Annotated in this window: 114 protein-coding genes and 1 pseudogene (2 of these 115 running past the window's edge); 69 read left to right on the plus strand and 46 right to left on the minus strand. The window is 66.2% G+C overall.

The window, feature by feature from the left end:
- The 14 genes from CSC94_RS10855 to CSC94_RS10920 form a co-directional block, all read left to right on the plus strand.
- Positions 1 to 807, plus strand: partial view of an ABC transporter permease gene (locus CSC94_RS10855; RefSeq protein WP_099306486.1) — the 3' portion only. The gene continues 168 nt to the left of window position 1, outside the view; the window shows 807 of its 975 coding nt (coding positions 169-975); its start codon lies off the left edge, out of view; it ends in the stop codon at positions 805 to 807.
- A gap of 17 nt (positions 808 to 824) precedes the next feature.
- The gene (locus CSC94_RS10860; RefSeq protein WP_099306363.1) at positions 825 to 1826 is read left to right on the plus strand and encodes an ABC transporter permease; all 1002 of its coding nucleotides are present in this window, start codon (positions 825 to 827) and stop codon (positions 1824 to 1826) included.
- Complete coding sequence (locus tag CSC94_RS10865; RefSeq protein WP_099306364.1) at positions 1823 to 3346, plus strand: sugar ABC transporter ATP-binding protein; 1524 nt, start codon at positions 1823 to 1825, stop codon at positions 3344 to 3346. Before CSC94_RS10860 ends, CSC94_RS10865 begins: the two co-directional genes overlap by 4 nt.
- A gap of 1 nt (position 3347) precedes the next feature.
- Positions 3348 to 4220 carry an NAD(P)-dependent oxidoreductase gene (locus CSC94_RS10870; RefSeq protein WP_245408322.1) on the plus strand — a complete coding sequence of 291 codons (873 nt, stop codon included), beginning with the start codon at positions 3348 to 3350 and terminating at the stop codon, positions 4218 to 4220.
- The gene (locus tag CSC94_RS10875) at positions 4217 to 4936 is read left to right on the plus strand and encodes a ThuA domain-containing protein (protein ID WP_099306366.1); all 720 of its coding nucleotides are present in this window, start codon (positions 4217 to 4219) and stop codon (positions 4934 to 4936) included. The genes CSC94_RS10870 and CSC94_RS10875 overlap by 4 nt, the downstream gene beginning before the upstream one ends.
- Positions 4937 to 5117: 181 nt before the next feature.
- Positions 5118 to 5597 carry a formate dehydrogenase subunit gamma gene (locus CSC94_RS10880; protein ID WP_099306367.1) on the plus strand — a complete coding sequence of 160 codons (480 nt, stop codon included), beginning with the start codon at positions 5118 to 5120 and terminating at the stop codon, positions 5595 to 5597.
- Positions 5594 to 7150: a formate dehydrogenase beta subunit gene (locus CSC94_RS10885; protein ID WP_099306368.1), complete on the plus strand. Its 1557-nt coding sequence runs from the start codon at positions 5594 to 5596 to the stop codon at positions 7148 to 7150. Before CSC94_RS10880 ends, CSC94_RS10885 begins: the two co-directional genes overlap by 4 nt.
- Before the next feature lie 38 nt (positions 7151 to 7188).
- Positions 7189 to 10059 carry a formate dehydrogenase subunit alpha gene (fdhF, locus tag CSC94_RS10890; protein ID WP_099306369.1) on the plus strand — a complete coding sequence of 957 codons (2871 nt, stop codon included), beginning with the start codon at positions 7189 to 7191 and terminating at the stop codon, positions 10057 to 10059.
- 1 nt (position 10060) lies between these two features.
- Complete coding sequence (gene fdhD / locus CSC94_RS10895) at positions 10061 to 10873, plus strand: formate dehydrogenase accessory sulfurtransferase FdhD (protein WP_099306370.1); 813 nt, start codon at positions 10061 to 10063, stop codon at positions 10871 to 10873.
- Positions 10863 to 11081, plus strand: coding sequence for a formate dehydrogenase subunit delta (locus CSC94_RS10900; RefSeq protein ID WP_099306371.1), 219 nt, complete (start codon positions 10863 to 10865; stop codon positions 11079 to 11081). Before fdhD ends, CSC94_RS10900 begins: the two co-directional genes overlap by 11 nt.
- 95 nt (positions 11082 to 11176) lie before the next feature.
- On the plus strand, positions 11177 to 12298 hold the full coding sequence (locus tag CSC94_RS10905; RefSeq protein ID WP_099306372.1) for a fumarylacetoacetate hydrolase family protein: 1122 nt from the start codon (positions 11177 to 11179) through the stop codon (positions 12296 to 12298).
- A gap of 100 nt (positions 12299 to 12398) precedes the next feature.
- Entirely contained in the window at positions 12399 to 13325 is a 927-nt protein-coding gene (locus CSC94_RS10910) for an ABC transporter ATP-binding protein (protein ID WP_099306373.1), read from the plus strand.
- The gene (locus CSC94_RS10915) at positions 13322 to 14083 is read left to right on the plus strand and encodes an ABC transporter permease (RefSeq protein WP_099306374.1); all 762 of its coding nucleotides are present in this window, start codon (positions 13322 to 13324) and stop codon (positions 14081 to 14083) included. The genes CSC94_RS10910 and CSC94_RS10915 overlap by 4 nt, the downstream gene beginning before the upstream one ends.
- A gap of 39 nt (positions 14084 to 14122) precedes the next feature.
- On the plus strand, positions 14123 to 15472 hold the full coding sequence (locus CSC94_RS10920; RefSeq protein WP_099306375.1) for a flavin monoamine oxidase family protein: 1350 nt from the start codon (positions 14123 to 14125) through the stop codon (positions 15470 to 15472).
- Between the two features lie 10 nt (positions 15473 to 15482).
- Here CSC94_RS10920 and CSC94_RS10925 read toward each other — a convergent pair whose 3' ends face one another.
- Both CSC94_RS10925 and CSC94_RS10930 read right to left on the minus strand, forming a co-directional pair.
- A complete protein-coding gene (locus CSC94_RS10925; RefSeq protein WP_133122871.1) occupies positions 15483 to 15725 on the minus strand; it encodes a hypothetical protein in 243 nt (80 codons plus the stop codon).
- Positions 15726 to 15824: 99 nt separating this feature from the next.
- Complete coding sequence (locus CSC94_RS10930) at positions 15825 to 16925, minus strand: YeeE/YedE family protein (RefSeq protein ID WP_099306377.1); 1101 nt, start codon at positions 16923 to 16925, stop codon at positions 15825 to 15827.
- 298 nt (positions 16926 to 17223) lie between these two features.
- On the opposite strand from CSC94_RS10930, the gene CSC94_RS10935 reads away from it, so the two are divergent.
- Positions 17224 to 18843: a BCCT family transporter gene (locus tag CSC94_RS10935; protein ID WP_099306378.1), complete on the plus strand. Its 1620-nt coding sequence runs from the start codon at positions 17224 to 17226 to the stop codon at positions 18841 to 18843.
- A gap of 54 nt (positions 18844 to 18897) precedes the next feature.
- Here CSC94_RS10935 and CSC94_RS10940 read toward each other — a convergent pair whose 3' ends face one another.
- Complete coding sequence (locus CSC94_RS10940; RefSeq protein WP_099306379.1) at positions 18898 to 19308, minus strand: MAPEG family protein; 411 nt, start codon at positions 19306 to 19308, stop codon at positions 18898 to 18900.
- Positions 19309 to 19481: 173 nt separating this feature from the next.
- On the opposite strand from CSC94_RS10940, the gene CSC94_RS10945 reads away from it, so the two are divergent.
- Complete coding sequence (locus tag CSC94_RS10945; protein WP_099306380.1) at positions 19482 to 20651, plus strand: YbfB/YjiJ family MFS transporter; 1170 nt, start codon at positions 19482 to 19484, stop codon at positions 20649 to 20651.
- Between the two features lie 10 nt (positions 20652 to 20661).
- Here CSC94_RS10945 and CSC94_RS10950 read toward each other — a convergent pair whose 3' ends face one another.
- On the minus strand, positions 20662 to 21651 hold the full coding sequence (locus CSC94_RS10950) for a polysaccharide deacetylase family protein (RefSeq protein ID WP_099306381.1): 990 nt from the start codon (positions 21649 to 21651) through the stop codon (positions 20662 to 20664).
- Positions 21652 to 21762: 111 nt separating this feature from the next.
- Positions 21763 to 22098 (minus strand): TraR/DksA family transcriptional regulator, encoded by a 336-nt coding sequence (locus CSC94_RS10955; protein WP_099306382.1) that lies wholly within the window; start codon positions 22096 to 22098, stop codon positions 21763 to 21765.
- 84 nt (positions 22099 to 22182) lie between these two features.
- On the opposite strand from CSC94_RS10955, the gene CSC94_RS10960 reads away from it, so the two are divergent.
- The 9 genes from CSC94_RS10960 to CSC94_RS11000 all read left to right on the plus strand — a co-directional run bounded on the left by CSC94_RS10960 (position 22183) and on the right by CSC94_RS11000 (position 29368).
- The gene (locus tag CSC94_RS10960) at positions 22183 to 22758 is read left to right on the plus strand and encodes an NnrU family protein (RefSeq protein WP_099306383.1); all 576 of its coding nucleotides are present in this window, start codon (positions 22183 to 22185) and stop codon (positions 22756 to 22758) included.
- A 136-nt stretch (positions 22759 to 22894) separates the two neighbouring features.
- Positions 22895 to 23560: a tetratricopeptide repeat protein gene (locus CSC94_RS10965; protein WP_099306384.1), complete on the plus strand. Its 666-nt coding sequence runs from the start codon at positions 22895 to 22897 to the stop codon at positions 23558 to 23560.
- 17 nt (positions 23561 to 23577) lie between these two features.
- On the plus strand, positions 23578 to 25020 hold the full coding sequence (gene der, locus CSC94_RS10970) for a ribosome biogenesis GTPase Der (RefSeq protein ID WP_099306385.1): 1443 nt from the start codon (positions 23578 to 23580) through the stop codon (positions 25018 to 25020).
- Positions 25021 to 25200: 180 nt separating this feature from the next.
- Entirely contained in the window at positions 25201 to 26382 is a 1182-nt protein-coding gene (locus tag CSC94_RS10975) for a cell wall hydrolase (RefSeq protein WP_099306386.1), read from the plus strand.
- 274 nt (positions 26383 to 26656) lie between these two features.
- Positions 26657 to 27049 carry an AtpZ/AtpI family protein gene (locus CSC94_RS10980; protein WP_099306387.1) on the plus strand — a complete coding sequence of 131 codons (393 nt, stop codon included), beginning with the start codon at positions 26657 to 26659 and terminating at the stop codon, positions 27047 to 27049.
- An 81-nt stretch (positions 27050 to 27130) separates the two neighbouring features.
- Positions 27131 to 27892: a F0F1 ATP synthase subunit A gene (locus CSC94_RS10985; protein ID WP_099306388.1), complete on the plus strand. Its 762-nt coding sequence runs from the start codon at positions 27131 to 27133 to the stop codon at positions 27890 to 27892.
- A gap of 73 nt (positions 27893 to 27965) precedes the next feature.
- Complete coding sequence (locus CSC94_RS10990) at positions 27966 to 28190, plus strand: F0F1 ATP synthase subunit C (RefSeq protein ID WP_099306389.1); 225 nt, start codon at positions 27966 to 27968, stop codon at positions 28188 to 28190.
- 83 nt (positions 28191 to 28273) lie between these two features.
- The gene (locus CSC94_RS10995; RefSeq protein WP_099306390.1) at positions 28274 to 28864 is read left to right on the plus strand and encodes a F0F1 ATP synthase subunit B; all 591 of its coding nucleotides are present in this window, start codon (positions 28274 to 28276) and stop codon (positions 28862 to 28864) included.
- A 12-nt stretch (positions 28865 to 28876) separates the two neighbouring features.
- A complete protein-coding gene (locus CSC94_RS11000; RefSeq protein WP_099306391.1) occupies positions 28877 to 29368 on the plus strand; it encodes a F0F1 ATP synthase subunit B in 492 nt (163 codons plus the stop codon).
- Positions 29369 to 29528: 160 nt separating this feature from the next.
- Here CSC94_RS11000 and CSC94_RS11005 read toward each other — a convergent pair.
- From CSC94_RS11005 to CSC94_RS11015, 3 genes and pseudogenes are all read right to left on the minus strand, one after another.
- Positions 29529 to 29896: pseudogene (locus CSC94_RS11005) on the minus strand (ribonuclease HII); the annotation flags it as partial.
- 54 nt (positions 29897 to 29950) lie between these two features.
- On the minus strand, positions 29951 to 30607 hold the full coding sequence (locus tag CSC94_RS11010) for a ribonuclease HII (RefSeq protein WP_099306487.1): 657 nt from the start codon (positions 30605 to 30607) through the stop codon (positions 29951 to 29953).
- A gap of 209 nt (positions 30608 to 30816) precedes the next feature.
- On the minus strand, positions 30817 to 31971 hold the full coding sequence (locus CSC94_RS11015; protein WP_099306392.1) for a PA0069 family radical SAM protein: 1155 nt from the start codon (positions 31969 to 31971) through the stop codon (positions 30817 to 30819).
- 230 nt (positions 31972 to 32201) lie between these two features.
- Here CSC94_RS11015 and CSC94_RS11020 point away from each other — a divergent pair, with 230 nt between their 5' ends.
- Positions 32202 to 32717: a glycosyltransferase family protein gene (locus CSC94_RS11020; protein WP_099306393.1), complete on the plus strand. Its 516-nt coding sequence runs from the start codon at positions 32202 to 32204 to the stop codon at positions 32715 to 32717.
- A 9-nt stretch (positions 32718 to 32726) separates the two neighbouring features.
- Here CSC94_RS11020 and moaB read toward each other — a convergent pair whose 3' ends face one another.
- From moaB to CSC94_RS11050, 6 genes are all read right to left on the minus strand, one after another.
- Entirely contained in the window at positions 32727 to 33284 is a 558-nt protein-coding gene (gene moaB / locus CSC94_RS11025) for a molybdenum cofactor biosynthesis protein B (RefSeq protein ID WP_099306394.1), read from the minus strand.
- Positions 33281 to 34177, minus strand: coding sequence for a 4-(cytidine 5'-diphospho)-2-C-methyl-D-erythritol kinase (locus CSC94_RS11030; RefSeq protein ID WP_099306395.1), 897 nt, complete (start codon positions 34175 to 34177; stop codon positions 33281 to 33283). The genes moaB and CSC94_RS11030 overlap by 4 nt, the downstream gene beginning before the upstream one ends.
- A gap of 6 nt (positions 34178 to 34183) precedes the next feature.
- On the minus strand, positions 34184 to 34369 hold the full coding sequence (locus CSC94_RS11035; protein ID WP_099306396.1) for a hypothetical protein: 186 nt from the start codon (positions 34367 to 34369) through the stop codon (positions 34184 to 34186).
- A gap of 76 nt (positions 34370 to 34445) precedes the next feature.
- Positions 34446 to 35297, minus strand: coding sequence for a S49 family peptidase (locus CSC94_RS11040; RefSeq protein WP_099306397.1), 852 nt, complete (start codon positions 35295 to 35297; stop codon positions 34446 to 34448).
- A 75-nt stretch (positions 35298 to 35372) separates the two neighbouring features.
- Positions 35373 to 36137, minus strand: a complete 765-nt coding sequence (locus CSC94_RS11045; protein WP_245408323.1) for a tRNA1(Val) (adenine(37)-N6)-methyltransferase — start codon at positions 36135 to 36137, stop codon at positions 35373 to 35375.
- Between the two features lie 11 nt (positions 36138 to 36148).
- Positions 36149 to 36373: a putative signal transducing protein gene (locus CSC94_RS11050; protein WP_099306398.1), complete on the minus strand. Its 225-nt coding sequence runs from the start codon at positions 36371 to 36373 to the stop codon at positions 36149 to 36151.
- A gap of 240 nt (positions 36374 to 36613) precedes the next feature.
- On the opposite strand from CSC94_RS11050, the gene CSC94_RS11060 reads away from it, so the two are divergent.
- The 5 genes from CSC94_RS11060 (at position 36614) to CSC94_RS11080 (ending at position 43868) form a co-directional block, all read left to right on the plus strand.
- A complete protein-coding gene (locus CSC94_RS11060) occupies positions 36614 to 37570 on the plus strand; it encodes a polyprenyl synthetase family protein (RefSeq protein WP_425356517.1) in 957 nt (318 codons plus the stop codon).
- A 151-nt stretch (positions 37571 to 37721) separates the two neighbouring features.
- Positions 37722 to 39500, plus strand: coding sequence for a tetratricopeptide repeat protein (locus CSC94_RS11065; RefSeq protein ID WP_099306400.1), 1779 nt, complete (start codon positions 37722 to 37724; stop codon positions 39498 to 39500).
- A 93-nt stretch (positions 39501 to 39593) separates the two neighbouring features.
- On the plus strand, positions 39594 to 40301 hold the full coding sequence (locus CSC94_RS11070) for an ABC transporter ATP-binding protein (protein ID WP_099306401.1): 708 nt from the start codon (positions 39594 to 39596) through the stop codon (positions 40299 to 40301).
- Positions 40298 to 42667 carry an ABC transporter permease gene (locus tag CSC94_RS11075; protein WP_342585953.1) on the plus strand — a complete coding sequence of 790 codons (2370 nt, stop codon included), beginning with the start codon at positions 40298 to 40300 and terminating at the stop codon, positions 42665 to 42667. Before CSC94_RS11070 ends, CSC94_RS11075 begins: the two co-directional genes overlap by 4 nt.
- A 4-nt stretch (positions 42668 to 42671) precedes the next feature.
- A complete protein-coding gene (locus CSC94_RS11080) occupies positions 42672 to 43868 on the plus strand; it encodes an efflux RND transporter periplasmic adaptor subunit (RefSeq protein WP_099306403.1) in 1197 nt (398 codons plus the stop codon).
- Between the two features lie 84 nt (positions 43869 to 43952).
- Here CSC94_RS11080 and CSC94_RS11085 read toward each other — a convergent pair whose 3' ends face one another.
- Positions 43953 to 44363 carry a MerR family transcriptional regulator gene (locus CSC94_RS11085; protein ID WP_099306404.1) on the minus strand — a complete coding sequence of 137 codons (411 nt, stop codon included), beginning with the start codon at positions 44361 to 44363 and terminating at the stop codon, positions 43953 to 43955.
- A 73-nt stretch (positions 44364 to 44436) separates the two neighbouring features.
- On the opposite strand from CSC94_RS11085, the gene CSC94_RS11090 reads away from it, so the two are divergent.
- A complete protein-coding gene (locus tag CSC94_RS11090; RefSeq protein WP_099306405.1) occupies positions 44437 to 45141 on the plus strand; it encodes a cation efflux transmembrane domain-containing protein in 705 nt (234 codons plus the stop codon).
- Positions 45142 to 45215: 74 nt separating this feature from the next.
- On the opposite strand, the gene CSC94_RS11095 is transcribed toward CSC94_RS11090, so the two are convergent.
- Positions 45216 to 45479 carry a DUF4242 domain-containing protein gene (locus tag CSC94_RS11095; RefSeq protein ID WP_099306406.1) on the minus strand — a complete coding sequence of 88 codons (264 nt, stop codon included), beginning with the start codon at positions 45477 to 45479 and terminating at the stop codon, positions 45216 to 45218.
- 163 nt (positions 45480 to 45642) lie between these two features.
- Between CSC94_RS11095 and CSC94_RS11100 the strand changes: the two genes are divergently transcribed.
- Positions 45643 to 46521, plus strand: coding sequence for a LysR family transcriptional regulator (locus tag CSC94_RS11100; RefSeq protein ID WP_099306407.1), 879 nt, complete (start codon positions 45643 to 45645; stop codon positions 46519 to 46521).
- Positions 46522 to 46587: 66 nt separating this feature from the next.
- On the plus strand, positions 46588 to 47508 hold the full coding sequence (locus CSC94_RS11105) for a ketopantoate reductase family protein (protein WP_099306408.1): 921 nt from the start codon (positions 46588 to 46590) through the stop codon (positions 47506 to 47508).
- Between the two features lie 104 nt (positions 47509 to 47612).
- Here CSC94_RS11105 and CSC94_RS11110 read toward each other — a convergent pair whose 3' ends face one another.
- From CSC94_RS11110 to purD, 5 genes are all read right to left on the minus strand, one after another.
- Positions 47613 to 48377 (minus strand): enoyl-CoA hydratase/isomerase family protein, encoded by a 765-nt coding sequence (locus CSC94_RS11110; RefSeq protein ID WP_099306409.1) that lies wholly within the window; start codon positions 48375 to 48377, stop codon positions 47613 to 47615.
- Positions 48374 to 49684 (minus strand): phenylacetate--CoA ligase family protein, encoded by a 1311-nt coding sequence (locus CSC94_RS11115; RefSeq protein ID WP_099306410.1) that lies wholly within the window; start codon positions 49682 to 49684, stop codon positions 48374 to 48376. The genes CSC94_RS11110 and CSC94_RS11115 overlap by 4 nt, the downstream gene beginning before the upstream one ends.
- Positions 49681 to 50388 (minus strand): TetR/AcrR family transcriptional regulator, encoded by a 708-nt coding sequence (locus CSC94_RS11120; protein ID WP_099306411.1) that lies wholly within the window; start codon positions 50386 to 50388, stop codon positions 49681 to 49683. Before CSC94_RS11120 ends, CSC94_RS11115 begins: the two co-directional genes overlap by 4 nt.
- Positions 50389 to 50520: 132 nt before the next feature.
- Positions 50521 to 50877, minus strand: a complete 357-nt coding sequence (gene arsC, locus CSC94_RS11125) for an arsenate reductase (glutaredoxin) (protein WP_245408324.1) — start codon at positions 50875 to 50877, stop codon at positions 50521 to 50523.
- On the minus strand, positions 50874 to 52157 hold the full coding sequence (gene purD, locus CSC94_RS11130) for a phosphoribosylamine--glycine ligase (RefSeq protein ID WP_099306412.1): 1284 nt from the start codon (positions 52155 to 52157) through the stop codon (positions 50874 to 50876). Before purD ends, arsC begins: the two co-directional genes overlap by 4 nt.
- A gap of 136 nt (positions 52158 to 52293) precedes the next feature.
- Between purD and ubiA the strand changes: the two genes are divergently transcribed.
- Positions 52294 to 53316 carry a 4-hydroxybenzoate octaprenyltransferase gene (gene ubiA / locus CSC94_RS11135; RefSeq protein WP_099306413.1) on the plus strand — a complete coding sequence of 341 codons (1023 nt, stop codon included), beginning with the start codon at positions 52294 to 52296 and terminating at the stop codon, positions 53314 to 53316.
- Positions 53317 to 53343: 27 nt separating this feature from the next.
- On the opposite strand, the gene CSC94_RS11140 is transcribed toward ubiA, so the two are convergent.
- The 3 genes from CSC94_RS11140 to CSC94_RS11150 all read right to left on the minus strand — a co-directional run bounded on the left by CSC94_RS11140 (position 53344) and on the right by CSC94_RS11150 (position 56529).
- The gene (locus CSC94_RS11140) at positions 53344 to 53904 is read right to left on the minus strand and encodes a DUF6101 family protein (protein WP_099306414.1); all 561 of its coding nucleotides are present in this window, start codon (positions 53902 to 53904) and stop codon (positions 53344 to 53346) included.
- A 221-nt stretch (positions 53905 to 54125) separates the two neighbouring features.
- Complete coding sequence (locus tag CSC94_RS11145; protein ID WP_099306415.1) at positions 54126 to 55532, minus strand: FAD-binding oxidoreductase; 1407 nt, start codon at positions 55530 to 55532, stop codon at positions 54126 to 54128.
- 10 nt (positions 55533 to 55542) lie between these two features.
- On the minus strand, positions 55543 to 56529 hold the full coding sequence (locus CSC94_RS11150) for an L-threonylcarbamoyladenylate synthase (RefSeq protein WP_245408325.1): 987 nt from the start codon (positions 56527 to 56529) through the stop codon (positions 55543 to 55545).
- 160 nt (positions 56530 to 56689) lie between these two features.
- On the opposite strand from CSC94_RS11150, the gene CSC94_RS11155 reads away from it, so the two are divergent.
- Entirely contained in the window at positions 56690 to 57268 is a 579-nt protein-coding gene (locus tag CSC94_RS11155) for a hypothetical protein (RefSeq protein WP_099306417.1), read from the plus strand.
- A 90-nt stretch (positions 57269 to 57358) separates the two neighbouring features.
- Here CSC94_RS11155 and glyS read toward each other — a convergent pair whose 3' ends face one another.
- The 3 genes from glyS to CSC94_RS11170 form a co-directional block, all read right to left on the minus strand.
- Positions 57359 to 59635, minus strand: coding sequence for a glycine--tRNA ligase subunit beta (glyS, locus tag CSC94_RS11160; protein ID WP_099306418.1), 2277 nt, complete (start codon positions 59633 to 59635; stop codon positions 57359 to 57361).
- Positions 59636 to 59697: 62 nt separating this feature from the next.
- Entirely contained in the window at positions 59698 to 60108 is a 411-nt protein-coding gene (locus CSC94_RS11165) for an endonuclease domain-containing protein (protein WP_099306419.1), read from the minus strand.
- Between the two features lie 114 nt (positions 60109 to 60222).
- The gene (locus tag CSC94_RS11170) at positions 60223 to 60705 is read right to left on the minus strand and encodes a fasciclin domain-containing protein (protein ID WP_099306420.1); all 483 of its coding nucleotides are present in this window, start codon (positions 60703 to 60705) and stop codon (positions 60223 to 60225) included.
- Between the two features lie 421 nt (positions 60706 to 61126).
- Between CSC94_RS11170 and CSC94_RS24620 the strand changes: the two genes are divergently transcribed.
- Positions 61127 to 61291, plus strand: coding sequence for a hypothetical protein (locus CSC94_RS24620; protein WP_165784400.1), 165 nt, complete (start codon positions 61127 to 61129; stop codon positions 61289 to 61291).
- Positions 61292 to 61303: 12 nt separating this feature from the next.
- Here CSC94_RS24620 and CSC94_RS11175 read toward each other — a convergent pair whose 3' ends face one another.
- The gene (locus CSC94_RS11175; RefSeq protein WP_099306491.1) at positions 61304 to 62236 is read right to left on the minus strand and encodes a glycine--tRNA ligase subunit alpha; all 933 of its coding nucleotides are present in this window, start codon (positions 62234 to 62236) and stop codon (positions 61304 to 61306) included.
- Positions 62237 to 62433: 197 nt separating this feature from the next.
- Between CSC94_RS11175 and CSC94_RS11180 the strand changes: the two genes are divergently transcribed.
- Positions 62434 to 64203 carry an acyl-CoA dehydrogenase family protein gene (locus CSC94_RS11180; RefSeq protein ID WP_099306421.1) on the plus strand — a complete coding sequence of 590 codons (1770 nt, stop codon included), beginning with the start codon at positions 62434 to 62436 and terminating at the stop codon, positions 64201 to 64203.
- A gap of 483 nt (positions 64204 to 64686) precedes the next feature.
- On the plus strand, positions 64687 to 65439 hold the full coding sequence (locus CSC94_RS11185; RefSeq protein WP_099306422.1) for a crotonase/enoyl-CoA hydratase family protein: 753 nt from the start codon (positions 64687 to 64689) through the stop codon (positions 65437 to 65439).
- A 9-nt stretch (positions 65440 to 65448) separates the two neighbouring features.
- Here the strand turns inward: CSC94_RS11185 and CSC94_RS11190 are convergent, their stop codons facing one another.
- Together CSC94_RS11190 and pdxH are read right to left on the minus strand one after the other, a co-directional pair.
- Positions 65449 to 67026, minus strand: coding sequence for a long-chain-fatty-acid--CoA ligase (locus CSC94_RS11190; protein WP_099306423.1), 1578 nt, complete (start codon positions 67024 to 67026; stop codon positions 65449 to 65451).
- A gap of 126 nt (positions 67027 to 67152) precedes the next feature.
- The gene (gene pdxH, locus CSC94_RS11195; protein ID WP_099306424.1) at positions 67153 to 67776 is read right to left on the minus strand and encodes a pyridoxamine 5'-phosphate oxidase; all 624 of its coding nucleotides are present in this window, start codon (positions 67774 to 67776) and stop codon (positions 67153 to 67155) included.
- A gap of 113 nt (positions 67777 to 67889) precedes the next feature.
- On the opposite strand from pdxH, the gene CSC94_RS11200 reads away from it, so the two are divergent.
- The 4 genes from CSC94_RS11200 to CSC94_RS11215 all read left to right on the plus strand — a co-directional run bounded on the left by CSC94_RS11200 (position 67890) and on the right by CSC94_RS11215 (position 70855).
- Positions 67890 to 68261 (plus strand): RT0821/Lpp0805 family surface protein, encoded by a 372-nt coding sequence (locus tag CSC94_RS11200; RefSeq protein ID WP_099306425.1) that lies wholly within the window; start codon positions 67890 to 67892, stop codon positions 68259 to 68261.
- Between the two features lie 87 nt (positions 68262 to 68348).
- Complete coding sequence (locus tag CSC94_RS11205; protein WP_099306426.1) at positions 68349 to 69287, plus strand: DnaJ C-terminal domain-containing protein; 939 nt, start codon at positions 68349 to 68351, stop codon at positions 69285 to 69287.
- Between the two features lie 99 nt (positions 69288 to 69386).
- Positions 69387 to 70199: an enoyl-ACP reductase FabI gene (gene fabI, locus CSC94_RS11210; protein WP_099306427.1), complete on the plus strand. Its 813-nt coding sequence runs from the start codon at positions 69387 to 69389 to the stop codon at positions 70197 to 70199.
- Between the two features lie 65 nt (positions 70200 to 70264).
- Positions 70265 to 70855: a histidine phosphatase family protein gene (locus CSC94_RS11215; RefSeq protein ID WP_099306428.1), complete on the plus strand. Its 591-nt coding sequence runs from the start codon at positions 70265 to 70267 to the stop codon at positions 70853 to 70855.
- A gap of 63 nt (positions 70856 to 70918) precedes the next feature.
- On the opposite strand, the gene CSC94_RS11220 is transcribed toward CSC94_RS11215, so the two are convergent.
- Positions 70919 to 71176, minus strand: coding sequence for a DUF1344 domain-containing protein (locus tag CSC94_RS11220; protein ID WP_099306429.1), 258 nt, complete (start codon positions 71174 to 71176; stop codon positions 70919 to 70921).
- 225 nt (positions 71177 to 71401) lie between these two features.
- On the opposite strand from CSC94_RS11220, the gene aroC reads away from it, so the two are divergent.
- The 9 genes from aroC to CSC94_RS11265 all read left to right on the plus strand — a co-directional run bounded on the left by aroC (position 71402) and on the right by CSC94_RS11265 (position 79744).
- The gene (gene aroC / locus CSC94_RS11225; RefSeq protein ID WP_099306430.1) at positions 71402 to 72502 is read left to right on the plus strand and encodes a chorismate synthase; all 1101 of its coding nucleotides are present in this window, start codon (positions 71402 to 71404) and stop codon (positions 72500 to 72502) included.
- Positions 72502 to 73464 carry a hypothetical protein gene (locus CSC94_RS11230; protein WP_099306431.1) on the plus strand — a complete coding sequence of 321 codons (963 nt, stop codon included), beginning with the start codon at positions 72502 to 72504 and terminating at the stop codon, positions 73462 to 73464. Before aroC ends, CSC94_RS11230 begins: the two co-directional genes overlap by 1 nt.
- Positions 73465 to 73536: 72 nt before the next feature.
- Entirely contained in the window at positions 73537 to 74463 is a 927-nt protein-coding gene (locus CSC94_RS11235; RefSeq protein WP_099306492.1) for a histone deacetylase family protein, read from the plus strand.
- A gap of 2 nt (positions 74464 to 74465) precedes the next feature.
- The gene (locus CSC94_RS11240; protein WP_099306432.1) at positions 74466 to 74720 is read left to right on the plus strand and encodes an exodeoxyribonuclease VII small subunit; all 255 of its coding nucleotides are present in this window, start codon (positions 74466 to 74468) and stop codon (positions 74718 to 74720) included.
- 291 nt (positions 74721 to 75011) lie between these two features.
- A complete protein-coding gene (locus tag CSC94_RS11245) occupies positions 75012 to 75932 on the plus strand; it encodes a pirin family protein (protein ID WP_099306433.1) in 921 nt (306 codons plus the stop codon).
- 167 nt (positions 75933 to 76099) lie between these two features.
- Positions 76100 to 76432, plus strand: a complete 333-nt coding sequence (locus CSC94_RS11250) for a hypothetical protein (RefSeq protein WP_099306434.1) — start codon at positions 76100 to 76102, stop codon at positions 76430 to 76432.
- 66 nt (positions 76433 to 76498) lie between these two features.
- Positions 76499 to 77266: a TlyA family RNA methyltransferase gene (locus tag CSC94_RS11255; protein ID WP_099306435.1), complete on the plus strand. Its 768-nt coding sequence runs from the start codon at positions 76499 to 76501 to the stop codon at positions 77264 to 77266.
- On the plus strand, positions 77263 to 78504 hold the full coding sequence (locus tag CSC94_RS11260) for a class I SAM-dependent RNA methyltransferase (protein WP_099306436.1): 1242 nt from the start codon (positions 77263 to 77265) through the stop codon (positions 78502 to 78504). Before CSC94_RS11255 ends, CSC94_RS11260 begins: the two co-directional genes overlap by 4 nt.
- Positions 78505 to 78622: 118 nt before the next feature.
- Positions 78623 to 79744 (plus strand): low temperature requirement protein A, encoded by a 1122-nt coding sequence (locus CSC94_RS11265; RefSeq protein WP_205853283.1) that lies wholly within the window; start codon positions 78623 to 78625, stop codon positions 79742 to 79744.
- 15 nt (positions 79745 to 79759) lie between these two features.
- On the opposite strand, the gene CSC94_RS11270 is transcribed toward CSC94_RS11265, so the two are convergent.
- Positions 79760 to 80467 (minus strand): NAD-dependent deacylase, encoded by a 708-nt coding sequence (locus tag CSC94_RS11270; protein ID WP_099306438.1) that lies wholly within the window; start codon positions 80465 to 80467, stop codon positions 79760 to 79762.
- Positions 80468 to 80480: 13 nt separating this feature from the next.
- Positions 80481 to 80870: a DUF302 domain-containing protein gene (locus tag CSC94_RS11275; RefSeq protein ID WP_099306439.1), complete on the minus strand. Its 390-nt coding sequence runs from the start codon at positions 80868 to 80870 to the stop codon at positions 80481 to 80483.
- A gap of 190 nt (positions 80871 to 81060) precedes the next feature.
- On the opposite strand from CSC94_RS11275, the gene CSC94_RS11280 reads away from it, so the two are divergent.
- Complete coding sequence (locus tag CSC94_RS11280; RefSeq protein WP_099306440.1) at positions 81061 to 82938, plus strand: sigma-54-dependent Fis family transcriptional regulator; 1878 nt, start codon at positions 81061 to 81063, stop codon at positions 82936 to 82938.
- Between the two features lie 201 nt (positions 82939 to 83139).
- Positions 83140 to 84939 carry an NAD(P)/FAD-dependent oxidoreductase gene (locus CSC94_RS11285; RefSeq protein WP_099306441.1) on the plus strand — a complete coding sequence of 600 codons (1800 nt, stop codon included), beginning with the start codon at positions 83140 to 83142 and terminating at the stop codon, positions 84937 to 84939.
- Positions 84940 to 85150: 211 nt separating this feature from the next.
- Here CSC94_RS11285 and tldD read toward each other — a convergent pair whose 3' ends face one another.
- Together tldD and CSC94_RS11295 are read right to left on the minus strand one after the other, a co-directional pair.
- Positions 85151 to 86566: a metalloprotease TldD gene (gene tldD / locus CSC94_RS11290; RefSeq protein WP_099306442.1), complete on the minus strand. Its 1416-nt coding sequence runs from the start codon at positions 86564 to 86566 to the stop codon at positions 85151 to 85153.
- A gap of 66 nt (positions 86567 to 86632) precedes the next feature.
- The gene (locus CSC94_RS11295; protein WP_099306443.1) at positions 86633 to 87124 is read right to left on the minus strand and encodes an invasion associated locus B family protein; all 492 of its coding nucleotides are present in this window, start codon (positions 87122 to 87124) and stop codon (positions 86633 to 86635) included.
- A gap of 401 nt (positions 87125 to 87525) precedes the next feature.
- Here CSC94_RS11295 and coxB point away from each other — a divergent pair, with 401 nt between their 5' ends.
- The 11 genes from coxB to rnhA all read left to right on the plus strand — a co-directional run bounded on the left by coxB (position 87526) and on the right by rnhA (position 96542).
- Positions 87526 to 88410 (plus strand): cytochrome c oxidase subunit II, encoded by an 885-nt coding sequence (gene coxB / locus CSC94_RS11300; protein ID WP_099306444.1) that lies wholly within the window; start codon positions 87526 to 87528, stop codon positions 88408 to 88410.
- Positions 88411 to 88435: 25 nt separating this feature from the next.
- Entirely contained in the window at positions 88436 to 90088 is a 1653-nt protein-coding gene (ctaD, locus tag CSC94_RS11305; protein WP_099306445.1) for a cytochrome c oxidase subunit I, read from the plus strand.
- Between the two features lie 120 nt (positions 90089 to 90208).
- The gene (locus CSC94_RS11310) at positions 90209 to 91159 is read left to right on the plus strand and encodes a heme o synthase (RefSeq protein ID WP_099306446.1); all 951 of its coding nucleotides are present in this window, start codon (positions 90209 to 90211) and stop codon (positions 91157 to 91159) included.
- The gene (locus tag CSC94_RS24625; RefSeq protein ID WP_099306447.1) at positions 91156 to 91308 is read left to right on the plus strand and encodes a hypothetical protein; all 153 of its coding nucleotides are present in this window, start codon (positions 91156 to 91158) and stop codon (positions 91306 to 91308) included. The genes CSC94_RS11310 and CSC94_RS24625 overlap by 4 nt, the downstream gene beginning before the upstream one ends.
- An 8-nt stretch (positions 91309 to 91316) precedes the next feature.
- Entirely contained in the window at positions 91317 to 91922 is a 606-nt protein-coding gene (locus CSC94_RS11320) for a cytochrome c oxidase assembly protein (protein WP_099306448.1), read from the plus strand.
- A gap of 18 nt (positions 91923 to 91940) precedes the next feature.
- Complete coding sequence (locus CSC94_RS11325; RefSeq protein WP_099306449.1) at positions 91941 to 92825, plus strand: cytochrome c oxidase subunit 3; 885 nt, start codon at positions 91941 to 91943, stop codon at positions 92823 to 92825.
- 109 nt (positions 92826 to 92934) lie between these two features.
- Complete coding sequence (locus CSC94_RS11330) at positions 92935 to 93321, plus strand: DUF983 domain-containing protein (protein ID WP_099306450.1); 387 nt, start codon at positions 92935 to 92937, stop codon at positions 93319 to 93321.
- On the plus strand, positions 93318 to 94064 hold the full coding sequence (locus tag CSC94_RS11335; protein ID WP_099306451.1) for an SURF1 family protein: 747 nt from the start codon (positions 93318 to 93320) through the stop codon (positions 94062 to 94064). Before CSC94_RS11330 ends, CSC94_RS11335 begins: the two co-directional genes overlap by 4 nt.
- A gap of 53 nt (positions 94065 to 94117) precedes the next feature.
- Complete coding sequence (gene ispH, locus CSC94_RS11340) at positions 94118 to 95119, plus strand: 4-hydroxy-3-methylbut-2-enyl diphosphate reductase (RefSeq protein WP_099306452.1); 1002 nt, start codon at positions 94118 to 94120, stop codon at positions 95117 to 95119.
- On the plus strand, positions 95119 to 96087 hold the full coding sequence (locus CSC94_RS11345) for a homoserine kinase (RefSeq protein ID WP_099306453.1): 969 nt from the start codon (positions 95119 to 95121) through the stop codon (positions 96085 to 96087). The genes ispH and CSC94_RS11345 overlap by 1 nt, the downstream gene beginning before the upstream one ends.
- Positions 96084 to 96542, plus strand: coding sequence for a ribonuclease HI (rnhA, locus tag CSC94_RS11350; protein ID WP_099306454.1), 459 nt, complete (start codon positions 96084 to 96086; stop codon positions 96540 to 96542). Before CSC94_RS11345 ends, rnhA begins: the two co-directional genes overlap by 4 nt.
- Here rnhA and CSC94_RS11355 read toward each other — a convergent pair.
- Positions 96518 to 97114, minus strand: a complete 597-nt coding sequence (locus tag CSC94_RS11355; RefSeq protein ID WP_099306455.1) for a LysE family translocator — start codon at positions 97112 to 97114, stop codon at positions 96518 to 96520. The two genes, rnhA and CSC94_RS11355, sit on opposite strands and share 25 nt — an antisense overlap.
- An 81-nt stretch (positions 97115 to 97195) precedes the next feature.
- Here CSC94_RS11355 and CSC94_RS11360 point away from each other — a divergent pair, with 81 nt between their 5' ends.
- Positions 97196 to 97639 carry an Lrp/AsnC family transcriptional regulator gene (locus CSC94_RS11360; protein ID WP_099306456.1) on the plus strand — a complete coding sequence of 148 codons (444 nt, stop codon included), beginning with the start codon at positions 97196 to 97198 and terminating at the stop codon, positions 97637 to 97639.
- Between the two features lie 23 nt (positions 97640 to 97662).
- Here CSC94_RS11360 and CSC94_RS11365 read toward each other — a convergent pair whose 3' ends face one another.
- Together CSC94_RS11365 and CSC94_RS11370 are read right to left on the minus strand one after the other, a co-directional pair.
- Positions 97663 to 98148: a peroxiredoxin gene (locus CSC94_RS11365; protein ID WP_099306457.1), complete on the minus strand. Its 486-nt coding sequence runs from the start codon at positions 98146 to 98148 to the stop codon at positions 97663 to 97665.
- Positions 98149 to 98253: 105 nt separating this feature from the next.
- On the minus strand, positions 98254 to 99051 hold the full coding sequence (locus CSC94_RS11370) for a protein-disulfide reductase DsbD domain-containing protein (RefSeq protein WP_165784403.1): 798 nt from the start codon (positions 99049 to 99051) through the stop codon (positions 98254 to 98256).
- 230 nt (positions 99052 to 99281) lie between these two features.
- Between CSC94_RS11370 and CSC94_RS11375 the strand changes: the two genes are divergently transcribed.
- Positions 99282 to 99860: a YqgE/AlgH family protein gene (locus CSC94_RS11375; protein ID WP_099306459.1), complete on the plus strand. Its 579-nt coding sequence runs from the start codon at positions 99282 to 99284 to the stop codon at positions 99858 to 99860.
- Between the two features lie 59 nt (positions 99861 to 99919).
- Here the strand turns inward: CSC94_RS11375 and CSC94_RS11380 are convergent, their stop codons facing one another.
- From CSC94_RS11380 to thrC, 4 genes are read right to left on the minus strand one after another with little or no spacing between them, the layout of a single operon-like run.
- On the minus strand, positions 99920 to 102775 hold the full coding sequence (locus tag CSC94_RS11380; protein WP_099306493.1) for an EAL domain-containing protein: 2856 nt from the start codon (positions 102773 to 102775) through the stop codon (positions 99920 to 99922).
- Positions 102776 to 102801: 26 nt separating this feature from the next.
- Positions 102802 to 103401 (minus strand): GNAT family N-acetyltransferase, encoded by a 600-nt coding sequence (locus CSC94_RS11385; protein WP_099306460.1) that lies wholly within the window; start codon positions 103399 to 103401, stop codon positions 102802 to 102804.
- Between the two features lie 18 nt (positions 103402 to 103419).
- Positions 103420 to 104715: a M16 family metallopeptidase gene (locus CSC94_RS11390; RefSeq protein ID WP_099306461.1), complete on the minus strand. Its 1296-nt coding sequence runs from the start codon at positions 104713 to 104715 to the stop codon at positions 103420 to 103422.
- A 15-nt stretch (positions 104716 to 104730) separates the two neighbouring features.
- A complete protein-coding gene (gene thrC / locus CSC94_RS11395; protein ID WP_099306462.1) occupies positions 104731 to 106128 on the minus strand; it encodes a threonine synthase in 1398 nt (465 codons plus the stop codon).
- A gap of 143 nt (positions 106129 to 106271) precedes the next feature.
- Between thrC and CSC94_RS11400 the strand changes: the two genes are divergently transcribed.
- Complete coding sequence (locus tag CSC94_RS11400; protein WP_099306463.1) at positions 106272 to 106826, plus strand: hypothetical protein; 555 nt, start codon at positions 106272 to 106274, stop codon at positions 106824 to 106826.
- 15 nt (positions 106827 to 106841) lie between these two features.
- Here the strand turns inward: CSC94_RS11400 and CSC94_RS11405 are convergent, their stop codons facing one another.
- Positions 106842 to 107531, minus strand: a complete 690-nt coding sequence (locus CSC94_RS11405) for an HAD family hydrolase (protein WP_099306464.1) — start codon at positions 107529 to 107531, stop codon at positions 106842 to 106844.
- 113 nt (positions 107532 to 107644) lie between these two features.
- A complete protein-coding gene (locus tag CSC94_RS11410; protein ID WP_099306465.1) occupies positions 107645 to 108226 on the minus strand; it encodes a hypothetical protein in 582 nt (193 codons plus the stop codon).
- Between the two features lie 150 nt (positions 108227 to 108376).
- Between CSC94_RS11410 and CSC94_RS11415 the strand changes: the two genes are divergently transcribed.
- Positions 108377 to 109510 (plus strand): site-specific DNA-methyltransferase, encoded by a 1134-nt coding sequence (locus CSC94_RS11415; RefSeq protein ID WP_099306466.1) that lies wholly within the window; start codon positions 108377 to 108379, stop codon positions 109508 to 109510.
- Positions 109511 to 109602: 92 nt separating this feature from the next.
- On the opposite strand, the gene CSC94_RS11420 is transcribed toward CSC94_RS11415, so the two are convergent.
- Both CSC94_RS11420 and mutY read right to left on the minus strand, forming a co-directional pair.
- Positions 109603 to 110214 carry an HAD family hydrolase gene (locus tag CSC94_RS11420; RefSeq protein WP_099306467.1) on the minus strand — a complete coding sequence of 204 codons (612 nt, stop codon included), beginning with the start codon at positions 110212 to 110214 and terminating at the stop codon, positions 109603 to 109605.
- Positions 110215 to 110229: 15 nt separating this feature from the next.
- Positions 110230 to 110406, minus strand: partial view of an A/G-specific adenine glycosylase gene (gene mutY, locus CSC94_RS11425; RefSeq protein ID WP_099306494.1) — the end only. Its footprint extends 951 nt past the window's final position; the window shows 177 of its 1128 coding nt (coding positions 952-1128); its start codon lies beyond the right edge, outside the window; its stop codon occupies positions 110230 to 110232.

A 110406-nucleotide genomic window follows, 5' to 3' on the forward strand; every position in this document is an offset into this window, starting at 1 on the left:
CTGGGCGTCACCTTCGTGGTCATCAGCGGCAACCTCGACCTGTCGGTCGGCTCCATGATGTCCTTCTCCACCATCGTCGTCCTCGACCTGCACGACCGCATCGGGCCGGCGCTGGCAATCCCCGCCATGTTCGCCATGACCCTGGTGCTCGGCGCCATCATCGGCTTCCTGGTCGGCTACCTGAAGCTCAATTCGCTGATCGTCACGCTCGGCATGCTCTCGGCCATCCACGGCCTCACGCTCACCTATTCCGGCGGCAAGAACATGGACATCGCCGACAAGGAGGGCACCTGGTTCTCCGTCTTCGGCCAGGGCGAGATCCTCGGTTTTCCGGTGCCCATCCTGATCTTCCTGGCGCTGGCCGCCTTTCTCGGCATCGTGCTCGCGCGCACACCCTTCGGCCGAAAGGTCTACGCGGTCGGCGGCAATGGCGTCGCGGCCACCTTTTCCGGCATTCGCCGCGCCCGGGTCGTCTTCGCCACCTATCTGATTTCCTCGGCCTGCGTGGCCACAGCCGGCCTGCTGCAGGCCAGCCGCTCGCTCGGCAGCCAGAACACGGTCGGCCAGGGCATGGAACTGGAGGTTCTGGCGGCCGTCATCCTCGGCGGCGCGTCTCTCCTGGGCGGTTCGGGCACCATCTTCAAGACCGTCATCGGCGTGCTGATCCTCGGCTTCATCCAGAACGGACTTCTGCTCGTCGGCCTGCAGTTCTACGCCCAGTATGTCGTCACCTGGATCATCATCATCCTCGCCGTCTGGCTCGACATCGCGGCCAAGCGCGGCCGTCTCTGGTCGCCGATCGCGTGAGAAAGAGGCAGACCGTCATGGACAATGCAAAGCTGAAGAACAGGCTGAAATACGGCGCCATCTGGGGCTTCATCGCCTTCGAACTGATCTTCTTCACCGTGGCCGGCGAGTATCTCTCGCTCAGCGACAAGGTCTTTCTCGACCTCGACAACATGATGCTGCTTTTCAAGCAGTCCGCGCCCATCGGCATCATCGCCCTGGGCATGACGATCATCATGATCAACGGCAACATCGACCTCAGCGTCGGCGCCACCTTCGCCCTCAGCGCCATCGTGCTGCTCGACAGCATGACATGGCCGGTTTTCGCCGGCCTCGGCGACTGGGTGATCCCGGTGTCCTGGCTGCTGGCGCTGCTGACCGGCGTGGTCCTGGGCGCGGTCAACGGCCTGATCGTCTGGAAGACCGGGGTCGACGCGTTCATCGTCACGCTCGGCTCCATGCTCGGCTATCGCGGCCTGGTCTTCATGTACCACGGCGAACAGCCGACCTCGCACCTCAACTGGACGCTGGTCGACTTCGCGGAGGCCAGTTTCCTCGGCATCCACACGCCGACCTGGTTCCTGCTCGCCGTCGCCGTGGCTATGTGGTTCCTGATGACCCGCACCGTCCACGGGCGTAACGCCTATGCGGTCGGCGACAACCGCGAGGCCGCCGTCAATGCCGGCATTCGCGTCGGGCCGCACATCCTCGTCAATTTCATGCTGATCGGCTTCCTGGCGGCGCTGTCGGCGGTGGTCTTCTATTCCGAATCCGGCTCGGTGAACCCGAACGACGGCGAACTCTACGAACTGTGGGCGATCACCGCGGTCGTGCTCGGTGGCACCAAGCTGACCGGCGGCTCCGGCTCGATCGTCTCAACCTTCGGCGGCGTCATCGCCATCCAGCTGCTGCGCAAGGGGCTGGGCCATATCGGCGCCGACACAGAGACGGTCAACCTGGTCATCGGCGTCATCCTGATCGCCGTGCTGTTCCTCGACCGGCAGCTCAACATCAAGGGCAGGGAGGAGTTGAAGACATGAGCGGGCAGCAGGCACCGGTCCTTCGCCTCGAAGGCATCGTCAAGACCTTTCCGGGCGTGCGCGCCCTGGATGGCGTCTCCTTCTCCGTCCAGCCGGGCGAGGTTCATGCCCTGATGGGCGAGAACGGCGCCGGCAAGTCGACGCTGATGAAGGTGCTCGGCGGCATTCACCAGCCCGACGAGGGCCGCATCCTCATCGACGAGAAGCCGGTTGTCATGGCGTCGCCGCTGGATGCCAAGGCCAAGGGCATCGTCTTCATCCACCAGGAACTGAGCCTCGCCCGCGAACTGTCGGTCGCCGAGAATGTCTTCCTCGGGGAATTGCCGCGCAAGGCTTTCGGCCTGGTGGACTGGAAAAAGCTCAACGACGACTGCGCCGCGATCCTCGAGAAGCTGCGCGTGCGCTTCACGCCGCAGACAAGGGTCGGCGACCTCTCCATCGCCAACCAGCAGATGGTCGAGATCGCGCGGGCGCTGGTCCACGAGGCGAAGGCCGTGATCTTCGACGAGCCGACCGCCTCGCTGACCGATGCCGAGAAGGTGGTGCTGTTCGACGTGATCGCGGATCTCAAGACCCACGGCGTCGGCATCATCTATATTTCGCACCGCATGGAGGAGATCTTCCGCATCACCGATCGCATCTCGGTGCTGCGCGACGGCACCTACCGCGGGACGCTCGTCACCGCGGAAACGACCGAGGAGGAGATCACCCAGCAGATGATCGGCCGCAAGCTGGACCTGACGCGCAACATCCGCCCGGTCGAGACCGGCGACGTGGCGTTGGAAGTGCGCGGCCTGGCCTGCGGCGACCTGTTCCAGGACATCAGCTTCAAGGTTCACAAGGGAGAGGTCGTCGGCTTCTACGGTCTGGTCGGCGCCGGGCGCACCGAGATCGCCGAAACGCTGTTCGGCCTGCGCACCCCGACGGCCGGCTCCATCCATCTCGATGGCAATGAGGTGACCATCGAATCGCCGGTCGATGCCATCCGCCTCGGCATTTCGCTGGTGCCGGAGAACCGCAAGGAACAGGGCCTCGTGCTGTCGATGAACTGTCGCGACAACATGACCCTGCCGCAGGTCGACGACCTGACCGCCGGTCCCTTCGTCTCCGACGGCGCCGAGGTGGCGATCTTCGACCAGTATCGCGACCGGCTCGACATCAAGACGCCGGGCTGGCGGCAGCTTGCCGGCAACCTTTCCGGTGGCAACCAGCAGAAGATCGTCATCGGCAAGTGGCTGTCGATGAAACCGGAGGTGCTGATCGTCGACGAGCCGACCCGTGGCATTGATGTCGGGTCGAAGTCCGAGATCCACAACCTGATCCGCGACCTGGCCGCTCACGGCTACGCCGTTATCGTCATTTCGTCGGAAATGCCGGAGGTCCTGCACGTTTCCGACCGCGTCATCGCCATGTACAGCGGCCGCATCACGAAGGAGTTCACGGCGGCAGAGATTACCGAGGACAAGCTCATCCAGGCGATCTCGGGCCTCAATGGCTCCAGCGGCAAGGACGCGGCCTGACATGCGGCTGGGATTTGCCGGTCTGGGCCGCATGGGCACGCGCATGGCCGCCAATGCGGCGCGTGCCGGCTTCGATGTGATGGTGTGGAACCGCAGCCCGGAACCGGCCGCCAGACTGGCCACCGAGGTGCCGGTCGGGATCGCCGCATCGCTTGGCGAACTCGCGGCCCGGTCCGCCGTGATCGTATCCATGCTGGCCAATGACGAGGCCGCACGTGCCGTGCATCTGGGCGACGGCGGACTGGTTGCCTCCGGCGGTGCGGAATGCATCGTGGAAATGGGCACCATCAGCCCGGAGCTTGTCACCGGGATCGCGGCGGAGGCGTCGGCGCGCGGCAAGCGCTTTCTCGACGCGCCGGTGTCCGGGGCCACGCAGGCCGCGGCGGACGCGCAACTGCTGGTCATGGCCGGCGGGCGCGAGGCCGGCTACCCGGACCTGCCTCCTGTCTTCGGCGCCATGGCCCGCAAGGTCATCTGGCTCGGGCAGAGCGGGCAGGGGGCCGTGATGAAGCTCGCCGTCAACATGCTCATCCACGGCATCAACCAGACGCTGTCCGAGGCACTGGCGCTGGCCGGCCGCTGCGGCATCGACGAGGCACTGGCCTTCGACGTGGTGGAAAGTTCCGCCGCCGCCGCGCCGATGCTCTCCTACCGGCGCCCGCTCTATCTCGACGAGGCGGCCCACCCGGTGAGCTTCACCGTCGATCTGGCGGCCAAGGACGTCGGCCTCGCGCTTGACCTTGCGCGCCGCCACGGCGTCTCCATGCCGCAGACGCGGGCCACGCTGGACGTGCTCGATGCGGCCTGCCGGGCCGGGTTCTCGGGACGCGACATGGCGTCCATCCTCACCTTCATGAAGGAGGCAAGACCGTGAAAGCCGTACTCTTTGTCGGAGGCTGGGAAGGCCATTCGCCGACCGAATTCGGAGACTGGTGCCGCGACCTGCTGGAGGCCGAGGGTTTCGAGGTGGTCACGCACGACAGTTTCGCGCCGCTGGCGGATCCGCGCGCGATGGCCGACGTCGACCTGATCGTGCCGATCTGGTCCAGCGCCCGCTCGTCCCACAGGCCCGAATTCGGCAACATGACGAAGGCGGAGGAGGACGGGCTCCTGAAACTGATCGCCAGCGGCTGCGGCATCGGCGGCTGGCATGGCCACATGGGTGACGCCTTCCGCGACCGTCCGACATACCATTTCCTGATTGGCGGCCAGTTCGTTGCCCATCCGCCCGGCTGGCCCGACAATCCGGTCCCCTCCGACGATTTCGTCGATTATGACGTCACCATCTGCCGCCCGGACGATCCGGTCGTGCGCGGCATCCGCAGTTTCCGCCTGTTCTCCGAGCAGTATTACATGCTGGTCGACCCCTCCAACGAGGTGCTGGCGACGACCACCTTTTCCGGCGACCATCTCTGGTGGATCGAGGGCACCGTCATCCCCGTCGTCTGGAAGCGGCGCTGGGACAGGGGGCACGTCTTCTACTGCTCCATCGGCCACACGCTGGACGATCTCAAGGTGCCGCAGGTCACCGAGATCATGCGCCGTGGCCTGCTCTGGGCTGCACGGCCGCAAGCGGCTGCGGCCGCCTGACCTCGTGGCCTGGCGCGGGCGCCGCTTCACGCTGCGTTTTCGCGCCGGCTGCATGTCGCAAACAGGCCCACATTCCATGCAAGGATGGCTTTGATAGGATTTTCCAATCGCCTGACGGAACAGCGTTATTGATCCGTCCGGCCGATCCCGCGACAATTGTCGCTCTAACGGGAGGAATCCGATGCCAGACCTCGCCCAGGCAAGCGATGTGCGCGACCGCACGCGGGAAATCGTCACGGCCCATGAAGGCCGGCTGGGTCCGCTGCTGCCCATCCTGCATGACATCCAGCACGAGTTCGGCCACCTGCCTGAGGAAGCCCTGCGCGTCGTCTCCGATGCGCTGAACCTCAGCCGGGCCGAAGTGCACGGCGTGGCCAGCTTCTACCACGATTTCCGCCAGGCGCCGGCCGGCCGCCACGTGCTGAAGATCTGCCGGGCCGAGGCCTGCCAGGCGTCCGGTGGCGAGGCCATCGCCGAGAGCGCGGCGTCCACCCTGAAGATCGGCTTCGGCGAAACCTCGGCGGACGGCGCCGTGACGCTGGAAGCTGTCTACTGCCTCGGCCTGTGCGCCTGCGGACCGGCCGCGATGATCGACGGCAGGGTTGTCGGACGCGTCGATGACACCAGATTGAAGTCCATGATTGCGGAGGTCAGCCAATGACCACCACTGTTTACGTTCCGCGCGATGCGGCTGCCCTGGCGCTCGGCGCCGATGCGGTGGCCGAGGCCATCGCGACCCAGGCAAGGGACCGCGGCGCCGACGTCACCGTCGTGCGCAACGGCACCCGCGGCATGGTCTGGCTCGAGCCGCTCGTCGAGGTCGAGACAGCGCGGGGCCGCGTCGCCTACGGTCCCGTGGCGTCCGGTGACGTGGCCGGTCTCTTCGACGCCGGCTTCCTCGACGGCGGCGACCATCCGCTTGGCCATGGCCTCACCGCCGAAATCCCCTTCTTCAAGCGCCAGACGCGCCTGACCTTCGCCCGCTGCGGCCTGATCGACCCGCTGTCCCTGGCCGACTACGAGGCCCACGGCGGACTTGCCGGCCTGAAAAAGGCGCTGGCCATGGACCCGGCCGGCATCGTCGCCCAGGTCACCGATTCCGGCCTGCGCGGCCGTGGCGGTGCCGGTTTTCCGACCGGCATCAAATGGAAGACCGTTCTGGAAGCGCGAGCCGACCGGAAGTTCATCGTCTGCAATGCCGACGAGGGCGACAGCGGCACCTTTGCTGACCGCATGATCATGGAAGGCGATCCCTTCGTGCTGATCGAGGGCATGGCGATCGCCGGCATTGCAACGGGCGCGACCATGGGCTTCGTCTACCTGCGCTCCGAATATCCCCAGGCGATCGAGGTCATGAACGCCGCTGTCCGCCTGGCCCGTGAGGCCGGCATCCTGGGTGCCGACGTTCTCAAGTCCGGCAAGGCTTTCGACATGGAAATCCGCGTCGGTGCCGGCGCCTATGTCTGCGGCGAGGAAACCTCGCTGCTCAATTCGCTGGAAGGCAGGCGTGGCGTGGTGCGCGCCAAGCCGCCGCTGCCGGCCATCGAGGGCCTGTTCGGCAAGCCGACGGTCGTCAACAACGTCATCTCGCTTGCCTCCGTTCCGGTCATCATGGACAAGGGCGCGGCCTTCTACCGCGACTTCGGCATGGGCCGGTCGCGCGGCACGATCCCGCTGCAGATCGCCGGCAACGTGAAGCACGGCGGCCTCTTCGAGACCGCTTTCGGACTGACGCTTGGCGAGATCGTCGACGACCTTGGCGGGGGAACAGCCTCCGGCCGTCCGGTCAAGGCGGTGCAGGTGGGTGGCCCGCTGGGCGCCTATTTCCCGCGGGCGCTTTTCGATACGCCCTTCGACTACGAGGCCTTCGCGGCGAAGGACGGGCTGATCGGCCACGCCGGCATCGTCGTCTTCGATGATACGGCCGACATGCTGAAACAGGCCCGGTTCGCCTTCGAGTTCTGCGCCATCGAGAGCTGTGGCAAGTGCACCCCTTGCCGCATCGGCGCCGTTCGCGGCGTCGAGACGCTGGACAAGCTGGCCGCCGGCATCGAGCCGGATGTCCAGAAGGACCTGGCTGCCGATCTCTGCAACACGATGAAGTTCGGTTCGCTTTGCGCGCTGGGCGGTTTCACACCCTATCCGGTGATGAGCGCGATGACGCATTTCCCGGACGACTTTTCACCCCGCGCCATGAAGGAGGCCGCGGAATGAGCGCGGCCCGCACAACGCCATTCGGGAGGGTCTGACCCATGGGACTGGTCCACGAAATCGACTACGGAACGCCCGCATCGAAATCCGGGAAACAGGTCACGCTGACCATTGACGGTTTCGAGGTGACGGTGCCCGAGGGCACCTCCGTCATGCGCGCCTCCATGGAAGCCGGCATCCAGATCCCGAAGCTCTGCGCGACCGACATGGTCGATGCCTTCGGGTCCTGCCGGCTCTGCCTCGTGGAAGTGGAGGGACGCAATGGCACGCCGTCTTCCTGCACGCTGCCGGCCACCGACGGCATGGTCGTCCACACCCAGACCGGCCGGCTGAAGCAGTTGCGCAAGGGCGTGATGGAGCTCTACATTTCCGACCACCCGCTCGACTGCCTGACCTGCGCGGCCAATGGCGACTGCGAACTGCAGGACATGGCCGGAGCGGTCGGCCTGCGCGACGTGCGCTACGGTTACGAGGGCGACAACCACGTCAAGGCCCGCGACAATGCCGGCGACATCAACATGCGCTGGATGCCGAAGGACGAGTCCAATCCCTATTTCACCTATGATCCGTCCAAGTGCATCGTCTGCTCGCGCTGCGTGCGCGCCTGCGAGGAAGTGCAGGGCACCTTCGCGCTGACCATCGAGGGCAGGGGCTTCGAAAGCCGCGTCTCCGCCGGCATGCACGAGGCCTTCCTGGAATCGGAATGCGTCTCCTGCGGCGCCTGCGTCCAGGCCTGCCCGACGGCGACGCTGCAGGAAAAATCGGTCATCGAGATCGGCACGCCGGAACGGTCCGTCGTCACCACCTGCGCCTATTGCGGCGTCGGCTGCTCGTTCAAGGCCGAGATGCGCGGCGACGAACTCGTCCGCATGGTGCCGTGGAAGGATGGCAAGGCCAACCGCGGCCATTCCTGCGTCAAGGGCCGGTTCGCCTGGGGCTATGCCAATCACAAGGATCGCATCCTCAACCCGATGATCCGCGACAGCATCGACGAGCCGTGGCGCGAGGTCTCCTGGGGCGAGGCGCTCACTTTCGCCGGGTCCCGCCTGCGCGCGCTGCAGGAAAAGCATGGCAAGGAGTCCATCGGCGTCATCACCTCGTCGCGCTGTACCAACGAGGAGACCTTCCTCGTGCAGAAGCTCACCCGCGCGGTCTTCGGTAACAACAACACCGACACCTGCGCCCGCGTCTGCCACTCGCCGACGGGCTACGGTCTCGGCCAGACCTTCGGCACCTCGGCCGGCACCCAGGATTTCGACAGCGTGGAGCACACTGATGTCGTCATCGTCATGGGCGCCAACCCGACCGACGGGCATCCGGTCTTTGCCTCGCGCCTGAAGAAGCGTCTTCGCCAGGGCGCAAAGCTGATCGTCATCGATCCGCGCCGCATCGATCTCGTCAAGTCGCCGCACATCCGAGCCGCCCATCACCTCGCCCTGAAGCCCGGCACGAATGTCGCCGTGGTCACGGCGCTCGCCCACGTTATCGTGACCGAGGGCCTGTTCGACGAGGCCTTCATCCGCGAGCGCTGCGACTGGGACGAGTTCCAGGATTACGCCGAATTCGTTGCCGATCCGGCGAACAGCCCGGAAGCGGTGGAAGGCCTGACCGGCGTTCCGGCAGCCGAGCTTCGCGCCGCCGCCCGCCTCTATGCCCGCGGCGGCAATGGCGCGATCTACTACGGCCTCGGCGTCACCGAGCACAGCCAGGGGTCCACGACGGTCATCGGCATCGCCAACCTGGCCATGCTGACCGGCAACATCGGCCGGCCGGGCGTCGGCGTGAACCCGCTGCGCGGCCAGAACAACGTGCAGGGTTCATGCGACATGGGGTCCTTCCCGCATGAACTGCCGGGCTACCGGCACGTGAAGAACGCCGACGTGCGCCAGATCTTCGAGGACATGTGGAACGTCTCGATCTCCGACGAGCCGGGCCTGCGCATTCCCAACATGCTGGATGCCGCTGTCGACGGCACGTTCAAGGGCATCTACATCCAGGGCGAGGACATCCTCCAGTCCGATCCGGATACCAAGCATGTCTCCGCCGGCCTTGCCGCCATGGAATGCGTGATCGTCCACGATCTCTTCCTGAACGAGACCGCGAACTACGCCCACGTCTTCCTGCCCGGTTCCACCTTCCTGGAGAAGGACGGCACCTTCACCAATGCCGAGCGTCGCATCAACCGCGTGCGCAGGGTCATGGCACCGCGCAACGGCTACGCCGACTGGGAAGTCACGCAGATGCTCGCCAATGCCATGGGCGGCGGCTGGGCCTATACCCATCCGGCGGAGATCATGGCGGAAATCGCGGCGACCACGCCGAGCTTCGCCAATGTCACCTACGACCTGCTGGAAGAGCGCGGCTCCGTGCAGTGGCCGTGCAACGACAGGACGCCGGATGGCTCGCCGGTCATGCACGTGGACGGCTTCGTGCGCGGCAAGGGCCGCTTCATCCGCACCGATTACGTCGCCACCGACGAGAAGACCGGCCCGCGCTTCCCGCTGCTGCTGACGACAGGGCGCATCCTCAGCCAGTACAATGTCGGCGCGCAGACGCGGCGCACGGCCAACACGGTCTGGCATGGCGAGGACCGGCTGGAAATCCACCCGCATGACGCCGAGCAGCGCGGTATCAAGGATGGCGACTGGATCAAGCTGGCCAGCCGTTCGGGCGAGACCAGCCTGCGCGCCGAGATCACCGATCGCGTCGCGCCCGGCGTCGTCTACACCACGTTCCACCACCCGGGCACGCAAGCCAACGTCATCACCACCGATTATTCCGATTGGGCGACGAACTGCCCCGAATACAAGGTGACGGCGGTGCAGGTCTCGCCGTCGAACGGGCCGACCGAGTGGCAGCAGACCTACGAGGACTTCTCCGAGCGGTCGCGGCGCATCGAGGCGGCGGAATAGCATGAAGTCCGCCCGCCGGATCCCGACGCAGGCATGGCGTCTCGGGCGCTATGAGACGGCGTCGCGGGAACTGGCGGCCGAAGCGGCAGTCGCCATCAGCTACAACGGCGTGTCCCATGCCGTGCTGATGGCGACCCCGGCGGACCTCGAAGACCTGGCCGTCGGCTTTTCCTTGTCCGAGGGCATCGCGGCGTCCGTCGCGGATATCGAGGCTGTGGCCGTGCTGGAGGATGCCCGCGGCTTCGATGTACAGGTGCGCCTTGCCACGGATGCCGGTGACCGGCTGGCGGCTCGCCGCCGGGCCATGGCCGGCCCGGTCGGCTGCGGCATGTGCGGGCTGGAAAGCATCGACGCTGCGCTGCGTGAACCGCCGAAGGTGGCGGCAACGGCGCGGCTGCGGCCGCTGGATATCGCCGAGGCCTGCAGCGTTCTCGCGCACGCCCAGTCGCTCAACCAGCTCACCCGCTCCGTCCATGGCGCGGGCTTTTTCGTCCCGGGCCGTGGCCTCGTCGCCATCCGCGAGGACGTTGGCCGTCACAACGCCCTCGACAAGCTGGTCGGCGCCATGGCCGGCGCGGACGGCATGGGCGCGGGGGCCATCGTCACCAGCAGCCGCGTGTCCATCGAACTGATCCAGAAGGCCGCGGCCGCGGGATGCGGCGTCCTGATTGCCATTTCGGCGCCGACACTTTTGGCCGTCGAGATGGCCGAACGCGCCAACATCACGCTCGTCGCCATTGCGCGCGGCGAGGAATTCGAGATTTTCACCCATCCGGACCGCATCAAGGAGGGAGCCCTGCCGCATGTCGCCTGACAAGCTCGCCCGCATGGCCAACCAGATTGCAACCTTCTTCCACACTCGCCCGCATGACGAGGCCGTGGAGGGAATCGCTAACCATCTCAGCGACTTCTGGGAGCCGCGCATGCGCACCCAGTTCTTCGATCTCCTCGAGCAGGAGCCCGACCTGTTCGACCCGCTGGTCCGCGAGGCGTCGGCGAAGGTGCGCCCTGTCTCGGCATAAGCCTTGGAAAAGCAGGCGTTCAAACTGGACGCCGCGCCAGCTTGCCGCTAGCGTCCCGGCCCTTGGGAGATGGTCGACACGCCGGGAGCGACGCGATGCTGGACAGCAATGAATTGAAGGGTTTGTGGCTCGGCCGCGTTTGGCGTGAAGGCGTCGGCCCCGCCGTTGTCACCCTGCGCGATGGCGTCGTCACCGACATAACGTCGCGCGCGGCACCGACCACCCGCGACATCCTCGAGTTCGACGATGCCGCCGCCTACGTGCGCGAGGCACCGGGCGAGGCGATTGCCCCGCTTGAAAACCTGCCGGAACACGGCGCCCGCCTGCTCGCCCCCTGCGACTTGCAGACGGTGAAGGCCTGCGGCGTGACCTTTGCCCGCTCGATGGTCGAGCGCGTGATCGAGGAGCAGGCCGCCGGCGATCCGGACAAGGCCCAGGCCATCCGCGCCCGCATTTCCGAGAAGATCGGCGATACGCTGGACAACATCGTCGCCGGGTCCGAGCAGGCGGCCAGGGTGAAGCAGGAACTGATCGCGCTCGGCGTCTGGTCGCAATACCTGGAAGTGGGCATCGGCCCGGATGCCGAGGTCTTCTCCAAGGCACAGGTGCTGTCATCCGTCGGCCACGGCGCGGAGGTCGGCCTGCACCCCGTGTCGCGCTGGAACAACCCGGAACCGGAAGTCGTCCTCGCCGTCGACAGCCAGGGCCGTATCCGCGGCGCGACGCTCGGCAATGACGTCAACCTGCGCGACGTGGAGGGCCGCTCGGCGCTGCTTCTGTCCAAGGCCAAGGACAACAATGCCTCCTGTTCGATCGGGCCGATGATCCGCCTCTTCGACTCCACCTTCTCGCTTGATGACGTCCGACGTGCCGAACTCACGCTGACGGTGGAAGGCGAGGACGGTTTCGTGCTGAACGGCCATTCCTCCATGCGCGAGATCAGCCGCGACCCGGAAAACCTCGTTGCCCAGACGATCGGCCGCCACCACCAGTACCCTGATGGCTTCATGCTCTTCCTCGGCACGCTCTTCGCCCCGACGGAGGACCGTGATCACCCCGGCCAGGGATTCACCCACAAGCTGGGCGACCGCGTCACCATTGCCTGCCCGGGGCTGGGAAGGCTGGAGAATACGGTGCGCCTGTCCACTGAATGCGCGCCCTGGACCTTCGGCGCCGCGGCCCTGATGCGGAACCTGGCCGGGCGTGGCCTCCTGTGACGGGTGAACGGGCAGGGCCTCTTGCAGGCCTTGCCCTTCCCAATCGCACGCCCCGCCCCATCTGTTGCGCGTCGAACCAAACCGGAAAACAGGACGGGCCATGAACGCCATCGTCGAAGTCGAAAACCTGCGCAAGGTCTACGAGGGCGGTTTCGAAGCTCTCAAGGGGGTCGACCTGTCGATCCGCGATGGCGAGATCCTGGCGCTCCTGGGGCCGAATGGCGCCGGCAAGACGACCCTGATCTCGGTCGTCTGCGGCATCGTCACGCCGACGTCGGGCAGCGTGCGCGTCGGCGGTCACGATATTATGGCCGATTACCGCGCGGCGCGCTCCATGATCGGCCTTGTGCCGCAGGAAGTGGCGCTGGAACCGTTCGAGACGGTCATGTCCACGGTCCGCCTGACGCGCGGGCTGTTCGGCAAGAAGCGCGACGACGCCTATATCGAGAAGGTGCTCACCAGCCTGTCGCTTTGGGACAAGCGCGACACGCCGACGAAGGCGCTGTCGGGCGGCATGAAACGCCGTGTCCTGATCGCCAAGGCGCTGTCGCATGAACCGCGCGTCATTTTCCTGGACGAGCCGACCGCCGGTGTCGACGTCGAGCTGCGCAAGGGCATGTGGGATATTGTGCGCCAGCTTCAGGCCGACGGTGCCACCATCATCCTGACGACCCATTACATCGAGGAAGCCGAGGCCATGGCGGACCGTGTCGGCGTCATCAACGACGGTCGCATCCTCCTGGTCGAGGACAAGGACGCCCTGCTCAAGGAGATGGGCCGCAAGGAGCTGACGCTGACGCTCGCCACGCCCCTGGCGAGCCTGCCGCCGGCCCTGTCGGGCCATGACCTGGCGCTGACCGGCGATGGCTGCAGGCTTGTCTACCCCTTCGACAGCACGGCCGGGCGGACCGGCATCACCCAACTGCTCAACGACCTGGCGGCGGCCGGTCTCACCGTAACCGACATCGATACGCGCCAGAGCTCGCTGGAGGAAATCTTCGTCGGGCTGGTCAAGGAGACGGCATGAACCTCACCGCGATCCTTGCCATCTATCGTTTCGAGATGGCCCGCACGGCGCGCACGCTGCTGCAGTCCATCATTTCGCCGGTCCTGTCGACCGCGCTCTATTTCATCGTCTTCGGCGCGGCCATCGGCTCGCGAATCCAGCAGGTCGACGGGGTGGACTATGGCGCGTTCATTGTGCCGGGCCTGATCATGCTGACCGTCCTCCAGCAGTCGGTCACCAATGCCGCCTTCGGCATCTATTTTCCGAAGTTCATCGGCACGGTCTACGAACTCCTGTCCGCACCGGTGTCCTTCATCGAGATCGTCATCGGCTACGTCGGGGCGGCGGCGACCAAGTCCTTCATCATCGGCATGATCATTTTCGCCACGGCCCATCTCTTCGTCGACCTGCCGGTCGCCCATCCGGTCTGGGCCCTCGCTTTCCTGGTGGCGACCTGCGTCAGCTTTGCCCTGCTGGGCTTCATCATCGGCATCTGGGCGGCGAACTTCGAACAATTGCAGCTGGTGCCGCTGCTCATCATCTCGCCGCTCGTCTTCCTGGGCGGCAGCTTCTATTCCATCACCATGCTGCCGCCGTTCTGGCGCACCGTGTCGCTGTTCAACCCGGTCGTCTACCTGATCTCGGGCTTCCGCTGGGCCTTCTTCGGCCTGTCCGACGTGCCGGTCGCGGCCAGCCTGCTGGCAATCCTCGCCTTCATGTCGCTTTGCCTCGCCATTATCTGGCTGATCTTCCGGACAGGCTGGCGGCTGCGAGCGTGACAGGCCTGTTTGGGCGGGGGCCATGGAATTGACGGAACGATGAAAGACCCGGCAGATATTCCGGTTACACGACGCGGCCTGCTTGCGCTGGCCGCCGCAAGCCTTGCCATCGGACCGAGACGGGCAAACGCTGGCAGGGGCAGGGTCGTTGTCGTCGGCGCTGGCCTGGCCGGCCTTTCCGCGGCCCGGAGCCTTCTGGCTGGCGGCTTCGACGTCATCGTCCTGGAAGGCAGGGACCGCATTGGCGGGCGCATCCATACCTCGCGCCTCTGGCCGGACATGCCCATGGATCTCGGCGCAAGCTGGATCCACGGCACGAAAGGCAATCCGCTGACGGCGCTGGCCGGCGAGGCCGGCGCGCGTCTCGTCGAGACCAGTTATGACGCTGCCATTGAGATCGGACCGGATGGCGGTGCGGCCGATACCGATGATGCGGCCGCTGCACGCATTCTTCGCCGCGCATTGAAAGCGGCTGAAAACCGCGAGGCTGACATCTCCGTGCTCGAAGCGCTCGAGGCCTCGTCGGACTGGCGCAAGGCGTCACCGGCGGAACGCACGAAGGTCCGGCACATCGTCAACGCAACCTTGGAGCAGGAGTATGGCGGCCCGGCCCGTCTTCTGTCCGCTTGGTATGGCGATGACGGAGTCGTGTTCGAGGGCGGCGATGCGCTGCTGCCAGGCGGCTTCGACCAGATAACGACCCTGTTGGCTGAAGGGCTCGACATCCGCTTGGGCCAGGAGGTGAGCGAGATCGCCCCCGGCCATATCCGGCTGGCCGAAGGCGTTCAAATCCCAGCCGACCTCGTGATTTGCACCGTGCCGCTCGGGGTTCTCAAACAGGGCAGGATCGACTTTGCGGAAAACCTGGCACCGGCGCGACGCGCGGCTATAGGTGCACTTGAAATGGGCTTGCTGAACAAGTGCTTGCTGCGTTTTGACAGGATATCCTGGCCCGAGGATGTGGACTGGATCCAATGGATGGCCCCGGTACCTGGCCAATGGGCGGAATGGGTGTCCCTGGCAAGGTCGCTCGGCGCGCCTGTCCTGCTCGGCTTTCATGCCGGCGACGATGCGCGCAGGCTGGAAACGCTGGATGACAGGGCAACGGCAGCGGCTGCCCATGATGCGCTGCGCGCCATGTTCGGCAACGCCTTTCCTGCGCCTCGGGCGGTTCAGGTCACCCGGTGGTCACAGGATCCCTTCTGCCATGGCAGCTACAGCTATAATGCTGTCGGATCCGGTCCGGCGTCGCGCAAGGCACTGTTCGGTTCCGAATGGGACGGCCGACTGTGGTTTGCCGGCGAGGCTGCGGCACCGGATTCCTATGGCACGGCACATGGCGCAGTGATGTCGGGCCGCCGCGTGGCCAAGGCCATCCTCTCCCGATGACGTGTCCGGCTCAGGCCCTGACGAAGAGAATGTCGGCGATCCCGCCGTGGTCGTAGACCCAGGCGGTCCGGTCGCCGCGCTCCACGATCATGTCGGGCGGGCAGCTCTCGCCGTCGAGATCCTCGGCATCGAACAGGAAGTCCTCCGGCAGCAGGTCCCCGGCAAGCGGCGGAAGATCGTCGGGCGCCAGCGGCGGCGTGGTGACGACCTGGATACGGGAACGCGGGCTGGACTCGTCGGCGACTGGCAACACGGGGCGGGACTCCTGATTCTCTCCTGGCCGGAAGCGAATCGCACCGGCCTGCGAGAGGGAGCATTTTCCCGCCCTGGTATCGGAAGTGTTAACGACCGCTCATGTTCCCAGCATGGCGGGGGCCGCCGTATCGGTCCGGGTGGCCGGCATGGCTGTCTCTCGCCGGTAGTCAAGCACCCGGTCGGTGATGCCGGCCGACAGCCACATTGCCCCGAGCGTCACCCAGGCGGTCAGTGCGAAGACCGAGCCGCCGGTCACGCCCGCGCCCACCGCGCAGCCGCCGGCAAGCATGCCGCCGAAGCCCATGAGCGCGGCCCCGAGAATGTAGCGGCGCATCGAGTATCCGTCCTGCCAGCCCTGGATCTTCAGTTCGCGCGAAACGAAGGCGGCCGTGAACGAGCCCAGGAACACGCCTGGCACCAGGCCGACGTCGAAATCGAGCTTGCTCGCTTCGAGGAAGAACATCAGCGTCTTGGCGGAAGGCCCGGTAAAGGTGAGGCTCGTCATCTGGACGGGCTCGAAGGCGACCGCCGAAAGCTGCGCCGTGTACCACCAGGCGGCGGGCACCATCAGCCCTGTCAGCACCGCCGTGACGGCAACGAGAAGACGGGTGCGCTCGCGCCAGGCAAACCACAGGCCGGCAGCCAGCCAGATCGCGGAAAAGGCGATGGCGCCGCCTGTCGAGGTGCCGAAACGCTCCAAGAGGTCATTGCCGCCGATGGCGTTGCTGGTCATGCCGCCGGCAATCCAGTTGCGCAGCGGTGACAGGAAGCCGTGCAGGCTGGCCTGTGCCACAACGGCGAAGACGAGGCCCGACAGCAGCGCCCGAAGGTTTCCCGTCGCCGACAGCACCAGGAGGCGCGAGGCGCAGCCGCGCGCCATGATCATGCCGGTGCCGAACAGGAGGCCGCCGATGGCCGCGCCGGAAACCGACTGCGGCGATGCAAGCTGCCGCGCTTCTTTCAGGTTGACGTCACCGACAAGCGACAGCAACTGCGTTCCGATCAGCGCCATGGCGAAGACGAGCAGCCAGACGGCCACCTTAGACGTGATGTGGCCACGCGCGAAATCCACCGTCGCGGCGCGCAGGCAGAACCGGCTCTTCTGCGCGAAGGCGCCGAAAAGAAAGCCGATGGCCAGCGCACCCGCCGTGGCCAGTGCCGGTTCGCCGTAGCGATCGGCAAGCGAGATGAAATCCATCGCCCCACTCCGGTTCGAGAAAATGAATAGCACAAATCGCATGTATCGAGGGCCTCGGTGTTGATTGAAATCAAAACCGAGGGTCTTCGCGCTTTTTTCCCGGCAGGATGGAACCAGGCCTGCCGTCGCGCATTGGCGTTGTGTGATCTTTTGTCGCAAACACGACAGGGTTGCAGGGACGCGTGTCGCGGGCAGGAGGCCATGGTCGGGAAGATGACGTCAGGCTTCGAGCTCGGGCTGGCCAGTGGCGCGCAGGCTCACCAGCCGGCAAACGATGATGAAATGGGGAGGGGATTACATGACAGACGTCATGCCTGAAGCCGCCAATCCGGTGGAAACGGACTATGAAATCGGTCAGGACAACATCGAGGGACAACTCGGGCCATTCGGCTTCGACATTCACAACCCGGTCTTCCTGATCTCCGGCCTCGCGATCGTCGCTTTCGTCTTCTATGCCCTGGCCTTCCAGGAACAGGCCGCCGCCGTCTTCGGCGCGATGCGGCCCTGGCTCACCAGCACATTCGACTGGTTTTTCCTCCTTGCAGCCAACATCTTCGTGTTGTTCTGCCTGTTTCTCATCGTCAGCCCCTGGGGCAAGGTGCGCCTTGGCGGGCCGGACGCGGTGCCCGAATACAGCTACACCGGCTGGTTCGCCATGCTGTTCGCGGCGGGCATGGGCATCGGCCTGATGTTCTTCGGTGTGCTGGAGCCGGTCTATCACATGGCCGTATCGCAGCCGCTTGGCACCCCGTCGCCCTTCGCCGAGGACGGATCGGTGATCGCGGCCAATGTCGAGGCCGCCAAGGAAATGGGGCTGGCGGCAACGATCTACCATTGGGGCCTGCATCCCTGGGCAATTTACGCCATCGTTGCCCTGGCACTGGCCCTCTTCACCTTCAACAAGGGGCTGCCGCTGACCATCCGCTCCGCCTTCTTCCCGATCTTCGGCGACCGGGTCTGGGGCTGGACGGGCCATATCATCGACACGCTGGCCGTCTTTGCCACCCTGTTCGGCCTGGCAACCTCGCTGGGCTTCGGTGCGCAGCAGGCCAATGCCGGTCTCGAGCACGTCTTCGGCATTCCCAACAACACGACGGTGCAGGTGCTCCTGATCACCTTCATCACCAGCATTGCCCTGTTCTCGGTCCTGCGCGGCCTCGATGGCGGCGTGAAGCTCCTGTCCGAGATCAACATGGGCATTGCCGCGCTGCTTCTGCTCTTCGTGCTCTTCGTCGGGCCGACGATGATGATCCTCACCGATTTCGGCCAGGGCATGGTTGCCTACGTGCGCGACCTGGTGCCGCTGTCCAATCCCTTCGGCCGTACCGATGACAGTTACCGCGAGGGCTGGACGGCGTTCTACTGGGCCTGGTGGATCTCCTGGTCGCCCTTCGTCGGCATGTTCATCGCGCGTGTCAGCCGCGGCCGGACGGTGCGCGAGTTCATCACCTGCGTGCTGATCATTCCGAGCATCGTCTGCGTGCTCTGGATGGCCGTGTTCGGCGGCGTCGCCATCGACCAGGTGCTGTCCGATCCGGCGGCGAGCATGGTCAAGCAGAACGTGATCGACAACTACAACCCGCCGCTGTCGCTCTTCGCCATGCTGGAAGGCCTGCCGCTGTCGTCCATCACTTCGGTGATCGGCATTGTCCTGGTGATCGTCTTCTTTGTCACCTCGTCCGACTCCGGCTCGCTCGTCATCGACACCATCACCGCTGGCGGCAAGGTCGATGCGCCGGTGCCGCAGCGCGTGTTCTGGGCCACGTTCGAGGGCGCCGTCGCCATCGTCCTGCTGCTTGGCGGCGGCCTCGCCGCGCTCCAGGCCATGGTGATTTCCACCGGCCTGCCGTTCACCCTCGTGCTGTTGCTCATGTGCGTGGCCATCGTGAAGGGCCTGCAGAGCGAACCGCGAACCTGATCGGGCGTGCAAAACAGGGATGAGGCGGCGCTGTCCGGCGCCGCCTTTTTCCGTTCAGCCCGGAAGCAGGAAGACCGTGTGGACGAGAAGGCCGATCGTCAGCACCAGGAAGGCCAGGAAGGAAAGGCCGAAGCCGATGCTGCGCTGCCAGGCCGGTGCGTCGGCCTGGATGAAGTGCAGGGCATGCAGCCCGCGCCCGATGGTGAATGGCAGGCCCAGGGCATGGATGGCCAGCGCCGGGGCGCCCAGCAGCGCGGCCACGCCCAGCATGACGAAGAACATGGGGATCGCCTCGATGGCGTTGGCATGGCCCCTGAGCAGCCGGATCAGGTGCGGGTCGCCGCCATCCCCCATCATGATTCGCACCCGCACCCGGTGCCGTCCGGTCGCCGCCGTCAGGGCCAGCAGGACAAGGGCATTGAGCGCGGCGTAGAATCCGGTCGCGGCAAGGGCGGTCGTCGTCATCGGGAAGGTCCTCTGTCTGGCGCGGGGCGGTATCGGGCTTTACGTGCCCGTGGTTGCGCGGATCATCGCGATGCGGCCGGTCCCGCGCAATCGGCAAACAGCTCCCTGCGCTGATGCAACACATCAAAAAAGTGCATTTGTGCAAAGGGGCGTCTTGCTGCTAAAGCCGCCGCATGACCGCGACGACAATTCCCGGCCGTCGGCCGATCCTGGCATATGGCTTTGGCGGACTGGCCGGTATGGCTGCCGCCATGGGCATCGGCCGCTTCGTCTATACGCCCATCCTGCCCTCGATGATGGATTCGCTCGGCCTGTCGGCTTCCGACGCCGGGCTGATCGCCTCTGCCAATTATCTCGGCTACCTGGCCGGAGCGCTGATGGCGGCCGGTGGCGGCAGCCAGGGCCGCGAACGCACCATCGCGCTGTCGGCGCTGGCCGCCTCGGCCGTGCTGTGTGGCGCCATGGCGGTCTCGGACAGCCTGGTCGCCTTCCTGATCGTCCGTTTCCTGGCCGGTGTCGCCAGCGCCTACCTCATGGTCTTCCTGTCGGCCATCGTGCTCGGCAAGGCCGCCAGCGCCGGCCGGCCGGGCGTCCAGGCCCTGCATTTCGGCGGTGTCGGCACCGGCATCAGCCTGTCCGCGCTGATCACCGGCGCCGTGTTCCTGGCCGGTCATGGCTGGCGCGAGAGCTGGCTGGCCGCCGCTGCCGTCTCCGTCGTGGCGCTCGCGGCCGTGGCCATGCTGATCGAGGGTGTGCCGAAATCGGCGGCAAGGCCGGCCCCCGAGCCTCGCCTTGTCTGGACGGCCCCGCTGGTGCGAATCGCGCTGGCCTACGGGCTGTTCGGTGCCGGCTACATCGTCACCGCCACCTTTCTCGTCGCCATCGTTCGCCAGGGCGAAGGCGGTCCGCTGTTCGAATCCGCTGTCTGGCTGGCCACCGGTCTCGCGGCCGCGCCGTCGGTCTGGGCCTGGGGCTTCGTGCAGCGCCGCATCGGCCTGACCACGACCTACGCTGTCGGTTGCCTGGTCGAGGCCGTCGGCGTCGGCGCCTCGGTGTCCATGGGTGGCTATGCGGGCCCGCTGCTGGGGGGCGTCCTGCTGGGCGGCACCTTCGTCGCCATCACTGCCTTCGGGCTGCAGGCCGGCCGCGCCATGGCCGGTGCGGCCCCGCGCCGCGCCCTGGCGTTGCTGACGGCGGTCTTCGGCACCGGACAGATCATCGGCCCGCTTCTCGCCGGCTACCTCGCCGACTGGACCGGCAGTTTCACCGCGCCCTCGCTGGGAGCCTCGGCCGTGCTCCTGCTGGCGGCTGTTGCGGCGCTGAGCGCCGGCAAGGTCCGCTGATCCGCCTGTATCAGTAGCGCAGGCCCGCCACCGGCGAATCGCCGGTGAATTGGGCGATGTGGGCGCGGATGGGGTGGCAGGCCACGTCCGGCCTGGCGCAGACCTCGGTCGCGAAGCGTTCCAGCGCGCGCCAGTAGGCACCGCCGTTCATCAGCGTGAAGTGGAAACCGGCCTGCACCGGCTTGCGGTTGCCGTGGTAGGCGCGGTCGAACTCGCCCATCAGCGCGTCGTAGGCCCGTTCCTCATAGGCCGCACCATTGGCCGGGTCTTCCTTCGCGCCGGAATGGCGCGCGAACCAGTTGTAATCCATCGCGATGATGCGTTTCTGCTTCGGTCCTTCCGGGATCATCGGCAAAGGCATGGACCAGAGGCCGTGCTTCCTCGCCGCAGGCTGCGGATCTCGGCCCACCGTCGAGGCATCGTAGGCATAGCCCCTGGCCTTCTCGGCGGCAAACAGCGCGGCACTGGTCGAGAGGTAGGGCGCCCGGAAGCCGATCACGCCGGCCGCCATCTCCGACCAGCCATCCGGTGCCGGCCCGAAGCCGTTGATCCGCCAGGTGTTCTTCAGGATGTCGGCGAAGCTGTCGAACTCCTGCTCCCAGTCGGCCCGTGTCCAGTCCTTGCCGTCGAAGTGGCCGCAGCCGTGGCTGGCGATCTCGTGCCCGGCCCGCCATGCCGCAAGAATATGGCCGAGGCGGGTGCGGACCTCGTCCGCCGACTGGCCGAATCCCACGTTGGAGGCGGCCTCGCCGTGGTGCGGCGCCACGTAATGCGATTTCGTCTCAGGCGTCAGCAGAAAGGTGCAGGAGAGAAAAAAGGTGAACCGCGCACCCGTCCGCTCGCCGAGCGCCAGGGCGCGGTCCCACTGGGCATTGTCATGCGCCCCGTCGAAGGAAATCACCACTTCCTGGACCGGCCGGGTCCGGTCCGCAGCAAGGGCCGGAACCACGGCAGCGAGCGAAAGGGCGAGGAGGGCGGGAAGGCGGGAAGAAAAACGCATGGACCTTGAACGCGGCTGAAACGGGAAAGGTTGCACCGGAAGATGCACCCCATCACGTTCGCCGCCAAATATGGCGAGGATGAGAGCGCGAGGCCGAATGCCGGAACGCGGTCACCGGCCGGCGCAGGCCACGCATTTCTCCGCCATGGGGTCAATGGCCAGCCGGCCATCGGGAATTTCCTCGCCGCATTCGCTGCACCAGCCGTAGTCGCCCTCGCGCAGCCGCCGTTCGGCCAGTTCGATTCGGGTCAGGTCCCGCTGGCGTGCCCGCTCGGCCGCCTGCGCCAGGGCCTGCTGCTGCATGGCGTCCATCCGGCTCAGCCGACCGACCGACTGCTGGTCCAGTTCGACCGGCTGCCGGGCGTCGGACGCGAGGAGCGACTGCTCCTCGATCTCGGCTTTTCTCGCATCCAGCCGTTCGCGGGCTTTTTCCAGGTCGATGGTCATGGAACTCAGGCTACGGTTCCACTAGATAGGACGCAAGGTGTCCGGCAGGCGGGCGCAATGACAAGACAAGCGGAGGGGACTTCCATGCTTTACCTGATCCTGGGGCTCGTCGTGTTCCTCGGTGTCCATTCCGTGCGCATCTTTGCCCCGGCCTGGGCCGAGGCACGCAAGGCATCCATGGGCGAGGGGCCTTGGAAAGGGCTCTACTCGGCCACTTCGCTGATCGGTTTCGTGCTCCTCGTCTGGGGCTTCGGCCAGGCGCGCTGGACGGCGCCCGTGCTCTGGGCGCCGCCCTTCTGGGTCGGGCACATCACCGCGCTGCTCATGCTCTTCGCCATGATCGCGCTGGCCGCCTACATGCTTCCGGCCGGGCGGATCAAGGCCGCGCTCAAGCATCCCATGCTGGTGGCGGTCAAGATCTGGGCCTTCGCTCACCTGCTGATCAATGGAGACCTGGCCTCGGTCATCCTCTTCGGCAGCTTCCTGGCCTGGGCCGTCCTCGACCGCATCTCGCTCAAGCGCCGGGCCGCACCGACGCCCGTCGCAGGTCCGGCCACCTGGGACGTCGCCACCATCGTGCTGGGCCTCGTTCTCTACGGGCTCTTCGTCTGGAAACTGCATTTCTGGCTCTTCGGGGTGGTGCCGCTGACCACCGGCTGAAGCCCGTTTGCCGCAAAATCGCCACAGGCCCCCTTACATGGGCGTCAAAATCCGCTAAAACGCGGCAGTTTTTCCGGCAGGGTACCGCGTCCAGGACGGGGGCCCTGCGCTTCTTTCGACAGGTTTGAACCGCGCCATGTCCGACGACAGCTTCATTCGCGAAGTCAACGAGGAACTCCGACAGGACCAGCTCAAGGCGATCTGGGACCGTTTCGGAACGCTCATCATCACGGTGGTCGTGGTCGTCGTTGCCGCCACGGCCGCCTGGCGTGGCTATGTCTGGTATGTCGAGAGCAAGGCCAATGCCTCCGGCGATCGCTTCCTTGCCGCGCTGACCATGGCCCAGGAGGGCAAGTCGGACGACGCCATGAAGGCGCTCGAGGCGCTGGAGGCCGACGGCTACGGATCCTACCCGCTGCTGGCCCGCATGCGCGCCGCCACCCTGCTGGCGCAGGACGGCAAGGTCGATGATGCCGTGGCGTCCTTCGACGCCGTTGCCGCCGACACCGGCGTGCCGCAGTCGATCCGCGACATGGCCGCCCTGCGTGCCGCCTTCCTGCTCGTCGACCACGGCTCCTACGAGGATGTCGCCCGGCGCGCCGAACCGCTGTCCGCCGACAGCAACGATCTGCGCCATTCCGCCCGCGAGGCGCTGGGCCTATCTGCCTGGAAGAAGGGCGATGCCGCCGACGCCCTGAAGCTTTTCCAGCAGATCGCGGCCGACCAGCAGGCGCCGGGCAACCTGCGTCAGCGTGCGCAGATGATGTCCGAACTGATCGCCGGTTCCGGCGAGACCTCCTGACGAACCGGCCCGCCGTCATGGGATTCACCGTCGCGATCATCGGCCGCCCCAATGTCGGCAAGTCCACGCTCTTCAACCGGCTGGCGGGCCAGAAGCTCGCCCTCGTCGATGACACGCCGGGCGTGACGCGCGACCGGCGTATCCATGCCGCGCGGCTCTACGATCTCAAGTTCGATGTCATCGACACCGCCGGCCTGGAAGAGGCGGGGCCCGCCACGCTGGAAGGGCGCATGCGCGCCCAGACCGAAACGGCCATGGACGAGGCCGATCTCATTCTCTTCGTCATCGATTCCAAGTCCGGCATCATGCCGGCCGATCGCACGTTTGCCGACCTGGTGCGGCGCGCGGGCAAGCCGTCGGTTCTCGTGGCCAACAAGGCCGAGGCCCGCGATGCCCTCGGCGGCATGCTCGAAGCCTGGGAGCTGGGGCTCGGCGAGCCTTGCCCGATCTCGGCCGAACATGGCCAGGGCCTCCCGGACCTCCGCGAGGCGATGATCGAAGCGATTGGCGAGGACCGCGCCTTTGCCGAGGACGCCGTGGAAAAGGCGCTCGAGGCCGCCCCTGCGCGCGACGGGCTGATCGGCGACGACATCGAGGATCCCGATGCCGAGGACGTGCCGGCCTACGACGAGACCAGGCCGCTCAAGATCGCCGTGGTCGGTCGTCCCAATGCCGGCAAGTCGACGCTCATCAACGCCCTGATCGGCGAGGAGCGCCTGCTGACCGGTCCGGAAGCCGGCATCACGCGCGATTCCATCTCGGTCGACTGGGAATGGCAGGGCCGCCGCATCCGCCTTTTCGACACGGCCGGCATGCGCCGCAAGGCGAAGGTCCAGGAAAAGCTGGAAAAGCTCTCCGTGGCCGACGGCCTTCGCGCTGTCCGCTTCGCCGAGGTGGTGGTGATCGTGCTCGACGTCACGATCCCCTTCGAGAAGCAGGACCTGCAGATCGCGGACCTAATCATCCGCGAGGGCAGGGCGCCCGTCATCGCCTTCAACAAGTGGGACCTGGTGGACAACAAGCAGGAACTGCTGGCCGAGTTGCGCGAAAAGACGGAACGCCTGCTGCCCCAGGTGCGTGGTATTCGCGCCGTGACGATTTCCGCCGAATCCGGCAAGGGCCTGGACCGGCTGATGGAAGCCATCGCGCTGACCCACCGCATCTGGAACACCCGCGTCTCCACCGGCCGGCTCAACCGCTGGCTGGAAGGCGTGCTGACGCGCCACCCGCCGCCGGCCGTGGCCGGGCGCCGGCTGAAGATCAAGTACATCACCCAGGTGAAGACGCGTCCGCCGGGCTTCGTCGTTTCCTGCTCGCGCCCCGATGCCATGCCGACATCCTACGTGCGCTACCTGACCAACGCCCTGCGCGAGAGCTTCTCCATGCCGGGCGTGCCGATCCGTATCGCCCTGCGCGCGCCGGACAATCCCTACGCTTCGAAGGCGAAGAAGCGGAAATAGCGCCACCGGTCTGCGAACCGTCAGAAGGCCCGTCTCCCCGGCCCTGCCCATTGCACGGGCGGCGCCGGAGGCGGGCCTTTTTCGTGCCGCGTCACTTTCTTGCCGGTATTAACGGCCTATCAAGGTTAATCCATCATTGTCATGCGCAGTTGAGTTTGTACGCGTTTCCGGAGTCCAGCCTTGCGACGTTCCCGTTCCGTCAGCGCCCGTGCTGCGCATCGCCACCAGTCACTTCTCACGCCGCTCGTTCTCGGGCTTGCCGCCTGGATCGCCTTTCCGGTGATCGGGGCCCAGCAGGATGTCACCGCATTCGTCTCCGGGCTGGAGAGCGGCAAGGCACGTTGGAGCGCGGTCGTGGAGAAGTCGGTCGCCGGCTCCACCCATGCCGCCGAGATGCCCTTCGCCAACGACGACGTCGTCACCGGCTCGATTTCGGGCGCGGGACTGAGGGCCAGGGGCATCGGTGACGTGGCATTTCGCGGCAAGGGCGGCAAGGCGCCCGAAACACCGGACGAACTGCGCATCAACCGGTCGGAAAAGCAGGGCCGCCTGGTCAAGGTCGCACCCGTGGCCCCGCCGAAATCCTTCAACGCCGGCTCGGTCAACGAGCGCACCTCCTCGCTCTTGCGCCCAACCATCGACACCGGCGCGAAGATGGCTTTCATCAAGACCGAGATCGCCGGCAACGAACTGCGCCTGGCCTCCACCTTCTTCACCATGAAGGAGAAGAAGGTCGCGCCGGATCTGCCGGTCTCCATCGCCGCGCTCGTCAACAATGACACGCCGGACATCCTGGCCGCCGCCTATGCGCCGGCCAAGCCCGACTATGCCCGCCAGTCGCCCTTCGCCAGCCTCCTGAAGGACGAGACGAAAAAGGCCGGGCGTTTCGTTCCGCCCGTCGCGCGCGACGACCACGACTGGGCCAAGAGCCCGCTGCCGGCCGCCGCCTTCTCCGACCGCGAACAGCAGTGCCTGGCCGCCGGCGTCTATTTCGAGGCGCGCGGCGAGCCCGTGAAGGGCCAGGCCGCCGTTGCCCAGGTGATTCTCAACCGCGTGCGCAATCCCGACTACCCGAACACCATCTGCGGCGTCGTCTACCAGAACGAAACCTGGCGCAACCGCTGCCAGTTCTCCTTTGCCTGCGACGGCATCCGCGACCGAATCGCCAGTCCTGCCCACTGGACCACGGCCAAGGAAGTGGCCATGGCGGTGACCGCCGGCCGCATCTGGCTGCCGGGCGTCGGATCCTCGACCCATTACCATGCGACCTACGTACATCCGCGCTGGGCGCGCACGATGAAGAAGATGAAGCAGATTGGCCGCCACATCTTCTACCGCACCTATGGTGGCGGCTGGAGCTGAGAATCCGGGCTTCAAAACCCGTGAAAAGGGCGCGGCACGGCCGCGCCCTTTCGTCATTTCAGGCAATGCCGCAACGGATTCGCACCTCCCGGCTTACAACTTCCGTGCTATGACCTGGTTGGCGAAACTCCATCCAATTGATAATATTGGATAATTTCAATCGTTTTGCGCTGCGCAAGCCGTCTTGACGGGCGGGGGGCGCGTCACTATGGTGCGCGCGACTTTGAAGCGGGCGGCCGATACCGGTCTGGCCTGACGGGAGCGCGCAGGAGCCATGGCTGCAGATCACGGCGATAGCGAAGGCCAGCCCGGCAAGACCGGCGGACAATCCGCCCGCGACAATGGTCTGGAAAACCGCCTGCGCCAGCTTGACGAGAAACTCGCAAGCCGGCGGACGGCGGAGCAGGAGAAGGAAGCGGCCTGGGCCCGGAACAACAAGTCCGGCTGGGCCAATGCGGTGCGGTTGTCGAGCGAGTTCGTCGCGGCGGTGATCGTGGGAGTCGCCATCGGTTGGGTGCTGGACAAGTGGGCCGGCACGTCGCCATGGGGGCTCATCGTCTTTCTGCTGCTGGGCTTCGCGGCCGGTGTCGTGAATGTCATGCGGGCAACCGGCCAGATGGCCGAGTTCGGCCAGCAGGGCGGCGGCACGGGAGACCGCGAAAAGTGAGGGTTTTGGCGTCCGGAAACGGGTGCAGAGGTTTCGAAACGGGTGCGGGATGCCGCGCCGGCGATAACGGGGTTACGTGACGTGGCTGATCCGAACAAGGTCGATCCGATCCACCAGTTTCACATCAACAAGCTGATCGATCTCCAGATCGGCGGACTTGATTTCTCTTTCACCAATTCGGCCCTTTTCATGGTGATCGTCGTCGTTCTGACCGGCGCTTTCCTGGTGCTGACCACGTCGAGCCGCGGCCTCGTGCCGAGCCGGATGCAGTCGGTCTCCGAGATGGCCTATGAATTCGTGGCCAACATGCTGCGCGATGCCGCCGGCACCCACGGCATGAAGTTCTTCCCGCTGGTCTTCTCGATCTTCATGTTCGTCCTCGTGGCCAACCTGATCGGCCTGTTCCCCTATTTCTTCACCGTCACCTCCCACATCATCGTCACCTTTGCGCTGGCGATGCTGGTCATCCTGACGGTCGTCATTTACGGCTTCATGAAGCACGGGCTGAAGTTCCTGAAGCTCTTCGTGCCGTCGGGCGTGCCCGGCCTGCTGATGCCGCTGGTTGTCGCGATCGAGATCGTTTCGTTCCTCTCGCGTCCGGTCAGCCTCTCCGTCCGTCTTTTCGCCAACATGCTGGCCGGCCACATCACGCTCAAGGTCTTCGCCGGCTTCGTCGTGTCGCTCGGCGCCATGGGGGGCATCGGTTTCGCCGGTGCGATCCTGCCGCTCTTCATGGCCGTGGCGCTGACGGGCCTCGAACTGCTGGTGGCCTTCCTGCAGGCCTACGTCTTTGCGGTGCTCACCTGCATGTACCTCAACGACGCTCTGCACCCGAGCCACTAGGAAACATTCACCGGCGGGCCATGCCCGCCAGTCAAGCAAACCGCATCAGATCGATCCAACAAGGAGTTTTACTATGGACGCGGAAGCAGCAAAGTACATCGGCGCCGGTATCGCTTGCCTCGGCATGGGCGGCGCGGGCATTGGCCTCGGCACCATTTTCGGCAACTACCTGGCGGGCGCCCTGCGCAACCCGTCTGCCGCTGACGGCCAGTTCGGCCGCCTGATCTTCGGCTTCGCCGTGACGGAAGCTCTGGGCATCTTCTCGCTGCTCATCGCCCTGCTGGCCCTGTTCGGCTGATTTTCCCGTCACCGGGTAATCGAGAACCTGCCGGCCGCCTGGCTTGAGGGCCTGCGGCCGGCCCGACCTTCAGGGAAAAGACCATGTTCGTTACCACCGCTTTTGCGGCCTCGGAAGGGGAAACCCACAACGCCGCGGCCGGAGAAACACATACCGAGACCGGCGTGCCGCATGGCGACGGGCATTCGGCCATGTTCCCGCCCTTCGATTCCGCGACCTTCCCGTCGCAGATCCTGTGGCTGGCCATTACTTTCGGCCTTTTCTACCTCTTCCTGAAGAATGCCGTGGTTCCGCGCATCGCCGGGATCCTGGAAGTCCGTCATGACCGGATCGCCCAGGATCTCGACCAGGCCGCCCGCATGAAGCAGGAAGCCGACGAGGCCATTGCTGCCTACGAGCAGGAACTGGCCGATGCCCGCGCCAAGGCGAACCAGATCGGGCAGGAAGCCCGTGACGCGGCCAAGGCCGAGGCGGATGCCGAACGCAAGGAAACCGAGGCAGCGCTCGACAAGAAACTGGCCGACGCCGAATCGCGCATTGCCGCGATCAAGGCAGACGCCATGAAGGACGTTGGCGCCATCGCCGAGGAGACCGCGATGACGCTCGTCGAGCAACTGGTCGGCAAGGCCACGAAGACCGAGATCGCCGCGGCGGTCAAGTCTGTCAACGGATAAGGACCAAGGCCCATGGACGCCACATCCCTCGCATCCGTCTGGGCGACGGTCGCCCTGTTCATCTTCATCGGCATCCTGCTCTGGCTGAAGGTGCCTTCGACGCTGGCCAAGTCGCTCGACGCGCGCGCCGACAAGATCCGCAACGATCTCGACGAGGCCCGCAAGTTGCGCGAGGAAGCCCAGCAGGTGCTGGCCGAATACCAGCGCAAGCGCAAGGAAGCCGAGGAAGAGGCGGCCGACATCGTCTCTGCCGCCAAGCGTGACGCCGAGCTTCTCAAGGCCGAAGCCAAGCAGAAGGCCGATGAATACGTGACCCGTCGTACCGCCGTGGCCGAGCAGAAGATCGCCCAGGCCGAGCGCGACGCGATCAACGAGGTTCGTTCCTCTGCGGTCGATCTCGCCGTCGAGGCGACCCGCACCGTGCTGGCCGGAAAGGTCGACGCGGCAACGGCCGGCAAGCTGTTCAAGGACTCGCTCGCCGAGGTCAAGGACCGCATGAACTGACCGGTCCTGCATCGTAGGCATTGAAGGCGCCGCGGCCTGTCCGCGGCGCCTTTTTCTTTGTGGCAAGGGATGACGGAAACCGGGAACCGTCCGCCCCGCGTGACGCCATGTGGCCTCCGCTGGCCGGCGCCGCCATCTGCTGTCGACAGGACAGATGCCGTCAGCGTGGCTTGAGCGGCGCGAAGCTGAAACGGTGCAGCGCAAGACGCCGCCATGGGCCGTGATCGCGTCGCGGTGACGCCTGGTCGCGTAGCCGGCATGGATGGAAAAACCGTAGACCGGATGCGACGGGCAGGTCCGCGCCATCATCCGGTCGCGCGTCACCTTGGCAAGGATGGACGCGGCGGCAATCGACATCGAGCGCTGGTCGCCCTTGACCAGGGCCCGGGCCGGGCAGGGCAGTCCCGGCGGAACATCGCGCCCGTCGGCGAGCGCGTAGCCGGGCGTGACGGAGGGTGCGCGGACGGCCCGCGTCATCGCGGACAGGCTGGCCTTGCGGATGTCCGTCCGGTCCGCCCCGCGTGACGCCGTGTGGCCTCCGCCGGCCGGTGCCGGCATTTGCTGCCGATAGGACAGATGGCGTCAGCGCGGCTTGAGCGGCGCGAAACTGAAACGGTGCAGGCGCACGACGCCGCCATGGGCCGTGATCGCGTCGCGGTGACGCCTGGTCGCGTAGCCGGAATGGATGGAAAAACCGTAGACCGGATGCGACGGGCAGGCCCGCGCCATCATCCGGTCGCGCGTCACCTTGGCAAGGATGGACGCGGCGGCAATCGACATCGAGCGCTGGTCGCCCTTGACCAGGGCCCGGGCCGGGCAGGGCAGTCCCGGGGGAACATCGCGCCCGTCAGCGAGCGCGTAGCCGGGCGTGACGGAGAGTGCGCGGACGGCCCGCGTCATCGCGGACAGGCTGGCCTTGCGGATGTCCGTCCGGTCGATGGATTCGGCACATACCGAAACGATGGAGGTTGCGATGGCCCGGGCAAGGATGTCCTGCATCAGGGCTTCGCGTTGGCCGGCCTTCAGGCGCTTGGAATCGTCCAGGCCTTCCGGTAGGTCAGCCGGGTCCAGAACGACGGCGGCCGCCACGACGGGGCCGGCGAGTGGGCCGCGCCCGGCCTCGTCCAGCCCGGCGACCGGACCCAGTCCGTCGCGGATCAGGCCAGTCTCCACCGTGAAATCCGGCAGGGGTGGGATCATGTCGAAAAGAAGCGGGGAATCGGAGGAGGTGCGAGCCATGAGCGGCATGCTTGCATCCTCGGCCGATTCCCCGCAAGGCCCTGCCGGGATGGTTGCGGCGAACCCGGCAGGGAAGCCGCCGGACGGGGACAGGGGATCTGGCCGGCGGAACAGGTCTGGCGCCGGCCGAGAACCGGCCGGGCGGGATTCGGGCAGGTCCGGGAAACGCGGCACCGCGCTCCGCGTCCGGACCCGCGGAAAACGGTGCATCAGAGAAGCGTCAGTTGCTCCCCGTCCGGGCGCGGCGGGATGAACAGGTCGGTCCGCAGGCTGCGGCGTTCCTCGTTGAGGCCGAGACGCCGGGCCGCGATCTCGAAGCGTCGCCCGATCTGCCAGGCATACGGACCCTTGCCCTTCATCCTGCGGCCCCATTCGGCATCGTAATCCTTGCCGCCGCGCATGGAGCGGATCAGCCCGATGACATGCCGATAGCGATCCGGGTAATGGCGCAGCAGCCATTCCTTGAACACGGGCGCCACTTCCAGCGGCAGCCGCAGGATGATGAAACCGGCTTCGCTGGCCCCTGCCGCCCGGGCGGAATCGAGGATTCGCTCGACTTCATGGTCGTTCAACCCGGGGACCAGCGGCGCGGCCATCACCGACACCGGAATGCCGGCCTCCGACAGCTGCTTCATGGTCTCCAGCCGCCGTGCCGGCGAGGCCGCGCGCGGCTCCATCGTCCGCGACAGCCGGTGGTCGAGCGTGGTCACGGAGAGCGCCACCTTGGCCAGTCCCTTGGCCGCCATGCGGGACAGGATATCGATGTCGCGAGTCACCAGCGCCGACTTGGTGACGATGCCGACAGGATGATTGGCCGCTTCGAGCACCTCCAGGATCTCGCGCATGACGCGCCATTTCTTCTCGATCGGCTGGTACGGGTCGGTATTGGTGCCGATCGCGATGGTGCGCGGCTCATAGCCCTTCTTGCCGAGTTCATGTGCCAGCAGGCGCGGCGCATCCGGCTTGGCAAACAGCCGCGATTCGAAATCCAGCCCCGCCGAAAGGCCCATGTAGGCGTGGGTCGGGCGTGCGAAACAGTAGACGCAGCCGTGCTCGCAGCCGCGATAGGGGTTGATCGACCGGTCGAAGGAAATGTCGGGTGAATCGTTGCGCGTGATGATCGTGCGCGGCTTTTCCACCTGGGTTGTCGTCTTGAACGGCGCCAGCTCCTCGTCCAGGTCCCAGCCGTCATCGAAGACATGGCGGCTCAGGGCCTCGAACCGGCCGGACGGGTTGATCGCCGATGCCCGGCCCCGGCGACGCGCCTCTTCCAGGCGCATGCCGCTGGCATTGATCAACGCATTGGCCATGTCCGCGCCGCCTTCCGTGAAAGCTGACAGGTCCGCTTTGGCAATCGGTTCCATGGGCATCTCCTCGACGGAAACGAATCTGGGTGACTGACAATATTCCTATCGCAGGTAAGCGAACAAAGCAAGAACATATCTCAGAACATGCCGGGACCAGGGCAGGGTGTCGGCCTATTGGAAAGTGCCGGAACCTTCATCAGATGCCTGAAGAAAGTGCTTAGAAACCGGGATATTAGGCCTTGAGTCCATCTGGATTTCACAAGCCGGATAAGATAAGCGTCTCTGCAATGCTGACCGTGCTGATCGAAACCCACAACGACGAAGAACCGCTGGCGCGCACGCTGGCGACGCTGGTTCCGGCAGCCGTCGAGGGCCTTGTCCGCGACGTCATCGTCTGCGACCGCCAGTCCACCGACCACACCCACAAGGTTGCCGATCACGCCGGTTGCGTGTTCGTTGCCGGCGGCGATCTCGCCGCGGCCATCCGCAGGGCGCGAGCCGAGTGGATCCTGTTTCTGGAGCCGGGCGCCCGGATGATCGATGGCTGGATGGACCCGGTGATCGCCCATGCCGGTCACATGACGACGCCGGCCCGTTTTTCCCGCGCCCGGGAAGACCGTCCGGGTTTCTTCACCCGGGTCTTCTCGGCGCGCCGGCCATTGTCTGACGGCCTGGTGATCACGAAGCGGCAGGCCGCGGCCCTGGCCAAGAACGCGAAAACGTCCGATGCCGTGGCCCGCGGGTTGGCCACCCGCAAGCTGTCGGGCCTCATCAGCCCGGCACCGTCCCGCGCCCGTCGCTGACCATGGTTCCTAGACGGCCTTGCCGCCGCCGCGCTTCAGGTGCTCGTCCAGCCGGGGCATGATTTCCACGAAATTGCACGGCATGTGCCGGTAGTCGAACTGCAGGCTGAGGATCTCGTCCCAGGCATCCTTGCAGGCCCCCGGCGAGCCCGGCAGCACGAACACGAAGGTCTGGTCGATGATGCCGGCCGTCGCCCGCGACTGGATGGTCGACGTGCCGATCTTGTCGAAGGATATCCGGTGAAAGACGGCAGAGAAACCGTCCATCGTCTTGTCGAACAGCGGCTCCAGCGCTTCCGGCGTCACGTCGCGGCCGGTAAAGCCGGTTCCCCCCGTGGTGATCACCGCGTCCACGCCGTCGCCCGTTGTCCACGCCTTGACGCGGGCGCGGATCGCCTCCACGTCGTCGGTGACGATCGCCCGATCGCTCAGCACGTGGCCCGCTGCCTCGATCCGCTCGGCAAGCGTTCGGCCGGACTTGTCTTCCTCCAGCGATCGCGTGTCCGAGACGGTCAGCACGGCGAACCGCACGGGCACGAAGGGGCGGGTCTCGTCGATACGGCTCATGGCGCGTCTCCTGTCTGCGAGGCGAAGCTGGTCGTTGCGGCCACGAACCAGGCCGGGTGGGCCGCGGAAAGGCGCCGCGCCGCCGCGTCGGCCTCGCCGCTCGAACTGAAAATCGCGAAACAGGTCGCCCCCGATCCGGACATGCGGGCAAGCCGCGGCTTTTCCGCCGCGAGCGCGGCCAGGACTGCAGGGATGGCCGGGCAGATCGCGCAGGCCGCCGCCTGCATGTCGTTGCGCGTCTTGTCCAGCCACCCGATGACGCTGTCGACCGTCGTGAACGTCCCCGCCCCTGGCAAGGGGGCGTTGTCCCGGCTGGCCAGGTGGCGAAACACCTCCGGCGTCGACACGGCGACGCCCGGGTTGACGAGCACCATTGCCAGCGCCGGAAAGGGCAGGACCGGCGCGATGTCCTCGCCGATGCCTTCAGCCCGCAGCGGCGCGGCGCAAACGCACATCGGCAGGTCCGCGCCGAGCGCAAGACCGGTCGCCGCTAGGGCATCGGACGAAAGCCCGAGATCGAAACAGGCGTTGAGCGCCCGCAGTGTAGCCGCCGCGTCGGAGGACCCGCCGCCGATGCCGGAGGACACCGGCAGGATCTTCTCCAGGTGAATGGCCACCGGGCCGAAGGCATGGCCGGCACGCAACCGGTCGCGGGCCCGCGCCACCAGGTTGTCTTGCGCCGGGTCGAGGCTGCCGGCCATGGGGCCGGAGATCGTCAACCGGTCTTCCGGCGCCGGCGTCACCGTGATCCGGTCGCCAAGCGCGGTGAAAACCGCCAGCGTGTCGAGCAGGTGATAGCCGTCGGCCCTGCGGCCGGTGATGTGCAGCGCAAGGTTGATCTTGGCGGGCGCGTGGGCATGCCAGCGCCCGTCGACGTCCGCGACGGGATGCAAGCGGTGTCAGTCCTTCTTGAGCCGGTACTCGCCCGTCTCGGGATCCTGCACCAGCGTGCCATGGGCACGGTTCTTCAGTTCCGCTTCCTCGCGGCGGACCTTCGCCGAAACGCGTTGCGCTTCCTTCACGAAGGACTTGTAGCCGTACCAGGCGACAAGGCCGACGGTGCCCAACAGGAGAATCTGGGCCATTTCTTCCTCCTTCCGGCGCTGTCTCGTCTTTCGCCGGCGCTTTGCTGGAGACAGTCTACCCGTCCCGTGCCAACTCTCAAAGGCCCAACCGGCCCCACCATGCGCGCTCGTTCGCCGCATCGGCGATCGCCTCGACCGCCTGCGCGCCGCTGCCTGCGCTGAAGCCGAACAGGCCGCGGCGTCCGAACAGGCCCCGTGGCGGGCTGATCAGCTTGAGCCGGGTCTTCTCGCCGTAGCGCTCCTTGAGGAACGAGCGCATGTCGCCGATGCCGTCAACGAGACCCATCCGCAAGCCGGCCTCGCCTGCCCAGAACGCGCCGGTAAACAGCTCCGGATCGTCGGCGAGCCGGTCGCCACGGCGCGATTTCACCAGGTCGATAAAGGTCTTGTGGATGTCGAGTTGCAGGCTTTTCAGCCGCTCGATGTCCTCTTCCTTCTCCGGCTGGAACGGGTCCAGCACCGATTTGTTGCTTCCCGCCGTGTAGACCCGCCGTTCAACGCCGATCTTCTTCAGCAGTTCCGGAAAGCCGAATCCGGCGGAAATCACGCCAATGGAGCCGACGATGGAGGACGGGTCGGCAATGATCTCGTCGCCCGCGCAGGCGATCATGTATCCGCCGGAGGCCGCCGCGTCCTCGACGAAGACCAGAACCTTCTTGTCCTTCTCCCTCGCCAGGTCACGAATGCGCCGGAAGATCAGCCGCGATTGAACCGGCGATCCGCCCGGCGAATTGACCGAGACCGCAACCGCGGGGGCATCGCCGTAGGAAAAGGCCTTCTCGATGATGCCGGCGGTGGAGGCGAGGTTCAGCGCCGGCCGCCCGAGTGATCCGCCCGCGGCGATCACGCCATGCAGGCGGATCACGGGGATGGTCTTGCCTTCGGGGCGCAGGCGTTTCGGCAGCAATCGTGTCAGCGCGTTGGCCACGTGTTTCTCCGGTCGTGTTGGGTCCTGCCTGCAATGTAAGCGGCAAAGTGCCGCGCACAATGGCCAGGCCCGCTCTCAGTCACCGAAAAGTGACGCCCGGCCGTTGTTGATCCCGTCCGCCAGCTCCGAAAACCGGTCGCTGCCCGCCTCGTGCAGGAAGAGCGGCGGGGCGAAGGTCAGGCGCTTGCGCGAGGCGCGCGTGCCGCGAATGACCAGCCGGATCGCCGCCATGTCGGCGCGCGGGTGGATGGGCTTGATCTCCAGCGCACCGAACCGGCCGTCGAGCGCCGCCAGTGCTTCGCCGATGGCATCGGGGCGCAGGATGAGCGCGACCAGGCCGCGCGTCCGCGTGATCGCTGCGGCGGTGCGGACCCAGGCCTCGATGAGCCCGTCCGCCATGACATGCGCCTCGGCCTTCAGGTCGTCCGGCGTCCGCCGGTCGTGCCCGGCGTTGAAGGGCGGGTTCATCAGCACCGCGTCGAAGCCGTTGTCGGTAAGCCCGGCCTCGGCCCGCGCCTTGCCGCGCAGCGTCACGTCGGCCTCCACCATAGCCGCCCGTGCCCGAAGCCACGCGTTCTGCTCCAGGGCCAGGGTCTCGCGGCCATGCGCCGCCATTTCGGCGGACCGTTCGAACAGCACCACCTCCGCGTCGCGGCAGCGCGAGATCGCCGCCAGTCCCGCCGCGCCGGCGCCCGCGCCGAGATCGGCGATCCGCCCGGCAAAGCCCGACGGCAGCGCCGCGGCCAGCATCATCGCATCCATGCCCGCCCGGTGACCGCGGCGGGCGGGCTGCCGGAGCCAGAATTCGCCACGGTGGAAGGCGTCGATGGTGAAGTCCAAGGGCCGAGGCCTCAGTTGTCGCGCGTTTCGTCGCCGATGCCCGCGTCGGTCAGCAGGCGGCGGGCTTCCTCGATGCGTTCTTCCTCCACCATCAGCCGCCGGGGCAGGATGCCCAGCGAACCCTCCATGATGCTCATGTTGCCATCGGCGACAAAGCAGGCGATGCCGGCATCGCGCATCAGGGCCTCGGCGAAGGACAGGACAACCGGGTCGTTGGTCCGGATCAGTTCTTTCATGGCCGCGACTATGGCCGGGAAGGGGCCTTTCCGTAAAGCGCTATTGCCGCGCGGGAGACAAATGCTGCGCCAATTTGCGCGGCTCCGCGCCCGCTCCAGCCTTGCGGCACGCGCCGCAAGCGATTATCAGACGGACTTGCGGCGGGATGGATCGCCGGCGGGCATGAACGGAGTGTGGCCGTGGGAGTTGTAGTGTCGATCGACGAAGGCAAGAAGACGGCTGCTTCGGTCAAGCCGTTGATGGACCTGACGGCGCCGGGCATGGCCCGGGTCAACGAACTGATTCTGTCCAAGGCCGGGTCGGACGTCGAACTCATCCCCGAGATTTCCCGCCACCTCGTGGCGGCAGGCGGCAAGCGCCTGCGCCCGATGCTCACGCTGGCCGCGGCGGAAGCCTTCGGCTATTCCGGCGACGGCCACGTCAAGCTGGCGACCGCCGTCGAATTCATGCACACCGCCACGCTTCTCCATGACGACGTGGTCGACGAAAGCGACCTGCGGCGCGGCTCCGAGACGGCCCGCGTGATCTGGGGCAACCAGGCTTCGGTACTCGTTGGCGATTTCCTTCTCGGCCAGGCGTTCCGCATGATGGTCGAAGTCGGCTCCCTGCCCGCGCTCGACGTGCTCTCCACCGCGGCCTCGATCATCGCCGAGGGCGAGGTCTGGCAATTGTCGGCCGCCAAGGACCTGGAGACGACGGAAGACGACTATCTCGGCGTCATCAACGCCAAGACGGCGGCGCTGTTCTCGGCCGCCGCCGAGGTGGGGCCGATCATCGCCGGCAAGGGCAAGGCGGAACGCGCGGCCCTGCGCTCCTACGGCACCAATCTCGGTCTCGCCTTCCAGCTTGTCGACGACGCCCTGGACTATGGCGGCTCCTCCGCCGACCTCGGCAAGAATGTCGGCGACGATTTCCGCGAGGGCAAGGTAACGCTGCCGGTGCTGCTCGCCTATCGCCGTGGCTCGGCCGACGAGCGCGCGTTCTGGAAGCGCGCCATCGAGGAAGGCGACAGCGGCGACGACAACCTCGCGACGGCGCTGGCTCACATGCAGCGCCATGGCGCGATCGCCGACACCATCCAGCGCGCCCGCCACTACGGCGAAATCGCGCGCGATGCGCTCGCTCCGCTGCCCGCCGGCCCCCAGAAGGCCGCGATGGTCGAGGTCATCGACTTCTGCATTTCGCGCGTGGTCTGAGCAGCCTGCGGACCTGCAACGGACGGGATCGCGCACCGCCGTCCGGCCGCATTGCGCCGTGACCGCAAAAAGGCCATCCTTTGCCTGATGACTCGCGACCATGTGCGGCGCGCGCCGCGATTTGTGACAGGCGAAAGCAGGAAGGAATGACATGCGGTTTGGTTTGATGCGCAGGGTATCGGGTCTGGCGATCCTGGCAGCGGTTGCATTCACGGGCGGCCCGGTCATGGCCAAGGAAACCGCCGCAGCGCCAAAGGCGCCGCCGGTTGTCGCCGCGTCGCTCGCCGGCGCCTTCCTCGCCGCGCGAACGGCGGAAGCCGACAACGACTACGCCGACGCCATTGCCTTCTACCAGCGCGCCCTTGCATTCGATGTCGACAACGAGCAGCTTCAGCAGTCGCTCCTCCTGACGATGATTGCCGGCGGCCGGTTCGACGATGCGCTGCCCGTCGCCGAAAAGCTGAAATCGGTTCCCGAAGCCGAGCGCTACGCCCGACTTGCGCTCGGCGTCGATGCCATTCGCGGCAAGCAGTATCGCTCGGCGATCAATTATTTCCGCCTGGCGCTCTCGTCCGACCTCGACAACCTCCTGACCGGGGTGCTGACGAGCTGGGCCATGACTGGATCCGGGAATACCAAGGACGCGCTGGAACACCTGGCAAAGCTTGAAGGACCGGCCTGGTTCGAGATCTTCCGGAATTACCAGGCGGCGCTGATCGCAGACGTGGCCGGCGATCCCTCGGCAGGCGAGCGCTACCAGAAGGTTCTCGATGACCGCGCCGCCGCCGGCGCGGCGCCCGACACCTGGCTGCGCGCGGTCGATGCCTATGTCTCCTGGGCGGCCCGCAACGGCCGCCAGAAGAAGGCCATGGAGGTTGCCGATCTCGGCCTGGAGGTCTCTGCCGGACGCCCGTCGACGACGGCGTTGAAGGCAGCCATCGAGGCCGGGAAGACGGTTCCCCCGCTGGTCCGCAATCCGAAGGAAGGCGGCGCCGAGATCCTGCTGAACGTTGCCGCGGCGCTCAATCGCACGGGCGGCGAGAATTTCGTCCGCCTCTACCTGCGTTATGCGCTGGCCCTGGATCCGAACAATGACATGGCGTTGGCGACGCTCGGCTCGGTCGCCGAGAAACTGGGCGAATCCCAGCTTGCCATCGATACCTATTCGAAGGTCCCGGCGACCTCGTCGTTCAAGCGGCTGGCCGAGTTGCAGCTCGGTCTGAACCTCGCCGACCTCGATCGCTACGACGAGGCCGTCAAGCATCTCAAGACGGCCATTGCCGAGGACGAGACGGACACCCGCGCCTGGCTTTCGCTCGGCGGTGTCTATGCCGCCAAGGAGGAGTTTGCCGAGGCCGCGAAGCTCTACGACGAGGCGGTGACCAAGATCGGCGAGCCGAAGCCGGAAGACTGGACGCTGTTCTACCGCCGCGGCATTGCCTACGAGCGCATCAAGCAGTGGGACAAGGCCGAACCCAATTTCCGCAAGGCGCTGGAACTTGAACCCGACCAGCCGCAGGTGCTCAACTACCTCGGCTATTCCTGGGTCGACATGAACCGGAACCTTGACGAAGGCCTGGAGATGATCCGCAAGGCCGTCGATCTGCGCCCGCAGGACGGCTATATCGTCGACTCGCTCGGCTGGGCCTACTACCGCCTCGGCCGCTACGACGAGGCGGTGAAGGAACTTGACCGCGCCGTCAGCCTCATGCCCCAGGACCCCACGATCAACGATCATCTCGGCGATGCCTACTGGCGGGTCGGACGGCGCCTGGAAGCCACCTTCCAGTGGTCCCATGCCCTTGGCCTCAACCCGGATGACGACCTCAGGCCGAAGGTCGAGGCCAAGCTGAAGAAAGGCCTGCCTGAGGAGAAGAAGCCGGACCTGGCCGAACCGGCGGAGGCCGGAAAGGGCGGCGACAAGGGATGATCCGGCCGACCGATTGACCCGCATCAAGGCCGGGGCAGGCAAAGGCATTCAGTCTTGCCCCGTCTTTCAGGGGAGGCGTGGCAGGGTGGGATCATGGCCGATGCGGTCTTCATCGCCGATGACGTGACCAAGGTCTACCAGACCGAGAGCGTCACCGTGCGTGCGCTTCGCGGCGTCGACATGACGCTCTACCAAGGCGAGATGGCCGTCCTGCTCGGTCCCTCCGGCTCCGGCAAGTCCACCCTGCTCAACATTCTCGGCGGTCTCGACACCGCCACGTCCGGCTCCGTCCTGTTCCGCGACCTGGAACTGACCCGCTGCTCGGAACGGGAACTGACCCGCTACCGCCGCGACCACGTGGGCTTCGTCTTCCAGTTCTACAATCTCATTCCGAGCCTCTCCGCCTGGGAGAACGTCGCGCTCGTCACCGAGATCGCGCGCCACCCGATGGATCCCGGCGAGGCGCTGGAAATGGTAGGCCTGAAGGACCGCCAGCGCCATTTCCCGGCGGAATTGTCAGGCGGCGAGCAGCAGCGCGTCGCCATTGCCCGCGCCATTGCCAAGCGGCCCGAAGTGCTTCTCTGCGACGAGCCGACCGGCGCGCTCGATTCCGCCACCGGCGTGAAGGTTCTCGATGCGCTCCAGCGCATCAACGGCGAACTGGGCACCACGACCGCCATCATCACCCACAATGCCGCGATCCAGGAAATGGCCCACCGCGTCTTCACCTTTCACGACGGGCGCATCGCCTCGCAGCATGTCAACGAGCGCCGGCTGGCCGCCTCGGAGGTGGTGTGGTGAGCCTTGCCATGCTCGATCGCAAGGTCGTGCGCGACCTGACGCGTCTCTGGGCCCAGGTCCTAGCCATCGCGCTCGTCATGGCCTGCGGCGTGATGACCATCGTGCTGGCCGTGGGTGCCTACCGCTCGCTCGACGAGACCCGCCACACCTATTACGACCGCTACCGCTTCGGCCACGTCTTCGCCACGGCCAACCGCGCACCCCTGTCGCTGGGCCGCGAGATCAGCCGGATCGACGGGGTCGCCTCCGTTGGCCTGCGGATCGTCGAACCGGCGGTGCTCGATATTCCCGGCATGGCCGTTCCGGCCTCGGGCATCGCCATTTCGCTTCCCGTCACCGGCGAACCGCCCGTCAATGCGCTCTACCTGCGCTCCGGGCGCCTGCCTCGCCCCGATGCGCCGCGCGAGATCGCCGTCGATGAACGCTTCGCCAAGGCGCATGGCTTCCATCCCGGGGACAGTTTCGCGGCCGTGCTGGGTGGACACAAACTGACCCTGACGATCACCGCGATCGTGCTGTCGCCGGAATATGTCTACGCCATCGGCCCCGGTGACATGGTGCCCGATGACCGGCGGTTTGCCGTGTTCTGGATGCCGCGCAAGGCGATGGAAGGCCTGTTCGACATGACCGGCGCCTTCAACGACCTGTCGCTGATCCTGTTGCGCGGAGCTTCCGAGCGGCGCGTTGTCGATGCGGTCGACCACCTGCTCGAACCCTATGGTGGCCGCGGCGCTTATGGCCGGAGTGAGCAGATATCCAACGCCTTCCTGTCGAGCGAACTGACCCAGTTGAATGCCATGGCGCGGGTCATCCCGCCGGTCTTCCTCTTCGTCTCGGCTTTCCTGGTCAACATGATCCTGTCGCGCCTCGTGGCCCTGGAGCGCGAGCAGATCGGCCTGCTGAAGGCCTGCGGCTATTCGGCGGCCGCGATCGCCTGGCACTACGCCAAGCTGGTCATCGCGATCGCCCTGATCGGCCTTGCCATTGGCGGAAGTGTCGGAAACTGGCTCGGGCACGGACTGACCCGCCTTTATGCCGACTATTTTTCCTTTCCCTTCCTGATCTTCCGCCAGAGCATCGATCTCTACGTGATGGCCGCCGCCGTTTCCGTTGCGTCGGCAATCGCAGGCGCGGCCAAGGCAATCTGGACGGCCGTGCGCCTGCCGCCCGCCGTTGCCATGCGGCCACCGGCGCCGGCCCGTTATCGCACGGTCCTCGGCGGGCGTTCCGGTGTTCCCCGCCTCATGTCTCAACTGACCACCATGGCGCTGCGCCAGATGGTGCACCGTCCGCTGCGGACCGCGCTGACCACGCTCGGCGTCTCCTTCTCCGTCGCGCTTCTGGTCACGGCCATGTTCTCCAGCGATTCCATCGACGTGATGATCGACACGATCTTCTTTCGCGCCGAGCGGGCCGATGCGCGCCTGACCTTCGGCCAGGAGGTCGCGCCGGAAGTCATCCACGACGTCGCGCGCCTGCCTGGCGTGATGCGCGCCGAGACTTTCCGCTCCGTGCCTGTCATCCTGCGCAATGCCGGCACGGAGAAGCGCGTCGCCATCACCGGCATCGCGCCGGGAACGCGCCTGTCGCAGGTCCTCGACCTTGATGGCAATCCCGTCGCCATGCCCGAAAACGGCCTGCTGCTGACCGATCGCCTGGCCCGGCAGTTGCAGGCCCGTCCGGGAACGCTGGTGTCGGTCGAACTGATTGCCCAGGGCCGCCGTGTCGTGGATGTCCCGGTCACGGCCATCGTGGAAAGCTATGTCGGCCTGTCTGCCCACATGGATCTTGCGGCGCTGGACCGTCTCGCAGGGCCGGGTCCGCGCGTCTCCGGCGCCTGGATCGATGTCGATGCGAGCCGCCTCGAAGCCCTTTACGACAAGGTCAAGGCCCTTCCGGCTCTGGGCGCGATCGCCCTGCAGAACGTCTCGCGCGACAAGTTCCGCCAGTCGATCGGCGAGAACATCCTGACCATGATGACGGTCTATATCGCCATCGCCGTCATCGTCGCCTTCGGCGTCGTCTACAATTCCGCCCGCATCCAGTTGTCGGAACGCGCCCGCGAACTGGCCAGCCTGCGTGTGCTCGGCTTCACCCGCGCGGAAGTCAGCCACGTGCTGCTGACTGAAATGGCCATCGTTGCGCTGGCCGCCCAGCCGCTCGGCTGGCTGATCGGCTATGCCTTTTCGCTGTCGGTGATCAAGGGGTTCGCCAGCGACCTGTTCCGCGTGCCCTTCGTCATCTATCCATCGACCTATGCCATCGCGAGCCTTGTCGTGCTGGCGGCCGCGGGAGTTTCGGCGCTCATCGTGCGCCGTCGCGTCAACCGCCTCGACATGATCCGCGTTCTGAAAACCCGGGAGTGACCCCATGGCCAGACACTGGCTCCGCAACATCATCATGCTGGCTGCCGTCCTGGCGATGGCCGCGGGCTTCTGGTGGGCCTTGCAGCCGCATCCGGTCGCCGTGGACATGGTGGACGTGAAGCGGGGCCCGATGACCGTCACCATCGAGGAGGATGGCGAAACCCGGGTCAAGCAGATCTACCGCATCTCCGCGCCGGTGGCCGGCAACGTGGGCCGCTCGCTGCTGGAGGTGGGAGATCCGGTCAAGGCCGGCGAAACCGTCGTCGCCACGATCAACCCGGTCACCCCGCCCATCATCGACGAGCGCACCCGGGCCGAAGCACGCGCCCGCGTCGATGCCGCCCGTGCGGCGATTGCCGTGGCCGAGGCGCAGGCCGAGAGCGCCCGCGCTGCGCTCGACCTGGCAACCTCGGAGCAGGACCGCGCCATGCGCCTGGCAAAGCAGGGCACCATCGCCGAGAGCCGACTTGAGAGCGCGCGCATCGATGTCGACGTGAAGAAGGCTGCCGTGCAGAGTGCCGAGGCCCAGGTCACCCTGCGCAAGAGCGAACTGGCCAGCGCCCGCGCCGCGTTGATCCAGCCCGGCGACCAGGTGCTCAAGGAGCCGGGCGACGACTGCTGCTACCGCATCCGTTCGCCTGCCGACGGCGTCGTCCTGTCGCTGGCCGTCAAGAGCGAGCAGGTGGTGCAGGCCGGCGTGGAACTCGCCAGCGTCGGCGATCCGTCGAAGCTCGAGGTCGTTGCCGAACTTTTGTCTTCCGACGCGACCCAGGTGCAGCCCGGCGCCCGCGCCACGATCACCGGGTGGGGCGGCGAGCCCGTGCCCGCCATCCTGCGGCGGGTCGATCCCGCCGGTTTCACCAAGGTCTCCGCGCTCGGTATCGAGGAAAAACGCGTCAACGCCATCCTCGACCTGGACAAGGCCGAACCGGCGCTGGGCCACGGCTTCCGCGTGCGCGTGGCGCTCGAGACATGGAGCGAACCGGATGTGCTGGCCGTGCCCATCGCGGCGCTGTTCCGCACCGGCGGCGACTGGACGGTCTTTGTCGTCGAGGACGGCCGTGCCCACATCCGCACCGTCACGCTCGGGCGCATGAACAACGACAGGGCGCAGGTGCTCTCCGGGCTGAAGGAAGGCGAGACTGTCATCACCTATCCAGGCGACCAGGTCGCCGACGGCGTGATGGTCGAGAAGCGGTGAGGTCAGTCGCCAGGGCGCGAAAGGCGATACGCCAGGAGTTCCGGAAAGCCTGCCGGGTCTGTTTCGGCGCCTCTGCGAAAGGTCTCAGTGGTCGGTCTCGCAAAGCCCGTGGTCGGCAAGTGTCTCGATCACGGCACAATCCGAGATGGTGTCTCCATCGCATTGCGAAAGGCGTTTCAGCTCGCGTTCCAGCCGCCTGAGCTTGGCGATCCTTCGCTGAACCTGGCCGAGGTGCCGGACGGCGATGCCGTGCGCATCGTGGCAGGGCTTGTCCGGATGCTGGCTCAACTCCAGCAGCGTCTTGATGTCCTCGATCGGGAAACCGAGTTCGCGGGAATGATGAATGAACGAAAGGCGTTGAAGCCCGGCCTTCGTATATCGGCGCTGGTTGCCCTCGGAGCGCTCCGGCGCATCGATCAGGCCCATCTGCTCATAGTAGCGGATGGTCGGGATCTTCACGCCCGTGCGCCGGGAAAGCTCCCCGATTGAAAACATGGAAACAGCCCCTTGAAGCTATAGTGACTAGAGGGATTATAACGCGTCCAAACGATCAGGCAAGGACACTGGCATGACCACTGGAACGCCCGCGACGGCAATGAAATGCGACTCGAGAGACAATGCCTGCGGCTGTTCGGGCAATCCGCGATTCGACGGGGTGGACCCGGCCTACAAGCGTATCCTGTGGGCGGTCATCGTCATCAACGCGGCCATGTTCGTCGTCGAGATGGCGGCAGGCAGGCTGGCGGGATCCCAGGCCCTGCAGGCGGATGCGCTTGACTTCCTGGGCGATGCGTTCACCTACGGTCTCAGCCTGGCGGTCATCGGGACGAGCCTGAAAACACGCTCGGCCGCCGCGCTTTTCAAGGGCGCCAGCCTGCTGGCCATGGGGCTATGGGTGTTCGGCTCCACGGCCTACCAGGTGCTCGTCTTCGGCCTGCCGAAGGCCGAGATCATGGGTGCGATCGGCGTCCTGGCCCTTGCCGCGAACGTGGCGAGCGTGCTGCTGCTGATGCGCTACAAGGACGGCGACGCCAACGTGCGTTCGGTCTGGCTCTGTTCCCGCAATGACGCGATCGGAAACGTGGCCGTCCTGGTCGCCAGCGTTGCGGTCTGGCAGACCGCATCGCCCTGGCCGGACCTCATCGTCGCCATCGTGATGGCCGGGCTGTTCCTGCGGTCCTCTCAGCTGATCCTGTTTCAGGCATGGCAGGAATATCGCAGCGGAGAGGATACGCGCGCCCTGGAAAGCCACGGGCACGACCACGCCCATTGAGCACAGCGGCGCCCGACCTGCCATGGCGGTGTGAAACCTGGCAGGGGGGCGCCATCCGCCCCATGCGGCGGCTGTCAGGGCGTCAGGTCCATCGCCTCGACGACCCGGCTGTAGGGCAGGCCGGCCGTGTCGTTCAGGCGCCGGACCTGCGCTTCGTCCTTTCCGTCAAACAGGCACATGCAGCGGCAGTCCTCAGGCGCGAAGGTCGAGCGGAGGTAGCTGATCGCATCGCCGCTGCGGGTCATGTCCGCCGCCGTCGCGATCGCGGCCTTCTGTGCCCCGGCGAGATCCTCCATGCTGATGCCCTTGAGATCGCGTTCCACCATGTAAACGGTCATCGTTTCCTCCTGTTGCTGTGTCGCCCCTTGATCGGGCCACGCAACGCGTCCGGATGGAAATGGCGATTGGATATGGCATCATAACGTGAGGTTATGCAGCCATGTGGTACCCTGTCGGCAGACTGGACTCTTCAGGATGACTGGATGGCCGGGGGACTGATCGATGGAAATGGCCCAGATCCGTTACATGCTGACCGCCGCAAGGACGCTCAACTTCACCAAGGCGGCGGAGGAGTGCTGTGTCTCGCAACCGGCCCTGACCAAGGGCATCAAGATCCTGGAGGCCGAGCTCGGTGCGGAACTCTTTCATCGCGAGGGCCGCCGGGTCCTGCTGAGCGAATTCGGCAAGTCCATGCTTCCGCACCTGCGCCAGATCCTGGAGGAAGCCGAGGCGGCCCGGTTGCTGGCGGAAAACTTCAGGCTGCTGAAGAAGGCCCCCATCCGGCTGGGTGTTCTGTCGACCGTCGGCCACATCCGCTTGGCCCGGTTCCTCGCCCGCTTCGAGAAGTCCAATCGCGGCATCGAGCTGTCGGTCAGCGAGAGCCGCGCGGCCGAACTCGCCAACAGCCTGCGGGAAGGTGACCTGGATGTCGTCATCGCTACCTGCACGCCGGACATGGCGGAGCAGTTTCGCGCGCACGACCTCTACGCCGAACGCTACATCGTCGTCTTTCCGCCGGATCACCGGCTCGGCGCCCTGAACGCCGTCAGCCTTTCCGACCTGGATGGCGAGGACTATGTCGACCGGCTGTCCTGCGAGATGCGCGAAATGGTCATGGCGATCTGTGACCAGAAGGACGTCGAACTCTACGCCCGCTTTCGCTCCGAGCGGGAAGACTGGGTCCAGGCAATGGTCTTGGCCGGCATCGGTTTTGCCTTCATGCCGGAATATTCCGTCAGCCTGCCGGGTCTCATGCAGCGGCCGCTCATCGAACCGGCCGTCGAACGCCGGATCGCCGCCCTGACGATGCCGGGCCGCAAGTTCTCGCCGGCGCTGGAGTCGTTCATGCGCGCGGCGACCGGTTTCACCTGGCCTGGATAACGGGCACCATGGATTGCCGGCGATCTGCTGTCGCCGGGCAGGCTCAAACCATCATCGGAGGATCGCATGCGGATCGCGACAGTGGGGACCGGAGGGATTGGCGGCTTCCTGACCGTCAGGCTGACCGAGGCAGGGCACCAGGTGGCAACGATTGCGCGGGGCGCGCATCTCGAGGCCATCCGTAGCGCCGGGCTGACACTGGATGGCCCGTCCGGGCGCCAGGTCGTCCGGCCCTGGATGGCGACCGATGACCCCACCGTGGTCGGCGAGGTCGACGCCATCATCTTCGGCGTCAAGGGCGACGCACTGGAGGCCGCGGCACGGTCCTGCCTGCCGATGATCGGGGAGCTGACCGTCGTTGTTCCTTTCCTGAACGGTGTCGAGGCGGCAGACCGCCTGCTTGAGATCCTCCCCGCGCAGAACGTGGCGAACGGGATGGCACAGGTGTCGACGACCATCGCGTCCCCCGGTGTCATCCGGCAGACCGGGGAGTTCAACGTCTTCGTCTTTGCCGAACGGGACAGCCGCCCCTCCGAACGCATCGATGCGCTGCGCAAGGCGATTGCCGATGCCGGGTCCACGGCACCGGTCACCGACGATATCGAACGCGACGTCTGGTCGAAATTCGTGCTGTTCTCGGCGATCTCCGGCGTCACCGCGGCCGGCCGGTGCACGATCGGGGATATCGTCGCCATCCCGGAACTGGCCAGCCTGTTCCGGCAGGCGGTTGCGGAAACCGCTGCCATCGGGCGCGCCATGGGCGTGGCGCTCGCGCCGGATATCGAGGAAAAGACATGGGCCATGGCAAGCCGTCTGCCTCCGGCCATGCGGGCCTCGACGGCCATCGACCTGGAAAAGGGCCGGCCGCTGGAGGTCGAATGGATTTCCGGTGCGGCCGTAAGGCTTGCCGCCAGGGCCGGTTTGCAAGCACCGGCCAACGGGACGCTTTATGCGCTCCTGCTCCCGCACAAGAACGGAAAGCCCTGACCTGTCCGTAACAGGACGGATTCTGCCCGGACAGTGGCGGCCATTTGTTCGGATAGGTCCGGTGCCCGAGGCCCGATGCCCGATGACACGGGCCGGAGCCCGGGTCAGAACGCCTTGAGCCGCCGCGTCGTCTCCGGGTCCATGAAACCGGCAACCGTGGCCTCCGTTTCGAGGTCCAGCGCCCGGCGGATGTCGGCCATGGCGGACTGGTTGAGCACGCGTTTCATGGCGCGCGTGGAAAGCGGCGGCAGGTGCGCCAGACGGGAGGCCATTTCCTCGGCCACCTCCATCACCACGTCGTCGCCCGTCACCCGGCTGGCCAGGCCCATCGAAAGCAGGTCGTCGGCGCCGTAGCGCTCGCCGAGGAAAAGCATCTCGCGGGCTTTCGCCAGGCCCACCATGGCCGGCAGCATGGAGGTCACCGCGCCGGTCACGAACAGGTTCAGCGAGACCTCCGGGAAGAACCCCTTGGCACTCTTGCCCCAGACGGAGAAATCGCAGTTGATCGCCCATTCGAACCCGCCGCCGACGGCCCAGCCCTTGATCGCGCCGACCACCGGCTTGGCGCCGAAGACGATGGCGACCGTCGCCCGCTGGATGGCATCGACCAGGTCGCGCGCCTGTTCCGAGCTCTCCGGGTGAACGTGGTCGCGGCGGTCGTCGCCCGCGCAGAACGCCCGTCCTTCGCCGGTGAACACGATGGCCCGCGTCGCCTGATCGCCATTTGCGTCGTCGAAGGCGCGCGCCACGTCGTCGATCAGCGCCCGGTTCATCGCGTTCAGGCTGTCCGGCCGGTTGAGCGCGATGATACGCACGCCGTCATACTTGCTCATCCGGCTGTTGATCGTGGCATAGGTGAACTCGCTCATGACTGGCTCCTGATCACGCGTTTGGTCTTGCCTTCGGTTACGGGAAAATGGCCGGGCGGAACGAGGGTCACCCGCGCGCTGGCCCCGAGGATGCGCTTGATGGCGTCTTCCACCGACCGCGCCAGTTGCTGCCCGTCGGCGACGTCGGCACCCTGCCTGATCTCTGCCTGCACCGGCAGGTGGTCATAGGGCGGCGGCGTGTCCAGAACGATCCGGTAATCGCCGGAAAGCTCGGAAAATCCGCCGACGACGGCCGCCACCATGGTGGGGAACATGTTGAGGCCGCGCACCACCACCATGTCGTCGGACCGGCCGACGACGCGGAAACGGAAGCCGTGCCGGCCGCAGGCACACGGCGCGGTCTCGTCCACGGCGATGATGTCGCCGGTGCGGAAGCGCACAAGTGGTTGGCATTCCTTCAGCAGGTGGGTGAGCACCAGTTCGCCCTCGACGCCCGGCTCGAAGGCCAGCGCCGCGCCGCTTTCCGGCTCGATGATCTCGGGAAACAGGATGTCCGAGGCCAGGAAATGCAGCCGCGTGTCGTGGGCGCACTGCGCCGCGAAATTCGACAGCACGTCTGAAACGCCGTAGTTGGCATTGCGCGCGGCCATGCCCCACGTGTCCTCGATCCGCTTGCGATAGGCCGGGTCGTCCAGGCCCGGTTCACCGCCGAACAGGCCGAGTTCCAGCCCGAGGTCGCGCGGGTCGAGGCCCGGATGGCGCTCGCGGATCACCTTTTCCAGTACGGACGGGTAGGAGGGGGTGCAGGAAATGGCGTTGATGCCGGTCTCGCGGATGGTGCGGATCAGCAGGTCGGTCGATCCGGTTCCGAAGGGCACCACCGCCGCGCCGGTCGCCTCCAGCGTCATGTGATCCGAAACCCCGCCCATCCACATCTGGTAGTTCAGGCAATGGACGACCATGTGCGACGGCGTCAGCCCCGCGGCCCGGTGGCTGCGCCCGCCCACCTGGGCGGTCACGTGGCAGTCGAGCGCCGACAGCGCGATGTTCATCGCCTGCCCGGTCGTGCCCGAGGTGCGGTGCAGCCGGTTGACGCCTTCCAGGCCGGTGGCCAGGTAGTCGCCGAAGGGCGGATGCGCACCCTGCGACAGCCGCAACCCGGCCTTGTCGCAGAGGGGCAGGGCGCCGAGGTCGGCGAGCTTTTCCGGCGGCGCCTCGCCACCCCAGAGCGCCGCCAGGAAAGGCGATTGCGCCATCACGTGGCGGCGCTGCCTTTCCCAGGCGGACTGCTGGTGCGGCGCAAGCTCCGCCGCGCTCATCCGTTCTCCATTCTCGATCAGGCTCATGGCTCCATGCCCTTCTTCCAAAGCGTGGTCAGCGTTTCGATCACCGCGTCCTCGTCCTGCGACAGGCGCGCCAGCGCGGCATCTTCCAGCAGAAGCCATTGCACCAGATACTGGTCCACCATGCCGCCCAGCGCATAGGCCCGCCGCGTGATCTCGTCGGGGGGAAGCGCGCCCGCCTTGCGGAGCATGGCGCCCGCCACGGTGGCCGCCCATTGTGCGTTGAGGTCCTGGAAGGCCGCGCGGCATTGCGGCATCGCGTCCAGCCCGCCGGCCATGTGGCGCATCAGCCCGGCATGGGCGCGGAACAGGCGCACGTAGGCCGCCGTGGCCGCGCGCACCGGATCGTCGGCCTGCGCCGCCGAGGCCGCGTGCATCGCGTCTTTCAGGAAGGCTGCGAAGCCGGCCAGCACCGCCCCGGCGCAATCCGCCCGGTCGGCGAAATGCAAGTAGAACGTGCCGTGGGCAACGCCGGCTTCCCGGCAGATCGCCGCCACGGTGGGCACCGGTTCGCCCGGCGCCTGCATCAGCCGGCAGCAGGCGGCCGTCAGCCGGGCGCGCGTGCGCTCCGTCTTGCGCCCCTGCGTGGTGGCCGTGTCCAGCAGGGCAGCATAGGACATGTCCGCTGCTGCACCGGTGCCGCCGCGGTCCGCCGTGGGAGTGGTCTCGCGATCCCCGGATTTCGTCTGCGCCATGTGCCCTGCCATGTCGTCCTTCGCCTTCAGGAAATGAAACTGATATCAGTATCATTTATGCGCGGAAGTCAAGCGGAAGCGACGGCTGCGCCTGGCAACCGAAACGGCCGGCCGGTCCACAGCGGGCGGACCGGTGAGGGGCGGTCAGAGGATTTCGAGGATCCGTTCGGTCGGGCGGCCCAGCCGCGCGCCTTTTGCCGTCACCACGACCGGGCGGTTGAGCAGGGCAGGGTGCTCGGCCATGAAGTCGAGGATCTGGTCGTCGCTCCACGTATCGTCGCCGAGCCCGAGATCGTCGTAGGGCGAGCCCTGGCGGCGCAGCAGTGCGCGCACCGGTTCGCCCGTGGCCTTGATGATGGCGGCCAGCTCGTCACGTGTCGGCGGTGTTTTCAGGTATTCCACCACGCGCGGCGTGAGGCCCTTCTCCTGCAGCAGCGCCAGCGCCTGGCGCGACTTGGAGCAGCGCGGATTGTGATAGATCGTCACGTCCATGGCGGTCATGCCTTTCCCTGTTCGCGCGCGATCGCCCGCCAGCCGATGTCCGACCGGGTGAAGCCGTCGGCCCAACGGATGCGCGCCACCGCTTCGTAGGCCCGGTCGCGCGCCTGCGTCACGGTTGCGCCCGTGGCGGTGACGTTCAGCACGCGCCCGCCGTTGCCGACGATCCGGCCGTCCTTCTCTGCCGTGCCGGCGTGGAAGACCTTGACGCCGGGAAGCGCGTCGGCCTCGGCGAGCCCTTCGATCACGCCACCCTTTTTCGGCGTACCGGGATAGCCTTGGCCGGCCATGACGACGGTGAGCGCCACCTCGTCGCGCCAGTCGACGCTCTTTCCGGCCAGTTCGCCCCTGGCTGCGGCCATGAGCAGCGCCAGCAGGTCGCTGTCCATGCGCATCATCAGCACCTGGCATTCCGGGTCGCCGAAGCGCACGTTGTACTCGATCAGCTTCGGCCCCGCCTCGGTGATCATCAGCCCGGCATAGAGCACGCCGGTGAACGGCGTGCCGGCTTCCGCCATGCCCGCCATGGTCGGCGCGATGATGGTCTCCATCACCTGCGACACCAGCGCATCCGTCATCACCGGGGCCGGCGAATAGGCGCCCATGCCGCCGGTGTTCGGCCCGGTGTCGCCGTCGCCGACGCGCTTGTGATCCTGCGCCGTTGTCAGCGCCAGCGCGGTCGTGCCGTCGCACAGGCAGAAGAAGCTCGCTTCCTCGCCGACGAGGCACTCCTCGATGACCACCCGCGCGCCAGCCTCGCCGAAGGCACCCTCGAAACAGTCGTCGATGGCCTCGAGCGCGGCATCCACGGTTTCGGCCACCGTCACGCCCTTGCCGGCGGCCAGCCCGTCAGCCTTGATGACGATGGGCGCGCCTTGCGCCCGCACGTAGGCTTTTGCCTTGGGCGCATTGTTGAACGCCGCCCAGGCCGCCGTGGGAATGGCCTTGCGGTCGCACAGTTCCTTGGTGAATTCCTTCGAGCCTTCCAGTTGCGCCGCTTCCTTCGACGCGCCGAAGACCGGGAAGCCGGCGGCCTTGAGATCGTCGGCGAGGCCGGCCACCAGCGGCGCCTCCGGGCCGACGACCACCAGCGCGATGTCCTTGTCCTTGCAGAAGGCCGCCACCGCGCCGTGATCCGCCACGTCCAGCGTCACGCAGGTCGCTTCCGCCGCGATGCCGGGGTTGCCCGGCGCGGCATAAAGCGTGCCGAGCAGCGGCGACTGCGCCATTTTCCACGCCAGCGCGTGCTCGCGTCCGCCGGAACCGATCAGCAGCACATTCATTGGGGGTCACTCCGTTGCAAGCCTTGAGCGGGGGTTTGCCCCCGGGCTTCGCCAAGGTCAAGCGCGGCGGGCCGCAATCAACGGCATTTCGCCGCGCCAGCTTGACGCCGCGCCGCGTGCCTGTCACTCAGGCGGCATGGAAACCGTCCAGTCAAGAGACAGCCAGGGAAGGGTGTCCGACGCCCCGTCGGGTCACTGGGTCTACCGTGTCCTGCCGCGCTCCGTCTGGCCCTATGCCCAGCTTGCGCGCTGGGACCGGCCGATCGGCTGGTGGCTGCTGCTCTGGCCCTGCTGGTGGTCGGCCGCCATGGCCGCCTCCGCCGGGGCCAAGTCCATGGCGCTCCCGTCCGGCATCACCGACGCCGCGCCGGTCCTGTCCCTGCTCGGCGACGTGATGCCGTCGCCGCTGGTGCTCCTGCTCTTTCTCGTCGGGGCCGTGGCGATGCGCGGCGCCGGCTGCACCTACAATGATATCGTCGACCAGCGTATAGACGAACAGGTGGCGCGCACGCGCTCGCGCCCGCTGCCCTCCGGCCAGGTCAGCCGCAGGCAGGCCTGGGCCTTCCTCGCCGCCCAGGCGCTGATCGGCCTCGTCGTCCTGCTGCAGTTCAACGGCTTCGCCATCCTGCTCGGCGTGGCATCGCTCGCGGTCGTCGCGGTCTATCCTTTCGCCAAGCGGTTCACCAACTGGCCGCAACTCTTTCTGGGGCTTGCCTTTTCCTGGGGTGCGCTGATGGGCTGGGCGGCCGAGTTCGGCGCGTTGGCGCTGCCGCCTCTGCTGCTCTACTGCGGCGCCATCCTGTGGACCATCGGCTATGACACGATCTATGCCCACCAGGACAAGGAGGACGACGCGCTCGTCGGCGTGAAGTCCACCGCGAGGCTGTTTGGCGACCGGACCAAGCCGGCGCTGACCGCGCTCTATTCCGGGGCGCTCATCTTTTTCGCCATGGCCTTCATGCAGGCCGATGTGCCGTTCCCGGCGCTCGCCGGGCTGGTCGCGGCGGCCTTTCACATGGTCCGCCAGATCCGCGTGCTCGACATCGACGATCCCGACCAGTGCCTGAAACTGTTCAAGTCGAACAGTCACCTCGGCTGGCTGGTCTTCCTCGGGCTCATCGGCGGATCGGTCTGGGCGGCATTGTCGCCGCTCTTCTGATATCAGCTGTCATCACCGGCGCGGGTCTCAACTGCGCGCGATGATCTCCTCGCCCTCGATGACGAGGCGCAACGCGCTGTCGCCGACTTGCCGGCGCATCAGGAAACGGGCGCGCGGACGGCGCGGCGTGCGGCGCGGCCGCCGTTCCTGCACGGGTCTCGTCTTCACCGCGCCCAGGCTTTCGTCCAGCGACCGGGCGACCCCGTCGGCTTCGAACAGCAGCATCGGCAGCTTGGTCTGTTCGGACCACAGGCGCCAGTCGGCGGCAATGTCGTAGAGGTCGCCGGCCACCAGCAGCGGCACGCAGAGCGCCGGGTCCTGGTGCAGCAGTTCCAATGTCACCGTCACGTCGCCGAACTCGTCCTCGATCGCCCGCGCCGCCACGCCGCGATAGGCCTTGTAGGGCAGGGCGAGCGAGCAGGGCAGGCCGGATTTCGTCAGTACCTTGCGCACCGACACCCCGGTCGCATGGATCGTGAAGGTCACGTCGCTGTCGTCCGGAGCCGCGTAACTTGCGATCTGGGGCAACCGTGCCGGGTCCAGACGCATGTCGCGTCCCGCCCAGGCGGGCTTCGTGTTGGTCTGCATTTGACGCCTTCCTGTACAACTTCCCGGGCCGCTTTTGTGGCTCCGGCGGACCGGTTTTCCGGTCTCGTTGAAAGGCATACTAACGCCGACCTATTCGGCTCCGCTTAAAGAAGAAGGTTAAGTTTTAATAGCCAAACCACAGGGTTAGCGGTTCGTGACCCGGTGTAACGAAGTAGCAGGAAAGCTTGCGGAAATCTTTCCCGCAACCAGTGAGCAGATCGTCATATCACCTTGCCGGGATTCATGATTCCGGCCGGGTCGAACGCGCGCTTGATGCGTTGCATGAGGTCGATGCCGACCGCCGGCGCCGTCTCCAGAAGTTCCGCGCGCTTCATCTGGCCGATGCCATGTTCCGCCGAGATGGAACCGTTCATCGACCGCACCACGTCGTGCACCGCCTTGTTCATCGGGGTGTAGAGGGAAAGGAAATCCGGGTCGCCCTCGGCCGGTTCGGAAATGTTGTAATGCAGGTTGCCGTCGCCCATGTGCCCGAAGCAGACCACGCGCGCTCCCGCACTGACTGTTTTCACCGCCTCCTCGGCCACCCGGATGAACTCCGGGATGGCCGCGATCGGCACGGAGATGTCGTGCTTGATCGACGCGCCCGCCGGCTTCTGGGCGTCCGACAGCGTTTCGCGCAGCCGCCAGAAGGCCTGTGCCTGCGCCAGCGAGGCGGCGAGCACGGCGTCCTGCACCAGGCCCTGTTCGAACGCGGTTTCCAGGATCGCCTCGGTGACCGCGCGGGCATCCTCCGCCGATCGCCCGGACGAGATCTCCATCAGCACCAGCCACGCGTGATGGCCGCCCAGCGGCGCGACATTGCCGGGGATGTGGGTGACCGCAAAGTCCATCGCCATGTCGCGCACCAGTTCGAAGGCGGTCAGCCCGGTGCCGGCCTGGCCGGTCGCCAGGTTGAAGAGTGCCAGCGCCGCTTCCGGGCTCTCCAGCCCGATCCAGGCCACTTCCTGCCCCTTGGGCTGGGGAAAGAGTTTCATCACCGCCGCGGTGATGACGCCGAGCGTGCCTTCCGCGCCGACGAAGAGGTTCTTCAGGTCGTAGCCCGTGTTGTCCTTCTTCAGCTTGCGCAGGTCGTCGAGCACCTCGCCGGTCGGCAGCACCACTTCCACGCCGAGGCACAGCTCGCGCGTGTTGCCATAGGCCAGCACGCCGGTGCCGCCGGCATTGGACGACAGGTTGCCGCCGATCTGGCAGGAGCCCTGGCTGCCGAGCGACAGCGGGAACAGCAGCCCGGCCTCGTCCGCCGCGTCCTGGATGGTCTGCAGCACGGTGCCGGCCTCCACCGTGATCGTGGCGCTGGCCCGGTCCAGCTCGCGCACACGGTTCATCCGTGACAGCGACAGGATGATCGCCCTGCCGCTCTGGTCCGGCATCTGACCGCCGACGAGGCCCGTGTTGCCGCCCTGCGGAACCACCGGCGTGCCGGTTTCGCTGGCAAGCTTCAGGATGGCCGACACCTCTTCCGTGCTGCCGGGCCGGAGCACCATGGCGGCCTTGCCGCCCCACAGGCCGCGCGGCTCCTTCAGGTGCGGTGCCATGTCGGCCTCGCCGGTCAGCGCGTTGCCGGCGCCGACGATGGCGGTGAAACGGTCTTGCAGCGTGGTGTCCATGTCTCGTTCCTCAGTCCTCGCTTCGCGCGCCTGCACCGTGGCGCGGCGCGGCCGCGCGGGCAAGCCGGTCGTTGATGGCCTCGCCAAGGCCGGTGGCCGGGATCGGCTCCACCGCGATCATCGCGGCATCTGCCTTGTCCAGCGCATGGAGATGGGCAAACAGGTTGGCGGCCGCCTCCGCCAGGTTGCCATCCGGCGACAGGTTCAGCACCGCGGCGGCGGTCTCGTGGCCCGCGGCACGATCCGGGCCGAAAGCCAGCAGGGCCTCGCCCGGGTTCACGCGGATGGCGTTCAGCCGCACCTGCGCGGCCGGTGCATAATGCGAGGCGAGCATGCCGGGGGCTTCCACGGCCGCCCCGGGCGCGTTGCGCCGCACGGTCAGCCCCATGGCCTCGATCTCTTCCGCCGCCACGCCGCCGGGACGCAACAGGCGCACAACGTTATCTTCCACCCTGACGATGGTCGATTCCACGCCGACAGGCGCCGCTCCGCCATCGATGATGAGCGCGATCCGGTCGCCGATATCCGCCGCGACCGCCTCGGCACTGGTCGGTGAAATGCGGCCGGACCGGTTGGCCGAGGGCGCCGCCACGGGCCGGCCCATCCGGGCGACGAGCGCCGCGCCGAACCCGCGCGGCATGCGCAGGGCGACAGTGTCCTGCCCGGCGGTGACCAGCGGATGGATGGCCGTGTCCGGTTTCAGCGGAACCACGATGGTCAGCGGACCGGGCCAGAAGCGCCGCGCCAGCGCCACCGCGGTCTCGTCGAACACGCCGATGGACTGCGCCATTTCCAGCGAGGCGACATGGGCGATGAGGGGATTGAAGCGCGGCCGGCCCTTGACCTCGAAGATGCCGGCCACTGCTTCGCCGTTGGTCGCGTCCGCAGCCAGGCCATAGACCGTCTCGGTGGGAATGGCGACGAGCAGCCCGGCGTCGAGCGCCTCGGCCGCCCTGGCGAGGGCATCGGGTTCGTCCGCCTTCAGGATCGTCGCCACGCGTTCTTGTCCTTTCATCGAGGGCCTTGGCTGTAGCGCCTGGCAGGAAGGTGTGCAAGCGGTGGGACAGTTTGCTCAAATTTGAATTGTTTCCAAAACGGCATCTTCAAGATGCTTTGCTATTGTCGTCCTCGTTGCGAGTTTGAACGGGACAAAAACGATGAAGCTTCTCATTCTTGTTGCGGGTTTGTGCCTGGGTGCGTCCGTCGCCCATGCCGACACGCGCCAGAGCGAAACGCCCATCACCCGTGTGTCGGCGTCGGTGTACCTCATGGGCACGCCGGAGAAGCACGAATCCTCGTCCATCGCGGTCATGGGAGCCAAGGAATCGCCGTCCATTTTCGTCATGGGGACGCCGGCGGAGCCGAAGGCCGAACCGGTCCGGGTGGCGAAGGCAAAGCCGGCGGTCGTGGCATCCCTGCCCACCGCCGACATGTCGCTCGACGAGATCATCGGCAAGCGCCCCGAACTCATGAACAGGCCGGCCGCGCTGGCCGATTTCGGAATCGCGCCGAAGTCGGGTGAGGGGCGGATCTACGGCCCGCAGGAAATGGCGACGGCCTCGGCCGAGCCCGCGCCCGGTCAGCCGGAGTCGGCCATCGATACCGCGAAGACCGCCGCCGTCCAGCCCGGCATGACACCGCAGCCGGAACCGGCGAAGGGCGATGCCCCCATGAATCCCGATAAGCCGAAGCAGCCCGACGCCGACCTTCGCGGCATGGTCCTGCGCCGCGAGTAGGCGGCGCGTCGGCCTTTTCCCTGGCATCCCGGAAAGACCGGAAAGCGGAGCGCCCGCCGGCCCTCCGCCTTGTCGTGCCCAAGCTGCGTATCAGCCGGCGATGCGCGAGAAGTCGGCCACCTGGCCGGTCGCCCGGCGGATGCGGGCGAGAAGCGCAAGCCGGTTGGCGCGCACCGCGTCCTTGTCGGCGTTCACCAGCACGGCTTCGAAGAAGGCATCGACCGGCTGGCGCAACTGCGCCAGTGCCGCCAGCGCCTTGGCATAGTCCTCTGCGGCGATGGCCTGGGCGGCAAAGTGCTCCGCCTCTTCCAGGCTGTCGAAGAGGGCCCGTTCCTCGTCGGTCTCGAACAGCGCGGGATCGACCGTATCGCCGATGACCGTGCCCTTCTTCTCCTCCGCGGCCAGGATGTTAGCCGCGCGCTTGGTGCCGGCCAGCAGGTTGGTGCCGTCCTCGCTGCCGAGGAAGGCCGACAGCGCTTCGACGCGGCGGATGACCAGCAGCAGGTCGTCGCTGTCCGGCGAGATCACGGCGTCGATCAGGTCGTGCCGGGCGCCGGCATCCTTCAGGTAGACCTTGAGCCGGTCGTGGAAGAAGGCCAGCAGGTCCGCGACGATGATGGACGCGTCGTTGGCGGCGGCGACATGCACCAGGTCGTTGACCCAGGCGTGCTCGAAGTTCTCCGCCACGCGCTGCCCGTGCGGCACGTAGGTTTCGATCAGGTAGTCGCGGAAGGTCTCGTCGCCGAAGGCCCGGTCCGTCAGCAGGCGTGCGAGGTGCGCGCCGCCCTGCGCGGCGATGCCGATCCGCACGCCGTTTTCCGCCACGATGCGGATGACGCCGAGCGCGGCACGGCGCAGCGCGTAGGGGTCCTTCGAGCCGGTCGGCTTCTCGTCGATGGCCCAGAAACCAGTCAGCGTGTCCAGCTTGTCGGCCAGCGCCACGGCGATGGAAACCGGCGCGGACGGCACGGCGTCGGACGGCCCTTGCGGCCGGTAATGGTCCTCGATGGCGGCTGCCACCGCCTCGTCTTCGCCCTGCAGCAGGGCATAGGTGCGGCCCATCGCGCCCTGTACCTCGGGGAATTCCTGCACCACTTCGGTCTGAAGGTCGGCCTTGGCGAGAAGCGCGGCGCGGCGCGCCATCGCCGCATCGGCGCCGACGACCGGGGCCAGATCCCCGGCCAGCGCAGCAATGCGGGCCACCCGGTCGCCCTGGCTGCCGAGCCTGGCATGGAAGGTGACGTCGAGATGGTCGAGGCGCGCCATGCGCTGGTCGAGCGGCTTGGCGAGGTCGAGGTCGAACTTGTCGGCGCTGCCCTTCAGGTCGGCGAGGTCGGGCAGGTTGGCCTGGTCGGTGTGCCAGAAGTAGAGCGCGTCCGACAAGCGCGCACGCACCACCTTGCCATTGCCGTAGGCGATTTCCTTGCCGCCGTCCTTCGCCTCGATGTTGGCCACCAGGATGAAGCGGTTGGACAGCCGCCCGTCGCGCCGGGTCACGAAGCATTTCTGGTTGGTCTTGATTGTCAGGCGGGTGACGTCATCGGGAATGTCGAGAAACTCCTCCTCGAATTCCCCCATCAGCACCACCGGCCATTCGACGAGGCCGGAGACTTCCTCTGCCAGGCCCTCGTCCTCGACCAGCTCGAGCCCGTTGGCAAACGCCAGGTTGCGCGCGTCGTTCAGAATGATCTGCTTGCGCCGCTCGGCGTCGAGAATCACTTTGGCCTGTTCCAGCCCGGCGATGTAGTCGTCGAAGCGCCGCACCTCTAAGGCGTCGGGCGCATGGAAGCGGTGGCCGCGGGTCACGTTGCCCGACCGGATGCCGTCGACCTCGAAATCGACGACGCGCGTCTCCTCGGTTTCCGGCCCGAAGGTGCACAGGATCGACTGCAGCGGGCGCACCCAGCGCAACGAGCCCGGCTCGGCCGAGGCCTTGCCCCAGCGCATGGATTTCGGCCACGGGAAACCGCGGATGATCGCGGGCATGACGTCGGCGACGATGGCCTCGGCATCCCGCCCCGGCGTTTCGATCACCGCGACGTAGAAATCGCCCTTCTTGGGATCGCTGCGCACCTCGGCCGCCTCGATGGAGGTGAGGCCGGCGCCGCGCAGGAAGCCCTCGATCGCCTTTTCCGGTGCATCGGTACGCGGCCCCTTGCGCTCTTCGCGGATGTCCCGGGAGCGCGCGGTCAGGCCGCGGATATCGAGCGAGAGCCGTCGCGGCGTCCAGTACTCTGTCGCCGCGTCATAGGTCAGGCCCGCCTCGACCAGCGCGTCGGTGACCAGCTTTTTCAGGTCGCCGGCAGCCTTGCGCTGCATGCGGGCCGGGATTTCCTCGGAGCGGAGTTCAAGCAGAAGATCGGGCATCAAGGGCTCCTCACCCTCCCCTTGATGGGGAGGGTCGGCGCAGTAGCGCCGGGGTGGGGTGATCAATTGCGCACACCCCCACCCGCGCCTTTGGCGCGACCTCCCCCATCGAGGGGGAGGTGGGAGCGCGCGTCCTCGACGGCGGAATAAATCGTATCGAGGACGGAATCCAGTTCATAATTGATATCGTGGGTCCAAAATCTCAAAACCCGGTACCCTTGCGCGCGAAGCCAGGCGTCGCGCTTGCGATCATGAATCTGCTGAGCCGAGCTGCCATGGTGGAAGCCATCGATCTCGATCACGATGCGCAACCGGTGCGAAGCGAAATCCGGACAATAGGGGCCGATGGGAGCCTGTCGGCGAAAATGCGTCCCTTCGAGCGGTATGCGCCACAGGTGCCGCCAGAGCCGCCGCTCCATGTCCTGCAGAGACGTTCTTAGTTTCCGGGCAGATTGGATGCGAAATCGTTTCATGCACGGTAAAATTGCATGGCATGCCGGTCTTGTCACCCGCCCGGCCAATGAAAAAGGGCGCGCCACAAGGGCGCGCCCCGTCCTGCCACGGACATACAGAGGAGAGGGTTCGGATCAGTCCTGCGGCAGGATGACGGAATCGATGACGTGGATGACGCCGTTGTCGGCGGCCACGTCGGCCGCGACGACCTTCGCGCCGTCGACCATCACGCCGTCGGCACCCTTCGTGACCTCGATGGTCGTGTCGCCGCTGTCCTTCAGCGTGGCGACCTCGGTTGTGCCGTCGGCGATGTCACCGGACATGATCTTCGATCCGACGACGTGGTACTTCAGGATCGCGGCCAGCTTGTCCTTGTTCTCAGGCTTCAGCAGGCTTTCGACGGTCCCTTCGGGCAGCTTGGCGAAGGCTTCGTCGGTCGGCGCGAACACGGTCAGGTTGTCACCGGTGGCCAGGGCATCGGCGAGGCCGGCGGCCTTGGCGGCGGCAAGCAGCGTGTTGAACGTGCCGGCCGACTGGGCCGTCTCGACGATGTTCGACGCCGAGGCCGGAACGGCCATGGCGAGGGCAAAGGCGGATGCGAGTGCGATCTTGCGCATGTTGAAGTCTCCCGTTGATCACTGTGGAACCGGCGGCTCTGGACAGGGGCAGCGCCCGATCGCCGGTAACAGGGTCTGTTTGCGTCCTGTCGCGGAATTTCACGCAGCGTCGCGTCAGCCGGTTCAGTCAAAACCGGGCGCCCGGTTTTCCTTCACACCTGCGTGAGCGCGGTGATCCGTCCGGCGTATGCCACAACCGGCGCGGCACCCGAAAACGCCATGCCCGCCGTGAACCTCAGGGCTTCCCCGCCACGCGCATGACCAAGCCTGCCCCGCCGCCTGAATGCCGGCTGAACGTCCCCATCAGCATCGGTTCAACGGGAGTGCGGCAGTCTGCCTGACATGCCGGGCAGATCCATCGGGAAACAGGGCCGGTTCGGCATTCGCGATTGACCCAACAACAACCGCCCGCGAGGCTGCCATGACCGTCACGACCCTCCTTCACACGATGCTCCTGGCCGCCGCGATCAACAGCCATTTTGCCGCGCAGGCGATCCACATGGCGGGCACCCGCCGCGCCGTGGAAACGGCCTGCAAGGAACCGCACAAACCGGTGCGGATGGTGCAGGTGTTCGTCCTGGCGTGATGGATTGGCCGGTCAGGCCGCAGCCGTCTCTTTCAGCGATGCGCCGCCGGCCTCGGTCAGCAGGAAGGCCTCGCCGCACTGGCGGGCAAGGTTGCGCACCCGCAGGATATAGCTCTGCCGCTCGGTCACCGAGATCACGCCGCGGGCATCCAGCAGGTTGAAGACGTGGGAAGCCTTGATGCACTGGTCATAAGCCGGCAGCACGCAGGTGTGCAGGTGTCCGGGAGCCTGCGGCGCACCGGCCTTCAGCAGCGCCTCGCATTCCTTTTCCGCGTCGATGAAATGCTGGTGCAGCATCGACGTGTTGGCGTGCTCGAAATTGTAGCGGGAATATTCCTGCTCGGCCTGCAGGAACACGTCGCCATAGGACACCTTCTCCGTACCCTCGCGGCCGTTGAAGTTCAGGTCGTAGACATTGTCGACACCCTGCACGTACATCGCGATGCGCTCCAGCCCGTAGGTCAGTTCGCCGGCCACCGGCGCGCATTCGATGCCGCAGACCTGCTGGAAATAGGTGAACTGCGACACTTCCATGCCGTCGCACCAGCATTCCCAGCCCAGGCCCCAGGCGCCCAGCGTCGGGCTTTCCCAATCGTCCTCGACGAAGCGGATGTCGTGCGTCAGCGGATCCAGGCCGATGGCCTCCAGCGAGCCGAGGTAGAGTTCCTGCAGGTTGGACGGGTTCGGCTTCAGGATCACCTGGTACTGGTAGTAGTGCTGCAGGCGGTTCGGGTTTTCGCCGTAACGACCGTCCTTCGGCCGGCGCGACGGCTGCACGTAGGCCGCGTTCCAGGGCTTCGGGCCGAGCGAGCGCAGCGTGGTCGCCGGGTGGAACGTGCCCGCGCCCACTTCCATGTCATAGGGCTGCAGGATGGCGCAGCCGTAGTCGGCCCAGTAGTTGTGCAGGGTCAGGATCAGTCCCTGGAAGGACCGTTGCGGGCTCATGTGTTCGGCGGTCATGGCGGCCTTGCCTGTCTGGAAGCGTGTACTGCCGCTGATTAGCGCCGCAGGGCGACCCCGGTCAAGGCGCGACCGCTGATCGGCGGCTTTTGCGCGAAATGTAAACTCCGGAACGGACCGGGCTTGAATTCTCTGCTAGGAACGCCACAAATCGCCTGCAAGGAACTTGTCCGGAGGAACCCATGTATCGCAGCCCCGTCGCGGAAATCGCCTTCACGCTCAAGTATGTTGCCGGTGTCGGCAAGGCCATGGAGGAAGCCAGGCTGGGCGACCTGTCGGAAGACCTGCTCGACGCCATCCTCGAGGAAGCGGGCAAGTTCGCCTCCGAGGAGATCGCGCCGCTCTACAAGGTCGGCGATACCCAGGGCTGCACGCTCGCCGATGGCGTGGTGACGCTGCCCGACGGCTGGGCCGACCTCTACCGCCGCTGGGCCGCCGGCGGCTGGAACGCCATTTCCGGCCCCGTCGATTTCGGCGGCCAGGGCCTGCCGGTCTCGCTCAACACCGCCACGCAGGAAATGTGGAACTCGGCCTCCATGGGCTTTGCGCTCGGTCCGATGCTGACCATGGGCGCCATCGAGGCGCTGGAGGCGCATGGTACCGACGACCTGAAGGCGAAATTCCTGGAAAAGCTGGTTTCCGGTGAATGGACCGGCACGATGAACCTGACCGAGCCGCAGGCGGGTTCCGACCTGAACGCCCTGCGCGCCCGCGCCGAACCGGCCGGTGACGGCACCTACCGCATTTTCGGCCAGAAGATCTTCATCACCTGGGGCGAGCACGACGCGGCGGACAACATCGTCCACCTCGTGCTGGCGCGCTTGCCCGACGCGCCGGCCGGCACGCGCGGCATTTCGCTCTTCCTGGTGCCGAAATTCCTTGTCAACGACGACGGCAGCCTCGGCGCGCGCAACGATGCCATCTGCCATTCCATCGAACACAAGCTGGGCATCCACGGTTCGCCCACGTGCACCATGATCTACGGCGACGGCAAGCACGGCCAGACGCCCGGCGCCATCGGCTACCTGATCGGCGAGGAGAACCGCGGTCTCGCCTGCATGTTCACCATGATGAACAACGCCCGCCTGAATGTCGGCATCCAGGGCGTGTCAGTGGCCGAGGCAGCCTACCAGCATGCGCTGGCCTACGCACTGGACCGCAAGCAGGGCAAGGCTGCCGGCTACGAAGGCGAAGGCATGGCGCCCATCATTCACCACGCCGACATCCGCCGCACGCTGCTGACCATGAAGGCGCTGACCCGGGCGGCCCGCGCCATCTGCTACAATTGCGCCCATGCCATCGACATGGGCCGCGCTGGTGGCGATGAAGCAGCCCATTGGCGCGACCGCGCAGGTCTGCTCACCCCGGTGGCCAAGGCGTTTTCGACCGATATCGGCGTGGAGGTCGCGTCCATGGGCATCCAGGTCCATGGCGGCATGGGCTTCATCGAGGAGACGGGAGCGGCCGCCTACCTGCGCGACGCGCGCATCGCGCCGATCTACGAGGGCACCAACGGCATCCAGGCGATCGACCTCGTCACCCGCAAGCTGCCGCTGGGCGGTGGTGAGCAGGTGCATGGCTATATCGCCGAACTGCGCGGCGATGCCGAGGCGGCCCGGGCCTCCAACGATCCGGAACTGGGCGAGACCGGCGCGCGCCTCGATGCCGCGCTCGACGATCTCGACGGCGCGACCCGCTTCCTGCAGGACGCCCTCTCCGGCGGGCGCATGGAAGAAGCGCTGGCGGCCGCCACGCCCTACCTGCGCCTGTTCGGCTTGGCCGCCGGTGGCTGCTACCTCGCCCGCGCCGCGGCCAATGGCCAGGGCGAGGGCCGCGCCGCACTGGCCCGCTTCTTCGCCGAGAACCTCGTCGGGGAAACGTCCGCGCTGAAGGACCGCGTGATGGCCGGCGCCGCCAGCCTCGAGGCGGCCTCCGCTGCGCTGATGGCGTAACCGGCGCGGGGCCATTGTCCAGGGTCCCGGGTCACGGCCCGGTTTTACGGCCTGTGGTCCGGGGATCGCGAGAGGGCGACGGTCGTGGACCTGTGGGCATGTCCGCTTCGGGCATGCGTCGTGCCGGACTGCCCGCCGTTTCTCCGTCCTCATCCTTGGACGAGCAAACCGTCATTCTCTGCCCCGGTTGCCTGATCCGCCCAGTTGCTCCGCACATTTCGTTATCCCTGGGCTTGACCCGGATATCCATGCCGTGACCTTCCCCGGCATCTCTTCTCAGCATCCGCGATCCGCGGCGTCCCGGCACGGGGCCTCGCCGCAAGGGCGAGGATGACGAAAGGGAGCTCGGCCTTCCTGCATCCTGGGACCCGCCCCGTCGTCGTATTCGCACACGTCAAATGCCCCTTACGTAAACGGAAATAATCCTTGCCCTTCGTTCGCGCATGGCCCAAACATGGGCGGGCACGAATGGGAGGAAACCGAATGAGCGATCACGTGATCGTCGGGCGCGATGGCCCGGTCATGACCATACGGATGAACCGGCCGGACAAGAAGAACGCGCTGACGCGGGCCATGTATGCCACGATGGCCGCGGCGCTGACCGAATCCGACGAGGACCCGGAAATCCGCTGCCGCGTCATCATGGGCGTGCCCGGTGCTTTCACGTCCGGCAACGACCTGGCCGATTTCCTCGCCATTTCCATGGGCGGAGAGGGGGGCACGGAAGTTTACGACTTCCTCATGGCGCTGGCCACGGCGAGGAAGCCCGTCCTTTCGGCCGCTGACGGGATCGCGGTCGGCATCGGGACGACGATCCACTTCCATTGCGACCTGACCTTCGCCACGCCACGCACCGTCTTTCACACGCCTTTCGTCAGCCTCGGCCTGGTGCCGGAGGCCGGTTCCAGCCTGCTCGGCCCCGAGATCATGGGCCGCCAGCGCGCCTTCGCCATGCTTGGCATGAGCAAGGGGCTCCCGGCCGCGGAAGCCAGGGAGGCCGGCCTGATCTATGCCGTTGTCGGCGAGGATGACCTGGAGACGCGCACGATGGAGGCCGCGGCCGAGATCGCGGCCAAGCCGCCGGAAGCGCTGAAGATCGCCCGCGACCTGATGCTGGGCGACCGCACCGCGCTCGTCGAGCGCATCCGCGAGGAAGGCAAGCTCTTCCGCGAACGCCTGAAATCCGAAGAGGCGAAGGCCGCCTTCATGGCCTTCATGAATCGCAAGAAGGCCTGACCGGACGCGTCAGACGATTGCCCTGTCGCGGCCCTCCCAGTAGGGCCGCCGCAGTTCCCGCTTGAGGATCTTGCCCGTCGGGTTGCGCGGCATCATCTCGATGATGTCGACCGTGGTCGGGCACTTGTAGGCCGCCAGCGAGCGCTTGCACCAGTCGATCAATTCGCCCTCGCTGGCCTCTGTTCCGGGTTTCAGCGAGACCACGGCCTTGACCGTCTCGCCCCATTTCTCGTGCGGCACGCCGATGATGGCGACCTCCATCACCGCCGGATGCTCGGCCAGCACGCGCTCGATTTCAGGCGAGTAGATGTTCTCGCCGCCGCTGATGATCATGTCCTTCAGGCGGTCCTCGACGAAGACGAAACCCTCGTCGTCCAGCTTGCCGATGTCGCCGGTGCGGAACCATCCGTCGTCCGTGATGACCTTGGCGGTTTCTTCCGGCTTGCCGAGAAAGCCCTTCATCAGTTGCGGCGTCTTCAGCCAGATCTCGCCGTGCTCGCCCGCCGGCATGTCCTTCAGTGTCTCCGGGTCGACGATGCGCACCTGGCAATTGGGGATCGGCTGTCCCGCCGAGGAGAGCCGCTCCGGGTGGGCGGCATCGTGATGGGCCTCGGGCATCAGGTGCGTGGCGACGCCTGCCACCTCGGTCAATCCGTAGACCTGGATGAATTTTGTATCGGGCCAGGCCTTCATGGCGGCGCGCAGCAGCGGCAGCGGCATCGGTGCCGCGCCATAGGTGTAGATCTTGAGGCGCCCGAACAGCGCGATGGCCTCCGGCCCGTTCTGGAGCACCTGGGCCAGCACGGCCGGCACCAGGAAGGTGACATTCGCCCCGGCCATGATGGCGCCCGCCAGCGACGCGCCGTCGGGGTCGCGGGTCATGACGCTCGGCACGCCGTCGTGGATGGAAAACAGCACGTAGGACGACCCGCCGACATGGAACAGCGGCATGGAGACCATCGACTTGTCGCCTGGCTCGAACCCCCAGCCGTCATGGGCGTTGATCGTGTGCTGCACCATGTTGGCATGCGTCAGCATCACGCCCTTGGGCTTGCCCGTCGTGCCGGACGAATACATCACAAGGCAGACGTCGTCCGGCGTCACGTCGTCCGGCCGGTCCTTCGGCGCTGCTTGCGCCAGCAGGGCCTCGTAGGCATCGCCGTCGCTGCCCTCTGGTGTCACCTCGATGATGTGACGCACGCCCGGCAGACGGTCGCGCATGGCCTCGATCTTGGGCAGCAGTTCGGATCCGGCGAACAGCACGGTCGCGCCCGAATCGTTGACCGCGTAGTCCACTTCGTCGCCGGCCAGCCGCCAGTTGATGATGGCATTGGCCGCGCCGAGCGAGCCGGCCGCCAGCGAGATTTCCACGCAGGCGCAATGGTTCTTGTCGAGGAAGGCGACCACGTCGCCGCGTCCGATCCCGAGGCCGGCAAGCGCGCCCGCGGCGCGGCGCACGCGCTCGTTCCACTGCGCCCAGGTCCAGGTTCGGGAGAGATAGGTCACCGCTTCCGCGTCGGGCATGGTCCTGGCCCAGTGGGCGAGGCGGTCGTCGACGAAAGCCGGCTCCGGGGCAGTGTCACCCATGGCAAGTCCTCCCGCTGGTGGCGCCGGCGGATCCTCCTCCCGACGGAACCACGGCGGAAGTGTTGCACGCGGGCCGGACACTGGCAAGGCGAGCCGCGACCGCCGGTCTCCCGTGCCCGGGCAGCCTTACGGATAAAGCCGTGCCTTCTCCCAGCCGCCCTTGCCGTCGGGCGTGAAGACCACCCGGTCGTGCAGCCGGAACGGCCGGTCGTGCCAGAACTCGATCTGCTGCGGGCGGATGCGGAAGCCCGACCAGTAGGCGGGGCGGGGAATCTCGCCGATGGCATATTTCGCCGTGTATTCGGCGACCGCCTTTTCCAGCGCGAACCGGCTCTCCAGCGGCCGCGACTGCTTCGAGGCCCAGGCGCCGATCCGGCTGCCCCGCGCCCGGGAGGCGTAATAGTCGTCGGCCTCCGCGTCGGACACGATCTCGACCGGGCCGCGCACACGCACCTGGCGGCGCAGGCTCTTCCAGTGGAAACACAGCGCGGCCTTGCGCGTGGCCAGGATCTCGCGGCCTTTCGCGCTCTCGAAATTGGTGTAGAAGACGAAGCCGTGGGCGTCGAAATCCTTCAGCAGCACCATGCGCACGTCCGGCAGGCCGTCCTCGTCCACGGTGGCCACCGCCATGGCGTTCGGATCGTTGATTTCCGATGCCTCGGCATCCTTTAGCCAATCTGAAAACAACTTCAGCGGTTCGTCCGCCAAAGTGAAGTCACCGGTTGTTAACCCTGTTTCGCCGATACTCATCGTCCAGTTGTCCAGGTTGTCCCGAAGGAGGGATGGGGGTCTTGAGCCGCATTGCTTCGTATGAGTGCAAAGGGATAGTGCGCTTCGCCCGCATTGGCCAGTCACTTGCTGCAATGCTTTTCATCTCGCCGTTCGTCACCGCCTGTGCCTCCACCAACATCGTCGCGGAAGCGGAAGTCGACCGCTCCATCGTCACCTCCGCGACCACGCCCTCCGACGTGCTGAACACCGACGAGATGACGGTGCGCAATGCCGTCACCTCGGCCAACATCGACGAACTGTCCGGCAAGCCCATCCCCTGGGCCAACCGCGACACCGGCGCCAGCGGCACGATCACCGGCGTGACCGAGGTCAAGAACCGCAACGTCGTCTGCCGCCGCTTCGCCGGCACGATCGAGCGCTACGACGGCGTCTCCGTCATCCGAGGCGAAGCCTGCCTCGGAGACGACGGCGCCTGGTTCATGCGCAGCTTCGAGCGGTCCTGACCGGGGAAAAATGTCGCGGGACTGGCACTTTGTGCCCCGCACCCCCATATCTGGTTCAACTGTTCACAAACCTGTGATGGATGGCCCATGACGCGCAATCCCTATGATGTGCTGGGCGTGGCGAAGTCTGCGTCCGCCAAGGAAATCAAGTCGGCTTTCCGCAAGCTGGCAAAGAAATACCATCCGGACCAGAACCCGGATGACCCCAAGGCCAAGGAACGATTTTCCGAGGCATCGACCGCCTATGACATCGTCGGCGACGAGGAGAAGCGCAAGCAGTTCGACCGCGGCGAGATCGATGCCGAGGGCAAGCCGAAGTTTGCCGGTTTCGAAGGCGGCGACCCGTTCGGCCCGGGCGGGCCGTTTGCCGGCGCCCGTACGTCACGCGGCCCCCAGGGCAGCCGGTTCGAGTTCCGATCCGCCGGCCCCGGCGGCCCGGGCGGTTTCGAGGCAGGCGATATCTTCTCAGACATCTTCGGCCATGCCTTCTCGTCGGGCGGGCGCACCGGCCCGCGCGGTCCCTCTGCCCAGAAGGGCGAGGACCTGAAGGCGACACTGGCGGTCTCGCTGGAGGATGTGGCCGAGGCGGCGAAGGTGACGGCCGTCTTCCCGGATGGCCGCAAGCTGGCGATCAAGCTGCCCCAGGGCGTGGAGGATGGCCAGGTGATCCGCCTCAAGGGGCAGGGCGCCGAAAATCCCTTCGGCCAGCCGGGCGACGCGCTCGTCACGGTGAAATACAAGGCGCATCCCGCTTTCCGCGTGGAGGGCGCCGACCTCCATGTCGAGCTTCCCGTCGGGCTGCGCGAGGCGGTCGAAGGGGCGAAGATGCCCCTGCAGACGCTGACCGGCAAGATCGCGGTGACGGTGCCGGCCTGGTCGAGTTCCGACAAGGTTCTGCGCCTCAAGGGACGCGGCCTGCCCAGGAAGGGCGGCGGCCATGGCGATCTGCTCGCCCATGTCCGCATCATGCTTCCCGAGGGCGGCGACGACGAGTTGAAGGCCTTCCTGTCGCGTGAAAAGGCGTGAAACACGTCGAAATAGCGCGGAACTTTGGCTTGAAGCCTCCGGGAGCCTGTGCGATAGGCAGGCTCCCGATTGCTGAGGCTTTGCAGGAGACCGAAGAGCATGACCGCGACCTCTGGATTGATGGCTGGCAAGCGCGGCCTGATCATGGGCCTCGCCAACAACCGTTCCATCGCCTGGGGCATCGCCCGTTCGCTGAGTGATGCCGGCGCCGAGATCGCGCTGACCTACCAGGGCGATGCGATGAAGAAGCGCGTCGAGCCGCTGGGCAACGAACTGGGTGCCTGGACGATCGGCCATTGCGACGTCTCCGATCCGGAGAGCATCGCCGCGACCTTCAGGGCGATCGAGGAAAAGTGGGGCAAGATCGACTTCCTCGTCCACGCCATCGGCTTCTCCAACAAGGACGAGCTCGACGGTCGCTACATCCAGACGACGCGCGACAACTTCCTGATGACGATGGACATCTCCGTCTATTCGTTCACGGCAGTCGCCCAGGCCGCCGAGCCGCTTCTCAACGACGGCGCCTCGCTGCTGACGCTGACCTATTACGGCGCCGAGAAGGTCATGCCGCACTACAACGTCATGGGCGTGGCCAAGGCCGCGCTGGAGGCATCCGTGCGCTACCTCGCCGTTGATCTCGGCGGCCGCGGCATCCGCTGCAACGCCATCTCGGCCGGACCGATCAAGACGCTCGCCGCGTCGGGCATCGGCGACTTCCGCTACATTCTCAGGTGGAACGAGTACAATTCGCCGCTCAAGCGCACGACCACCATCGAGGAAGTGGGCGATTCCGCGCTCTTCCTGCTCAGCGACATGGGCCGCGGCACGACCGGCGAAGTCCTTCATGTCGACTCGGGCTATCATGTCGTCGGCATGAAGGCGGTGGACGCGCCGGACATTTCGACCGTCTGACGCACGGTGACCTGGCGGCCCTGTCGGTCACACGCGCGTCACCATGTGCCCTCAAGAGAGTGCTGATGTACCCGCTGACTTACATAGCGCGCCACGGCCAGACCGACTGGAACGCCGAACGCCGCCTCCAGGGGCAGACCGATACCGTGCTCAACGAGACCGGGCGCGCCCAGGCGGATCGCAATGGCGAGGCGCTGGCCGCCCTCATCGGCGCCGATCACGCGCATTTCCGCTTCGTGTCCAGCCCGATGAGGCGGGCGCGCGAAACCATGGAGCGCATGCGCCTCGGGCTCGGCCTTCCGCGCGATGGCTATGACACCGATCCCCTTCTCAAGGAACTGTCGTTCGGCGACTGGGAGCGCCATACCTTTGAGGAACTCGACGCGCTCCACCCCGGCACGTCGCAGGAGAGGGAAGGGCGCAAGTGGACCTTCGTCCCGCCGGGCGAAGGCGCCGAGAGCTATGCCATGCTGGCAGAGCGGGTCGGGCGCTGGCTCGAAACGCTGACCGAGCCGACCGTCTGCGTCGCCCATGGCGGCACGATTCGCTCGCTGTTCCACCTTGTCGGAGGGGTCCCGGGTACCCGGGCCGCCGAAATGGACATTCACCAGGGCCGCCTTTTGCGGCTGGAGGGCGACCGTCTCGAATGGCTTTGAGGGTGGTGTGATCGGGACGAAGGCGCCCGCGGCGGAAGCCTGCCGGGCGCGATCGGGACGGTGCTACTCGTCGATGTCCATGTCGGTGACGACGTTCTCGCCGTTGACCTCGTTATAGGACAGGTAGACGTCCATGCCCTCCTTCAGGGCGGAAACGTCGAATTCGGCGTTCAGCTTGTAGGACTTGCCGTCATCGAGCTTGACCGTCAGGGTGTCGGGATCGACGGAGACGATCTTGCCGCCGGTGATTTCGGCCAGCGCGGCGGTTGCAAACAGACCGGCGGCCAGGAAAGGTGCGGCAATCCGCAGGATGGTACGCATTGGTGGTTTCCCTTGAATGGTGGGCGTCCGGTCTTGCCGGCACCCTGCCGCATCACTGGCTGGGTGAAGCGGCATTATTATGTCGGTCCGGGGGCAATGCCAGCCTAAATTTGACATCCATGATGTTTCTCGGCGCCCGGTGAACGGACACCCGGGGGCTTCTGTCTTTTTGCATGATGCTCTATGAGGCAGTCGGAGTAGAGCAGTTCCAGGAAAACGGATCCCATGTCGCACAACACTTTCGGCCATCTTTTCCGGGTCACCACATGGGGTGAAAGCCACGGCCCCGCGCTCGGCTGCGTGATCGATGGCTGCCCGCCCGGCATCCGCTTTACCCGCGAGCAGATCCAGGCGGATCTCGACAAGCGCCGGCCGGGCACCTCGCGCTACGTGACCCAGCGCCAGGAACCCGACCAGGTGAAGATCCTGTCCGGCGTGCTGCCCGACGACGACGGCGTGACGCTGGTGACCACCGGCACGCCGGTGTCCATGATGATCGAGAACACCGACCAGCGCTCCAAGGACTATTCCGAGATCGCGCGGCGCTACCGGCCGGGCCACGCCGACTACACCTATGACATCAAGTACGGCATCCGCGACTATCGCGGCGGCGGCCGCTCTTCGGCGCGCGAGACCGCGGCCCGCGTGGCCGCTGGCGCGCTGGCCCGTCTCGTGGTGCCGGGACTGGCCGTGCGCGGCGCGCTCGTCGCCATGGGCGAAAAGGATATCGACCGCTCGCACTGGGACTGGTCGGTCGTCGGCCGCGAGGACAACCCGTTCTTCACGCCGGACGAGACCTCGATCCCGGTTTTCGCCGAGTACCTTGAGGGCATCCGCAAGGCCGGTTCCTCGGTCGGCGCCATAATCGAGATCGTCGCCGATGGCGTGCCGGCCGGTCTCGGCGCGCCGGTCTATGCCAAGCTCGACCAGGACATCGCGTCGAACCTCATGTCGATCAATGCCGTCAAGGGCGTGGAGATCGGCAACGGCTTTGGCGCCGCCCGCCTGACCGGCGAGGACAATGCCGACCAGATGCGGATCGGTGCCGACGGCAAGCCGCATTTCCTGACCAACCACGCGGGCGGGATTCTCGGCGGCATTTCGACCGGGCAGCCGGTGGTCGCGCGTTTCGCCGTCAAGCCGACCTCGTCCATCCTGACTCCGCGCCAGTCGGTGGATGCCGACGGCAACGAGGTCGAGGTGCGCACCAAGGGACGCCACGACCCCTGCGTCGGCCTGCGCGCCGTGCCCATCGGCGAGGCCATGGTCGCCTGCGCCATCGCCGACCACTACCTGCGGCACCGCGGCCAGACCGGGCGCATCTGATGCGCGCGGTCCTGTCGGCGGTCCTGCTGCTGGCCGGCCTGTCGCCGTGCCGGTCCGCCGATATCGTGACCATCGCCACGCCGTCGCCCGTCACGGCCGTTGCGCAAACGGCCCAAGGCGTCTTCGTGACCACGCGCGGCGGATCGTTCCGCCTTGACGCCTGCGCCGGCGAAAAGCCGTTCTGTCTGCTGTCGTCCCCGGTGCCCGATGAACCGCCGGCCGCCCCGGAAGGCGCGCTGCCGGACGGCCGGGTCGCCGAGGATCCATCCGGCGACATCCGCCGGGCCTGGTATGCCGATCCCACCGATCGTTATGGCCATGGCGTGCTCGGCGACCGCATCGAGGGCGGCTCGCTGGCGGTCATCGATGCCGACGGCAATCCGCACCTGTTCCGGCTTCCGCGAACGCATGTCTTCGAGGACATCACGCCGCGCATCGCCGACCTCGACGGCGACGGCCGCAACGAAGTCGTGACCATCCGCTCCGGGCTGGCGTCCGGCGCGGCCATCGCGCTCTACGGCCTGCGCGACGGGCAACTGGTGCAACTGGCCGAGACGCCGGCCATCGGCCGGCCCAACCGCTGGCTGAACATCGCCGCCATCCTCCCCGGGGAGGGCAGGGACCGGATCGTCTATGCCGTCCGCACACCGCACATCGCCGGCACGCTCTTCTCGGTCGCTTGGGACGGCCGCGGCCTGGCGATGAAGACGGAGATCGCCACCGACGTCTCCAACCACGTCATCGGCTCGCGCGAGCAGGGCCTTGCCTGGGGCGGGGTTGTGGAGAAGGAGCACCCGGCCATCCTCGTCCTGCCCTCGCAGGACCGGCGCAAGCTGCGCTTCGCCTTTTCCAGCCATGCCGACATTCGCCTGCCGGGTGCCATCGACAAGGCCATCGTCGAAAAGGACGGCTGGCTGGTGACCGCCACCGAGAACGGACGCCTGCTGGTTATCCGCCGCTGAGGTTGGGGATTTGTCGGTTTCGCACGCGCTGCCCCGTAGCCAAGGCGGCGCGTGGCCCCTACATTGTCCATCATGACAACACGCCTCTATTCCCACCCGGTCCACGCCGAGCATCTCGTCCCGGCCGGTCATCCCGAACGCCCGGATCGCATGAAGGCCGTTGCCGAGGCCCTGTCCGGCGAGGACTTCGCGGCTCTCGACCGCGTCGAGTCGCCCATGGGCCGCGAGGAGGACATCCTCCTGGCCCACCCGGAGGACTACCTGCGGCGCGTCGAATACGCCATGCCGGAAGAGGGCATCGTGCGCATCGATGCTGACACCTCGGCCAGCCCGAAGAGCTGGGACGCCGCGCTGACGGCCTTCGGCGGCGCCACCGCGGCCGTCGATGCGGTCATGGCCGGCGAGGTCGACAATGCCTTCGTCGCCGCCCGTCCGCCCGGCCACCATGCCGAGAAGAACAAGGCCATGGGGTTCTGCCTGTTCAACAACGCCGCCATCGCCGCCCGCCACGCCCAGAAGGTGCACGGCGTCGAGCGCGTTGCGATCGTCGACTGGGACGTTCACCACGGCAACGGCACGCAGGACATCTTCTGGTCCGATCCCACCGTGCTCTACTGCTCCACCCACCAGATGCCGCTCTACCCGGGCACCGGCGCCCGCGACGAGACCGGCGCGGGCAACATCGTCAACGCCCCCCTGTCGGCCGGGGCCCACGGCGCCGATTTCCGCGAGGCCTTCCAGAGCCGCATCCTCCCCGCCATCGACGATTTCCGTCCCGACCTGATCATTATCTCCGCCGGTTTCGACGCGCACTGGCGCGATCCGCTGGCCGAGCTGGAACTGACCGAGGAGGATTTCGACTGGGCCACCGGCAAGCTGATGGATCGGGCCGGCCGCTATTGCGGCAACCGGGTGGTGAGCCTGCTGGAAGGTGGCTACGACCTGCGCGGCCTGGCCGACTCGACCGCCGTCCACGTCCGCCGCCTGATGAAGGGATGACCATGACCGACAGCACTGGCAACGCCGACATCAAGGCCATGAGCTTCGAGGCCGCGCTCAACGAGTTGGAGCGGATCGTCGAGAACCTCGAACGCGGCGACGTGCCGCTCGACCAGTCGATCGCCATCTACGAACGCGGCGAGGCGCTGAAGAAGCACTGCGCGCACCTGCTGAAGGCCGCCGAGGACAAGGTGGAGAAGATCCGCCTGACCCGGGAAGGCGAACCCGCGGGGACCGAGCCGCTCGACCAGGACTAAAGCTGTTCCAGCGAAAGTGGGCACCGGTTTCGCGTCCGGAACAGCGATGGGACAAGGCGATCAATCTGTTCCAGCGAAAGTGGGCACCGGTTTCGCGTCCGGAACAGCGATGGGACAAGGCGATCAATCTGATCCGGCGAAAGTGGGCACCGGTTTGGCGTCCGGACGCTGATTTTGCGCGGCGGCCCTGGCTGTTTCGGGGCGGTGAACAGTCAATTGCCGGTGGCGGACTCGGTAAAACGGCGGTTTCTGCCTATCTTGCAGGAAACCAAACGCACAGCGAGGCGTGCCATGAGCTTCTTTCCTGGAATTGATCCCGAGCCGGGCGACGTGCGCGCCGCGGATGCCATCGACCTCCTTGTGGTGCCGGCGTCCAAGGATATCGGCGGCTTCGAGGTCCGCCGTGCCCTGCCCACCGCCCGCCGGCGCATGGTCGGCCCGTTCATCTTCTTCGACCGCATGGGCCCGGCCGTGCTGCGCGACGGCGTGGCGATGGACGTGCGCCCGCATCCCCACATCGGCCTCTCCACCGTCACCTACCTCTTTGACGGCCAGATCCGCCACCGCGATTCGCTAGGCACCGAGATGGTCATCGAACCCGGTGACGTGAACCTGATGACCGCCGGTCGCGGCATCGTTCATTCCGAGCGGACCCCGGAGGAAATGCGCACGGGCACCATGCCCATGCACGGCCTGCAGACCTGGCTTGCCCTGCCGGACGCCATCGAGGAAACCGACCCGGCCTTCGAGCACACCGGGGTTTCCGCCCTGCCGGAACTGGAAGGCGAGGGCGCCTGGGCCCGGGTGGTGATGGGGTCCTTCCACGGCGCCACGTCACCGGTCCGCCAGCATCACGACACGCTTTATGCCGATATCCGGCTGGAGCCCGGCGCCGCCGTGGCCATTCCCGCCGAGGCGGAGGAGCGCGCCCTCTACACGCTGGAAGGCGAGATCGAGGTCGCCGGCGAGGTGCTGCCCAACGACCGGCTGGCCGTGCTGCGCCCGGGCGATGTCATCCATGTCCGCTCGCAGTCCGGGGCCCGCTTCATGGTCTTCGGCGGCGCGTCCATGGGCTCGCGCCGCTATATCTGGTGGAACTTCGTCTCCTCATCGAAAGAGCGCATCGAGCAGGCCAAGGAGGAATGGAAGACCGGCCGTTTCGATATCGTGCCAGGAGACGAGGAGGAGTTCATTCCGCTGCCCGACGCGTGAACCCCGCGGGCGATCCAGCGCCCGCGCCGGGCGGCATGAAGAGAGTGTTTACTCTGCCGCTTCATGCCTGATTTACCAATGAAATTCGCTATTTAATCACTTTATGTTTTTCTAAAATCTTAGGCGAGTGCGCCTATGCTCCCTTCCAAGGACAGGGAGCCAACAAAATGAAAAAAATTGTCATCGCGGCCATGGCCGTGCAATGGGCGTGGCTGGCCGCCGCGCAGGCCGCCCCGGCCTATGACCGGCAGCTGGAAGACGCCGCCAAGCGAGTGGTCGCCGAGCGCATCGGCGAGGTGAAGGCCGTCCTGCGCGGAACCTTCGCGGCCGGCCAGACGCCGGAATATTCGCAGCCCCGGCCGCGTCTGCTGCTCCATGCCGTTCGGCATTCCCGTCCGCTGTGGAACCATGGCCTCGCCCCGGCGATCGAGCCGCGCGCCGTGCGCCAGGTCTCGGTGGATCGCATCGTCTTCACCGGGTCGGTCATCGCGCAGGACTGACGCCGACGGTTGCCCGCTCCGAAGGGCACCCTTGCCAAGCCTGCCGTCATGCGCCAATCAGGGCGCATGAACGCACCCGTTTCCCCGCATGGACGCCTCCGTCTCGACCAGCTCCTGGCCGACAGGGGCCTCGTCGCCTCGCGCTCGCGGGCGCGCGACGCCATCGCGCGGGGCACGGTCACGGTCAACGGCGTTACGGCTGCCAAGCCCGGCCAGATGGTCGCTTCCGACGTGGCCATCGCCATTGCCGATCCGGCGCAGGGCTATGTCTCGCGGGCGGCGCTCAAGCTGGCTCCCGCCCTCGATGGCTTCGGGATCGATGTCGCCGGCGCCAACGCGCTGGATGTCGGCGCGTCGACAGGCGGCTTCACCCAGGTCCTGCTGGAGCGCGGCGCAGCCCATGTCACGGCGGTCGATGTCGGCCACGGCCAGATGCATCCGGAGCTTGCAGCCGATCCGCGCGTCATGGTGCTGGAAGGCCTGAACGCCCGCGATCTCGCGGCGTCCGACCTTCCGCGCGGCGCGCCGGACCTCGTCGTGTGCGACGTGTCGTTCATCTCGCTGAAGCTGGCCATGCCACCGGCGCTGGCGTTGGCCGCGCCCGGTGCCCGCTGCGTGCTGCTGGTCAAGCCGCAATTCGAGGCCGGCCGCGAGGCCATCGGCAAGGGCGGCCTGCTGAAGGACCCGGCACAGGGAACCGCCATCGCCGCGGATCTGCGCCTGTGGCTGGAAACCCGGCCGGGCTGGCGCGCGCTCGGCATCGCGCCGTCATCCATCGAGGGCGCCGACGGCAACCGCGAATTCCTTCTCGCCGGCATCAGGGACCGAGCATGACAGCAAGACTTCTCATCGATCATCTCGGCGCCCAGGGCGACGGTATTGCCAACACGCCGCAGGGCCAGGTCTTCGTGCCGTTCACGCTGCCCGGCGAAATGGTAACCGTCCAGCCGGCCGGCAAGAAGCACGAGGCACTGACCGTGATCGATCCGTCGCCGGAGCGCATCGAGCCGCTCTGCCGCCACTTCACGGCTTGCGGCGGCTGCGCGTTCCAGCACTGGCAGGCAGAGCCCTACCGCGCCTGGAAGCGCGGCCTGCTGGTCTCCGCCCTGCAGGCCCGGGGCATCGACGTGCCCGTCGGCGACCTCGTCGCCTGCGGTCCGGGAGAGCGCCGCCGCGTCCAGCTTTCCGCCAGGCATGGCGAGGGAGGCGCCGTGCTCGGCTTCCACGGTCCCTATTCCTACAGCCTGTTCCAGCTCGAGGAATGCCCGGTCACCGATCCGCGCATTGTCGCCGCCCTGCCGCAACTGCGCCGCCTGGCCGCGGTCATCGCCGGCCTGTCGAAACCCTTCCACATGGTCGTGACGGTTACCGAGACCGGGCTGGACATCGCCGTGCGCAAGTCGGGCAGGCTTCCGGAAGCCGAGCGCCAGCGCGCCGCGAAGATCGTGCTGGAAAACCACTGGGCGCGCCTTTCCGTCGATGGCGAGATCGTGCTGGAACCGGTCAAGCCGCAGGTCCGCTTCGGCGCCGCCACCGTCGTTCCGCCGCCGGGCGGTTTTCTGCAGGCCGTCCCGGCCATCGAGGAGGCAATGGCCGCTGAGGTTGTCGGCCATCTCGGCAAGGCGAAACAGGCCGCCGACCTGTTTGCCGGGGCAGGGGCCTTCGCGCTGCGAATGGCCGGGCGCATGCAGGTCCACGCGGTAGAGGGCGACGGCCCGGCCCTGGCAGCCCTCGACGGCGGTTTCCGGGGCGCCGCAGGCCTGAAGAAAGTGACGGTGGAGAAACGCGATCTCTTCCAGCATCCGCTCCTGCCGCGCGAACTGCTCGGCTACGACGCGCTTGTCTTCGATCCGCCGCGCGCTGGCGCCGAGGCCCAGGTGAAGCACCTGGCCAAGGCCGACATCCGCAAGGTTGCCGCCGTGTCCTGCAACCCGGTGACGCTGGCCCGCGACCTGGAAATCCTCATCGCCGGCGGCTATCGCCTGCTGTCGGTGACGCCCTACGACCAGTTCCTGTTCACCGCTCACGTGGAGGCCGTCGCGCTTCTGGAAAAGCCGGTGCGGCGCCGCTGAATGCCGGCCGCGTCCGGTTGGCATGCCCGGGGCTCCGTGCTAACGGGAAAGTGGACCTGTGTGCGTCAGGTCGCGTCATGCTTGTGCCGGGGGAACTATGAGGACAGGCTTGTTCCGCTTGGCGGCAAGGGACCGCCATGAAACCAATCGCGTCGCCACGCCGCTCGAACTGATGTTCGACCTGGCGAGTGTCATTGCCATCGCGGCTGCGGCTGCGGGCCTGCATCACGGCCTCGCCGCCGGGCATCCATGGCAAGGCCTCCTGTCCTTCGCCATGGCCTTCTTCGCCATCTGGTGGGCCTGGATGGGCTACACCTGGCTGGCCTCCGCCTTCGGGAACGAGGGCATGCTGTTTCGTCTCATGACCATGGTGGCGATGACGGGATCGCTCATCATTGCGGCCGGAATTCCCGAGATCTTCGAAAAGGGGCAATTTTACCTGACCCTGACCGGCTATGTCGTCATGCGCCTGGCGCTGGTGCCGCTTTGGCTGATGGCCGCTGCAGGTCATCCGGATCGCGGCCCGACCTGCCGGCGCTATGCCACGGGCATTGTCATCGCCCAGGTCTACTGGATCGTTGCTGTTCTCGGTTCAGGGCCGGACTCACCCTATGCGCTGCTGCTTTTTGGAATCGGGGTCCTGGTCGAGATCAGCGTTCCCGTCCTGGCCGAGCGACAGGGGACAACCGGCTGGCACCGTCATCACATCACCGAGCGCTATGGCCTGCTGAACATCATCGTCCTTGGCGAGTGCTTCCTGGCCACGGTGCTGGCGTTCCGGACCGGGGCAGACCATGTGTCCCTGGCGGATCCGCTCCTGCACGCGGCGATCGCCTTCCTGCTGATAACCTTTGCCTTGTGGTGGATCTATTTCGGGAATGGAAACATCCTGGTCGGGGAGACCGGCCGCGAAGGATTCATCTGGGGCTACGGCCATGCCATCGTCTTCGCGGCAGGCGCCAGCCTCGGTGCCGGGTTTTCCGCCCTGGTCGAAGTTTCGGGCGGTCACGGCCACACCGCCCCCGCCGAGGGCATCGAACTGGCCATTGCCATTCCCGTTGCCGCCTATCTGGCGGGGGTCTGGCTCGTTCGCGACAGAACCGTCATGTCCGGCGCCGGACGCATTGTCCTGCCGGGTGGTGCGCTGGCTATCCTTGCCGCGGGGGCCTTCCTGCCCGCGCCCCTCGCTTGGATTGCCGCCCTGACCGTGTTGACCGCCGTTCTGCGCAATCGGTCTTGATGCACCCTGTGCGCCTCAGGCCCGGCCGGCCAGGACACGCTCGACCCATTGCGGCACGATCGTCCCGGCGGGGCCGTGCACGGCCTCGGCGAAATCGGAGATGCCGAGCGATGGTTCGAGGTTGAGTTCCAGCGTGTGCGCCCCGGCGCGGCTCGCCTCCTGCACGAACTGTGCCGCCGGGTAGACATTGCCGCTGGTGCCGATGGATACGAACAGGTCGCAGCCGTTCAGCGCCCTGTAGATGCGCTCCATCTGGTAGGGCATTTCGCCGAACCAGACGACATCGGGACGCATGAACCCCTTCGAGCCGCAATGCGCGCAGGCCGTGGACGGCGACAGGTCCGCCGCCGCGTCGCACCGGATGTTGCAATTGCTGCAGAACGCCCGCTTCAACTCGCCATGCATGTGGATGAGCCGCCGGGACCCGGCACGCTCGTGCAGGTCGTCGATGTTCTGCGTCACCAGCAGGAAATCGCCGCGAAACTCATGCTCCAGCCGCGCCAGCGCGGCGTGCGCGGCGTTGGGCGCGACCGTCGCGAGACCGGCCCGGCGCTGGTTGTAGAAATCGTGCACCAGGGCCGGGTTGCGGGCAAAGCCTTCCGGCGTCGCCACGTCGTTCAGGTCCACCTTCGACCAGATGCCGTCCTTGTCGCGGAAGGTGTCCACGCCGCTTTCGGCCGAGACGCCCGCACCGGTTAGGATGACAATGGAGGAAGCCAGCATCGGCAATGCCGCCTCAGATGGCCGCGACGGCCTTGGCCAGCAGGTCGCGCACCACGCCCGCCACGTCACCGAGCTGGACGTTCTCGATCGCCTGCATCGAGGCGACCGGGTCGACGGCGCTGACCGTCACTTCGCCGTCGCCGGTGGAGCGCAGTATGACGTTGCAGGGCAGCATGGCGCCGATCTTCGGCTCGACCTTGATCGCCTCGTTGGCCATCTTCGGATTGCAGGCGCCGAGAATGAGATAGTCCGGCATGTCGACGTCCAGCTTCTTCTTCATGGTCGCCTTGACGTCGATCTCGGTCAGAACGCCGAAGCCGGCATCCGAGAGCGCCGTGCGCGTACGCTCCACCGCCGAGGAGAAATCGGTTCCCGTGAGGGTGCGATCGATCGTGTAGGCCATGGGGCAGCTCCTTTCGGTAAAATATCACGACATGAACACATGTAGTGCAAATAAGGTTCCATGCCAGTGGCACGCAAGCCTCGCCGCGTATCTGCTCATGGATTGTGCTATTGGACAATCGGGCAGGATGGCGACTTCATGCTAACCTGCCGCGGCAGATTGACTGAGGCCATGGTGTCGGGAGGAGTCCATGGTATCCAACAGTGCACATGTCCGCGAGATCGAACGGGTCATCGTGGGCGGCACGAGCCAGCGCGACGACGCTGTCGTGCGCTCATGGCTGCGTTGCGTCAACGACTACAAGATGGATCCGGCTTCAGCCCAGGAAGCCTACATCGTTCCGCACGAGATCCTGCGCGAACACCGCGACCAGGCCGAGGAACTGATATCGATCGGGAGGTCCGGCCTCGAAGCGCTCTTCAAGCAGGTCGCCGAACAGCACTATGTGCTGCTGCTGTCGGATGCCCGGGGCGTGACCGTCGACTTCATGGGCGACCTGACCTTCGACAACCAGTTGCGCAAGTCGGGCCTCTACCTAGGGTCCGAATGGTCGGAGAACCGTGCCGGCACCTGCGGCGTCGGCGCCTGCATGGTGTCCGGCGAACCGGTCATCATCCACCAGGACGACCATTTCGATACCTGCCATATCGGCCTGACCTGCACGGCGGCGCCGATCTACGACACGCTGGGCGACCTTTCCGCCGTGCTCGACATATCCCAGCTTCGCTCGCCGACGGCGAAGTCCAGCCAGTACCTGGCGCTTCACCTGGTCACCGCGTCGGCGCGGCGCATCGAACTGGCCAACCTGCTTGCCCGCACCCGCAACGAATGGGTGCTGCGCCTGTCGCGGTCGCCCGAGTTCATCGACGTCGATCCCGAGGCGGCCATTACGCTGGACGGATCGGGCCGCATCACCGGCATGACGCATGGCAGCTTCAGCGCGCTGGCCCGGGCCATGAAGTTCCCGCTTACCGGGACCCGGGCCTATATGGGCGAGCCGGTATCGCGCTTCTTCGAGATGGACGTCGAGGACCTGCCGCGCTTCATGCGTGGCAAGCCGAAGGGCGAACGCATGCTGCGCACGCCCCAGGGGCACGTGCTGTTTGCCAGCGCAATCGCCCCGGTGACGCGCTTCAATGCCTCGCCCCACCCCGCCAGGACCATTCCGCGTGCGCTGCGCGGCCTGGGCGACGGCGACGCGCGCGTGGCCGAGATCCAGCGCCGAGCCGCCCGCCTGGCGGCCCGCGACATTCCCATCCTCATCCAGGGTGAGACCGGGTCTGGCAAGGAGCACCTGGCCCGCGCCATCCACGACAGCGGGATCGGGGGCGGCCGGTTCGTTGCCGTCAATTGCGCCGCCATTCCCGAGAGCCTCATCGAATCGGAACTGTTCGGCCATGCGCCCCATGCCTTCACCGGCGCGTCGCCGCGCGGCAAGGCGGGGCTCATCGAGGCGGCCGACGGAGGCACGCTCTTCCTCGACGAGATCGGCGATATGCCCCTGCCGCTGCAGGCCCGCCTGCTGCGGGTCCTGGCCGAAGGCGAGGTCGTTCCCGTCGGCGGCGTGGCGCCGCGCAAGGTCCGCATCCGGCTGATCTCCGCGACCCACCGGGACCTGCGCGCCATGGTCGACGCCGGCGCCTTCCGTGCCGATCTCTTCTACCGGCTCAACGCGGCGACGCTCACCCTTCCGCCGCTGCGCGAGCGGGCCGATTTCGACCGTCTCGTCGATGGCCTGCTGGCCCGGGTCGCGGCCGAGCACGGCGATGACGTCCGCCTCTCCACGGCCGCCCGCGTGGCGCTCGCCTCGCACGACTGGCCGGGCAACATCCGCGAGCTGTTCAACGTCCTGCAGGTCGCGGTGGCGCTCGCCGACGACGGCGAGATCACCCTCGATGCCCTGCCGGACAGCCTGCCGGCGCTGGTCGGTCGCCAGGCCCCGGCCGAGGCCGCGGAGACCTCGTTGCGCCAGCGCCTCGATGCCCTCGGCGGGAACGTCACGGCCCTGGCCCGCCAGATGGGCGTCAACCGCTCCACGATCTACCGCCGGCTCGGCCGCGCCAGGTAGGCCGGGGCGGCTGCAACACCCTGCAACAGGTGTTGCAGCCGATCCTGTTGCAGCCGGACGCGCCATCTAATCCGCTTGCCTTTGATTTCAATGCCTTGACGGCCCGCCGTGGCTGGCACGCGCCTTGCTGGGCAGGGGCATGGCGCGGCCGGGGAGACGCCGCGACCGTCATGGAAAACGAACAGTGGGAGTGAGAAAGACATGCTCGACAAGACACCGACAGCACGCGTTCAGACGTTCCTCGATACCTTCGGCAGGGCCCTGGAGGAGCGGCGGATCGACGACGCGGTGGCCATGTTCGCAGATGAATGCTACTGGCGCGACCTCGTCACCTTCACCTGGAACATCAAGACCGTTGAAGGCCGCGACGAGGTCCGCGCCATGCTGGAGAGCCAGCTCGACCGCATCGCCCCGACTGCGTGGCGCGTCGCGGACGGCGAGGACGCCACCGAGGCGGACGGCGTGACCGAGGCGTGGATCACCTTCGAGACAGGGGTCGCGCGCGGCTATGGTCTCATCCGGCTGAAGAACGGGCAGATCTGGACGCTGCTGACCACGATGGTCGAGCTGAAGGGCCACGAGGAGAAGTCGGGCTTCACTCGCCCGCTCGGCGCCAAGCATGGCCATGACGTCGGCACGAAAAGCTGGAAGGAGGAGCGCGAGGAGGAACTCGCCACCCTCGGCATCACGAAACAGCCCTACGTGCTCATCATCGGCGGTGGCCAGGGCGGCATCGCGCTGGGGGCCCGCCTGCGCCAGCTCGGCGTTCCCGCGCTCATCGTCGAGCGCAACGACCGCCCGGGCGATTCCTGGCGCAAGCGCTACAAGTCGCTGTGCCTGCACGATCCCGTCTGGTACGACCACCTGCCCTACATCAAGTTCCCGGAGAACTGGCCCGTCTTCGCCCCCAAGGACAAGATCGGCGACTGGCTGGAATTCTACACCCGCGTCATGGAACTGAACTACTGGTCGGGCACCGAGGCGAAACACGCCGAGTGGGACAGCGCGAAGGGCGAATGGGTCGTGCACGTGCGCCGCGACGGCAAGGACATCGTCCTGCGTCCCAGCCATCTCGTCTTCGCCACCGGCATGTCGGGCAAGGCCAACATTCCGGACATCGAGGGAGCGGACACCTTCCGCGGCGAACAGCATCACTCGTCGCGTCATCCCGGCCCCGATGGCTACGTCGGCAAGAAGGTCGTCGTCATCGGCTCCAACAACTCCGCCCATGACATCTGCGCCGCCCTCTACGAAGCCGGCGTGGACGTGACCATGGTCCAGCGCTCGACGACGCACATCGTGCGGTCGGATTCGCTGATGACAATCGGTCTCGGTGCGCTCTATTCGGAAGAAGCGGTCAGGTCCGGCATGACCACGGAAAAGGCGGACCTGATCTTCGCCTCGCTGCCCTACCGGATCATGCACGAGTTCCAGAAGCCGATCTATGACGAGATCCGCGACAAGGACAAGGCCTTCTACGAAGCGCTGGAAAAGGCCGGGTTCATGCTCGATTTCGGTCCCGACGACTCCGGCCTGTTCATGAAATATCTGCGCCGCGGCTCCGGCTATTACATCGACATCGGCGCGTCCCAGCTGGTCATCGACGGCAAGATCAAGCTGGCGACCGGGCAGATCACGCGCATCACGCCGGACGGCATCGTCCTGGACGGCGACCGGGAGATCCCGGCCGACGTGATCGTCTATGCGACCGGCTACCGCTCGATGAACGGCTGGGTTGCCGATCTCATCGACCAGCCGACGGCCGATCGCGTCGGCAAGGTCTGGGGCCTCGGGTCAGACACGCCCAAGGACCCCGGTCCGTGGGAAGGGGAGCAGCGCAACATGTGGAAACCCACCAATGTCGATAACCTCTGGCTGCACGGTGGAAACCTGCACCAGTCGCGCCACTACTCGCAGTTCCTGGCACTGCAGTTGAAGGCCCGGATGGAAGGGATCGAAACGCCGGTCTACGCCTTGCAGCAATCCTGGCACAAGGGCTGAACACGCGCCTTGCAGAAAGAAGCCCGCCGGCGCCTTGCCGGCGGGGTCTGACCCGAGCAATTCCAGCGAAAGTGGCCCCCGGTTTCGCGTCCGGGATTGCGGCTTAAGAAGAGCAATTCCAGCGAAAGTGGCCCCCGGTTTCGCGTCCGGGATTGCGGCTTAAGAAGAGCAATTCCAGCGAAAGTGGCCCCCGGTTTCGCGTCCGGCCGGCTCAGTGCTCCGTGCCGCCCACGGTCATGGCATTCATGCGCAGGTGCGGCTGGCCCACGCCCACCGGCACACCCTGGCCGGCCTTGCCGCACATGCCGATGCCGGTGTCGAGCGCGGGGTCGTTGCCGACCATGGTGATCCGCTTCATGGCTTCCGGCCCGTTGCCGATCAGCATCGCGCACTTGACCGGGTAGGAGACCTTGCCGTTCTCGATCATGTAGGCCTCGGTGCAGCCGAACACGAACTTTCCGGAGGTGATGTCTACCTGGCCGCCGCCGAAGGATACGGCGTAGAGGCCGCGGTCAACCGAGGCGATGATCTCTTCCGGCGAGGTGTCGCCGCCTGCCATGAAGGTGTTGGTCATGCGCGGCATCGGCTGGTGCGCATAGCTCTCGCGCCGTCCGTTGCCGGTCGGCTTCATCCCCATGAGCCGCGCGTTCTGCCGGTCCTGCATGTAGCCGACCAGCACGCCGTCCTCGATCAGCACGTTGCGTCCCGACGGCGTACCCTCGTCGTCGACGGTCAGCGAGCCGCGCCGCTCGGCGATCGTGCCGTCGTCGATCACGGTCACGCCCTTGGCGGCCACCTGCTGCCCCATCAGGCCGGAAAAGGCCGATGTCTTCTTGCGGTTGAAATCGCCTTCGAGCCCGTGGCCGACGGCTTCGTGCAGCATCACGCCCGGCCAGCCGTTGCCCAGCACGACATCGAGCGTGCCGGCCGGGGCAGGGCGCGCCTCGAGGTTGACCAGCGCCTGGCGCAGCGCCTCGCTGGCCGCCGTCTGCCACGATTCCTCCGTCAGGAAGTCGCCGAATCCCTTGCGCCCGCCCATGCCGTGGCTGCCGCTTTCCTGCCGGTCGCCGTCGCCGACCACCACCGACACGTTGAGTCGGACCAGCGGGCGGATGTCGCGAACCAGGTGGCCGTCTGCCCGCAGGATTTCCACGTGCTGCCAGCTCGCCGCCAGCGATGCGGTCACCTGGCGGACCCGCGGGTCGCGGGCGCGCAGCCAGGCGTCGATGGTCTCCAGCAGGCGGGCCTTTTCGCCGAAGCCCGGAGCCTCGATCGGGTTCACGTCGCCGTAGAGCTTCACGTTCGTGCCCGCTGGTGCCACGTCGGCCTGGCCGCTATGGCCCGTTGTCACCGCGCCGACCGCCTGCGCGGCATGGCCGAGCGCCTTGGCGGTCAGTTCCGAGGCATGGGCATAACCGGTCGCCTCGCCGGCCACCGCGCGCAGGCCGAAGCCCGTTTCCGTGTTGAAATTGCCCGTCTTGAGCCGGCCGTTGTCGAAGACGAGCGATTCGCCTTCGCGGTACTCGAGGTAAAGCTCGCCGTCATCGGCCCGGGCAAGGCTGTCGCCCACGATCCGCTTGACGGCATTCTCGTCGATGTCGAAACGGCTGATCAGGCTGTCGGTCATGAGGCGGTCCTTTCCGGTGGCATGATGCCCATATAGGAAAGGCCGGGGCCGCTGTCACGGCCCGCGTCAGGGCAGGGCGGCGAAGCCCTCGGTGAAGCCGGCGAGATCGACCGGGATGCCGATGCCTTCTTCCGGCGTCTGGAACACGATGAAGGTGGCCGACTGGCCGTTCTTCAGCGTCGTGATCAACGGCTCTTCCAGGATCACTTCCGCATAGCAGCCGTCCTGGAAACACTTGGCGAAATAGGCCTTGCCGATATCCTTGCCGTCGACGTAGAGCCCGAGCCCGTTGGGCAGCAGCACGCCGAGCGGAACCAGCACGCGCATGATCTCCGCCTTCTTGTCGGCGGTCCTGAGCACGATCACGGACAGGCCGAGATCCGGCCGGTCTTCCGCCACGACGTTCTGGATCAGCGCGCATTGCTCCGTCGCCGCGCCGGGCGGCGTGTCGCAGATCATCTTCCAGGCCCCATGGGTGGAGCGGACGATGCCTGTCTGCTGGGCCGCGGCAGGCGTGCCGGCGAGGACCAGGGCGAACAGGGCAATCAGGGCTGCCATCTTACGGTGCAATGGGATCAAGACTGGGGCTCCGCTGCGAATCACGTACAACTACAATGCGTCGGAGCGGGGCAATTGCAAACCCGTCGTCTTTGCCTTCCCCGGTCGCGCCGGCGCAATAGGCCGGGAGATTGGGCCGGAAATACGGCCACGCCGCCGGGCCATTGGACATAGGTCAAATGACATTCTTGTGCGACATTTCGCAAACCGGAATGAAAACAGCACCTTGGCGAAGGGTGCGACAAAATGCGCATGTGGAACGAATGGCTGCGACCGGCACCATTTCCTTGCGCCTGACCGGGGAATATGGTTTGACCTAAATCAAACCGGCCGGCATATGCCTGGGCCGCGATCCTGCATGGAAGAACGGCCTTTCGGGCCGATGGGGAGACAAGAACGGTATGAAACGAATTGCCGCCAGCTTTACCGCCGCTGCCGCCGCGCTGATGTCGACGGCTGCCTTTGCCGACAAGCCCGTGCCCTGGCAGACGGATCTCCAGCAGGCTGCCACGCCGATCATGCGTGAGGTCCGCTGGTTTGAGGAATACACGCTGTGGTTCATCATCCCGATCACGCTTCTGGTGCTCGCGCTTCTTATCTGGGTAGCCATCCGCTACCGCGCAAGTGCCAATCCGAATCCCTCGCGCACCAGCCACAACACGCTGATCGAGGTGATCTGGACCGTCGGTCCGGTTGTCATCCTGCTGTTCATCGCGGTGCCGTCGTTCAGCCTGCTGACGGCGCAGTACACGCCGCCGGAAGAGCCCTCGATCACCATCAAGGCCACGGGTTACCAGTGGTACTGGGGCTATGAGTACCAGAACGACCAGAATGCCGTCAGCTTCGACTCCGTCCTGCTGAAGGAAGGCGATCGCGGCCAGTACGGCAAGGAAGACGTGGAAGCCTATCCGCGCCTCCTCGCCGTCGACAACGATGTCGTCGTTCCGGTGAACGCCACCGTTCGACTGCTCGTGACCGGCGCCGACGTGATCCACTCCTTCGCCATGCAGTCCTTCGGCGTGAAGGTGGATGCCGTGCCCGGCCGCGTGAACGAAACCTGGTTCAAGGTCGAGAAGCCCGGCATCTACTACGGACAGTGCTCGGAGCTGTGCGGCAAGGACCACGCCTACATGCCGATCGCCATCCGCGCTGTCAGCCAGGAGCAGTATGACGCCTGGATCGCGTCGGCGGGCAGCGACCTGGAAGGCGCCAACAAGGCCCTGATGGCTTCCATCAAGGGTGGCACCAAGGTTGCAGACGCCGGCGCAGCCGCCGTCGCCAAGTGAAATTTTAAGGAACGGAGTGGGAGACATGGCTGAAGCTGCAGCTCACGATGCCCATCACGACCACAAGCCGAAGGGCTGGGTCCGCTGGGTATACTCGACCAATCACAAGGACATCGGAACGCTGTACCTGATCTTCGCGATCATCGCGGGTATCGTCGGCGGCCTGCTGTCCGTCGCCATGCGCATCGAGCTGCAGGAGCCGGGGATCCAGCTCTTCAACGGCCTTGCCTCCATGGTCTACGGGACGCCCGAAGAGGCGGCTCTCGACGCCGGCAAGCAGATGTACAACGTGTTCACCACCGCGCACGGCCTCATCATGATCTTCTTCATGGTCATGCCGGCGCTGATCGGCGGGTTCGCCAACTGGATGGTGCCGATCATGATCGGCGCGCCGGACATGGCCTTTCCGCGCATGAACAACATCTCCTTCTGGCTCGTTCCCCCGGCCTTCCTGCTGCTCGTCCTGTCCATGTTCGTTCCGGGACCGGCCGGTGGCTACGGTGTCGGCGGCGGGTGGACCATCTATCCGCCCTTGTCGACCTCGGGCACGCCCGGACCGTCGATGGACTTCGCCATCCTGGCGCTGCACATCGCCGGCGCGTCGTCCATTCTCGGCGCCATCAACTTCATCACCACCATCTTCAACATGCGCGCCCCGGGCATGACGCTGCACAAGATGCCGCTGTTCGCCTGGTCGGTGCTGATCACCGCCTTCCTGCTGCTGCTGTCGCTTCCGGTCCTGGCCGGCGGCATCACCATGCTGCTGACGGACCGCAACTTCGGCACCACCTTCTTCGCGCCCGAAGGCGGCGGTGACCCGATCCTGTTCCAGCACCTGTTCTGGTTCTTCGGTCACCCGGAAGTCTACATCCTGATCCTGCCGGCCTTCGGCATCATCAGCCACATCGTGTCGACCTTCTCGCGCAAGCCGGTCTTCGGCTACCTCGGCATGGCCTACGCCATGGTCGCCATCGGCGTCGTCGGCTTCATCGTGTGGGCCCACCACATGTACACGACCGGCATCTCGCTGGACGCGCAGCGCTACTTCGTCTTCGCCACGATGGTCATCGCGGTGCCGACCGGCGTGAAGATCTTCTCCTGGATCGCGACGATGTGGGGCGGTTCCATCCAGTTCCGCACGCCGATGCTCTGGGCGATCGGGTTCATCTTCCTGTTCACCGTCGGTGGCGTCACGGGCGTCCAGCTCGCCAACGCCGGCCTCGACCGCGTGGTCCACGACACCTACTACGTGGTGGCGCACTTCCACTACGTGCTGTCGCTCGGTGCCGTCTTCGCGATCTTCGCCGCCTGGTACTACTGGTTCCCGAAGATGACCGGTTACATGTACAACTCGACGATCGCCCGCACCCACTTCTGGGTCACCTTCATCGGCGTGAACCTCGTCTTCTTCCCGCAGCACTTCCTGGGTCTGGCCGGCATGCCGCGCCGCTACATCGACTATCCGGATGCGTTCGCCGGCTGGAACTTCGTCTCGTCGATCGGGTCCTACATTTCCGGCTTCGCCGTGCTGATCTTCCTGTTCGGGATCTGGGAAGCCTTCTCAAAGAAGCGCGAGGCCGGTGCCAACCCGTGGGGCGAAGGTGCCACCACACTGGAATGGCAGCTGCCGTCGCCGCCGCCGTTCCACCAGTGGGAGCAGCTGCCGCGCATCAAGTGACGGCAACCGCTTCGCGATAACGATCCTGGACCTGCCGCCGGTGCAATCCGGCGGCAGGTCCGAACCAACAAGAGACAACGGCCAGAAGGCCGGAAGAAAACAAGGGCAGGCTTACCAGGCATGGCGCTTATCGAGGAAACAGCAGGCGAGGACGGCTTCCGCATGTCGGAGGCAACGGCGGGCGACTATGTCGAACTGCTCAAGCCGCGGGTCATGTCGCTGGTCGTCTTCACCGCGATCGTCGGCCTTGTCGCCGCGCCCGGCTCGGTCAACCCGTTCCTGGCCCTGGTCGCGGTACTCTGCATCGCCGTCGGCGCCGGCGCGTCGGGCGCGCTGAACATGTGGTACGACGCCGACATCGATGCCGTCATGAGCCGCACCGCGCGCCGCCCGGTCCCCTCCGGCCGCATCAGCCCGTCCGAGGCGCTGAGCTTCGGCCTCGTCCTCTCGGTCCTCTCCGTGATGACGCTCGGCGTGCTGGTCAACTGGCTGTCGGCGGCAATCCTCGCCTTCACCATATTCTTCTACGCCGTCGTTTACACGATGTGGCTCAAGCGCTCGACTCCGCAAAATATCGTGATTGGCGGTGCCGCAGGAGCCTTCCCGCCGATGCTCGGCTGGGCTGCCGCCACGGGCGAGGTCAGCCTCCACAGCGCCGTCCTGTTCGCGATCATCTTCCTGTGGACTCCGCCGCATTTCTGGGCCCTGGCGCTGTTCAAGTGCAAGGACTACGGGGCGGCCGGCATCCCGATGCTGCCCAATGTCTGCGGCGAGAAGACCACCCGCAACCAGATCTTCCTCTACAGCCTCGTGCTGGCGCCGGTTGGCGTCGCGCCCTGGGTCCTCGGCTTTGCCAGCATTTTCTACGGCGTTTTCGCGGCCGTCATCGGCGCCATTTTTGTATGGTACGCTTGGGGTGTTTTCCGCATGCGCGACGGCGACGAGCGGATGATCCCGGCAAAGAAGCTGTTCGGGTTTTCCATTCTCTACCTGTTCTCGATCTTCGCCGCCCTTCTGGTCGACGTGGTCGCGCCGGATATCGTCTCGGCCCTGACCGGAGCGGTCGCATGAACGACGAACGCATCGAACTGACCGAGAAGCAGAAGAAGGCGCGCCGCAGCCGGTCCATCGCGATCGGACTGGCGCTTGGTGCCCTCGTCGTTGTCTTCTATGTCGTCACCTTCATCAAGGGGGCGGCGGTCATGAACCGGCCGATGTGAGGAAGGACATGGACGACAGGAAAGCGGCAAACAACAGGGCGAACATCCGGGTGGCGGCCTTCGGCGCGACGATCGCGCTGTCAATGGTCGGCGCTGCCTATGCCGCCGTGCCGCTCTACCAGTTGTTCTGCCAGGTCACGGGTTACGGCGGCACGACCCAGCGCACCGACACCTATTCCGACCGCGTACTCGACCGCAAGATCACCGTGCGGTTCGATTCCAACACCGTTGGCGTACCGTGGGAATTCCGGCCGAAGCAGCGTTCGGTCTCCATGAAGATCGGCGAGACGACGCAGATCAGCTATTTCGCGCACAATCGCTCCAAGCGCACCAGCACGGCTTCGGCCACGTTCAACGTATCGCCGTCGCTCGCCGGCGCGTACTTCAACAAGGTGGAATGCTTCTGCTTCACCGAAACGACGCTCAAGCCAGGTGAATCGCTCGATATGCCCGTGGTCTTCTACATCGACCCGGATATCATCGATCAGCCGGAGCTCAAGGACATCCGGACCATCACCTTGTCCTATACCTTCTTCCCGGTCGACGCCGAGGGGTCACCGGTGGCATCAGCCCCGGTGGACAGCACGACCAAGACCAACAGCACTCAAGAATAAGCAACCGCGGGGATCGACATGGCGGACCAACACGCAAAGCACCACGACTATCACATCATCGACCCGAGCCCCTGGCCGGCGCTGGCCTCGCTGGGTGCCTTCCTCACCGCCATCGGCGCCATCGCCTGGATGCGCGCGATGAACAATTCGGAGTTCTCGCTCTTCGGATTGACCCTGACCAACCTGAACTGGGGCCTGTTCGCTGTCGGCATGGCGATCATCCTCTACGTCATGTACGCTTGGTGGTCGGATACGATCAAGGAAGCGCATGAGGGTCACCACACCCGCGTGGTGTCGCTCCACCTGCGCTACGGCATGATCATGTTCATCGCCTCCGAGGTGATGTTCTTCGTTGCGTGGTTCTGGGCATTCTTCGACGCCAGCCTCTATCCCAACGAGGTCCACCAGGTGCTGCGCGCCGAGTTCACCGGTGGTCAGTGGCCGCCCAAGGGCATCGAGGTGCTGGATCCGCTGCATCTGCCGCTCTACAACACCATCATCCTTCTCCTGTCGGGCACCACGGTCACCTGGGCGCACCATGCGCTCCTGCACAATGACCGGAAAGGCCTCGTCTGGGGCCTGACGATGACGGTTGCGCTCGGCGTCCTGTTCTCCTTCGTGCAGGGCTACGAATATGCCCACGCACCCTTCGCCTTCAAGGACTCCATCTACGGCGCCACCTTCTTCATGGCGACCGGCTTCCATGGCTTCCACGTTCTCGTCGGCACCATCTTCCTGCTCGTCTGCCTGATCCGGGCACTGCGCGGCGACTTCACGCCCAAGCAGCATTTCGGTTTCGAGGCGGCTGCATGGTACTGGCACTTCGTTGACGTCGTCTGGCTCTTCCTCTTCTTCTGCATCTACGTTTGGGGTGGCTGGGGCGCGCCGATTTCGCACGGTTGATGCTGCGGCGGCGCAAGGCCGTCCCGCACGGCCTTTTCGTCGCATGGAAATGACAGGGGCGGCCATGGCACACATGGCCGCCCCTGTCTTTGAAACGGAAGGATCCGCAATGAATGAAGATCAGGCCCACTATCCGCCCGTCGACCCGGTCCAGGCTGGCATCAAGGGGCGCTGCCCCCGTTGTGGCGAAGGCAAGCTTTTCTCGGGCTATCTCAACGTGAAGGACCGCTGCGGGGTCTGCGGTCTGGATTATTCCTTTGCCGATGCCGGTGATGGACCGGCCATTTTCGTCATGCTGATCGTCGGCTTCATCGTCGTCGGCCTGGCGCTCTGGATGGAGGTCAATTACGCACCGCCCATCTGGGTCCACATGATCCTCTGGATCCCGCTGACGCTGGTCCTTTGCCTCACGGCGCTCAGGGTCATCAAGGGCGTCCTTATTACCCTGCAATATGCCAACAAGGCGGCTGAGGGGCGGATCGAGGGGCGTGAATGACCGGGACGTTGCCCGAGACCGGCGGACCGCGCAGTGCGCGCAGCTTCTGGCTGCTGACCGCGCTGACGCTGGTGGCGCTGGCCATCCTCGTCTCGCTCGGCAACTGGCAGGTCCGCCGTCTTGCCTGGAAGGAAGCCCTGATTGCCTCCATCGCGGAGCGCATGGCTTCGCCGCCCGTTCCGCTCGCCGAGGTGGAAAAACGCTACGCTGAGACCGGGGATGTGGACTATCTCCCGGCCCTGGCGACCGGCACCTTCGAGCATGATCGCGAGCAGCACTTCTTTGCAACACATGAAGGCGCGGCCGGCTATTACGTCTACACGCCGCTACGCCTGTCCGACGGCCGTGCGCTGTTCGTCAACCGGGGCTTCGTCCCCTTCGACCGCAAGGATCCAGGGACACGGCGGGAGGGCCAGGTCGCCGGGACGGTCGCCGTGTCCGGCCTGGCACGCAATCCGCTCGCGGCCAAGCCGTTCAGCGTCTATGACAACGAACCGGGCGAGAACATCTACTACTGGAAGGATCTCGCGGGCATGACGGTCCATGCGGGGATGGACCCTGAAAAGGTCCTGCCATTCTTCCTCGATGCCGACGACGCGCCCAACCCGGGCGGCCTGCCGGTTGGCGGTGTCACCATCGTCAACCTGCCCAACAGCCACCTGCAATATGCCATCACCTGGTATGGCCTGGCCGTGGCGCTGGCCGGCGTCTGGATCGCCTTCGTTCTGCGCCGCCGCCCTTGACAGCCGCGCCATGGACGGCCACTTGGAACCCCATGCCCGCAACCGGTGACCCCATGCCTGCAAAGCCTCCGCTGACCCTCCGCCTGTGCGAACCGCGCGGCTTTTGCGCCGGCGTTGACCGCGCCATCCAGATCGTCGTCCTTGCGCTGAAGAAATACGGCGCGCCGGTCTATGTCCGCCATGAGATCGTGCACAACAAGTTCGTGGTCGAGGGACTCAGGGCCCGGGGCGCCGTCTTCATCGAGGAACTCGACGAAATCCCGGGTGACCATCGCGATGCGCCGGTCGTCTTTTCCGCCCATGGCGTGCCGAAGTCGGTTCCTGCCCACGCGGAGGAACTGAACCTTCTATATCTCGACGCCACCTGTCCGCTGGTGTCCAAGGTCCACAAGCAGGCGATGCGCCACCAGCGTCTCGGCCGCCATGTCCTGCTCATCGGCCACGCCGGCCATCCCGAAGTGATCGGAACCATGGGGCAGTTGCCGGACGGTGCCGTGTCGCTGATCGAGACCGCCGACGACGCAAGGCGTTTTTCGCCGCCGGCCGGTGCGGCCCTCGGCTACGTCACGCAGACCACGTTGTCGGTTGACGATACCGCCGGCATCGTGGCTGCGCTCGAGGAAACGTTTCCGGACATCCACGCGCCGGCAGCCGAAAGCATCTGTTATGCGACCACCAACCGCCAGGAGGCCGTGAAGCAGGCTGCGCCCGGCTGCGGGCTTTTCCTCGTGGTCGGCGCACCCAATTCGTCCAATTCCCGCCGCCTGGTGGAGGTCGCCGAACGGGCGGGCGCAGCTCGGGCGGCGCTCGTCCAGCGCGCCGCCGAGATCGACTGGGCCACGGCCGATGGCGTCGCGACCGTCGGCATCTCCGCCGGGGCGTCGGCACCCGAGATCATTGTCGACGAGATCATCGCCGCCTTTCGCGAGCGTTTCGACGTCACGCTCGATATTGCGCTGACCGCCGAGGAGAACGAAACCTTTCCGGTCATGCGCACGCTGCGCGACGTCGACCTGACCGCGGCTGACATGGCATTCGTGAACGGGGACCGGTAATGGCCGTCTACACAGACATCTCCGAAGAGGAACTGGCTGCCTTCCTGGCCGATTATCCGGTCGGCGAACTTCTCTCCTACAAGGGGATCGCCGAGGGTGTGGAGAATTCCAACTACCTCCTCCACACGGGCGAGGGCCATTTCATCCTCACGCTCTACGAAAAGCGCGTAAATCCTGACGATTTGCCCTTCTTCGTCGGCCTGATGGAGCATCTGGCCCGGAACGGCGTCACCTGTCCGCAGCCGGTCAAGCGCGCCGACGGCGGCGCGATCGGCAGGCTTGCCGGTCGCCCGGCGGCCATCGTGACCTTCCTGGATGGCATGTGGCCACGTCGGCCGACCGCCGCCCATTGCCGGGAAGTCGGCGCCGCGCTGGCGCAAATGCACCTGGCCGGCCAGGACTTTGCGATCACCCGGCCAAACGCGCTCGGCGTTTCCGGCTGGCGTCCGTTGTTCAACCTGGCGGCCGACCGGGCCGACGAGGTGGAACCGGGCCTGCATGCCGAGGTTTCCGGCGAACTCGACATTCTCGAGGCAACCTGGCCGTCGGACCTGCCGTCCGGCGTCATCCATGCCGATCTCTTCCCCGACAACGTGTTCTTCCTCGGCAAGACGCTGTCAGGCCTGATCGATTTCTATTTCGCCTGCAACGACCTGCTGGCCTATGACGTCGCGGTCTGTCTCAACGCCTGGTGCTTCGAGCGCGATTTCTCCTTCAACATCACGAAGGGGCAGGCCCTGCTTGCCGGATACCAGTCCGTGCGGCACCTCAGCCCGGACGAGAGGGACGCTTTGCCGCTGCTGGCCCGTGGCGCGGCGCTGCGCTTCCTGCTGACCCGGCTCTACGACTGGCTGAACACGCCGCCAGGGGCCGTGGTGACGAAGAAGGATCCAAAGGAATACCTGCGCCGCCTGCGTTTCCACGCGCAAATCCGCGACGCCGTCGAATACGGCCTGGAGCCGGCATGAAGACGGTCGAGATCTTCACCGACGGCGCCTGTTCCGGCAACCCGGGTCCGGGCGGCTGGGGCGCGATCCTGCGCTACAACGGCAACGAGAAGGAACTGAACGGCGGCGAGGCGCAGACGACCAACAACCGCATGGAGCTCATGGCTGCCATCGAGGCGCTGGGCGCGCTCAAGGAGCGCTGCAAGGTCGATCTCTACACCGACAGCGTTTACGTGCGTGACGGCATCAAGGGCTGGATCCATGGCTGGAAGAAGAACGGCTGGAAGACCGCCGCGAAAAAGCCGGTCAAGAATGCGGAACTCTGGCAGGCGCTGGACGAGGCGCGGGGACGTCACGATGTCACCTGGCACTGGATCAAGGGCCATGCCGGACACCCGGAAAACGAGCGCGCCGACGAACTGGCGCGCCAGGGCATGGAACCGTTCAAGCCTCAGCGCGGAAAGATGACCGGGTAGAGCGTAGCGACCAGCAGCAGAGCCATGGCCACGTTGAAGGCGCGCAGGCGCACCGGGCTGGTCAGGAACCGGCGCAACTCGCGTCCGGCAACGACCCAGATGCTCACCGATGGCAGGTTGATCACCCCGAAAACGAGGGCTGTGAAAAGCGCGGCAGCAAGACCGTGATCCGGCGAATAGACGCTGATGGCCGTCAGGGCCATCGCCCAGGCCTTGGGGTTGACCCATTGGAAGGCGGCGGCTTGCAGGAACGTCATCGGCCGGACGGAGGCTGACCGCTCGCCAGGCCCCGAGGCATTGGCGATCTTCCAGGCCAGGTACAGGAGATAGGCGACGCTGACGACCTTCAGCACGTCATGGGCGGCTGGATAGGCGTCGAAGGCGCTCGCCAGACCGATCCCGACGACGAAGACCATGAAGGTAAAGCCGATCGTCACGCCCATCATGTGCGGGAGGGTGCGGCCAAAACCGAAATTGGCGCCCGAAGCCATCAGCATCAGGTTGTTCGGTCCCGGCGTGATCGACGAGACGAGAGAGAACGCGGCCAGCGCGAGGAGGAGATTGCTGCTCATGCTGCGATCATCGGTTGCCACGCGCGAAATGAAATTGCAAACATTCGGCTGTTCGCCCGATTTTCACAACCAGGTTCGGCAATGGACGAGATCGACAGAAAGATATTGCGGGAATTGTCGGTGCGCGGCCGGATCAGCAATCTCGACCTGGCCGAGAGGATCGGGCTGTCACCGTCCGCCTGCCTGCGCCGGACCCAGGAACTGGAACGCAGCGGCGTCATTTCCGGCTACCGCGCCGTCATAAACCCGGCCGCGCTTGGTAAGGGGTTCGTCGCCTACGTCACGGTTGGCCTCAACGACCATTCCAAGGCGTCCCAGAAAGCGTTTGAAACCGCCATGCAGACGGCCGGCCAGGTCACCGAGTGCCACAATGTCACGGGCACCGTGGAATATCTCCTGCGCGTCGAGACCGAGGACCTCGCCAGCTACAAGCGGTTCCACACGGAGGTTCTGGGCCTGCTGCCCCAGGTCAATTCCATCACGTCCTACATCGTCATGGAATCGACCAAGAACCAGCACGCCTGAGCGTGCTGGCCGGCGGTCTGGGTTCACAGCTGCGCCAGGATGCCCTCGGCGCTGGAGGCTTCGGCCTTGCCCGGCGAATCCTCGATGTTGAGAGCGCTGACCGTGCCGTCCTTGACGATCATCGAGAAGCGCTTCGAGCGCACGCCCAGGCCTGCTGCACCCAGGTCGATATCGAGGCCGGTCGCCTTGGCGAAGGCGCCGCTGCCATCCGCCAGGTAGAGGATCTTGTCCTTGCCGCCCGTCGCGTCTTCCCAGGCTTTCATCACGAATGCGTCGTTGACCGCAACCACGGCAATCGTGTCCACGCCCTTGGCCTTGATGGCATCGTGATGCTCGATGAAGCCGGGCAGGTGGTTCATGGAACACGTGGGCGTGAAGGCGCCCGGCACGCCGAACAGAACCACCGTCTTGTCCGCGAAAATATCCTGCGTGGACAGTTTCGCCGGCCCGTCGGCCGTGGAGGCGGTGAAGGTGGCATCAGGCAGCTTGTCGCCGGCCGAAATCGTCATGGGATCCTCATCTGTTTGTTCCGGTTGGGTCGGTGCATGCCGCGCCAACTGGCGGGCACCACGCCATCTAGGTCAGGCTCGACGGACGTAAAGGGGGACGGATTGTCAGGGAACGGAGAACTGGCCGCTGACCGCTTCGTCACCACTCGTCAGCGTGAAATCGGCCGACAGGCCGTCCGCTGCCTTTGGCTTTGAGAGCACCTTGGCCTGGAAGGTCAGCTTGTCTCCGTCCCGCCTGCTGAGCGTCGGCACATCCAGCATCCAGCCGCCCCCGGGAGCCAGGAACAGGTCCGGCAGGGCCTCGCCCGCCGGTACATTGGCCTCGATCGTCAACATCCCGTCGTTCAGCCGGGCGCCGGTCACCGAAAACCCTGCCCGGGGCGGCGGGGGGAGCGCCGCGAACGCAGCCTCGACCAGCGGCTCGCTGGCCGGTGCCCTGGGATCGGCCTGGAGTGAGAAACTCATCTGGACCGGGATGCAGATGTCCTTGCAGATGCCCAGGAAAGCGGAAGTTTCCATGGCGACCGGCATGGCCGGGTCTTCGATCGGAAATTCCAGCGCGATGGCCATCGGCTCGCTGTAGCCCGCCCAGGTGGACCATTCGTCCTTGTAGCGGTGCGGTGCCGGAAAATGCATCGACACGCCCGTAACGTTCTTGCCCTGGACGATGGTGAGGGTCGGCGGCACGCCGGCATCGCCGGGTTCGCGCCAGTACGTCTTCCATCCTGGCAGCAGGCGGATTTCCAGTGCGCCCCGCAGGAGGCCGTCGGGTCCGGCCTGGTCTTCCGTGACGAGGCGCAGTTTGGCGCCTTCCATCGATTGCCAGGCGGAACTGGCGGCATGGGCACTGCCGGCGAACGCCAGCGAAACGAAAACCGCCGTGGAGAAACGAAGTCGGGTCATGGCAGGAATTGGCTGTTGCTCATGGATTGTTGATGCCCCCGCCAGCCCCGACATGCAAGACGGTCTCGATGACGTTTGCATGATACGTGCGTGATCTTTGCTGCTGCGGCAGCGGCCGCCGCGCTTCGGGGTTGGCCATAGCCGCTGGCAGGGCGGACAACATTGATCGGGCAGGGGGCTTTCCATGCGCCCCGGTTTGGCGCTAGCATTCACGGCGATGGAGGCACGATATGAGCGGTAACTGGCTTGACGGACAATTCCTGATTGCCATGCCCGGCATGGCGGACACGCGGTTTGAGAAGACCGTGATCTACATGTGCGCGCATTCCGCCGATGGCGCGATGGGGCTGGTGATCAACAAGCGCCAGGACATGGTGTTCCCCGATCTCCTGGTCCAGCTCGGCATCATCGGCGAGGCCGATGCCATTCGCCTGCCGCAATCGGCCCGCGACATGATCGTTCGCGATGGCGGTCCGGTTGAGCGCAGCCGCGGTTTCGTGCTTCACACCGGCGACTATGCCGCCGATTCGTCCATGGAAATCGGGTCCGGCCTGTGCCTCACCGCCACGGTCGACGTGCTGCGGGCGATTTCCCGCGGCAGCGGCCCGGAACAGGCCATCATGGCGCTGGGCTATGCCGGGTGGTCTCCGGGCCAGCTCGAGCAGGAGATCAGCGCAAACGGATGGCTGACCTGCCCGGCCTCGGCGGACCTCGTCTTCGAAGCCGATATCGATGAACTCTATGACCTGACGCTCAACCGGCTCGGCATCGATCCGGTTTTCCTGAGCACCGAGGCCGGCCACGCCTGACCCCCGTTGGAGCAGCGTCGACGGCCGACCCGTATGACGCGCCGGCTTGTGGCCCCCTGTCAGGCGGCTACCAGCGGGTTCTGTTCCTTGATCGCCTGGAGTGCCGCCTGCGGTTCCATCGGTTCGCCGAACAGGAAGCTTTGCACGTAGTCGCAGCCAGCCTCGGCAATATCCTGTGCGACGGGCATGTCGGAGACGCCCTCGGCGACCACCTTGAGCCCGAGATTGCCGGCCATGGAAATGATCGAACGCAGCAGGACGAGGCGCTGCGGCGAATCCGCTTCCAGGAAGCTGCGGTCGATCTTCAGCGTGTCGAACGGGAAACGGGTCAGGTAGGACAGCGACGAGAACCCGGTGCCGAAATCGTCCAGCGACAGGCCGATGCCGATCTCGCGCAGGCGCTTGAGCACGGACGTGGCCTGTTCCGGGTTGCTCATCACCAGCGATTCGGTCAGCTCCAGCCGGAAGTTGGCGGCCGGCAGGTTGGTCCGCGTCAGCACGGAGCGGACATCGGCCACCAGGTCCTGGCGCATCAGTTGACGGCTCGACAGGTTGACGGAGACGAACAGGTCGTCCTTGGCGGTTTCGCCGAGCCAGGATTTCAGGTCGCTGGCTGCCGACTGCATGGCGAACAGGCCGATCGGCACGATCAGCCCGGTCGTTTCGGCGATCGGGATGAAGTCGCTCGGCGGAATCGTGCCGCGCCGTGGATGCTCCCATCGCACCAGCGCCTCGAACCCGGCGATCGCGCCGTCCTTGAGACTGACGATCGGCTGGTAGGCGAGCGCCAGTTCCTGCCGCTCGATGGCGCGCCGCAAGTCGGCTTCCAGCGCCAGCTTGTCCGTGCCGATGGTCCGGAAAGCCGGGCGGAACGGCTCGATCCGGTCGCCGCCGAAACGCTTGGCCTGGTGCAGCGCCAGTTCGGCATCCTTGACCAGGTCCTGCGCGGTCTCCTGTGTTCCGCTCCACGTTACCAGGCCCATCGAGGCGGTCAGCACGATCTCGCGCTTGGCGAAGGTGATGGGAGCGCTGATGGCCTTGCGCACCGCATCGGCGAAGGCAGCGATGCGCGCCGGGTCCTGCTCCGAAAGCAGCGCCAGCGCGAACTGGTCGCCGGAAAAGCGCGCCAGCGTGTCCTTGGGCTTTAGCAGGCGGGTCAGGCGGCGCGCCAGCGTCAGCAGGATCGTATCGCCGGCCGAAATGCCGAGGCTTTCGTTGACCTGCTTGAACCGGTCCACGTCGATGACGAAGATGGTCGGCTTGACCGTCTCCTCCGTCTGGGCAATGGCGATGATTCCTTCCAGCCGGCTCATGAACAGTTCGCGCGTCGGCAGTCCGGTCAGGTTGTCGTGGACGGCGTCGTGCAGCAGGCGCTCCTCGGCCTTCTTCTGCTCGGTGACATCGGCCAGCGTGCCGACGCAGCGGATCACCTCGCCGTCCGAGCCGATCACCGGGCGCGCGCGCAGCACGAAATACTGGTAGTGGCCATCGGCACCACGCAGGCGGAAGGCCTGGTGAATGCGCCCGCGCCGGTGCTCCAGCACCATGTCCAGCGTGGTGCGGAAATGGTCGCGGTCGTCCGGGTGCAGGATGGGCAGCCAGTTGCGGGCAGGGCCGCGCAACGTGTCGGCCGGCAGGCCCATCTGCTTGCAGACGTCGGGACGGGTGACCACGCGGTCGCGTGCGACGTCCCAGTCGAACACCATGTAGCCGGACCCGGAAATTGCCAGCGCCTGCCGTTCCATGTCGGAGAACAGCCCCTGGTGCAGCGCACCGCCGGAAAACGCATGCTGCATCACCGTGAAGCCGATCAGGAGCACGATGAGGATGAGGCCGCCGCCGAGTGCCGGCTGGATGATGTCGTTGTCGATCATCCCGGTCACGGTCATCCAGCCGCCCACCAGCCAGGCCAGCGTCAGCAGCCAGCTCGGGATGAGCATGATCGCCCGGTCATAGGCCTGCAGCGACAGGTAGATGATGAGTCCGAGGCCCACGGCGGCGGTCAGCGCGAACGAGAAGCGGGAAATGCCGGCGGCCACGGGCGGGTCGAAAACGGCGACGCCGGCAAGGCCCATCAGCATCAGCACCCAGAGCACCGCGCCATAGGCAAAGTGCATGTGCCAGCGATTGAGGTTCAGGTAGCTGAACAGGAACAGGACGAGCGTCAGCGCCAGCGCCACCTCGGACCCGGCGCGCCAGATCTGCTCGCTGCCGGGCGAAATGTCGATGACCCGGTTCAGGAACCCGAAGTCGATGGAAACATAGGCCAGAACCGCCCAGGCCAGTGCGGCGGTGGCGGGAAAAAGGGTTGTTCCCTTGACCACGAACAGGATCGTCAGGAACAGCGCCAACAGGCCGGCGATCCCGATCACGATGCCGCGGAACAGCGTGTAGGAGTTGATCGAATCCTTGTAGGCGTCCGGCTCCCAGAGATAGACCTGCGGCAGGCGCGACGAGGCGAGCTCGGCCACGAACGTGATCACCGCGCCTGGGTTGATCGTCACGTAGAAGACATCGGCATCCGGGGCATCCTCACGGTCGAGCGCGAAGCCTTCCGACGGCGTGATGTTGACGATGCGCCGCGAGCCGAGATCGGGCCAGAACAGCCCGGACCCCGGCAGCCGGTAGTGCGGCGCCACGATGATGCGGTCGAGCTGCTGGTCGGTCGGGTTGGCAATGGCGAAAACGGCCCAGTCGGTGCTCGTTTCCGGCTCCAGGGCCTCCACCTCGATGCGTCGGACAATGCCGTCGGCGCCCGGAGCTGTCGAGGTCTGGAAGCTCGGTCCGCGGCCCCGGTAGATGTCGACGGCCTGCGACAGGTCGAGCGCCACGTCGTCGCGGCTGATCTTGATGGCTTCGAATGCGCTTGCGCTGACGCAAGGCAGGATCGCGAACATGGCGAGAACCATGATCATGCGCGCGAAGATGGCTTTTGCCCCGGTCACCCGATTCTTGCCCCGTTTGTTTCCGCGCGGTCGTCGATCCGCGCGTATAGGATGTGGTCTCGCCACGAGCCGGCGATTCTCAAGTAGGATCGAAGCAGTCCTTCGCGCTCGAATCCGGCTTTTTCAAGCACGCGCATCGATCGGTTGTTGCCGGGAATACAGGCAGCTTCGAGCCGGTGCAACCCGAGTTCCCCGAAGGCATGACGGACAAGGGCCTCAAGCGCTTCCGCCATCAGGCCCTGGCCGGCGTGGCGCGCGCCCATCCAGTAGCCGATCTGCCCCGATTGCGCGACGCCGCGGCGGATGTTGCCGATGCTGATGCCGCCGGCCAGCACGCGACCGCCGTCGATGAAGACGAAGAAGGGCATCCCGGTTCCCTGCGCGATGTCCGCGCGATAGCGCCGCATGCGCTCCTTCCACGCCGGGCGGTCGAGATCGTCCGGCGGCCATTCCGGCTCCCAGGGTTCCAGGAAGGCACGGCTCTCGGTTCTCAGCGCTGCCCAAGCCGCATGATCGGATGTTTCAGGCCGGCGCAGCAGCACGCGTTCGTGAACCAGGACCGGACCGGAAGGCCGCAGGCCGGGCAGCGTCAGCATCGCGGCCGGCTCCGGCCGTCAGACGGCCAGGCGCCGCAGGTCACCGGACCCGGATCCGAGTGCGCCGGCCACCGCCTCGTAATGCGGCAGCGTGTCGATCGGGCCGATCGCGGCGATGGTCGGCTGGATGCCGCCGAACAGGCGTTGTGCCAGGTCTGTGAGCCTTTCCACGGTGATCTTCGACAGCCGGTCCATCAGCTCGTCGCTGTCGATCGGCCGGCCGAAGAGAAGCATCTGCCGCGCGATCTGGCTGGCCCGGCTCGTCGCGCTCTCGCGGCTCATGGCCAGCGCCGCGCGGTATTGCGCCCGCGCCCGGTCCAGTTCGTCCTGGCCGATGTGGTCGCTCGTCTTGCGCAATTCGTCGAGCAGCACCGGCACCAGTTCGGCGATGTCTTCCGCGCCGGTGGCGGCGTGAACGCCGAACACCCCGGTATCCGAGAAGCCCCAGTGGAAGGCGTAGACCGAGTAGCAGAGACCGCGCGTCTCGCGCACTTCCTGGAAGAGGCGCGACGACATGCCGCCGCCGAGGATCGAGGACAGGATCTGCGAGGCGTAGAAATCCCGCACGTGGTAGGCCCGGCCCTCGAAGCCGAGCAGGATCTGCGCGTCCATCAGGTCGCGGCTTTCGCGGTAGTCGCCGCCCACGTAATGGGCGTAGGGCGGGAAGGGCGCGGCGGCCTTGGCGCGGAAATGTCCGAACTTCTTCTCCGCCTCGCGCACGAACTTGTCGTGGTCCACGCCACCGGCGGCCACCAGGATCATCCGATCGGCGCCGTACTGGCGTTCCATGTAGTCGCGCAGGCGCTGCGATGTGAAACCCTGAACCGTGTCCTTGGTGCCCAGGATCGACCGGCCGATGGTCTGGTGACGGAACGCCGTCTCGGTGAAGCGGTCGAAGACGATGTCGTCGGGCGTGTCATGCGCTGCGCCGATCTCCTGCAGGATCACGTGCTGCTCGCGCTCCAGTTCCACCGGGTCGAACCGCGAATCCGTCAGGATGTCGGCCAGGATATCCACCGCCAGCGGCACGTCGTCCTTGAGGACCCGCGCGTAAAAGGAGGTCGTTTCCACGCTCGTCGCCGCGTTGATCTCGCCGCCGACATCCTCGATGTCCGTGGCGATCTGGCGCGCGGACCGGCTGCCGGTTCCCTTGAAGGCCATGTGCTCCAGCAGGTGGGCGATGCCATGCTCGTCGTCGCGTTCGTTGCGCGACCCGGACTTGATCCAGACGCCGAGCGTCACGCTTTCGATGTGCGGCATGGTCTCGGTCGCGACCACGAGGCCGTTCGACAGACGGCTGACTTCCACGCCCATGAAAAACCCTTCTCCCTAGTTTGCCGCTCTCGTGTGGCGGCTAACATGATCTTCCAACATTTTTTCGTCCGATGGAAGGACGGCGAAACTCTCTTTTCGTTCCATCAGGTCCGATAGCCAGGCGGGCAGGGCGGGCTCCACGCCACAGGCGGCCCTGACCGCGTCCGGGAATTTCGCCGGGTGGGCGGTGGCAAGCACGACCATCGGCACCTCGGGATCGCCGTGCTCGCGGGATACCTTCATGCCCGCCGCCGAATGCGGATCGAGGAGGTAGCCGGAATTTTCCAGCACCGTGGCGATCGTCGCCGCGGTCTCGTCCTGTGTCGACCGGCCGGCGGCAAAGCCGGAGCGGATCGCCGCCAGCGTGCCGGGCGCGATCTCGAAGGCTCCGGACTGCTTCAGGCTGTCCATGGCGGCGCGCACCGCCGCGCCGTCACGCCCGCCGGCCTCGAACAGCAGCCGCTCGAAATTGGACGAGATCTGGATGTCCATCGACGGGGACGTCGTCGCCGTCACGCCGCGCATCTCGTAGCGTCCGGTCGCCAGCGTGCGCGCCAGGATGTCGTTGTCGTTCGTCGCGATGACGAGGCGCTCCACCGGCAGGCCCATGCGTTTCGCGCAATAGCCTGCGAAGATGTCGCCGAAATTCCCGGTCGGGACCGTGAAGCTCACCGGGCGGTCCGGCGCACCCAGCGACAGCGCCGAGGAGAAATAATAGACGATCTGCGCCATGATGCGCGCCCAGTTGATCGAGTTGACCCCGGACAGCCGCATCGAATCGCGGAAAGCGTGGTGGTTGAACATCGCCTTCACGTGGTTCTGGCAATCGTCGAAATTGCCCTTGATCGCCAGCGCATGAACGTTGGACGCGGTCGACGTCGTCATCTGGCGCTGCTGCACCGGCGACACGCGGCCTTCCGGAAACAGGATGAAGATGTCGGTGCGCTCTCGCCCGGCAAAGGCGTCAATGGCCGCGCCGCCGGTGTCGCCCGACGTGGCGCCAACGATGGTCGCCCGCTCGCCGCGCGCTGCCAGCACGTGGTCCATGAGCCGTGCCAGCAACTGCATCGCCACGTCCTTGAAGGCCAGCGTCGGTCCGTGGAAAAGCTCCAGCACGAACTCGTTGGATCCGGTCTGCACGATCGGGCACACCGCGTCGTGGCGGAATGTCGCATAGGCCTCGCGGACGATGGCCTCGAAGGCGTCGCGCTCCATTTCGCCGCCGGTGAACGGCCACAGCACCCTGATGGCCAGCTCGGGATAGGGCAGTCCACGCATGGCGCGGATGTCGTCGGCGGAAAACTGCGGCCAGGTTTCGGGCACGTAGAGGCCGCCGTCACGGGCGAGTCCGGCCAGCAGCGCGTCGCTGAAACCGAGAACGGGCGCCTGGCCCCGCGTGCTGACATATCGCATCGTCACTGCCGTTTTCCTTTTCTGTTCCTGCGGAATGCGCCATACCGGCTCTGTTGCCGCCGCCTGTCGCAATTTCGCTGCGGCGCTGGTATAGAGCATGTCGTTTATGACATGGAAGTGCGATTGAAGGGTTTTTGCGGGTGATGTCGAAGCGTGTTCTCTTTCAGGTCGCCGTGTTTGGTTTCGCGGTCGTCCTCTCCGCCTGTCAGTCCTCGGACACCGCCGGGACGCTGGATGTGTCGCGCAAGGATGCGCCGCCGACGGAAAAGGTGACGCAGGACGAGTTGCAGGCCTATTGCCCGCGTGTCAGCCTGCGCGAGGGTACGGCATATTTTTCAACCTATCCCAAGGGCGCGGAAAGAAATCGCGACAACGTCCGCTACCAGGCCTCGATCACCGACGTGTCGCGCTCGTGCAAGTATGTCGATGGTGGCCTGACGATGGAGGTCGGTGTCGCCGGCCGTGTCGTGCTGGGGCCGAAGGGCTCTGCCGGAACCATCGAGATGCCGATCCGCGTCGCCGTCGTGGAAGGCGATCGGGTGCTCTATTCCGAATTGCACAAGGACAAGGTCGATATCGGTCAGGCCGGAACGACGCAGTTCGTCTTTACCGATCCGAACGTCAACCTGCCGCGCCCGAGCGGGCCGAACTACCAGGTTTTCGTCGGCTATGACGAGGGGCCGGTCAAGGCCAAGTGACCGGCGGCCGGCCGGTCAGTCCAGCACGCCGAATTCACAAAGCGCGGCCGTCACGGCGGCGAAATCGGACAGCTTGCTGATCACGGTTTCCGCGCCCGCGTCGATCAGCCGGTCGCCGTGGCCCATGTAGGTGTGCGAGGCGCCGGTAAAGCCGATCACCCGCATGCCCGCGGCCCTTGCGCCGGCCACGCCATGAACGCTGTCCTCCAGCACGAAGCAATTGGCCGGGTCGGCGCCCGACTGCCGGGCGGCATGCAGGTAGATGTCCGGCGCCGGCTTCTCGCGCACGCCTTCCAGGCTCTTGGCCGAGAACACCGGTCCGCCGATGAAGGCGGCCAGGCCCGTCTTGTCCAGTTCCAGCTTCAGCCGCTCGTCACTGGAATTGGAGCACAGGCATCGCTTCGGCCCGGCAGCCAGCAGGGCCTCGCGCGCGCCCTCGACGGCCTTGAGTTCGCGCTTCAGGCGGTCGTCGATCATCTTGTCGGCACGCGCCACCATGGAAAGCTGGAAGACGATGCCCGCTTCCCGCTCGATTTCCTGAAGCGCCTGGGTGAAGGTCAGCCCGGCGAACCGTTCGGCCATCGCCTCGGCCTCGATCGGGTATCCGGCCTCGGTCAGCAGTTGCGCGTCCACCCGCGCAGCGATGATTTCGGAATCGACGAGAACGCCGTCGCAGTCGAAGATCACGAGATCGGGGGCAGGCATGGCAGGTCCGCTTCTGGCTGGAAAAACAAAATCCGGGCGCACAAAGGCCCGGACACGACGTGTTATAGGGATCCGCAGGGGGAGGTTCAAGCGCGACCCCGGCAAACAGTTCCTCAGGTGCCTGCCGGCACCGTAATGGTCGTTTCGATGCGCTCTCCCGCGTTCACGGGAATGTCCTTGCGCACGTTGGCGCCTGCAGCGACCGCGTGCACCTCGACCGAGCCGGCGCCGACATAGCGCGTCGTCGGCCCGGTTCCCTTGTCCTGTCCTCCGACATAGATCATCTCGATGCGCGCGTCGGACAAGGTCTCGCCACTGCCTTCCAGCACCGGGGTCACGGTCAGGATCCCCGCATCGAAGATCATCTCCGCCACGACCCCGTGATCGCCATCCGGCTCGACGAGCAGTTCGTTGCGCAGGGCGCCAAGGCTGGCGACGCCGACATGGATCCCTGCCGGCAGGCTGAATTCCGCTTCGCCGCCATCGCCTTCCGCCACCGGCTCCGGGCTGCGCCGTCCGTCGTCGCCAAGCCGGAAGAAGGCCCAGTGCACGGGTGCGTCCCGTTCCATCACCGGTCCGCCCTCGGCGAGATAGGCGAGGGCGTGAACCCGGAAGGTCGCCGCGTCGCCGGCCTGCGAAATGCCGCTGGCGAGAAGAAGGGCGAAGAACGAAAGGGCTGGGCGCAGGAGAAACATTGGCAGGGTCCGCAGGATCGGTTTCGGTGGGCGCGCGGTCTTCGCACGGTCTTCGAAAACTGGCAATTGGATGCTTTGCCTTAACCGGATGTTCACCACGACCGGTAACCATGATCGCAGTTCTTGCGTAATGCGTAACCAGGTGCGTTCATGACCGCTATTCGACTAGTCGATGATTTGACTCCGACGTCCAGGAAGGCCGACTGGATCGATACGATCCTCAAGGGCGATTGCGTGGCCGCGCTCGACCGCCTGCCGGAAAAGTCGGTCGACATGATCTTCGCCGATCCGCCCTACAACCTGCAGCTTGAAGGCACGTTGCATCGCCCCGACCAGTCGCGCGTCGACGCCGTGGACGATCACTGGGACCAGTTCGACAGCTTCCAGGCCTATGACGCCTTCACCCGCGCCTGGCTTCTGGCCGCGCGCCGCGTGCTGAAGCCGTCCGGCACGCTCTGGGTCATCGGTTCCTATCACAACATCTTCCGTGTCGGCGCCACGCTGCAGGACCTTGGCTTCTGGATCCTCAACGATGTCATCTGGCGCAAGGCCAACCCGATGCCGAATTTCCGCGGCAAGCGCTTCCAGAACGCCCACGAAACGCTGATCTGGGCCACGCGCGACCAGAACGCCAAGGGCTATACCTTCAATTACGAGGCCATGAAGGCGGCCAATGACGACGTGCAGATGCGTTCCGACTGGCTGTTTCCCATCTGCAATGGCGGCGAGCGCCTGAAGGATGGCGAGGGCAACAAGGTCCATCCCACGCAGAAGCCGGAGGCCCTGCTGGCACGCATCCTCAGCGCCACGACGAAACCGGGCGACGTGGTCCTCGATCCCTTCTTCGGCACCGGCACCACCGGCGCGGTGGCGCGCATGCTCGGCCGGCATTTCGTCGGCATCGAGCGCGAGCAGTCCTATATCGACGCCGCATCGGCCCGCATCGCCGGGGTGCGACGCCTTGATGGCGCAGAATTGAAGCAGCTGCAGCCCAAGCGGTCGGCGCCCCGCATCGCCTTCCTGTCGCTGCTGGAATCCGGCCTCGTGAAGCCCGGCATGACCCTGACCGATCACAAGAAGCGCTGGAACGCGACGGTGCGTGCCGACGGGACGCTGTCGAGCGGCCCGCACGAGGGCTCGATCCATCGCACCGGCGCGCTGGTCCAGGGGTTCGAGGCCTGCAACGGCTGGACCTTCTGGCACTTCGAGAAGGACGGCCGGCTTCATCCCATCGACGCGCTGCGCGAGGAAATCCGCACCGCCATGGCCGCGGCCGAAGGCTGAGCCCGGGCGGACAAGCAACACGTCCGCCGGTTCCCTCCAGTCTCGCGCGGATAGGCTACGCCCGGAGCCCATGGCTCCGGGCGTTATCGTTTTCAGGCAGGGATGCCCAGCGAAGCGAGGTCGGCGCGCAACTGCTCCGCACCCGTGAAGTGCACCGCCTGCCAGCCGGCGTCCCTGGCGCCGTCGACATTCTTCGGGCTGTCATCGATGAACAGGCTTGCCGACGGATCGAGGCCGAAAGTGTTGACGTGATGGTCGTAGATCTCGCGGTCGGGCTTGATCATGCCGATCAGCCCGGAGACTGTGACCCCGCGGCTCTCCGTCAGAAAGTCGAAGCGCCGGCTCGCCTCGGCGAACGTGTCCGCCGCGAAATTGGTCAGCATGGTCACGTCGTGGCCGTCCGTGACGAGCCGGCGAAGAATGGCGACGCTGTCGTCGTAGGCATGCGGCACCATGGCGTTCCAGTTCTCCCGGAATGCACGGATTTCGGCTTCCCACTCCGGATGACGGGCCATGAGTTCGGCCTCCGCCTCGCGCCAGCCGCGGCCGCGGTCCTGCTCGACGTTCCAGGCCCCGGTGCAGACGTTGTCGAAGAACCAGGCGCGTTTTTCGTCGTCCGGGATGATCGAGCGGTAGGGCAGTTCCGGGTCATAGTGGATCAGCACGCGGCCGATGTCGAAGACGATATGCCGGATGGCAGGCATGTACGGGTCTCACTTCTAGCGTTTCGTGATGCCGGGTATGGCCGATTCCAATGCCTTTTTCATGACAGTCGGCAAGGCTTCGCCGGCAAGCTCGTCGCTGGCCGACCACCACCGGCCGTCTCCGGCCGCCCGGGCGACCCCCTGCGCGCGCCAGACGGTCAGGCGCAGTTCGAAATGGGTGAAGACATGGCT

The sequence above is a fragment of the Zhengella mangrovi genome (genome assembly GCF_002727065.1).
GTDB classification, from domain to species: Bacteria; Pseudomonadota; Alphaproteobacteria; order Rhizobiales; family Rhizobiaceae; genus Zhengella; species Zhengella mangrovi.

What these genes read in the sequence shown, in the direction of transcription:
- CSC94_RS10860 (WP_099306363.1), top strand. Translation starts at nt 825, where the DNA reads ATGGACAATGCAAAGCTGAAGAACAGGCTGAAATACGGCGCCATCTGG.
- CSC94_RS10865 (WP_099306364.1), top strand. Translation starts at nt 1,823, where the DNA reads ATGAGCGGGCAGCAGGCACCGGTCCTTCGCCTCGAAGGCATCGTCAAG.
- CSC94_RS10870 (WP_245408322.1), top strand. Translation starts at nt 3,348, where the DNA reads ATGCGGCTGGGATTTGCCGGTCTGGGCCGCATGGGCACGCGCATGGCC.
- CSC94_RS10880 (WP_099306367.1), top strand. Translation starts at nt 5,118, where the DNA reads ATGCCAGACCTCGCCCAGGCAAGCGATGTGCGCGACCGCACGCGGGAA.
- CSC94_RS10885 (WP_099306368.1), top strand. Translation starts at nt 5,594, where the DNA reads ATGACCACCACTGTTTACGTTCCGCGCGATGCGGCTGCCCTGGCGCTC.
- fdhF (WP_099306369.1), top strand. Translation starts at nt 7,189, where the DNA reads ATGGGACTGGTCCACGAAATCGACTACGGAACGCCCGCATCGAAATCC.
- fdhD (WP_099306370.1), top strand. Translation starts at nt 10,061, where the DNA reads ATGAAGTCCGCCCGCCGGATCCCGACGCAGGCATGGCGTCTCGGGCGC.
- CSC94_RS10900 (WP_099306371.1), top strand. Translation starts at nt 10,863, where the DNA reads ATGTCGCCTGACAAGCTCGCCCGCATGGCCAACCAGATTGCAACCTTC.
- CSC94_RS10905 (WP_099306372.1), top strand. Translation starts at nt 11,177, where the DNA reads ATGCTGGACAGCAATGAATTGAAGGGTTTGTGGCTCGGCCGCGTTTGG.
- CSC94_RS10910 (WP_099306373.1), top strand. Translation starts at nt 12,399, where the DNA reads ATGAACGCCATCGTCGAAGTCGAAAACCTGCGCAAGGTCTACGAGGGC.
- CSC94_RS10915 (WP_099306374.1), top strand. Translation starts at nt 13,322, where the DNA reads ATGAACCTCACCGCGATCCTTGCCATCTATCGTTTCGAGATGGCCCGC.
- CSC94_RS10920 (WP_099306375.1), top strand. Translation starts at nt 14,123, where the DNA reads ATGAAAGACCCGGCAGATATTCCGGTTACACGACGCGGCCTGCTTGCG.
- CSC94_RS10930 (WP_099306377.1), bottom strand. Translation starts at nt 16,925, where the DNA reads ATGGATTTCATCTCGCTTGCCGATCGCTACGGCGAACCGGCACTGGCC.
- CSC94_RS10935 (WP_099306378.1), top strand. Translation starts at nt 17,224, where the DNA reads ATGACAGACGTCATGCCTGAAGCCGCCAATCCGGTGGAAACGGACTAT.
- CSC94_RS10940 (WP_099306379.1), bottom strand. Translation starts at nt 19,308, where the DNA reads ATGACGACGACCGCCCTTGCCGCGACCGGATTCTACGCCGCGCTCAAT.
- CSC94_RS10945 (WP_099306380.1), top strand. Translation starts at nt 19,482, where the DNA reads ATGACCGCGACGACAATTCCCGGCCGTCGGCCGATCCTGGCATATGGC.
- CSC94_RS10950 (WP_099306381.1), bottom strand. Translation starts at nt 21,651, where the DNA reads ATGCGTTTTTCTTCCCGCCTTCCCGCCCTCCTCGCCCTTTCGCTCGCT.
- CSC94_RS10955 (WP_099306382.1), bottom strand. Translation starts at nt 22,098, where the DNA reads ATGACCATCGACCTGGAAAAAGCCCGCGAACGGCTGGATGCGAGAAAA.
- CSC94_RS10960 (WP_099306383.1), top strand. Translation starts at nt 22,183, where the DNA reads ATGCTTTACCTGATCCTGGGGCTCGTCGTGTTCCTCGGTGTCCATTCC.
- CSC94_RS10965 (WP_099306384.1), top strand. Translation starts at nt 22,895, where the DNA reads ATGTCCGACGACAGCTTCATTCGCGAAGTCAACGAGGAACTCCGACAG.
- der (WP_099306385.1), top strand. Translation starts at nt 23,578, where the DNA reads ATGGGATTCACCGTCGCGATCATCGGCCGCCCCAATGTCGGCAAGTCC.
- CSC94_RS10980 (WP_099306387.1), top strand. Translation starts at nt 26,657, where the DNA reads ATGGCTGCAGATCACGGCGATAGCGAAGGCCAGCCCGGCAAGACCGGC.
- CSC94_RS10990 (WP_099306389.1), top strand. Translation starts at nt 27,966, where the DNA reads ATGGACGCGGAAGCAGCAAAGTACATCGGCGCCGGTATCGCTTGCCTC.
- CSC94_RS10995 (WP_099306390.1), top strand. Translation starts at nt 28,274, where the DNA reads ATGTTCGTTACCACCGCTTTTGCGGCCTCGGAAGGGGAAACCCACAAC.
- CSC94_RS11000 (WP_099306391.1), top strand. Translation starts at nt 28,877, where the DNA reads ATGGACGCCACATCCCTCGCATCCGTCTGGGCGACGGTCGCCCTGTTC.
- CSC94_RS11010 (WP_099306487.1), bottom strand. Translation starts at nt 30,607, where the DNA reads ATGGCTCGCACCTCCTCCGATTCCCCGCTTCTTTTCGACATGATCCCA.
- CSC94_RS11015 (WP_099306392.1), bottom strand. Translation starts at nt 31,971, where the DNA reads ATGGAACCGATTGCCAAAGCGGACCTGTCAGCTTTCACGGAAGGCGGC.
- CSC94_RS11020 (WP_099306393.1), top strand. Translation starts at nt 32,202, where the DNA reads ATGCTGACCGTGCTGATCGAAACCCACAACGACGAAGAACCGCTGGCG.
- moaB (WP_099306394.1), bottom strand. Translation starts at nt 33,284, where the DNA reads ATGAGCCGTATCGACGAGACCCGCCCCTTCGTGCCCGTGCGGTTCGCC.
- CSC94_RS11035 (WP_099306396.1), bottom strand. Translation starts at nt 34,369, where the DNA reads ATGGCCCAGATTCTCCTGTTGGGCACCGTCGGCCTTGTCGCCTGGTAC.
- CSC94_RS11050 (WP_099306398.1), bottom strand. Translation starts at nt 36,373, where the DNA reads ATGAAAGAACTGATCCGGACCAACGACCCGGTTGTCCTGTCCTTCGCC.
- CSC94_RS11060 (WP_425356517.1), top strand. Translation starts at nt 36,614, where the DNA reads ATGGACCTGACGGCGCCGGGCATGGCCCGGGTCAACGAACTGATTCTG.
- CSC94_RS11065 (WP_099306400.1), top strand. Translation starts at nt 37,722, where the DNA reads ATGCGGTTTGGTTTGATGCGCAGGGTATCGGGTCTGGCGATCCTGGCA.
- CSC94_RS11070 (WP_099306401.1), top strand. Translation starts at nt 39,594, where the DNA reads ATGGCCGATGCGGTCTTCATCGCCGATGACGTGACCAAGGTCTACCAG.
- CSC94_RS11080 (WP_099306403.1), top strand. Translation starts at nt 42,672, where the DNA reads ATGGCCAGACACTGGCTCCGCAACATCATCATGCTGGCTGCCGTCCTG.
- CSC94_RS11085 (WP_099306404.1), bottom strand. Translation starts at nt 44,363, where the DNA reads ATGTTTTCAATCGGGGAGCTTTCCCGGCGCACGGGCGTGAAGATCCCG.
- CSC94_RS11090 (WP_099306405.1), top strand. Translation starts at nt 44,437, where the DNA reads ATGACCACTGGAACGCCCGCGACGGCAATGAAATGCGACTCGAGAGAC.
- CSC94_RS11095 (WP_099306406.1), bottom strand. Translation starts at nt 45,479, where the DNA reads ATGACCGTTTACATGGTGGAACGCGATCTCAAGGGCATCAGCATGGAG.
- CSC94_RS11100 (WP_099306407.1), top strand. Translation starts at nt 45,643, where the DNA reads ATGGAAATGGCCCAGATCCGTTACATGCTGACCGCCGCAAGGACGCTC.
- CSC94_RS11105 (WP_099306408.1), top strand. Translation starts at nt 46,588, where the DNA reads ATGCGGATCGCGACAGTGGGGACCGGAGGGATTGGCGGCTTCCTGACC.
- CSC94_RS11110 (WP_099306409.1), bottom strand. Translation starts at nt 48,377, where the DNA reads ATGAGCGAGTTCACCTATGCCACGATCAACAGCCGGATGAGCAAGTAT.
- CSC94_RS11115 (WP_099306410.1), bottom strand. Translation starts at nt 49,684, where the DNA reads ATGAGCCTGATCGAGAATGGAGAACGGATGAGCGCGGCGGAGCTTGCG.
- CSC94_RS11120 (WP_099306411.1), bottom strand. Translation starts at nt 50,388, where the DNA reads ATGGCAGGGCACATGGCGCAGACGAAATCCGGGGATCGCGAGACCACT.
- arsC (WP_245408324.1), bottom strand. Translation starts at nt 50,877, where the DNA reads ATGACCGCCATGGACGTGACGATCTATCACAATCCGCGCTGCTCCAAG.
- purD (WP_099306412.1), bottom strand. Translation starts at nt 52,157, where the DNA reads ATGAATGTGCTGCTGATCGGTTCCGGCGGACGCGAGCACGCGCTGGCG.
- ubiA (WP_099306413.1), top strand. Translation starts at nt 52,294, where the DNA reads ATGGAAACCGTCCAGTCAAGAGACAGCCAGGGAAGGGTGTCCGACGCC.
- CSC94_RS11140 (WP_099306414.1), bottom strand. Translation starts at nt 53,904, where the DNA reads ATGCAGACCAACACGAAGCCCGCCTGGGCGGGACGCGACATGCGTCTG.
- CSC94_RS11145 (WP_099306415.1), bottom strand. Translation starts at nt 55,532, where the DNA reads ATGGACACCACGCTGCAAGACCGTTTCACCGCCATCGTCGGCGCCGGC.
- CSC94_RS11155 (WP_099306417.1), top strand. Translation starts at nt 56,690, where the DNA reads ATGAAGCTTCTCATTCTTGTTGCGGGTTTGTGCCTGGGTGCGTCCGTC.
- glyS (WP_099306418.1), bottom strand. Translation starts at nt 59,635, where the DNA reads ATGCCCGATCTTCTGCTTGAACTCCGCTCCGAGGAAATCCCGGCCCGC.
- CSC94_RS11165 (WP_099306419.1), bottom strand. Translation starts at nt 60,108, where the DNA reads ATGAAACGATTTCGCATCCAATCTGCCCGGAAACTAAGAACGTCTCTG.
- CSC94_RS11170 (WP_099306420.1), bottom strand. Translation starts at nt 60,705, where the DNA reads ATGCGCAAGATCGCACTCGCATCCGCCTTTGCCCTCGCCATGGCCGTT.
- CSC94_RS24620 (WP_165784400.1), top strand. Translation starts at nt 61,127, where the DNA reads ATGACCGTCACGACCCTCCTTCACACGATGCTCCTGGCCGCCGCGATC.
- CSC94_RS11175 (WP_099306491.1), bottom strand. Translation starts at nt 62,236, where the DNA reads ATGAGCCCGCAACGGTCCTTCCAGGGACTGATCCTGACCCTGCACAAC.
- CSC94_RS11180 (WP_099306421.1), top strand. Translation starts at nt 62,434, where the DNA reads ATGTATCGCAGCCCCGTCGCGGAAATCGCCTTCACGCTCAAGTATGTT.
- CSC94_RS11185 (WP_099306422.1), top strand. Translation starts at nt 64,687, where the DNA reads ATGAGCGATCACGTGATCGTCGGGCGCGATGGCCCGGTCATGACCATA.
- CSC94_RS11190 (WP_099306423.1), bottom strand. Translation starts at nt 67,026, where the DNA reads ATGGGTGACACTGCCCCGGAGCCGGCTTTCGTCGACGACCGCCTCGCC.
- pdxH (WP_099306424.1), bottom strand. Translation starts at nt 67,776, where the DNA reads ATGAGTATCGGCGAAACAGGGTTAACAACCGGTGACTTCACTTTGGCG.
- CSC94_RS11200 (WP_099306425.1), top strand. Translation starts at nt 67,890, where the DNA reads ATGCTTTTCATCTCGCCGTTCGTCACCGCCTGTGCCTCCACCAACATC.
- CSC94_RS11205 (WP_099306426.1), top strand. Translation starts at nt 68,349, where the DNA reads ATGACGCGCAATCCCTATGATGTGCTGGGCGTGGCGAAGTCTGCGTCC.
- fabI (WP_099306427.1), top strand. Translation starts at nt 69,387, where the DNA reads ATGACCGCGACCTCTGGATTGATGGCTGGCAAGCGCGGCCTGATCATG.
- CSC94_RS11215 (WP_099306428.1), top strand. Translation starts at nt 70,265, where the DNA reads ATGTACCCGCTGACTTACATAGCGCGCCACGGCCAGACCGACTGGAAC.
- CSC94_RS11220 (WP_099306429.1), bottom strand. Translation starts at nt 71,176, where the DNA reads ATGCGTACCATCCTGCGGATTGCCGCACCTTTCCTGGCCGCCGGTCTG.
- aroC (WP_099306430.1), top strand. Translation starts at nt 71,402, where the DNA reads ATGTCGCACAACACTTTCGGCCATCTTTTCCGGGTCACCACATGGGGT.
- CSC94_RS11230 (WP_099306431.1), top strand. Translation starts at nt 72,502, where the DNA reads ATGCGCGCGGTCCTGTCGGCGGTCCTGCTGCTGGCCGGCCTGTCGCCG.
- CSC94_RS11235 (WP_099306492.1), top strand. Translation starts at nt 73,537, where the DNA reads ATGACAACACGCCTCTATTCCCACCCGGTCCACGCCGAGCATCTCGTC.
- CSC94_RS11240 (WP_099306432.1), top strand. Translation starts at nt 74,466, where the DNA reads ATGACCGACAGCACTGGCAACGCCGACATCAAGGCCATGAGCTTCGAG.
- CSC94_RS11245 (WP_099306433.1), top strand. Translation starts at nt 75,012, where the DNA reads ATGAGCTTCTTTCCTGGAATTGATCCCGAGCCGGGCGACGTGCGCGCC.
- CSC94_RS11250 (WP_099306434.1), top strand. Translation starts at nt 76,100, where the DNA reads ATGAAAAAAATTGTCATCGCGGCCATGGCCGTGCAATGGGCGTGGCTG.
- CSC94_RS11255 (WP_099306435.1), top strand. Translation starts at nt 76,499, where the DNA reads ATGAACGCACCCGTTTCCCCGCATGGACGCCTCCGTCTCGACCAGCTC.
- CSC94_RS11260 (WP_099306436.1), top strand. Translation starts at nt 77,263, where the DNA reads ATGACAGCAAGACTTCTCATCGATCATCTCGGCGCCCAGGGCGACGGT.
- CSC94_RS11270 (WP_099306438.1), bottom strand. Translation starts at nt 80,467, where the DNA reads ATGCTGGCTTCCTCCATTGTCATCCTAACCGGTGCGGGCGTCTCGGCC.
- CSC94_RS11275 (WP_099306439.1), bottom strand. Translation starts at nt 80,870, where the DNA reads ATGGCCTACACGATCGATCGCACCCTCACGGGAACCGATTTCTCCTCG.
- CSC94_RS11280 (WP_099306440.1), top strand. Translation starts at nt 81,061, where the DNA reads ATGGTATCCAACAGTGCACATGTCCGCGAGATCGAACGGGTCATCGTG.
- CSC94_RS11285 (WP_099306441.1), top strand. Translation starts at nt 83,140, where the DNA reads ATGCTCGACAAGACACCGACAGCACGCGTTCAGACGTTCCTCGATACC.
- tldD (WP_099306442.1), bottom strand. Translation starts at nt 86,566, where the DNA reads ATGACCGACAGCCTGATCAGCCGTTTCGACATCGACGAGAATGCCGTC.
- CSC94_RS11295 (WP_099306443.1), bottom strand. Translation starts at nt 87,124, where the DNA reads ATGGCAGCCCTGATTGCCCTGTTCGCCCTGGTCCTCGCCGGCACGCCT.
- coxB (WP_099306444.1), top strand. Translation starts at nt 87,526, where the DNA reads ATGAAACGAATTGCCGCCAGCTTTACCGCCGCTGCCGCCGCGCTGATG.
- ctaD (WP_099306445.1), top strand. Translation starts at nt 88,436, where the DNA reads ATGGCTGAAGCTGCAGCTCACGATGCCCATCACGACCACAAGCCGAAG.
- CSC94_RS11310 (WP_099306446.1), top strand. Translation starts at nt 90,209, where the DNA reads ATGGCGCTTATCGAGGAAACAGCAGGCGAGGACGGCTTCCGCATGTCG.
- CSC94_RS24625 (WP_099306447.1), top strand. Translation starts at nt 91,156, where the DNA reads ATGAACGACGAACGCATCGAACTGACCGAGAAGCAGAAGAAGGCGCGC.
- CSC94_RS11320 (WP_099306448.1), top strand. Translation starts at nt 91,317, where the DNA reads ATGGACGACAGGAAAGCGGCAAACAACAGGGCGAACATCCGGGTGGCG.
- CSC94_RS11325 (WP_099306449.1), top strand. Translation starts at nt 91,941, where the DNA reads ATGGCGGACCAACACGCAAAGCACCACGACTATCACATCATCGACCCG.
- CSC94_RS11330 (WP_099306450.1), top strand. Translation starts at nt 92,935, where the DNA reads ATGAATGAAGATCAGGCCCACTATCCGCCCGTCGACCCGGTCCAGGCT.
- CSC94_RS11335 (WP_099306451.1), top strand. Translation starts at nt 93,318, where the DNA reads ATGACCGGGACGTTGCCCGAGACCGGCGGACCGCGCAGTGCGCGCAGC.
- ispH (WP_099306452.1), top strand. Translation starts at nt 94,118, where the DNA reads ATGCCTGCAAAGCCTCCGCTGACCCTCCGCCTGTGCGAACCGCGCGGC.
- CSC94_RS11345 (WP_099306453.1), top strand. Translation starts at nt 95,119, where the DNA reads ATGGCCGTCTACACAGACATCTCCGAAGAGGAACTGGCTGCCTTCCTG.
- rnhA (WP_099306454.1), top strand. Translation starts at nt 96,084, where the DNA reads ATGAAGACGGTCGAGATCTTCACCGACGGCGCCTGTTCCGGCAACCCG.
- CSC94_RS11355 (WP_099306455.1), bottom strand. Translation starts at nt 97,114, where the DNA reads ATGAGCAGCAATCTCCTCCTCGCGCTGGCCGCGTTCTCTCTCGTCTCG.
- CSC94_RS11360 (WP_099306456.1), top strand. Translation starts at nt 97,196, where the DNA reads ATGGACGAGATCGACAGAAAGATATTGCGGGAATTGTCGGTGCGCGGC.
- CSC94_RS11365 (WP_099306457.1), bottom strand. Translation starts at nt 98,148, where the DNA reads ATGACGATTTCGGCCGGCGACAAGCTGCCTGATGCCACCTTCACCGCC.
- CSC94_RS11370 (WP_165784403.1), bottom strand. Translation starts at nt 99,051, where the DNA reads ATGACCCGACTTCGTTTCTCCACGGCGGTTTTCGTTTCGCTGGCGTTC.
- CSC94_RS11375 (WP_099306459.1), top strand. Translation starts at nt 99,282, where the DNA reads ATGAGCGGTAACTGGCTTGACGGACAATTCCTGATTGCCATGCCCGGC.
- CSC94_RS11380 (WP_099306493.1), bottom strand. Translation starts at nt 102,775, where the DNA reads ATGATCATGGTTCTCGCCATGTTCGCGATCCTGCCTTGCGTCAGCGCA.
- CSC94_RS11385 (WP_099306460.1), bottom strand. Translation starts at nt 103,401, where the DNA reads ATGCTGACGCTGCCCGGCCTGCGGCCTTCCGGTCCGGTCCTGGTTCAC.
- CSC94_RS11390 (WP_099306461.1), bottom strand. Translation starts at nt 104,715, where the DNA reads ATGGGCGTGGAAGTCAGCCGTCTGTCGAACGGCCTCGTGGTCGCGACC.
- thrC (WP_099306462.1), bottom strand. Translation starts at nt 106,128, where the DNA reads ATGCGATATGTCAGCACGCGGGGCCAGGCGCCCGTTCTCGGTTTCAGC.
- CSC94_RS11400 (WP_099306463.1), top strand. Translation starts at nt 106,272, where the DNA reads ATGTCGAAGCGTGTTCTCTTTCAGGTCGCCGTGTTTGGTTTCGCGGTC.
- CSC94_RS11405 (WP_099306464.1), bottom strand. Translation starts at nt 107,531, where the DNA reads ATGCCTGCCCCCGATCTCGTGATCTTCGACTGCGACGGCGTTCTCGTC.
- CSC94_RS11410 (WP_099306465.1), bottom strand. Translation starts at nt 108,226, where the DNA reads ATGTTTCTCCTGCGCCCAGCCCTTTCGTTCTTCGCCCTTCTTCTCGCC.
- CSC94_RS11415 (WP_099306466.1), top strand. Translation starts at nt 108,377, where the DNA reads ATGACCGCTATTCGACTAGTCGATGATTTGACTCCGACGTCCAGGAAG.
- CSC94_RS11420 (WP_099306467.1), bottom strand. Translation starts at nt 110,214, where the DNA reads ATGCCTGCCATCCGGCATATCGTCTTCGACATCGGCCGCGTGCTGATC.